The sequence below is a fragment of the Salinigranum marinum genome, assembly GCF_024228675.1.
Lineage (GTDB): Archaea > Halobacteriota > Halobacteria > Halobacteriales > Haloferacaceae > Salinigranum > Salinigranum marinum.
Genome location: NZ_CP100461.1, coordinates 2,523,084 through 2,635,445, shown reverse-complemented (window position 1 = coordinate 2,635,445; position 112,362 = coordinate 2,523,084). Strand labels below are relative to the sequence as shown.

Below are 112,362 nucleotides of genomic sequence, written 5' to 3'. Positions count from 1 at the left end.
GTATGGCCACGTTTCCAGGCATCCAGGGCAACGAGATGGACGACGAGACCGCTCGGGCGTTCCTCCGCGAGCAGGGGTTCGGCGTGCTCTCGCTCGCCTCGAACGGGGAGGCGTACGGCATCCCCATCTCGTACGGCTACGACGTGGAGGCCGAACGGCTCTACTTCGTCTTCCTCCGGCCCGGAGAGCGGAGCAAGAAAAAGCGGTTCGGTGAGGCGACCGAGCGCGCCTCGTTTCTCACCTTCGACGTCCCCTCGCGCGAGGAGTGGCGGACGGTCATCGCCACGGGGACGCTCCGGATCGTCGACGACGACGAGTGGTCGGCCGTCAGCGCCGCCTTAGAGGACAACGCCTGGTTCCCGACGCTGTTCTCCGAGACGGAGCCGATGCAGGACCTCGTGGGCTGGGCACTCGACATCGAGGACGTGACCGGGATGCACAGCCGGACGGCCCGCTAGCGGCTCACCGTCGGAACCGCGAGAACGAGGGGAGCGACGGGCGGGTGTCGTCGAAGTCGACGTACTTCTCGATCGGGACGTCGACGGTCGCGTGCCGCAGTCGGGCGAGCGACAGGACGACCACGAGCAACGCGGCGACGGCGAACGCCCCGAACCCGCCGTCCTGGACGGCCGTCGCCGTGTTCGCGCTCGTCTCGCCGGCCGCTTCGGCCACGTCGGCCTCGCCGCCCGTCCCCGCGCTCGCACCCTCGCCGTCGGCTCCGCCCCCGTCTACCGGTTCGGACACGCCGCCGGCGTCGGGCGTCGGAACGCCGTACCGCGTGACGTGCTCGGTGCCGTCGGCGTCGACCGCGCGCACCACGACCGTCGTCTCACCCGTGTCGGCGAGCGCGAGCTCCTCCTCGAACGAGACGTCGTCCCACACCTCGCCGCCGTCGTACACCTGCTCGAAGTCGACGACCGTCCCGTCGGCGTCGACCGTCTCGACCGACACCGAACTGACCCGGCCGTCGCGCGCCGCGCCGTAGACGTGGACCGCCTCGCTCGCGACGAGGTGCGTCCGCTCCTCGTCGACCGAGACCGTCGGGACGACGTTCCGCACGTAGTCGACGATCACGAGCTCTCTGACCTCGTTGCCGCTGGTGTCCCGCGCCCAGACGGTGATCCGGTTGGGGCCGGGGTCGAGTTCGACCTTCCGGCTGAATTCGATCTGCTGGCGCTCGGGGTCCGCCCCACGCCCCTGGCCGACGACGACGGACCGACGGGCGACGTCGCCGAAGACGGCGTACGAGACCGAGTCGACCTGGACGTTGTCGGCCGCGGTCCCGTTGACGTACACGGCCGACGACGTCGTGCGCTCGGGCACCGAGTCGAGCGAGACGGTCGGCTCCGTGCGGTCGTCGATCGGGAAGGCGAGTTCGTACCGCCGGCTGTTGCCGTAGCGGTCCTGGACCACGACCGAGACATCGTTCCGGCCGGGGCCGAAGAACAGTTCCTGCGAGAAGCTGTCGCCGGGGTCGCGGATGACGTGCGTCTCCGAGGCGACCGTGTACCCGGCCGTCCCCTGGACTCTGTGCTTCCGCGTGATTCGAACGAACTCGACGCCGACGCTGTCCTCGAGTGTCCCCGCGAGGGTAACCCGTGACTTCGAGAGTGGCACCTCCGCCGGCGGTTGTCCGAGCTGGTCGCTCTCGAACGGCTGCGTGAAGCCGACGAACGGTGCGACGGCGTCCTTCTCGACGGTGACCCGCGTCGAGTTCACGCTCCCGTCGGAGCCGGTGACGACGACCTGCACCGTCTGCGGCTCGTTCCGGAGGTCGAGTCGGACCCGCTCGGACACCCGTTCGGTGCCCGGTGCCCACGTCTCGACGGTCGAGCCGTCGACGCGGACGGCGACGCGTTCGACGGTCGTCCGCGCGCTCGCGTTCACGCGGAGCATCGGGTCCTCGGGCACGACCAGTCGGTCGCCGGCCGCCATCGGCGTGTCGTCGACGGCGATCGAGACCGTCGGCTCCGCCGCCGCGACCGGCCCTGGCAGCGTCCCGACGACGAGGACGGCGAGAACGACGAGGACGAGGGGGCCTCGCTGCATTGGTCGAGAGTCGGACGAACCGTACGTAAGCGTTGTGCGGCGATTATCCACCCTGATAATCCGTCGAGCCGCGCCCGTGGCCGGCCACCGCGAGACAGCGCCGACTCCCTAACGATCAAGAGGAAGTGAGCCGTACGCTCTCGTACCGAGCGATCGGGGACGACCGTCCCGACCGATCCGAACCGATGACCCGTGACAGCCACCTCCTCACGCTGGCGGCCGCGCTCCTCTTGATCGCCGCCGCGGTCGGCCCCGCCGTCGCCGCCGACCGGCCGCTGACGGTCTCGCCGCTGGCGGCCGCCCAGGGCGACCAGTCGACCGAACGCGTCGACGACACCTGGCTCGTCCCACGCGACGAACCGGTGGTCGTCTCCGGAACGTCGAACCGGGAAGCGGGGACCACGATCTTCGTCGAACTCGTCCGTGACGACGGCACGACCGTCCCGCTGGCGGAGGCCGCCGTCCGAAACGGCACGTGGAACACGACGGCCGACTTCTCGGTCGTCGAACCGGGGACGTACACCCTGCGGGCGACCGACGACGAGACCGACGCGTCGGTCCGCGTCGAGGTGGTCGACGAACTCCCCACGCCGACGCCGACGGCGTCACCTACCCCGACGGCCACGCGGACGCCGACCCCGTCGCCCACCGCGACCGCGACCGCGACTCCGGAGGTGACCCCGACGCCGCCGCGCACGTCGCCGCCCCCGGGAACGACCGATCGGTCGACGCAGACACGGATGCCCGGCTTCGGCGCCGCCGCCGCGCTCGTGGCGCTCGCGCTCGTCGCCCTCGCACGCCGCCGAGGGTCCGAGTGACGCGCCCGCGCCGACGCGGCCGCGTCGAGGCGTTACCCGACCGACGCTCGCGTGGAACAGAGTACTGCTCGCCCGGTCCCGACCATCACCGATGATCGACACCGAGACGCTCCGGTGTGCGACGTGCGGGCGAGCAGTCGCCGTCGCGGACGCCCACCGGCGCGAGACGTACGGCGGCCTCGACTCCGACGCGTGGCAGACGCTCTGCTGTCCGACCTGTGGCTCGCGGCTGAAGACCGTGTTCGTCGGCGGCGAGTGACCGCGTGACGAGTGTACAACGGGTATCGGCGACGCTCCGGAGCCGCGTGAAATTGGGACGAAAGTTGCTCTCGAACGCCGATTCGTCAGGTGGTGTGTACGGTCGAGGCTCTCGACTTACAGGCGCGTCAGGTTCTTGGCGCGCGGACCCTTGGGGGCCTGCTCGATCTCGAACTCGACTTCCTGTCCCTCTTCGAGGTCCGGACCGCCGACGTCCTCCATGTGGAAGAAGACGTCCTCGTCTGAGTCCTCGGTGGAAATGAAACCGTAACCGCCCGTGTCGTTGAAGAAATCAACCTTACCGGTCGCCATTGCAGTCCACAGAAGACAACGGGAGGTAATAACGTTTGCGACATGCCATGTCTGACCGTTCGAGGCTGTTTCCGGCCCGCAGACGGCCCATCCGTGGAGTGTGTCCGTGGATCGCGACCGACCGTTCGTCCGCGAACGTATATCTACCGACGTGACGTATCGGATCGACGTACCGTCGATGCCCACGTCTCTCCGTCCCCCCTCACGAAGTCGCGTCCGACGGGCGTGGGACGGCCTCCGCGGCGGCCGGCCGCCGACGGACGGTGGGGACGACCCGGCCCCCGACCCCGCGGTGTTCGACCTCGTCGCCGACCCGTTCGCCGGCATCGACGACGCTCACGACCGGCTGCGTGCGCTCGAACAGCTGTTCTACGAGCGCGGCGACCGTCGCGGTCCGTTCCTCGTCATCTACAGCCGCGTCACGGCCGAGGTGGGTCGAGCGATCGAAGCCGGGGAGTTCGCCGACCCCGCGTGGGTCGAGTCGTACCTCGTCACGTTCGCCGATCTCTACCGACAGGCGCTGTTGAGGTTCGAGACGGGCGACCTGGAGACGCTCGCCGACCCGTGGCAGGTGGCGTTCGAGTCCGCCGCACGCGGGGACTGCCTCGTCGCCCAGGACGCCGTCCTCGGGATCAACGCCCACGTCAACTACGACCTCGCGCTCGCGCTGTCGCTCGTCGGCGTCGACCCCGACCGGGAGACGAAGTACGCCGACCACTGCGCCGTCAACGACGTGCTCGGACGGCTCGTCGACGAGGTCCAGGACCGGCTCGCCGACCGCTACGCCCCGGGCATCTCGCACGTCGACGAGTCGCTCGGACGGCTCGACGAGGCCCTGGCGTACGTGGCGCTCGCCGAGGGCCGCGACAGCGCCTGGCGGGTCGCCGTCGCGCTCGCCGACTCCCGCCTCGGCGTCCGGCGGACCGCGGCGCTGTGGTTCCTGCGGACCTCCGCGACGGGCATCGCCTACTTCCTCCTCGGCTCGACCGTCAGCGACCGGCTCCACGAGGCGCTCCGTGACGTCGAACGCGGCCCGCGGCGCGCAGACGACTGACTCCCGATCGTTTCGGGTCTCGCCCGTCGTCCGCCGTTCACCCGTCGTCGAGCGACACCGCCGTCCCCGACGCCGCGCTCTCGTACACCGCGTCGATCGTTCGCATGTTCCCCAGCGTCTCCGCCCGGGTCACGCGCGGCGTGCCGCCCCCCTCGACCGCCGCGGCGAACGCCTCGACCTGCAGCCGGTAGTGGTCGACCGGGTCGAACTCCTCGACGACCGTCCGCCCGTCGGCGTGCCACTCCAGCGTGGCCCGCTCGTCGGGTTCGATGCCGAACGCCGGTTCGGCGTGGAGCCACCCGTCGGTCGTCTCGACACGGTAGTACTGGTTCCCGTCCGTCTCGAAGCCCGAGGCGATCCGCGCGGTCGCCCCGCCGTACGCGAGCACCGCCGCCATCCCCGTGTCGACGCCGGCGTCACGCGTGTCCGTGGTGGACGCTGACACCCGCTCGGGATCGCCCAGGAACAGCCGCGCGGCGTTGATCGCGTAGCAGCCGACGTCCATCACGCTCCCGCCCGCGAGCTCCGGGTCGAGCCGCACGTCGTCGGGGTCGTCGAGCCGAAAGGAGAAGGCGGCGTCGAACCCCCGTACCGTCCCGAGTTCGCGCTCGACGAGTTCGACGGCGCGCTCGGTTCGCGGGTGGAACCGGTACATGAACGCCTCCATCAGCGTCACGCCGCGCTCCTCGCAGTAGTCGAACAGCGCGCGCGCCTCGTCGGCGTCCCTCGCCAGTGGCTTCTCACACAGCACGTGCTTCCCGTGATCGGCGGCGCGGCGCGACCACTCCGCGTGCAGCGCGTTCGGCAGCGGGTTGTACACCGCGTCGACGTCGTCGTCCGCGAGGAGCGCCTCGTAGCTCCCGTACGCCCTGGGAACGTCGTGTTCGTCGGCGACCGCCTCCGCGCGGGCCGCCTCGCGCGACGCGATGGCGAGGACAGCGTGCTCGCTCTTTTCGATGGCGGGAACGACGGACCCGAGGCCGATGCGGGCCGTGCTGATGATGCCGAAGCGCATGGCTCTGCGCTCTCCCGTGCGGGACAAAAGTCCCGCGGGCACGACCACGTCGCCACGGGCGGTCACGCTTTTCTCCCCGGGTCGCCGACTGCCTCTCGATGACCGACGACCGGCTGTCCGTGGGTGTGGTCTGGTGTTCCGGGCCGTGGCTCGCGGTCGTGTTCGACGGCGAGGCGTTCGATCACGCGGCGGTGTACGACGGGATCGGCGACGTCTGGCTCCGCTACGAGGACGCGGCGGCGCGGATCCTGGTCGACGTGGCGGTCGGACTGGTCGAACGCGGCGAGGAGGGCCGCCGCTGTGACTCGCTCGCGCGCGACGTGCTCGGGCCCCGTCGGGACGCCGTCTTTCGCCCCCCGGTCCGGGAGGCGACGCGGAAACGACGGTTCCCCGCCGCCAACCGGACCCACGAACGGAAGACCGGACACGAACTCTCGCGGGCGGCGTTCGAGGCCAGCGAAGCCATCGCCGCCGTCGACGAACTCCTCCAGGAACTCCCCGAGGCCCGGGAGGTCGTCGGCGAGGCCCACCCGGAGCTCTGCTACCGGGCGTTCGCCGGTCAACCGCTCGATCACTCGCCCGACGTCGCGGCGGGCTACGCCGAACGGCTCCGGACGCTCGCCGAGTTCGACCCCGACGGACCGGTCACGGTCCAAGCCGTCGCCGAGGCGACCGCGGGTGCCGACGTCGCGGTCGCCGACGTCCTCGACGCGGTCGCGCTCGCGTACACCGCTCGACCGGGTCCGGGTGCGCTTCGCTCACTCCCCGCGGAGCCGCCGCGCGATCCGACCGGTCTCCCCGTTCGGATGTGGTACCGCGCGGAGACGGCGCTCGCCGAGTCCTGACGGACGCGCCGTGGACGTGCCCTGGACGGGCAACCGAACCGAGGAGGACACGTGCGTCCTCTCTGTCAGCTGGCTCCCGCCGTTCGCTGTCCGACCCGTCCCGACGCTTCCGTTGAATTATACGCTATTTTATATTATTTGGTGGCGTACGAGTTTCATGTATCCGAGGAGATTCGTCGTTCTCACCGTGGCCCTGTTGATGCTGTCCGCCGGCTGTCTCGGCGGCGGTGGTGCAGCCGACGCCGGCGACACCGCTGACGACGCTGGCAGTTCGGGCGCTGAGGCGGGCGACTCGGCCGGGTCCAGCGGGAGCGGCGTCTCGGCGCCGGAAGCCGACGGCAACGACCCCGCGGACGTCGCCGAGCTGGAACGCACGAGCGCCGAGGCGGCGCTCCGCGCCGCGGGGAGTTTCACCTCCACGTGGACGTACAGCGGGACGGACGCCGACGGCAACGGCGGCGAGGTGGGCTACACCTACTACGCCGATCTCGACGGCAACCGGGCGCACGTGCTGTTCTCGACATCGGCAGGTGGCCAGGAGACGACGACCGGCTGGGAACGGTTCTCTACCGGTGAGATGACGTACGCGCGCTACGGATCGAGCGAGGGCTCGTTCTACCAGGCCCAGGAGGACGATCTCGACGTCGTCGGCGACGCCGTCTCTCACGCCGGGATCTACAGCCACGGCGACGTGGACGACCTCTCGTACGAGGGGACCGAACAGTACGACGGCGTGACGGTCGAGCGGTACGAACTCTCCGAGGCGCAGTCGATGTTCTGGGCGGTGGGCGACGCCGCGAGTACGGGTTCGAACTCCGACGTCGACATCACGGAGTTCGAGTACGTCGTCCTGATCGACGACGACGGGCTCTCGCGGTACGAATCGTGGTCGTACACCGGGACGACGTCCGACGGGCAGACCGTCAACGGCATGTGGGAGTACTCGCTGACGGACGTCGGGTCGACCTCGTTCGACGACCCCGAGTGGCTGGCCGAAGCCGAGGCGCAAGCGCAACAGCCGCAGGGCTGAGTCGCCCGCCGACCGCGTTCCGCGTTCGTTGAGAGGCCCCCCTCACCGCACCGATGACCGCGTGCCCGTCGGCCCGCTCGCGTCCGTCCACGAAGCCGACACTCGACCGGTCGGGCTCACGAAGCTACTTGCCACACGTGGGCCAACGCACGCTATGGAAACCCACACGGTCGTCGGCGGGGGCGGGACGGAACTGTGCGTCGGCGCGACCGGCCCGCCCGACGCGCCACCGGTCGTTCTCGTCCACGGCTACTCCCAGTCGCGCCTCTGTTGGCGATCGCAGTTCGAGAGCGACCGGCTGGCCGATCTCCGGCTGATCGCCCCCGACCTGCGCGGTCACGGCGACTCGCAGAAGCCCGCGGGGAGCGACCGCTACCGCGACCCCGACCTGTGGGCCGCGGACATCCAGGCGGTGACCGACGAACTGACCGAGACGGCCCCGGTGCTGGTCGGGTGGTCGTACGGCGGACTCGTCCTCTCGGACTACCTCGCCGTGGCGGGGACCGACGACGTCGCGGGGCTCACCCTCGTCGGTGCCATCAGCGAGAAGGGCACCGACGCGGCCGCCGAGGTCGCGGGCGACGCCTTCGCCGCCATGCTCGACGACTTGGAGACGCGCGACGCCGAGGAGAGCGTCGCGGCCCTGGGTGCGTTCCTCGACATCTGCGTCGCCGAACCGTTGACGCCGTGGGAGCGCTCGTTCATGCTCGGCTACAACGCCGCCTGCCCGCCGCGGGTCCGGGAGGCGCTCCAGGCCCGCACCGCCGTCCACGAGGACACTCTCCGGGGTCTCGACGTGCCGGTCTTGCTCACCCACGGCACGGCGGACCAGGTGGTGTTGCCGACCGCGACCGAACGCCACGCCGATCTGGTGCCCGACGCCGAGACCTCGATCTACGAGGGCGTCGGCCACTCCCCCTTCTGGGAGGCTCCGGCGCGGTTCAACCGGGAACTGCGCGCGTTCGTGGACCGTTGTTGACTGTGTGCTCCGTGGCAGCCAGCGGCCGGTTGACCGGACGGTGCTCGCGTCCGCTCTCACCGCCGGTGGGCTCTTGCTCCGGGGGCCACGATACGTGGGAGTGACGCGCGTACCACTGGTCGAGCGGGCCGATCTGCCGCCGGAGAAACGTCCGTTGCTCGACACCCTGGACGACGAGTCGCCGCCCGAGACCCGCGGCCACGGCCTGTCGGGCGGCACCCTGAACGTCTACCGATCGCTCGCAAACGACGTCGGTCTGCTCGAGGCTTTCCGGCGCTACGGGACCGCCGTCTGGGAGGGGATCGAACTCACTCCCCAGGAACGAGAGATCGTGATCCTCGCCACCGCCGCCGCCGCGGGCTCGGAGTACGAGTGGCACCAGCACGTCCGGGTCGCGCTCGACGCGGGCGTCCCCACGGCGCAGATCCGGGCCGTGTCGGGTGACCGCGACGCGCTCCCGCCGGAGCGTGCGGCCCTCGCTGCCTACACCGAGCGGTTCGTCGAGGGGTCGGTCGACGACGCATCCGTCGACCGTCTGCGCCGCTTTTTCCACGCCACCACGCTCGTCGGCGTCGGCCAACTCGCGGGGCTCTACCTCGGACTCGCCCGTCAACTGGACGCGCTCGACGTCGACACCGAAGGCCCGTTCGTCGGCTGGGAACTGGAGCGCCTCTGAGCGACGGACCCGGCTGACCCGCCCTGTTCACGATCCTCGCGGCCGTTCGCGTCTCTCGGTGGTGGCAACGACCCGACGAACTCGCTTCTCTGCCTCGCGAGCCGACGGCGACTGCTCGACGCCGCAGGGGACTCACGGTCGGCGCTCGCCCGTACGCAAACGGCTTTGACCACGGGCGAGACAGTGCCGGTATGCCAACTGTCGGGGTGATCGGACTGGGTCGGATGGGGAGTCGCATGGGCGAACACCTGCTGGAACAGGGGTTCGACTTGCTCGGCTACGACGTGCGAGCCGAAGCCGTCGATCGACTCCGGGACGCCGGCGGCGAGGGGGCGACGTCCGTCACCGCGGTCGCCGAGGCCGCCGACGTCGTGGTGACGAGTCTTCCGACGCCTGAAATCGTCGAGGACGTGTTCTGTGGCGACGACGGACTGTTCGCCGCCGACTGCCGTGGCCGGACCGTCATCGACACGAGCACGAGCACGCCCGATACGACCCGGGCGCTCGCCGATGTCGGGGCCGACGAGGGGATCCGGGTGGTCGACGCGCCCGTCAGCGGCGGCACGTCGGGTGCTCGGACCGGCACGCTGACGCTGATGGTTGGGGCCGCCGAGGCCGACCTCGACGCGGTCGCCGTCGACGTCCTGAACGCCCTCGGGGAGGAGGTGTACTACCTCGGCGACGTCGGCGCTGGTCACACGACCAAGCTGGTGAACAACGTCCTGACCGTCGGGAACCGCGCGCTCGCGATGGAGGCGATGACGCTCGGGGCGGCGCTGGGTGTCGATCCAGCGATGCTCTTCGAGATCGTCTCGAACGCCAGCGGCTCCTCGAACCAGTTCGAAAAGCGCGTCCCGCGGGTGCTCAACCGGAACTTCGAGCCGACGTTCACCGTCGACCTCTCCAGGAAGGACGTCCGACTCGCGTTGCAGACGGCCGACGGGATCGACTACCCGATGGGCCTCACCAGTCTGATCCACGAGTACTACACCGAAGCGAGCGCGAAAGGCTACGGCGACGAGGACGCCTGCGCGGTCGTGAAAGTGTTCGAGGAGAATACGGATACGCTCGTCGAGTCCGACACCCCGGTGGACGAGACGTTCGAGGGCTACTGACGCGCGAGGACGCGGCCGACACCAGCGACAGTTGTTCTCGACTGTCCAGCGCGCAGGTGCAAGCAGCATCTCCCGGATTTGGGTGTGTCTTCCGTCCGCGTGAGTGACGGTCGAACGAAGCCAGGGCGAGCCTGGACGACGGCCGTCGTCGAGCGAGCGATCAAGCGACCGGTGAAGGAGCCGTCCGGGAGGCGTTGGCGGAACACGACGCGATCCGGACGATCGGGGAGTCGTCGACTGACGACGCCGACGAGTCGGAGACGACCGAGACGATAGTTCGACCACGTCACCTCGCGATGTACCGGATCCGGCTCCAGCGCATCCGACACGCACCCGACACGCACCCGTTTCGGCTCGCTCTGTGGTTACTGGAGTGTGCCGAACGGATCCCGATGAGCGCCGTCTCGGTTACAGGAACAGCGAGACGACTGCCAGGACGAGGAACACCACGACGAGGATCCTCGCGATCCCCATCGTGAGGCCCGCGATCCCCCGGAACCCGGCGATTCCGGCGATGACTGCGACGACGAAGAAGGCGATCGCCCAGCCGAGGAAGCCGCCGGAGAACTGGAGCGGGACCAGTCCGACTGCGGTGGGACTCATCGGCCCCTCCGTCTCGACGCTCTCTGGGCCCTCTTCCGACGGATCGTTTCCTGCCCGTCGACGCGTCGTTCGAAGGGGCCGGTCCGATTCACTGGCATCCGTGTGAGCTGTGTTGGCCGCATCGACTGTGACCAGGTGGCACACGCTCCAGACCCTTCTGCTTGCAGAGACAGCCTGAGCGACCTTCGGCCCGTCGTGGGCGACGGTTCAACGGGGGCCGGACGTGAATCCCGTATCGTGAACTACGCCCGGAAACGCTCGCTTCGCTCACCGGTCAGAATCACAGAAGTGCCGCCTCCCGGCACGTGACCAGTGGTTCAAGTACTCTACTGTTGAACCAGGGTGTATATCAATATGACCGATCCCACTGAACGGATTGATTTGCTCCGTCGTCGGGTTCGACGCTCCCCCCACATCAGCGACGCCGACAAGGAGGCGCTCATCGCGATGTCCGAGGAGATGGAGTTCCTCGACACCCGGTACTCCGACAGGCGTCACATCAAACTCCTCCAACACTGTACGCTCCTGGCGGGCGACTCCCCGAACAAGTACGACCCCGACGACCTCCCCGACGTCGATCTCGTCGACTGTTTCGAGGACGAGGACGCGGTGAAGACTATCGGCCGGTGGATCAAACGGAACTACGACAACGAGGAAACCAAGCGGGACTACCGCGTGGCTGTCCGAATGTTCGGTGAACACGCGGGGCCAGGCGACGGTATCCCCGAACCGATTAAGCTCCTCCCTGCGGGTACCCCCCGGAACTACAATCCGATGCCCGACCCGTCGAAGATGCTCTGGTGGGACGAGCACATCCTTCCGATGGTCGAGGCGGCTCGAAACCTCCGCGACAAAGCCGCGATCACCGTCTCCTGGGACGCGGGCCCCCGCCCCGAGGGGTTCCTCAATCTCCGAGTCGGCGACGTCTCCGACCACAAACACGGACTCAAGATCTCCGTCGATGACAAGCAAGGCGAACGGTCGATGTTGCTCATTCCCAGTGTGCCGTACCTCAGGCGCTGGCTCTCCGTCCACCCTGGTCGGGACAATCCGAATGCCCCCCTCTGGTGCAAGCTCAACAGCCCCGAGAAGATTAGCTACAAGATGGGGCTCAAAATGATCCAGCAGCCCGCACGTCGTGCCGGCATCACCCACACCAACGTCAACTACCGACGGATGCGGAAGAGCAGCGCGTCCTACCTCGCCAGCCAGAACGTCAATCAGGCGCACCTCGAAGACCATCACGGATGGACCCGCGGCTCCGACACGGCAGCCCGGTACATCGCCGTTTTCGCTGAGGCCAACGACCGCGAGATCGCCAAAGCGCACGGGGTCGAGGTCCAAGAGGAAGAGCACGAAGTGATCGCGCCGCTCACCTGCCCCCGATGCCAGCGCGAGACTCCCCGCGAAGAGGACCTGTGCGTGTGGTGCGGTCAGGCGATGGAGCACCAGGCCGTCGAGCGAGTCGAGGAGGAGCAGCGAGAAACCCGAGCCCAGCTCCTCGCGCTGGCGCAAGACAACCCCGACTTCCTCGACGACATCGAGCGCCTCGAAAAGTTCATGCAGTTCACCGACTCGAACCCCGAGGTGATGCGGGAGGCGCGCGGATTCGTCGAAGCCACGGGTAACTGATATCATCGGCTGGTCGCCCCCTCTTTCGCCTCGCGCAGCTCTCGTTCGACGTCTTCCAAGTCGGGATCGCTCCCGTAGAGAACGAGGGCGTTCATCGCCAACGCACGGACGAACCTATCGTCACCATGCTTTACGATGCGGAGGAGCGTCTCACGATTTTCACCGACGAATTGGTCGGGGTCTCCATCGTACGACTGCATTAGGACCGTTCTCCTCGCAGCGGGGACAGGCCACCATCTGCCGGCCCGTGTTCCCGAGCGATGTGAGCAGCGGGGATTTTCTTACGGAGGTCGACGCCACACAGGGGACACTCGACGAGCCGAATCTTGTCGTGCCCGAATCGCTCTATCATTCCCGGCCCTCCCGCTGAAGCACGTCGCGAGCATGGCCAATGCACAGCACCCGTGATCCCCATTCGGCGATGTGGACGTGAACGAGGTCACGGGAGCTTCGACAACCACTGGCCCCACAGGCTGCGGCCCTTGGTCGTGCCTCGACAGCGACCCCATCGATTCGATTTACACTCCGGAGGAACGCACCTCGTTCGGAGTGTTCCAGTTGTGTTTGGTTCGATTCCTGTACGCCTTGTCTGACCGTTGTTGCATTCATGTGTCCGGTATTCGCCGGTTCAACCGGCGTAGCTGCGGCCGCCTCGATAGGGCCCGGACCCGAACGCTGATGTACAGCGGTTGTATATCGACATACCAGGGCTTGACCTGCGAAGGCGGCTCCGATTTGCTATCAGTTCAGCGGCAGGCACACTCCCCTGCCAGGGAGCCTGAATGGGTGCCTGTAACACCCGATTGCGTCGGCCTGTCGCTGTACGATTCAACCGATACGAGCGGTGCTACTCGCGTTTATCGAGTTATCGGCCACCCTGGTCGGTGTGGACCTCAATTAGACGGTCGAGTGTCTCAGTCCACGTTTCACCCTCACGCTTGACGCTATGCACCTTGTCACGTGTGCGAGGGCGAACTGGGATCGAAGTCCATCTATCATCGGGGTCTACCGACATATACCATCCATATTCGGTGAGAGTAATTAATCCTAAGTAATACAGAATTATTACTCTCTGATAATGCCGTCTGACAAAGAGACACCAAATGACAAACTCAATGGATATTTGGGACCAAATATGGAAGTCACCGAACACTCTCGTGACCGAGATCCTGGGCTGCTCACGTACGCCGATAGAGCGTACCTACTCGGTGAAAATGACGTGAGTGGTGGGTCCGAGGTGCAGCTACGCCAGCGTATGCGAGACCGAGTCAGGAACGGTCTGCTCGACTTCGAGCTACTGTTACGCTACATGGACGACCACGACATTCAGACGATATTCAATAACGTATCGAGCCGTTCGCAGTGGATTGAATCTGGTCCCGAGAATGTATATTTGGGAGCTGAATCTGCGCTAGGTTTCATTTATTATGGAATTTCAGAGCACACACATGCAAATTTCGAGCGACTCGTGAGAAGTGCTGTCGAATATGGCAGCAGTCGTAGTAAACGAGCCCGGCAGGGACCACACTACAGTATAGCCGAGGCTTCGGTGGACATTGAGCTGGAATGGAACCATGATATCATCGATCACGAGCACGCACTCGAAAAATTGCGCTCGGACGCCCAGCTCACGGACCAGGAATTGGCAGCCCTCGTTCGATATGGAGACCTCGATTCGGATGACTGGACTCGGCTTGAACAGCGAAATACGGAGGTTTCCGATGCGATCTCGACGGGTGACGAGGAAGGGTAATTGGAACGTATCCAGAGTAATTTGAGATGATAGCGGTATTATTCGCTCAGGTTAACAGTACGTGAGATGTCCTTTAGCTAATTGATACGGATTAGCGGAAGTTCTCATAGATTCCGTCGTGGCAAAATCCAGACTCATTAACATCACCGTGACACATACAGAGGGTGTATTCAGCAGGATGGGGGCTGGGAGATAGACGCCTATTCTTCATTATTTATAACATGGGTTTATTCTCTCGCGGGTCGTAGTTCTTGCTGACTCTCCGAGTTCGTCTCCTTGGGTAGTGTCGTCGAGACCCAGTAGGATTTTCTCAGAGGTTCAACCACCAGAGAAGCCTATGGCAACAGCAAAAGAAACCCCCGACGTAATCGGCAAGCAACGCAACCTGCGGATCCCGTGGAACATCGAACCCCAGCTCAGGGAAGAGCAAGTGGCCACGGAGGTGGCCGATGGGGTCTACCAGCTTTGTTCAACCATGACCAACATGTACCTCATCGAGGACGATGACGGGCTGACATTGGTCGATGCGGGCGTCCCTGCACAGATGGAACTGCTGGAGGCCGGACTCGAACGAATCGGGGCCGAGTTAACCGATATCAAGGCGGTCATCCTCACGCACGTCGATCCGGATCATATCGGACTCGCTGAACCGCTTCGAAAGGCCGGAATCCCCGTGTGGCTCCCCGAAGAAGGGTACGAGACAGCTAAGGCTGGCTTAGGCAGGCCACCGCTTGCACCCTTCTTCTTTATGTGGCGGCCCGCGTACGCGAGATTTATTCGCGCGTTGATGCAGGCTGGCATGACCGACGCGGAACCCATCGCTGAGGCACGCACCTTTACCGACGGGCAGGTTCTGGATGTCCCCGGCCAGCCCGAAGTGATCGCGACACCTGGCCACCGGAAGGAGCACTGTTCGTTCTGGTTACCAGAGCGACGTATCCTCTTCGCTGGCGACGCCCTGATCACGATGGATATCATGAGTGGCAAAGCCGTGGCGCCAGAGCCCGTGCGAGGCGGGAACCTGTTCAATTACGATAAAGACCAGCAGATGGAGTCCGCACGAAAATTGGGTGCGCTCGGCAACCTCACTCTGCTCCCGGGACACGTCCAGCCCTGGGAGGGGGATCTCGGGGCGCTGTATCCATCGGCAGACTAACCGCCTGATTATTCGGTTCCGTCCTTGCTGAATATGCGCTGTGTATTCAGCAATACCGAGCCGAGCTGCTGGCGAACTGTTACGACCGGCGTGACCGATACAGAGGATGTACTCCGCACATCGTTCAGTGAATCGGGATAGTTTTCGTTATGCCCGCGAACCGTGCCCTGGAAGAGCTACGACGAGCAGCGAAGGCCACAATCTCTTCGTATTCGATAATATTATTTCGAATTAGTTTTTCGAGGTGCCAGACGATGATATATTATGCTACAACGTCGACAACGAATACGGCCTGTTCGCAGTTGAGCTATTGGATGTCAGCGGGACATTGGTATTTGATCGGGTCACGATCAAGGTAGTTGAGGCTGAGACGGTCGAAGCTGGCCTCAGTGGATTCGAAAACTTCGTTCCGACCCAGGTTGTTGATTCACACTTTTTCCATCATGAAGAGTCGGTAGTATCATCGGTCGTGTCCACAGACAGGACGGAATAGGCAGGCGAGAAAGGACTAGAGTTCCGCGGACCGTACACCGCCATGCGTGCCGCCTTCGTGCCGACGCGCTCGCACCGATGCAGGACCTGCCCGCTCTGCGGCTCCATTACAGAGGCAGCAGCGCCGTGTCGTCACTGGGCGCAACCGTCCACCGGATCAGTTCTCCGCCGGCATCTTCGGGGCGAACAGATCCTCCGGGATCACTCCGATCTGCGTGAGCATCGGAATCATGCCGGTCTCCTGCCACGTTTCGGCGATCTTGCCGTCCTCGAAGCGGTTGATTTCGATTCCGGTAATGGTCACCTCCTCATCTGTCGGCTCGATGGACCCCATCTCGCCGACGAACTTCCCGGTCTGACTCCAGCGGAGGACAACGAACTCCCCCGCCGGGATCAACTGGTCAAGCTCCACAGGACCGTCGAAGAATCCGTGCCACGTCTCGGCCATCAGTCGGTACCCATCGGGGCCACTGGCCCACTCGGTACCCTGCGGCATCGACCGGTCGTGGAGGATGTAGTCCTTGGCTTGCCTTGTTTTGCGGTCGACTAACGGCAGCTTCAGACGCTCTCACGGGAAGATTCCGTCACGCTAACCCGTAATTGGACGCCGTCTGGCGATATGGCATCGCTCAGACGGCTAGCACGGATGTGTCGAGATCTTGCCAAACAGCACGTTGACGACCCGGAAGTACCCGCCGCGCCGGACGGCGCGGGCGGGTACGCGAAATGGGTGCAGATCGCCTTGATTCTGTACCGCGTCGAGTTGGAGAAGAGCCTCCGTGAGACTGAAGACTATCTTAACGAGATGCCCGGTGTCCTCGCCGTGTTCGAACTTGACGAGGCACCGCACTACAGTTCGTTCTGCCGGTGGGAACAAGAGTACCGGATGCGTGACCTGCGCCGCCTGCTCCGCGCTTCGGCGGAGCAGGCGGGCTGGAGTGGTGAAGCCGCGATTGACGCGAGTGGCTTCCAGCGCGATCAAACCAGCTACCACTACCGCGACCGCGCGAATTACTCGTTCCAGTCGATGAAGACGACGATCTTGATCGACGTGAACTCGCTGGCGATCAAGGACGTTCATTTCACGACGAAGAAAGCCTGGGACGGCCACATCGGGATGCAGGTCTTCCGCCGGAACGCGGAAGACCTGCGTGTGTTGTCTGCTGATGCGAACTATTCGTGGAGCGACCTCCGCGAGGAGTGTCGCTCCAACTCAACGCGACCGTTGATCAAGCACAGGGAGCAGACACCGTTGCAGAAGGCCCACAACGCCCGGATGAACGAGGACTACAACCAACGCTGGATGAGCGAGACAGGTTTCTCGCAGTTGAAGGAAGACGACGGCGAGAAGCTCCGCTCCCGGAGCTGGCATGGCCAGTTCCGGGAGCTGACTCGCAAGTGCATCGTGCATAACCTGACGCAGGCGGCGAGTTAGGGCTCGCCGTCTGCTCCCCTTCTCCGGACGTATCCGGGAGAGGCATCGCCGCCGTCACCGGAACAATGGAGCAAGGTACCATAGTTTTGACTCATCAGCAACCGCTGTGAGTGACAGCTACTGCATCTTCTGAGGGCGAGAAGCCGTCTTTAGCGCCGTAAAATTGTAGATCAGCAACCCCACCCCGACGCTGTCTTGCGTTCAACAAGGCACCTTGGCTACGAGTTCGTCGGTCGTCTCGTAGTTGTGGTTCTGCCAGACTTCCTCGAATAGTCGTCGGGCGCTCGTCTCGTTGTTTTCGTTATTACTCATGGTGTTGGTCCACAGTCTCATAGGTCTCCTGAGGGCTTAAATATAATTATATTGATAATTGGGGGCTTGAAGAGACAGAGCAGAGCGGTCACTACAGGGCGCATACTGCACGAACATTCTCGATGAGCAATGCCGTGACTTCGTCCGCGATGGTGACGAGAAGGAACTCGAGAAGCGAGTTTTCTTGAGAACTGTTACCTCTGAAACGGCCACATCACAGCCGCCGCTTGTTGTTCTCGTCGTATGCTCGGAGATCCTGCGCCGCGAGTTCGACCGTTCGTTTGATGCGCTTTTGCTTGGTCTCGTCCGTCTTAGCCTCCTCAACGGCCGCGATGAATGCGTGCTGGTCCGTGTTCGAGCAGTCCTGGAAGTTCTCCCAAGCGGTCTCGTTCTCACGCAGCGCCGCCTCAAGTTCGGCCGGAATTTCGTGATCGTCGCCGAGCCGATAGGCAGCCGCCCACTCGCCCGACTCCTTCGCCGCGTCGACGAGTTCCATTCCGGCCAGGGTCATCTTCCCCTCCTTGGTCATCGCTGCGACCCGCCCCTTGTTCGCCTTCGACCACTTGCTGTCGGAGCTTCTGGGCGTAAACCGACGGGTGTACGTCTCGTCGTCGATGCCCTTGACCAGACCGTCGATCCATCCGAAGCAGAGCGCTTCCTCGACCGACTCTCCGTACCCGATACCAGATCTCTCGGCGTCGGCCTTGTAGTAGCCTACCCACAGCTCTTTTTTCGTGTCGTGGTGCCCTTCCAACCAGGTGCGGAACTCGTTACGAGAGTCGAAGAATAGTGGGTCCATGGATCACCAAAGACCCTGCGCGTCTATAACCCTAGTCGGCCTTGTTGAAATCCTCGGTTGTTGATAGTTTGTCGGAGCCGTGTTGAATATAGAGTATGTATTCAGTGCCTCGTCCGTGTTGGTCTCACACCACAATCGGTCGACTCACTCCTCACGAAGGTATGCGGACGCCTCACGGCGTCCCGCGCCTAACAGGAGGACGCCGAGAGCGACGAACCAGACGATTTGGGTAAGCCCGAAGATGCCCCCGCCGATCTCACCGAGTGCTGGAATCGCCGAGATGATACCTGCAGTCCCGACCACGAGCCCGAAGTAGTTCACCAGTCGGTGGAGCGCCCGCGCTCGCAGCGCCACCACACTCACGAGTAGCGTCCAGAGCCCGCCGATGATCTCGTTACCGCCGCCCATCCCGTCGATGACCGGACTGACTGCCAGCCAGACCGTGGTCGCCTGCGTCGGGTCGGTACTGTAGAGGTCAACGACGACGCCCGTCGCGAGGGTGGCAATCATCCCGCTGGCGATGACGAGGCCGGCCCAGATGAGCCCGAACGCGGTCGTCGCGCGCATCAGCATCGGTGCGTAGGCTTTGAGATGCTCGTGGAGCGCCAGAACGAGCGCCACCAGTACGATACCGAAGACCACGTAGATGAGTAGGTTCATCGCGTACAGACTCGTCTCGTTCGCGACGAACAGTTCGACCTGTTGGAGCGCCCCGGTGACGCTCGCGAAATCGAGGATGACGAGGAAGTACGCGATACCGGCCACGTAGATGGCCGCTTCGGTGAGCGCGGCCAGTCCACCGATACGCAGGTAGTTCCACCGACTCACACCGGTCGGCCGTTCGATACTCTCGACTGCTTGGTTAGTAGACGACGCCATTTTTATCGCTGATTTTATAATAGCCATCTGAGAAGATAGCCGTGTCGAAGGTTTCTCATCCGCCAGTCAGACTGTCTTCATCCATGCGGACGGTGCAGGATACGCTCGTCACCGTACTCGACGATCAGCCAGAGACTGTGTCACTCCTAATTGGCCGCGACAGGGGAGTGGACTACCTGAGTGGATTTCGACCGAGCATCGCTGCAATGCCGGCGAGCGCACGCAAGAGCGGTCGCTGAACCACCCACGGAACGGCTGCGAGACGCACGTCCGAACGGTAATGAGAGAGGACTGCGGACACCGCGAATAGATCCGGTCGGCCCCCTGCCCCGGCCTCGTAGAGCGCCCGAGTTGCGGCTTCGAACTCGCCGGGCGGGCGGAGGGTCGTCCGAACGACGAGGGTGTCGTCGCCGCGGTTACGGATGCTGTGGGCTTCTCCGGGGGCGATGGTCAGCGATTCGCCGGGAAGCAGGACGTGGGAGTCACCGCGAACCGTCACGTCGGCCCGACCCGCCATCACCTCCGAGCGTGCCTCCGACCGTGGGTGCAGACGGGCGGGCCCACTGTCTACTCCCGGCGGGAGAACGCCGTCCATCATCAAGTACGCCCCCTGTTCATCGACACCGCGTTCGAGGAACGTGATACGTGCTCCCGTCGATAGATCCTCGACTGTGCTTGGATATCCGACTGAATCGTATTCTGAGGGATCACCTGGTACCATCGACTGATGTTCGTTCGAAAATCGGCTCATCGGTTCAATAGTGCTCCAGCGGTCGTAACCATTCCGTACGTGCTGTTCGCTGGCTGGATGTGGCCTTCCTCCTACGGACCCTCGTCCCGTCGAGTCTATTCCCGGTAGCGACTCTTCGAGCGTTCCTCCAGTAGCGGCCTAGGAGATACAGAGGCCGAAGTGGGCAATGGGATTCACTGTGGAGCTCTGATCCGTGAAGATCAGAATAGTAGCCCAACGGAGAGCGTCAGTGACAGGGTGTTCGCCCACGAGAGGCTGCAGCTAGTATTTGACTGTTGTCGACGTTACTACATGCATGGCCCACATCCTTACTGTGTTCGGAACCGGCGAGGGACAGACCGAAAAGATAGCCGACAGCATCACGGAGGAATTCAGAGCCCGTGGCCACGAGGCAACGACGGTAAACGTCGCGGAGATCGATTCCGAACTCGATCTCGACGAGTTCGACGCTGTCTTGATCGGTGCGTCGGTCCACTATGGAAGACAACAGAAGTCGGTGAGGAAGTGGGTTAAAATGAACCGCGACGTGCTGGTGCGAACGCCGAACGGGTTCTTTCAAGTCTCCGGTGCGTCCGGGGCGAAGAACGACGAGGGCCTCGCGGAGGCGACAGGATATCTCGACAAGTTTATCGACGACACGAACTGGCAGCCCGACAGAATCGCCCTCTTCGGCGGCGCGCTACGCTTCTCAGAGTACGGTTTTCTCAAGCGAGCGTTGCTGAAATTCATCGTGAGGAATCAAGAATTTGAGACGGACGAGTCAGGAGACGCCGAGCTCACCGACTGGGAATCGGTCGTGTCGTTTGCCGGTGAGTTCGCCGCGTTCGTTGAGGAGCGGCTGAGCGAGGCGGTCGAAGCAGACTAAGGACCGACCGACAGCAGACGACCGGTTGGCCTTCACGAACTGGCACCGGGCGGCCACTACTTCGGCCGAGAATGACCGAACGGAGAGGGAGATAGACCGCGACAGATCTCGGGCCGACGAACCCAACATCCGCTCAACGGATGGCCATAGCGATAGCGACCGATTCGCGCTGTGTATCTCGCACAGTCCTTCTAACAGATACCAGATAGCACGTGTCCGAGTGTATGAGTTCTTCCGCTAATCCCTATGAGCAGCAACATTCCGAATTCACGATTTACGTCCGACAGTCAATCCACATTCCGAACATCCGATATCGGCTGGTTTTTCCATATCGACATGCGGCTCACTGGTCGTAAGTTCGGTACCACATCTCGGGCACATACCTTCGTTTTCGAGGTCGGATACCGCAGTGAGTGCCTCGACGCGAGGAATTACGCCCCTCATTTCGTTACTGATCCATTCAATCTCCCTTTCGAGGCTGTCGATACGTTCGGTGGACGCACTCGACTGTGCAAGGTCAGCGATTTCCCTCTCTTGTGCAGTCATTTTTCGTCGTAGGAAGTCGAGTTTCTGCTGGTGCTTCTCGATGACCGATTCAAGTTCGGCTACCTGCGATTGAAAATCGGTCGAAGAGGTATCGACGTTGGCGTTCCGTCTCTCGGGGAACGTATTGGGCCCCGTCTCGATCTCGTCGGTCGTTCCGGTTTTATCCGTAGCTGGCGATTTATCTGGTGTATCGGCGGCCAGATCCACCTCATCAGCCCGAATACGCACTGCTTGCATGCATGAGGGACACTCCAAATTCCCGTCTTCCGACTGGTGGTACAGTTCGAGGAATCGTCGGAGGACTTCAGCCCGACTCGTATCTTCGGCTTCGGCCAGTTCGTCGATAAGGACTCGCGTCGACTCGTCGACTTTCGTCGTAATCGGGATATCTCCCTGGCAAGTCGCCATGTTATAACTAAGTAATACCACCAAGTTGTAATAGTACTTTGGACCGTTTTCCCGGTGATACACGGCTACAACAGTAGTCTAGTGCTTCAAGCCGCCGTGGACAGGTGGGGAATGACTCGTCAATTGAATATCGTTCGATTGGTTCGTGAGCAAGTAGTGTAGCACGTCAGCAGCACTTGGAGGGTTGAAACAGTGAGAAGCAGCACTTCGGGCTCCGATGAGCGACACCACCACAATTTATCTATCCACGACGGCAATCTTCGGCTGAGCGAATTGCAATGAGTTCCAGCGCGTCAAATCCCCCTGAAGACAGTCCGTGGACACCGGAAGAGGTGTCGCCGAGCTCGGGCTTCTCAGAGGGGAAGCGCGAGATTACCGAGGGCTTCCGGAAGATTGGTGACGGAGCCTCGGAGGTCGTGTGTGGGCTTATTCTCCTCCTCCTCCTTATCATTTCCAGAAGGGATGACGGCGAGGAAGACCGTAGCAAGGAGGCTGCAGCACGCAAAGAGGAATGGGACAAACTGTCTGCATCGGTCCAACGCAAATTCGACGAATCGGACGTGACCGAGGACGACGTCGATGACGCGATAGAATGGGCCAGATCGCAGTAGTCTTTGACACCAACGTCCTCATTTCTGGTCTCGGCTTTGGTGGAAAACCCAAAGAATGCATAGACTTGGCAGTTATGGGAGACGTTCAGATGGTTATCTCTGAGGATGCTCTTGACGAGTTTCGAAGAGTCCTCACTTATGACCGCCTGCCCTTCGATGAAGAAGAGCAACGGACGCTTCCAGACGAACTCATCCGGCTCACCGGGGCTAAAGTTATCAATCCAGAAGTCTCTGTCGAGGTAATTGAAGACGACCCTGACGATGACGTCTTTCTTGAGTGTGCGCTCGCAGCTGGCGCAGACTACATCGTTTCTGGTAACGATCATCTCCTCGACGAGAATCCATTCCGCGGTATCAAAATCGTGGAGCCCGCAGAGTTCTTGAGCCTGATTCGCGACAGGTCCTGTTAACGATGCTATCCGGCTCGTATCCGACTGACGAATAGCGGGGTGCTGTTTGAGGACGTTTCCGAGCCCTGCGTAGACCGAGCTGTCGGTTGTTCCTGAAAGCCCCATCCGATTACGTCGAGATGGTGTCCCGTTCGGTCGCCCAATCGTACTCGTTGAGTGCAGCCCGAACAACCGGGACGCGGTCAGCGAGGTGCTCCCACTCGCTGGCAATTTCGCGTCGCATCTCGATCTCGTTGGCATCGTCGACGTCTGCAATACCGGCTCGAAGCTCGCCCGGGGTCTCGACGTCGTACGACTGTTTCCAGTCGGTGATTTTGGTGCGCATCGATTCGAGAGCAGTCGTCAGTTCCTCACGACTGTGTTCCCGCTGGAGTGTTGCGACCTCGCGATAGGCCGCCATGAGCTGATCGATGCAATAGAGCGTTTGATCGCCCTGTGTGACCTTTCGCAGAACGTTGTCCTCGACGAGCTGGTTGAGGTACTTTTGCGCTGTCTTGACGGACACGCCTGTTTCCGTCGCGACCCACGACGCGGTGCGGGGAGTCCGAAGCGTCCGTGCAGCAGCACGAATCCGCTCGCCACGCGTCATCGAAGCGTGGCCAGGGTTGTTGTTCTGGGTGTCGTCGGGCATACATCGATGTACGAGTGGATGGAACATATGTCCACTTGGCTGGAAATAATTAGTTCGAGCATACTCAGACGTCTACTGCCGGCTGCCGACGTCCGATCTCGTGGTTATACCTTGATCAGGTGGTCGTAGATCCGTTCGGTCGTCTGAATCGAGCGATGGCGTAAGCGGTTACGAACGTCGTATAACGTGTTCCCGTCCTCATCGTTCATCATCCGGTAGGCGACGCTGTGACGGAGTGCGTGTGGTGTCACGTCCTCCGCGTCGCCGCGTGATCCATCGACGAGATAGGGACGGAGGCCCGCCGTCTCCGCGACCTTGTGCAGCATATTACGGACACCCTGTGTGGTAATCCGGTCGGACGACCGAGCCGGGAACAATGCGGGCGACTCTTTCCACCGACTGTTCAGGTACGACGAGAGGAGCCGGGTCACATCGGTCGATAGTTCCATCGTCACCGGTCCTGGGCTGTTGTCGTTCGGGTAGTCCTTCTGGATGTGCCCGGGCAGGTATAGCTCGCTGTTTCCCTCCCGTAGCATCTCGACGTCAATGTCGATGAGTTCACCGACCCGGAGGCCGGTGTCGTAGGTGAGCGCGATGACCGCCTCGTTTCGCTGCTGGAGGTACGACGCACCAGTCTCGTAGCACGCGGTGCGGAGCGTGTCGACCTGGTCGGGCGTCAGCCACACTTTCGCTCGAACTTTGGAGTTTGCATTTTCGGGCATTCGGAGATGGCCTCTTTATAAACAGAACAGGCCGCAGTACCTTCGAACTTTGGACTCTACAGAGAGAATGCAAAGTTCGGTGGTACGTGCCACGGACAGGGCCGTTCGGCAGTTCTTGTCGTATGACACCGTATGCTGGCGAAAATTGCCCGACGGTGTCTGACTCCGGGTTTACGACTCGCCGCTCGAAGGGCTGCGGAGAGACTTCCCGGAGCTGAAGCTTGTGAGTTCGTCGATCCGGGCTTCTAACTCCTCGATCTCCCGCTGGAGGTCTTCCGTACCGTTTTCGTCGGCGGTGGCCAGTCGATCTTTCAATCCCTGCAGCCGTGTCTCCTTGACCTCCTCGTCGACGTCTGCCTTCCGAACGTACTCACTCTCCTCGATATCGTAGACGTCGGTTTCGGTGAGACTGGTCACATCGAGGGCATCATCGACTTTGTTCCGGTCGACGCTCAGGACGCGCTCGCGGTCGATCCCTTCGGCTTCGAGCAGTCCCAGGACCTCGTCGTCGGGTTTGAGTGTCCGACTCCTGCGAGTGGTCCGCTGGACGGAGCCGTACTGCCCGTGAACCGGTTGGTCGTGATGCAGGCGTCCGAGCAAGACCCGTCGTACGTCTTGGCGGAGATCGTTGGCGTTGCGCTGGACGTCCGAAAGCAGGGTGTAGAGGTTCACCAGGTCGGGCGTCTCCATCTCATCCAGTGCGGTCGGATCGTGCCGTTCGAGCGCGTCGATCAACAGGAGGGCGTCGCCGTAGACGGCGAGGTCGGGTTCGTCTCGGTCATCGCCGACGTCCTGGTCAACGTCGACGAGCGAGGTCGCCGTCCCGATGTCGGTGGCCGCGAGCGTCCCCTCATGGTCGTCGACGTCGAATTGGGGATGGACGCTCAGGATAGTCGCATACGGCTCGGCGTCAGTTGGGAGGCGGTTGAGGTCGAAGCCGCCGACGGCCTCCACGACACGCTCGGATAGCGTCTCGAACTGCTCACGCTGGAGCGGGATCGTCTCACTGGACTCACGGTACTTGATCAACACGCGGTGTTCCTGCACCCCGGTGATGCGGAAGGGTGTGCGTGAGAGCGGCGTCACAAACGTCGTATCTGAGGGCAGCGCCTCCAGTTCGTTGAGGAGGTTGTGCCACGTCAGCCTGAACGTCATGGCGCTGTGTTGGCATTCGATAGCAAAAACACTGAGGCGGGGCGCACGGACGACCACTCACAGCACCCAATCACCAGTTGGTGATCAGCTCTCACAGGTTCTGGAAGTTTACAGTGGACAGCCTGTGATAGATGAAGGACAGCGTACCGCAGCGACAGGTCAAGCGCCTCGGTCAGTCGAGGCCCCTTGTAATACACCCATCGGCCTCGCAGCCGATCATTAAATCGTCTTCAAACTGTGAGCGTGCTTCCGTTGACTCGCAGCCATTCCCGACGTTCCCGGTAATCCGGAATCAGCGTCCCGACCGTGTTCCAAAACGAGTCCGAGTGATCGCCATGTTTGAAGTGAGCGAGTTCGTGCGCAACCACGTAATCCTGGATCTTCCGAGGTGCGAGGATCAACCGCCAGTTGAGGACAACGCCACCAGAGCGGTACTCTCCCCACCGGCTGGGGAGTTCACGAACGTCGATCTCGACGTCCTCCAATCCGAGTTTCGCGATGTAGTCGTCGGCACGGTCGGGGAGTTCCCGATCTGCAGTTTCGTAGTACCAGTCGACGACAACCTGGCGCTTTCGTCTGATGCTGACATCACCAGTGTCGGGCACCGAGAGCAGGAACTGGGTGTCGTCGAACCGTAAGGTGGGCTCGGAACACTCGCCTTCCTCCACGCGAATCCGGTGCCTTCGTCCGTTGTAGAGCAGTTTCTCGCCACTCAGAAACTCCTTGTCGAGTGGTGGGTCCTGCTGCTCGGAGAGCCCATACAGCGTCTTCAGGATCCACTCTTTCTTGTCGTCGAGTACTTGGTCGATGTCCTCGGTAGTCGCCGAGTACGGGGCCCTGATCGTGAGTTCCATCGAGTGATCCATCGACAGCCCGATGGTGGTCCGCTCTCGACTCCACTCGACCTCGTAGGGGACGACCGTCTGACCGATATGGTACTCGTTCATGGCTTGTAGTGGGTGCGGGCCAGTTCGACGATACGGGTCGTGAGCGCCTTTCGCTCGTCGGCCGTCATCTCGATGTCCGACTTGATGAGCCGGAGTGTCACCTTCTTGCGGAGCTTCTGCTGGAGGGTGACCTTCTCCTGCCACTCGACGACGGTAGCCACGTCTTCGACCTCTGCGACGATGTCGCCCGTGAGTTCGACCAGCGTCTTCTGGTCGACCGGCTGGTCCTCCGAGTCGAGGACGTCCTCAAGTGCGTGGTAGAACGAGAGTTCGGTCGCGTCGGCGAGCCCCTTAGAGTGGGCCAACTGGTCGCGAGAGCGCATCTCGTCGAGTACCTTCTTGAGTTCCTCGATGATCTCACGGTCGGTTAGGCGCTTCTGCTTGTACTTCTCGATGAGCTTCTCGACGCGCTCCTTGAGCGAACCGTACTGGACGGGGTCTTCGTCGAAACGAACCGAAATCTCGTGCTTCAGTGCGTGCTGCATCTCACTCGCCCGTGATTCGTCGCTTTCTAGGCCTTCAATCTCCGCACCGAACCCGCCTTCGTCCATGATGGATACGGGCTCGTCGTTGAGTACGTCGATGCCCTTCGACCGAATGTGTTTCTGGATGAGTTCACGTACCTTTTCGCCGCAGCCCTCTAGGTTCATCGAGTCGTCCCGGTAGCGCTGCTTTGCTCGGGCGTAGATCTCACTGAGCCGGTCGAGGTCGTCCTTGTAGGGGTTCGCCATCGGGTCGGGCAGCACGATGTCCATCAGCTTCGAGAAGCGCTTGTACGCGTTCTTGAACTCAATACGGACGTCCTCCGGTTCGAGCGTCTGGAGACACGCCTCCATGTCGTCGAGGTCGTCGAAGAACGAGACGGCTTTTCGATTGGCGGCTTCGAGTTCGGGCTTCTTGTCCGACAGCGGCACCATCGCGTGCTTGACGTCGTCGTCGCTGAACATCGCCAGTGCCTGTTTCAGGTCGTCGGAGATGCCGTAGTAGTCGACGATGAGCCCGTGGTTCTTCTCGGGGAAGGGCCGGTTGACACGCGCGATAGCCTGCAGGAGGTTGTGCTCGCGGAGGGGTTTGTCGAGGTACATCACCTGCGCGACTGGGGCGTCGAAGCCGGTCAGCAGCATGTCGCACACGATCAGTAACTCGACCTGTCCGTTCGGGTCGACGAACTCCTCTTTGTACTTCGACTTCTCGGTGTCGGTCGGAACCCAGCTTTTGACCGCTTCGGGATCGTTGTGGCCCGGTGAAATGACGACTCGGGACTCTGGGCCGTGCAGGTCGTCGAGCTTGTTCTTGTACCGAATCGCAGCCCGCTTGCTGGTCGTGACGACTATCCCCTTGAACGGGCGAGCGATCTCGTTCTCGAAGTGGTCGACGATGTCGAGCGCCACCTCCTCGATACGCGACTCGGCCTCGGCGAGATCGCGCTCCTGGGCGTACCGCTTCTGGATTTCGGCCTTCTCCTCGTCCGTCCTGTCGTCGAACACCCGGTCGAAGATGCGGTCGAGATTCCGCCCTTCGAGGTGGATGTCGGCGAGTCGACCCTGATAGAGAATCTCGACGGTAGTGTCGTCTTCGAGCGACTGGTCGATGGTGTACGTATCGATGTAGTTCCCGAAGGTCCGGCGTGTGTTCTTCTCGTCTTTCTCGATAGGCGTCCCGGTGAAGCCGACGTAGTAAGCGTTCGGCAGTGCCGTCCGCATATTGTTCGCGAGCTTCTTGTACTGGGTTCGGTGAGCCTCGTCGACCATCACGTAGATGTCGTCGTCGCGGGAGAGCACCGGGAAGTCGCCCTCTTCGTCGTCGTGGAGCTGGAACTTCTGGATGAGTGTGGTGATTGTCTCGCCCGCGTTTGTGCTGAGCTTCTCGCGCAGGTCGTCGATGTCTTCGGCCTTCTTCGGGTTCGGGAACCCACAGCGCTCGAACGTGGCGTGTATCTGGTCGTCGAGCGCGGTACGGTCGGTGACAAGTACCAGCTTTGGGTCGGGTTTCGCACGGCGGAGTTTCAATCCGAGAAAGAGCATCGTCAACGACTTTCCCGAACCCTGGGTGTGCCAGACGACGCCGCCCTGTGCCTCTCGCTGACTGCGGCGTTCGATTCGCTTGAGTGCCTTCTCGACGGCGCGGTACTGCTGATAGCGGGCCACGAGCTTCGCCGTCCCGCTCTGGTTCGTGTCGAAGACCGTGAAGTGGCGCAGTTGGTCGAGTAGCCGCTCGGGCTCGAACAAGGCGTACAGCATCCGCAGTTGTGGGGAGACGTAGTCGACGCCGAACCGGTCGGCGAGATAGTCGTCGTCGACGGGGTAGGTGTCACGCCACGGCTTGTACTGGCCCTTCGGCGTTCCGTAGGTGCCCATCACCGCGCCCTCGTACCACGCCGCCACGGAGAACTGGTTGTACCGGAACAGTTCTTCGGCCCCCTCCTTCCCGGTCTCAGTGCGTTCGTTCTGATAGCGTTGTAGCTGTTCGAGCGCCTCGCTTCGCGGCTCGGCAATGGTCGGCGCTTTGCACTCGACGACGCCGAGCGGGATTCCGTTGACGAACAGGACGATGTCGGGTTTGACGGTCTCTATCGGTCCCTCGACGCGGAACTGATTGAGCGCGAAGAAGTCGTTGTTCTCGGGGTTCTCGTAGTCGATGTACCTGACCGTCTGGTGTTTCAGGCCGTGGCCCAGATCTTGTTTGACGTCCGTGTGACGAACGAGCTTCTCGTGGATCTGTTCGTTCTCGTCCATCGTGCTCGTTCCGGCGAGCTGCTGGATCTCGCGGACGGCCTTGTTCAGGTTGTTCTCGTCGATCCACGGGTTCAGTCGTTCGACAGCGTCGCGAAGGCGGGGTTCGAGTACGGCCGAGGATACGGTTTCGCGGGGGTCGTGCCAGGTGGTCCGCTGCTGGTCGACGACCTCCCAGCCGAGCCACTGGAGGGTATCGAGGGCGGGGCGTTCGGACTCGGCGTACTCGTCCGGCATCTGTTATGGCCGTTCGACAGGGGGACGTATCAAGGTAGTTGCTATTTCAGTGGTCAGGAAGCTTCCACGCGTGCTCGACGTCGACGAGGTCCTCTGGCTCGGGGAGGTTCTGCGCGGGGCGCTCCACGATGTCCATGATCTCTTCGGCTCGGAACACGCGATTCTGTGCGTTGCCCGTGATCTCAGAGACGACCCCGTCGGCTTCGAGGCGGTCGACCGCGTTGTTCGCCGTCTGGTAGACGACGCCGATCCGTTCGCTCGCCTCCCGGACGGTGAAATACGGGTCCTCGAACAACGCGAGGGCGAGGTCCCGCACCGACTTCGGCTCGTCGGCGTATCTCGTCTCGTACGTCCGCCGGGTGTCGATGAGGAGCTTCGCCCGCACGAACGCCTCTTCAGCCTGTTCGCGGATGCCACGGAGGAAGAAGCGCAGCCACTCGTCCCACTCGCCCTTCTCGCTCACGGCCAGGAGTCGGTCGGCGTACTCGGTGCGGTGTCGCTCGATAAACGAACTCAGATAGAGCAGGGGGTAGTGGAGCAGCCCGTCGGCGATGAGCATCAGCACGGCGAGGATGCGGCCGACGCGACCGTTCCCGTCCTTGAACGGGTGGACGGTCTCGAACTGGTAGTGGGCGACGGCGACGTCGATCAGCGTGGGCCAGGTGCTCCCCTCCTGTACGAAGCGTTCGAGGTCGTCCATCAGGCGCTCGACGCTGTCGGGCTTCGGTGGGATGAACCGGATACGCGTCCCGAACCCGTGGGGGTGTGCCTCCTCGATGACGGCGAAGCCGGGACGGAACTGTCCGGGGAGCGGGTCGTCGTCCTCACTCCGGCCGCGTTCGAGCAGCGTCTCGTGCAGCGACTTCACCAGCTCGCTGGTGATGCTCTCCCGTTCGAACCCTGCCGTGCGCAGATACGACACCGCCTCGTTGAGCGCGCGGATGTAGTTGCGCGCCTCTCGAACGTCGGCCTCGTGGTCGCTCTCGGCCGCGTCCCGGAACGTCAGTTGGCCGACGTCGTAGCGGTAGATGTCCGAGACTGTGACGGCCGTCCCCTCGACGCGTGAGGACTGCTCGGCCTCCTTGTAGACGAACGAACTGAACACCGCGCCGGGGTTGTCGATCTCGCTGCCCAACCCCTCCAGGCGGCCGAGCGCCCACATCGCCCGTCCGTGTTCGCGGACGACCTCGTCGGAGAGGTCGAACGCTGGAGGCAGTTTGTCCGGGAAGTACGCCTTCGGGAGGGACTGGTCCTCACGAAGCGGGAGGTACTGCCCGGGCGCATTTGCAGGCAGGTCGTACCCGTCGATCATTACGGCTCAGTTGCGGCCATCCAATTAAAAAATCTCCGGAGAAATTAGAAATAGAGGGAGGTGGCTCGGGGTGTGATTACATTAAAACCGATTCGGTTAGAATAGAGTTCGGACAATCCACGCTATATTCAATGTAGATATAATCCAGTTGGAACCCGCAGATTCAGTCGGCGGTATTGACACGGACCTTGCCAGTCAGGAGATCCTGCATGAGGCCTCGTTTGAGTTCTTGAAGCCGCTGTTTGGTTTCGCGTTCTTGCTCAATCTTTTCCTCGACTTTCTGAATCTGCCCAACGATCCTGTCTTGTTGTTCTCTCGGGGGGAGTGGCACTTTGACGCCTTTCAGATTCGTCGCGTTGATATTGGCCTGACTGGCCCCGCGTGTTGCAATGGAAAACAGGATCCCTTGACCGATGTGGGAGTTCAGATAGTAATTGAGGAAATATGGATTCATCTGATCGTTTGTGCGGAGGCGGATGAGGTACGACGCGAATACGTACTCTCCATCCAAGTCGAAGATGCCTGACTTTCCAACGAGGTCGATACTGTTGGTCCGATTGAACAGGATATCGCCCTTCTCGACGCGGTATTTTTCCGCTTGGTTGTCGTCCAGCTCAGAATATTTCATCGGGGAAGCGACCATTTTCCCGTCCTCGATGTTATTCATGCGGAAGACTGGGTACGTCCCGTCCGTGGAGAGGCTTTCAGAGGACCCATACTGAGCCTTAGTCGTGATCTCGCCCACGGTGGATACGTCCCACGATTCCGCGATCTCGGTAGTCATGGGACCGAGCTGGACAGTTTGAGTACCATTGTGGCTCTTCCCGAAGAAAACCAAGTCTTGAATGAGCCCCTGTTTCAGATCTTTCGTCTCTTCGATGATCTCGTCTGTCTGTTGAATCTGCTCGTCGACCGTCGAGAGGATATCGGCGATACGGCGCTGTTCGGGGAGCGGGGGATAGAGAATGTCAAAACCACGGTACTCACTCGCATTGATGTTCTGTTGTGCTCCATGACGTGTGATTCGGTCTACCCAATCGCGATACAGTTTCGACTGAACGTATAGAGCCAGGAAATCGGTGTCAACCTTCGACTCATTAAGCTCAAAACGTATTAGATAGCCAGCATATGCGGCGTCTGTTCCGTCCTCTCTGCAAAGGTAGCTTTTGCCTGCAGTTGCCCCAGTACGAGCAAACAGTAAGTCACCCGCAGACAGATAGTAACCCTCGGCATCATCGCGAGGGATTGATTTTCGATCATCGTCTTTTAAAAAACCGTCATCCCCGATGTCTGTGATTCGGATGTACCGTGGTTTTTCAGGGTCGTATTCTATAGCAGAGATGTTTGCACCGTAGTTTCCCGAGTTATTCGTTAATTCGTCGAGTTTTCTGACCGTCCACTCTGAGGGAATTTTCGCGGGTTTGGGTCCCAACTGGACCTCTTTGTACCCCTCACGGAGGTCAGATTGCTCCAGTGCCTCACTCATCGGTACTCCAACTCCTCCATGTACTGCTGAAGTTCCTCGTCGGTCTTCTGGCGCTCTTCGGCTAGTCGATCCAACTCACGCAGCTTCTCACTTACGTCGATGGGTTCCTCGGGCTCTGTTGTATCGACATACCGGGGCACGTTCAGATTCCAGTCGTTCTCCTTGATCTCCTCCATGTCGACCAGCCGACTGTGGTGGTCCTCTTCGCGTCCAGTGAGGTGTGTCTCGGCGAGATAATCGACACCCTCCTCTGTTAGTTGGTTCTGATTCGAGAGTTCCTCGTAGATTTGCACGCCGGACTCTCGGAGCGTCTGCTCTTCGGCGTAGATGAACTGGACCTTCTTTTCGCGTTCCTCGGGCTTGTCTTTGTTCATGAGCAGGATACAGCCCGGGGACGACGTGTTGTAAAAGAGGTTCTCGGGTAGGGCGATGACGGCCTCGATGAGGTCGGCCTCAAGAATCGGCTTGCGGATCTTCTTCTCCGACCGCGAGCGGAACAGCAAACCGTTGTCCATGACGATGCCCGCCTTGCCCTTCTCCGACAGTGACGCGAGCATGAGCTGAATCCACGTCCAGTCACCACGGTTCGACGGCGGCAGCCCATACGGGAAGCGGTTGTATGGCTCGTTCTCCTGCACCCACTCCTTGCTCCACTTCTTCTGGTTCCACGGCGGGTTGGCGACGACGCGGTCGAACACTTCGAGTTCGCCGTGTTCGGTGACGAACTTCGGTTCGGTGATCGTGTCGCCCTTCTCGATCTTGGCGTCCTGCATCTCGTGCAGGAGGACGTTCATCTGACCGATGGCCCACGTATTCAGGTTCTTCTCCTGTCCGTAGAGCGAGACGTCGTCCGTGTCGCCGCCCTCGTCGCGGATGTGCTGGGCCGAGTAGATGAGCATCCCACCGGAGCCACAACAGGGGTCGTAGACGCGGTGTCCGGGTTCGGGGTCGACGCACTCGACAAGGAGTTGGACGACCTCGCGGGGCGTGTAGAACTCGCCGCCCTTCTTCCCGGCGTCGTCGGCGAACTGCCGGATGAGGTACTCGTAGGCCCGGCCGAAGATGTCGGGGTCTTCGAGGTCGACGTTCTGATAGCGCTGTTTGTCGAAGTGCGTGACGAGTTCGTCGAGCGTCGCGTCGCTCAGCCGGTCCTTGTCGTTGTAGTCAACGGTCGACAGCACCCGGTCGGCGATGGCGTCGTTCTCGTCCTCGACAGCGATGAGGGCCTTGTCCAGTGCCTCACCGATGTTGTCCGTCTGCGACGTGATGTGACTCCAGCGAGCGCGTTCGGGCACCCAGAACTCCTCGTGGAGGTCGCGTTCGCCCCTGACCTCTTCCTCGTCGATGTCGTACTCCTCGGCGATCTCCTCGGTCTCCTCGTCGAACCGGTCGTTGATGCGCTTGAGAAAGAGCAGTCCGAAGATGTAGTTCTTGTAGTCCGCCGCGTCGATGCTCCCACGGAGAATATCGGCAGCCTCCCAGAGATGGCTTTCCAGCGTGTCGAGGTCGAGCGTGCCCTGCCCGTCGACCCCGGGTAGCGTCTGCTGGTTTCCGTTGGTCATGCTACGGTACTATTCTCTGATGCCGTTAATTGTCTTTCCCACATACGGCGAGCGACCCGTAGAGCCGGAAATCGACTGCGGTAGATGTGTCTGTCCCAGCGAGGCCAGAACACCGTCTCGACCTGTGAAGTCCCCGTCAGTCGGCGTTCATCCCGGCCTCTCCTGTCGTTCGATGTGGTCCGCTGTCGAGGTCGTGGCCACAGAGCTGGCCGAGGCTTCGGACGCGTCCCCCGCTGCGGGATGGATCGCGAACGACCACGTATAGGTACCCCATACGGCATCGTTCGCGATCTCGTCGCTCCCGAGATCGACCACGCTCGTCGGCGAATTCCCGGTGCTGTAGACGTCAGCGCCGTACGCCCCGACACCGTCGCAACACTCAACGCTCCCCCCACCGAGAAGCCGTGCCAGCGTTTTCGCGACGTGTCGCTTACTGACGCCTGTCGCCTCGGCAAGCTCTCGTGCCGTCGCTTCCGTGCGCTCCCGTAGCTCCTCGATGACGCGGCGCTGGGTGTCCGTCGCGACCCACTCGACGCCCGGAACCTGGAGGTCGGCGAAACCGTCGGGGATAGCATCGGTTCGGACAAACACGGTCGCTGTGTTCGTCGGGTCGTCCGCGTTCCGAGCGTAGCGTCCGGCTGCCTGCGCCACGTGGTTCTCGCGAACGCTCGCGAGTATCTCACGCGCGGCATCGGCATCACTCCCGACGAACTCCCGACCGTGGGCACGTCGCACTTCGCCTGCGTCGGTCTCGACAGTCTCGGGCCGAGCGTCGAGTCCACACTCGGCCAGCAAGTCGAGCACGTAGTCGTCGCCGGGATCGATGCTCCCGTTCACGAGACCGACCGTCTCGTCACCGAAGTCGTTGCGGCTCTTCTCCTCGCCGTAGTGCATCGTCTCGCCGTCCTCGATACCGACCTCCCGTAGCAACTGTTTGGTGCGGCTCTCAACACTCGATGCCGTGATGACCGTTCGGAACGCGTCGGCGTACGTCTCGTGCAGGTGTTCGAGTACAGCACGAGTCCCGCCCTCGTCGAAGTACTCGCCCGACGCGAGTGGGCGCGTCGCCTCACCGACCTGGACGACCGTCAGCCCGCGCTCGAATCGCCGCCACAGCCGCCGCTCGTTGGCGTCGAGTAGTGGCTCCGTGGTGATGTCGGGTCTCGTGTTCCGCTGCCACAGCGGGGCACTGGGGTGTGCGTCAAGGCCGATCACGCACCGGGCGAGCGAGAGATCCGGCGCGGCACGGATAGTACGCACACGGTTGTCCTCGTCGAGGATGACGGTCACCCACACGCGATTCCAGCCGTCGTTCTCGTGAACGCTCCCGTCGAGACGCGGGGGGTTGTGGGGGACCGTGGCCGACCGTCGACCGTTCGCATCTGGGTCGTTACGAAGCGCGTACCAGATGGCACGAGCGAGAGACGGCGCGACGGTGTGAGCGTCCGACTGCTCAAGATACCACTCCCGGTTCGGCTGGTAGTCGAGCTTTCTCTGTGTCGCGTCGCGTTCGTTCGCCGCGTCGGTCTCCTTTCCGGAGTGCTGGGCGAGCTGGACGAACGACTCCCACGTTCGGGCTGGCGTCCCTGCGGCCTTCAGAAACGCCGTCACGCCGCGCTGAATCCGGTCGTTCGAGATGTCGAGCGTGAAGTCGGGTCGCTCGTCGAAGACCACGTTGCAGTTTCGCACGAGGCTCGGGACGTTCGCGAACTGGTGCGTCGCGTGGACCACGTCGACTGTCGTCTCACCGGTCTCGTCCTCGCGAGGGACACCATCCCACTGGCTCTTGGCCGGACATTCAGCGTCACCCTCACAGCACGGTGGCTCGGTTCCCTGGTCGTTCCGCTCGGCAAGGTAGGCGTGCGCAGTCGAGAACGGAACGCCTCGACCGTCACACACCGCATCGAACCACACCGAGGCGGGCGTCCCATCCATCGTGATGACGACGTCCGGGTTTTCCTCGTCTTCGTCGTCGGCTGGGTCGTGGTCGCCACGGGCGACAGGACACCGTTCTTTGCGCCCCTTCAGCGTCGCTGCAGTGACGCCGGTCGTGTTCCGACTACTCGCAGCCGCGCCATCTCGCGCCTCTCTCGTTTCAGAGAAATGCACGACTGGGGAATCGTCGGTGACGTCGCTGTGATTCAACCACGGTTCAGTGGCGACCGTGTAGGTTTTCCCGAGGGCGGTCGGCGCGTCGATGACGACGTCCTCACCATGACGCATCGCTTGGAAGATACGGTTTCGGAGGCGGTCGCGAGCGTCGGCGGTGGTCGGCCAGTCGACACCACGCTTTCGCGCAGCCCGCTTGCGCTCGGACGGATCGAGCGCCAGGAGTCGGGCGAGAGGGAGCGCCGATACTGGTTCGCCTTCCTCGGGTTCATACTCGGGAACGTGTGCGCCTCGCTGACGGAGAGCGTCGACGGCCGCCCAGAAGTCCTCTCCGGTGGGATACTCGTCGACACGAGTGATGATACGCTCTTCGAGCGCGACAACCTGCAGCGCGTCGAGACCGCACATGCCCTTCCGGTATACCCAGCCGTCACCGACTTGCGCGAGTCGGGTTCCCGACTTCGACTGTGCCCACGAGGGATCGAGTGATGCGGTCCCATCACCGCGTTCGTGGGTGACGGTCGAGTGAAGCCGGATATCTCGCGGTCCAGTGTGCTGTATCGCGTCGAACACGTCCTGAATGTCGCTGGTTGTCTCGACGTCGGCGAGGTCGTCCTTCGACCGCTCGGGTTCACGTAGCAGTTGGTCGGGTGTGCCCTCGGCGACGGTCGCGAACTCGTCGGCGAGGTCGTCGATGAACGATTGGCACTCCCGCGTGGTTCGCGGGGTGCCGACGATGTGGTCACCGGTCATCGCCGAGTAGCGCCCGGAGTCGTACACCTCGATCTCCGCGCCGGGGAACCGTTCGTGTTCGGGGAGTTCCGCCCCAATAGCCTTCACGCCCTCGGGAAGCTCTCCCTGGCAGAAGATGTGAATACCTGTGCCCGACGTCGATACGTCGGAGTAGGAGCCCGCCCGTTCGATGTGTTCCCGAACAACCGGGTGTATTTCGCCAGTATCGGGGTCTCGGGCGTCGTCGTAGTCGACGAGAACGAACCGCTCGTCGGGATACTTGCCCCGGTTGCGAATGGTAAACGCGAGGTCGTAGCCGCCGAGCTTGTCGCACCAATCGGCGGCGGTCTCGAAATCGCGCCACACGTCGGAGTCTTGGGCCGAGACGAACTTGTCCGGCCAGTCCGGGTGTTCGTATGGTGCGCGGGGCACCTTCCGACCATCGTCGGTCGCCTTCCACGTCAGCCACTGCCCGACACCCATCATGTCGTCGGGGAATACGCCCGGTTCGATTTCGGGCGGCGTGTCGAGTTCGACGTCTTCGGGGAGTTCGCCATCACTGGCCGTGCGCGTGGCCGGTTTCCCACTGTCGACCCCCGGTGTATCAGCTTCGGTGTCGCATTTCTCGTCACCAGTATCGGCGGTCGTGTCGTCGAGGACGACTCGCGGAGCGTCGAGCGTCCCGATATTCACCAGCCGGTCGGTACTCCTGTGACCTTCGCGAAACTCCCGCTCGGACCAACCGTTGGCTTCGGCTGTCTCGCGAAGTTCATCGAGTGGGACGGGTGCGTCGTCGTCCAGACCGAGGTATCCTCGGGTTTCCCAGAGTAACCCCTCCCAGTCGATTCGGTGAGCCTTTCGGCTCAATGCGACCACCCCCACGCGCAGACAGGGCTATATCTAAAGGTCGTACGAGAGTTTGAACCGAGAAGGGTATGCCGCCTCCCGGATTTGAACCGGGGACAGCTCGATCTTCAGTCGAGTGCTCTCCCAGTCTGAGCTAAGGCGGCGCATATCGAACGAGGCCGATGGAAGAAAAAAGGATTTCGGATTGTGTCGGGGGTTTTCGCCGGGTTCTCGCCGTCGCACTCCCGGCGAGCGCGGCCGCAATCGGCTCGGACCACGAAGTTCCACACCTTCGATTCACCTCCGCGGACCTGACCGCTGTCCCGGATCTCCTCGAACTCCTCCGCCGCGAGTCGCTGAGCGTCGGCCTCTACCGCCTCCCCGCGGGCGGCGTCGACCCGCAGAGCCCCACCGCGAGGACGAGGTGCACTCGTGATCGACGGTCGTGCGGCCATCGCGGCCGACGGGGAGCGATCGCCCGTCGCGGCCGGTGACGTCGTCGTCGAACCCGGGGTCGACCACCGGCTCGTCGACATCGAGAAGGTCCCCGTGGTGCTGGTCTTCTTCGCGCCCGCGGAGGGGACGCTCGCCGAGGCGTGAGTGCCGTTGGGACTCGGGCGGATTCGACCCGCGGTCGTTCCGCTTACCCCGTTCGCTCCACTCTCTGACTCGAATCCTTGTCGCCCACTCAGACGCCACGGACGACCCGCTCCGCTCGCCGGTCGGTCGCGGAGAAGTGGGCTCGGGCGGATTCGAACCACCGATTTCGGCCTTGTAAAGGCCGCGTCATAACCAACTAGACCACGAGCCCGTACCCCGACGAACACGACCCGACCGAATAACGGTTTCTGATTTCCCCGACCGACGGAACGCTTACGCACCTCCCTCTCCTGGCCTCGGACATGGCCGTCGACACCCGACAGCTCCTCGCCGTCGCCGCCCTGTTCGTCCTGCTGACGGCCGGTGTCGTCGTGGTCCAGTCGGGACTCCTCGCGACCGTCGACCCGCCCGAGGGGGACGACTACCAGCGGACGACGGTCGAACTCGCCGACGCCTCCGGGGAGCGACTCGCCGAGATCAGGGTTCGCGTCGCCGACACGCCCGAAAAGCGGTATCTCGGCCTCTCCGCCACCGAGTCGCTCGGCCCGCGCGAGGGGATGCTGTTCGTCCACGACAGCGAGGGGGAGTACGCCTACGTCATGCGCGACATGGCGTTCCCGCTCGACATCGTCTTCGTCGCCCCCAACGGGACCGTCACGACGATCCACCACGCGACGCTCCCGCCGGAGGGGACGAGCGAGTCTAATCTCACGCGCTACCGGGGGCGCGGGCGGTACGTTCTCGAACTCCCGCTGGGGACCGCCAACGAGACCGGCCTCAACGCGGGTGACCGCGTGGTCGTCCCCGACACGGTTGGCTGACGCGGCTCAGTCCTGTTCTCCCGCGGGCGTCGGTTCGGGCACGGGCTCGTCGAAGTCGAACCGGCAGGTGAAGTACCGGCCGCGGTTGTCGGCGACGCGGCGGTAGATCGGCTCACCGACGGCTCGCACGGGCGCGAGACCCATCGCCCACACGAGGGGGGCGAAGACGGTGAACTGCCGGAGGAGCTGTCGGAAGGCATCGTACCCCTCGTAAGCGACGCCGTCGCGGAAGGCGTACATCGCGCGGTCGAAGTCGACGCCGTCGCGGCCGTCGCGGTCCCGATATACCGCGGGGAGATCCGACTGCGAATAAAAGCGAACGGTCCCGTTCACGTCGAGCAGTTTGAACGGGTAGAGGCTCCGCGAGCAGAAGTGACAGAACTCGTCGTAGACGAGGTCGAGTTGGTCGTCGCTCACCACGCGGGCGTAGAGTCGGTCCCACGCGACGAACATGGCGAACATGGGCACGACGTCGAAGAAGAGCATGCCCATGAGGACGACGACGCCCGTGTGCATGCCCAGGAGGCCGACGACGACGGGCCAGAGCGGGAGGCCGACGACGACGGCGACGAGCAGTCCCACTTCGAGGACGACCGTGCCGACGGCGAGCGCGCTCACGACGAGCGGGTAGTCGACGAGCGCCGCCCCGACGCCGAGCGGGTGGCCGTACGCCTCGTTGAAGAGGACGAGCGTCCGCGAGAGGTTCTCGGGTCTCATCCACGCGGGGCCGCCGATGTACAGCTTCGCGACGCCGGCCCCGAAGTAGACGATAGCGAACGCGAGGAGCGACCATCGAAGCGGTGCCATCGCGTACGACCGCGGCGCGTCGGTCTTCAGGACCCCGCGAAGTTCGTCGATGGAGCGCTCGCCGGTCCGGCGCACCGCATCGAGCGAGAGGCCGTCCGTCTCGTCGCCGGCGTACAGTGCGAAGAACAGCAGGTACCACGAACTGAAAAACAGTGCCGTCGCCCCGCCGGAGGTGTTGAGCGTAAAGCGGACGATCGCGAAGTGGCCGACGATGAGCGCGGCGGCGAGCGCCGTCACGCGGACGCGGTAGCCGACCGCGAAGAGGCACAGTAGGCCGACGAGAAGCCACTTCTCGACGACGAGGAGCTCGGGGACGGTCGAGGGGATCGCGAACCGGTACGTCTCGAAGCCGGCGAAGGGCGCGGCGACGAACAGGAGCCAGTCGTACGGGAGCGTCTTCCAGACCAGGTAGCCCGCGAGGACGACCCGGGCGACGGCGAGGTTGACCGGCGACTGGCGGGTGGGGTTCCGGACGTAGTTGACGATCATCAGACCACCCACTGCGTGTGACTCGTGCCGACCGCCGCGGCCGAGACCGGCGGCTCCGATCCCGACTCGGACACCGTCGACCCCGACTCCGTCACGGAGCCGTCGGACTCCACGTCCACGTAGTCGAAGACGAGCGTCCGGGTGTCGGAGACGAGCGACCGGCCGTCGTCGCTGACGACGACCGTGCGTTCGTACGTGCGCAGGCCGACGAACTCGCCGTGGCCGTCGAGTTCGGTCGCGGTCCACTCGCCGACGCTGTGCGGCGGGAACCGGAGGGAGTGGAGGGCCGACCGCGACTCGACCCGCTCGCGGTGGATCCGCGCCCGGTCGAGCATGTACGCGCTCAGTTCGGCCCGCCGGTCGTCGTCGGCCGTCCGCATCTCGCCGGTGACGAGCGGCATGTACGCGCCGTCGACGTTCGTCAGCGCCCGCTCCTCGAAGCGGATCTCCGCGCCGTCGGCGGTCACGACGCGGTAGTCGTACGTCGTCGTCTCGGTCGGCTGGACGGGCGAGAACTTGTGCCAGTGCATGAACGGGAGGGCCGGCACGCCGACGAGGTTCACGACGATCAGTAGCGAGAAGAAGCCGGCGAGGAACGCGGGTCGAACCTTCGGACGGTCGCTGAACGCCACGGCGAGGACGGCGGCGACCCCGACGCCCACGACGATGAGCGCGGGGACGAACGGCAGTTGCTCGCGCACGCCGGAGACGAACGGTCCGAACGGCGAGAGCAACAGGACTGACTGGGATGGTGAGTAGTGCATGTGTACCTCGTGAGCCGGCGGCGTGACCCGTTCGACCACGGCGCCGGCCCGGCTGTCAGCAGGTCAATCGGTCCGGGGTGGATTAGTTAGCTGTCTTCTACCCCCGCGGCCGGCACCCACAGTGTGACACGTTTGGATCCGTCCCCGACTGTTAACACCCTCTTAACGCCGCACGCGACCTCGACGAGAACGGGACCGTGCAGGGACCACGCGACGTGATCCGTCGGGAGTGCGCACGCCCCGTCCGTCACCCGAACCAAAACCCTCTGGTGCTGGCGGGCGTAGCCCGGGCCAATGGCCGACGCTGATCCGAACGTCGTCGCCGCGCTCGCGTCCCAAGACGGGTGGCAGAGCGAGGGGTACGCCGCCCGCGTCCACTACCGCGGCGCGGGCGACCACTACAGCGTCGAGTACTACGACCCCTCCGAGTGCGTTATCTACTGGAAGGTGAAAGGCGACGGCGAGGTCGCGGTCCCCGTCGGCCGCGAGACCGTCCCCGACCCGTTGCGCGAGCGGGTCCGCCTCGACCTCCGCGAGGCGGGTATCGACCCCGACGTGGAAGCGCGCGTCGTCTGATCTCCGAGCGCCTGCGGGCGCTGAAACCCTTTTAGCCGCGGGCCCCTGACGAGCGGTAATGGACGTCGGTCTCGACGACGACGACCCGTTCGAAGAGCAGCGCGGCAACGTGCAGAACCCGATGCGCCGCCTGTTCTTCGACTACGGCCGCGAGCGGGCGGGGTCGTTCACGCTCGGGCTCTCCGCGAGCGTCTGCGCTCGGCTGCTCGACCTCCTCCCGCCTATTCTGCTGGGCGTCGCCATCGACGCCATCTTCTTCGACAACAAGGCGTACACCCTACCGCTCGTCCCCGACGCGTGGATCCCGGGGGGCGACGAGGCGCAGTTCTGGTTCACGATCGGCCTCGTGGCAGTGGGCTTCTTCGGCGGTGCCGTGTTGCACTACGTCCGCAACTGGGGGTGGAACCGCTTCGCCCAGCACGTCCAACACGCCGTTCGAGTCGACACCTACGAGTCGATGCAGCGCCTGAACATGACGTTCTTCGCCGACAAGCAGACCGGCGAGATGATGTCGATCCTCTCGAACGACGTCAACAGGCTGGAGAGCTTCCTCAACGACGGGATGAACTCGGCGTTCCGGCTGGGGATCATGGTGCTCGGGATCGCGGGCGTCCTCTTCTGGCTCAACCCCCAACTCGCGGTCGTCGCGCTCGTCCCCGTCCCGCTCATCGCCGTCTTCACGTACTACTTCATCAAGACGATCCAGCCGAAGTACGCCGCCGTCCGCTCGGCCGTGGGGACCGTGAACTCCCGGCTGGAGAACAACCTCGGGGGGATCTCGGTGATCAAGGCCGCCAACACCGAGTCGTACGAGGCCGACCGGGTCGAGGACGTCTCGCTCGACTACTACGACGCCAACTGGGACGCCATCGAGACGCGGATCGTCTTCTTCCCCGCCCTGCGCGTCCTCGCCGGGATCGGGTTCCTCCTCACCTTCACCGTCGGCGGCCTCTGGGTCTTCCGGGGGACGGGTCCGTGGCTCTTCACCGGCACGCTCTCGCCGGGCGACTTCGTCATCTTCGTCCTCTTCACCCAGCGGTTCGTCTGGCCGCTCGCGCAGTTCGGACAGATCATCAACATGTATCAGCGCGCGTACGCCAGTGCCGAGCGCGTTTTCGGCCTCATGGACGAACCCGCACGCATCCCCGAGGTCGACGAGGCCCCCGACCTCGCGGTCTCCGATGGGAGGGTCGCGTACGACAGCGTCACGTTCGGCTACGACAGCGAGGAGACGCCCGTGGTCGAAGACGTCTCCTTCACCGTCGACGGCGGCGACACGGTCGCGCTCGTCGGCCCCACGGGGGCGGGCAAGTCGACGCTCCTCCGTCTCCTGCTCCGACTGTACGATGTCGACGACGGCTCGATCGAGATCGACGGGCAGGACCTCCGCGACGTCTCCGTGTCGAGCCTCAGACGGGCGATGGGCTACGTCAGCCAGGACACGTTCCTCTTTCATGGAACAGTCAAAGAGAACATCGCCTACGGGACGTTCGACGCCTCGGACGACGAGATCGTCGAAGCGGCCAAAGCGGCGGAGGCACACGAGTTCGTCCGGAACCTCCCGGACGGCTACGACACGATGGTGGGCGAGCGCGGCGTCAAACTCTCCGGGGGCCAGCGCCAGCGGGTCGCCATCGCCCGGGCCGTCCTCCGCGACCCCGAGATCCTCGTGCTCGACGAGGCGACCTCGGACGTGGACACCGAGACCGAGATGCTCATCCAGCGCTCGCTCGACTCCCTGACCGAAGAGCGGACGACGTTCGCCATCGCCCACCGGCTCTCGACGATCAAGGACGCCGACCAGATCGTCGTCGTCGAGGACGGCCGGATCGTCGAACGCGGCACGCACGAGGAACTCATCGCAGAAGCGGGTCTCTACGCACACCTCTGGGGGGTTCAGGCGGGGGAGATCGACGACCTCCCGGAGGAATTCGTCGAGCGGGCACGCGGCCGGGGGGCTCGTGTCGAGGTCGACGGCGACGACTGAGCAGCACGGCGGTTCGCGGTCGGCGATCCGTTCGCGTGCCGAACCGTCGTCTTACTCTTCTTCCTCTTCTTCTTTTTTTTCCTCTTCGTCGTCGGCCGCGTCCTGGAGCGCCCCCCGCAGCTGGGGCATCGTCCCGGTCAGCTCCCCCACCTGCTCGCGCGCCTCGGTGATCGTCTCGACGAGTTCCTGGAGTTCCGTGATCTCGGCTTCCAGGTCCTCGGCGTCCTCGAACGCCTCGGCGCGGGAGCCGATGACGTACCACTTCTTCGCCTGCCGGAGTTCATCGGCGGCGTCGCCGACGTCGAGCGACGACTTCAGCCCGTTGAGCACGCCGAGGACGTTGTCGGCGTCGGTCTCCCACACCTCGTCGGGCTCGGGGAGCTCCGCTCGGGCCGCCTCAAGGTGGTCCTCGACGTCAGTGCGCATCTCTGCCGCTGCCTCGCCGAACAGCTCGTCGTCACCGAGTGTGGCCTGACTACTCATACCCCGTTTTCGCCCCCGTTCGAGTTAAACACCTGCCGCGAAGTGAAAGTGAAGATCGACCCGTCGACGCCTGGCTCGACCGTCTCCGGCGTCGGTCCGCTCACTCGACGGCGACGAGCTTCATCAGCGGGTAGCCCTCGTCCATCTCCATCCGGGTTCGGACGACTCGCTCCCGGTACTCGATCCGCATCTCCACCTCCATCAGGCTCCCCGTAAGCTCCGTGTAGCCGTTCTCGTGGTCGATGGCGGCGTCGACGCGATCGTCGAGGATGTCGACCGAGACCGACGCACAGTGCGGCTGGTTCTCGATCGCCTCCTCCATCGCGCGTTCGAGGCTCCGAGCGCTCGCGGTCGACACCGGCGTGCCGGCGAACTGGTGATAGAGCGATCCGAACTTGATGCCGGCCTCGAAGCAGGCCTGCTCGGCGTCGGTGGGCATGCACACGGGGAGGGGACCGTCGTACAAGAGTCCACAGGTCCGCGGTCGCGATCCACGGTCCGCCGGCCGGCCGCGTCGGGGCCCGACCGGTCGCGCACGTCTGCGAGCGAGACGTGACAGCGGTCCAGACCCCGTTCGAACCGTATCTTACTTACACCCCCCACGCGCAAGCACAACTCGAATGGACAAGCCGGTTCTCTTGACGGGGGCGGGCGGCCGCGTCGGGCAGGCCATCCTAGGCCACCTCGGCGACCGCTACGACTGGCGACTCCTCGATCGCGAACCCCTGTCGAGCGACAAGATCCCCGAAAACGTGCCGGAATCCGCCGTCTACATCGCCGACGTCACCGACGACTACGCCGTCAGAAACGCCGTCGACGGCGTCGGCGCGGTCGTCCACCTCGCCGGTGATCCCCGCCCGGAAGCGCCCTGGGACTCCGTCCTCCGGAACAACATCGACGGCACCCAGACAATGCTGGAGGCGGCGGCCGGGGCCGGCGTCGAGAGGTTCGCGTTCGCCTCCTCGAACCACGCGGTCGGCGCGTACGAGACCGAAGAGCGGACGCCCAACATGTACCGGGTCGAAGACGAGTTCCGTCTCGACGGGAGCGAACTCCCCCGGCCGGGCAACCTCTACGGCGTCTCGAAAGCCGCCGGTGAGACCCTGGGTCGGTACTACCACGACGAGTCCGGGATGAGCGTCGTCTGCGTCCGCATCGGCAACCTCACCCGGGGGCATCCGCCGCGCAACTACGAACGCGGGCAGGCGATGTGGCTCTCGTACCGCGACTGCGCGCACCTGTTCGACCGCTGTCTCCAGGCCGACTACGCGTTCGAGATCGTCTACGGCATCTCCGACAACGACCGGAAGTACTACTCGATCCGGCGCGCGAAGGACGTGCTGGGGTACGATCCGCAGGACAACTCCGCGGAGTACCACGAGGACGGCACGCCGAAGAACCCGACGCCCGAGTGACCGTCGCGGTCGAAGCCGGGATCACTCGAACAGGCCGTCGACGTCCGTCTCCTCGCGCCGCCGCCGCCGCACGTGGTCCCGGAGACGGTCGTATACCAGTCCTCGCCGTTCGGTCTCGCCCACGAAGTCGACCACGAGCGCCCTGAACCGCGACCGGGCGGTTCCCGCTTCCTCGCGGGCGTAGCCGACCGCGCGGTCGACGACTGCCTCGTCGTAGCCGTACTCCTCGGTGATCACCCCGGCGGCGACGGCCAGGGCGTCGAGATCGAGCGCGGAGGGAGCCAGGTCGCGGCCGCGGTAGCGGAGCGCCGGCGGTCGCGCTCGCTCGGCGTGCTCGGGGTCCGCGCCGAGGCGGCGGAGATACTCGCGGACGGTCGTGAGGCCGACGCCGCGGTGTTCCGGCCCGAGTCCGTCGAGATATCCCGTCGCCGAGCGCGACAGCTTCCGCGCGCCGCTCCAGTTCCGCCGCCGGCTGTGGTACACCGCGGCGGTGAACTGGATCAGTCCGTGCAGCAAGCGCTCGTCGTCAGTGTCGGACTCGAGCGCGAGCCACTCGTCCTCCCATGCGTCGTGTGCCGCGTGGTGTTCGCCCGCGTTGTAGACGGCGACGCCGGCGGCGACCGCGGCCTGCAGATCCGACATCGTGGTACCTAGTATCTCCTGAGTTCCTGCGGCGGATATACTTATGTGTGTGCGTCGCTTCCTCGTGTTGTGGTAGCACACAACAACCGACGCGGCCGCCGACAGACGGTCGGCGACTGCGTCTGTATCGACTGCGGGACCCGCTACCTCTTCACGAGCACGTACAAAGGCAACTACTGTCCGGACTGTCACGAGACGTGGATCGCCCGACAACGGGGTGAGCCGTCGCCGGCGCGGAACCCCGCTCGACTGCGCCCGTCTCGCCACCGGGTCCCGGACGACCCCGACGCGCCCGACGACCCGTACGACGAGGAGTGATTGGGCGGTCCCCGCCTCCCGCAGTCGTCTGCACAGTCGCCGTTCGCGGACGTGTCTCCTCGCTAGAGTCGACACGGTCGGTGCGGACGACAGCGATCGTTCCTCACGTAGCGACTGCAAAACGTAGCGTCCTGACGGAGTCTCACGCGAGCAGGGCGGAACCGATGGTTCCGCTTGCACCCGGCGGCGACGCCGCCGGTGACGAAGCGAGCGTGAGGCACGTCAGGTCGCGAACAGCGCGGGACCGAAGGTCCCGCTGGAAACTGGAAGCTCCGCTTCCGGTGACAAATGTGAGCGTCCTGACGGAGATTTGAACCCGCCGAGACTCACTTCGTACGTCTCGCCTGCTCACGTCTCCGTGGTAAGAGTTTCGCGAGGCAGAGACTCCTCGCCTCCGCTCGTCGTGTAGTGCCTCGCAGAAACGTCCTGACGGAGTCTCACGCGAGTATCGCGAGCGTGAAGCACGTCAGGTCGCGAACAAATGTGAGCGTCCTGACGGAGATTTGAACTCCGGTCCCTGGCTCCGCAAGCCAAGAGGATAGTCCACTACCCTACCAGGACTCATCTATAGACAGCCCCGTCCGACTTAAGACGGTTACGGTTCCCCCGGCCGACGGCACTGCGTCCCATGCGGCGTGAGACAAACGACCACTTGTTCATAGCCAACGTCTACGTGATCCCGTCGCTATTCAGTGCACATGCACAGACGGACGCTCCTCTCCGGCCTCGGAGTCGCCTTCGTGGCGGCGATCGCCGGCTGTCTCGGTGGCGGGCCGCCCACCGCCGGTGACGGAACCGGTGGATCCGGTGGAAGCGACGGAGGCGGGAGCGACACCGACGGTAGCGGTGGTGGCACAGACAGCCAACCAGACGGGCCGGGCGATGGCGATGGGGGCCCGAGCGGCGGCGGGACACACCCACGGTTCACCGAAACCTCGCTCGTCAGCACGGGTCGGTGCGACAGCCCCGGGACGGCCACCGTCCGGTTCGACGACGCGGGTGTGACCGTCACCGGGTGTGCCCACGGCCGCAACGGCTGTGCCGTCGCCGTCCTCGACGACGTCTCGTACACACCTGAGGGGGACCTCCTCACCGTCGTCGTCGCCAGCGTGGTCGAGCGCGACCCGGACCAGGCGTGTACCGAGGCACTGTTACCCCTCGGCTACGAGGTCCGGGTCGCGATGGACGGGATGGTCCCGGGCGTCGTGCGCGTCGTCCACGACGACGTCGACGGTCGGCGCGAGGTGGCCCGCCGGCGGCACGACTAGTGCGTGGCGGGGCCGCCGGCCATCGACCGTGTCCGCCGCGGACGACGGGACGGCTCGCCGCCCGCCCGTCGCCGCTCGGACGTGCGTACGTTCTTGTACGAAGCCGCTCCCCACTCCGTGCGATGTCGATACGACCGAAACAGTCGAAATCGAGAGGCGTGAGGGCTATCGTTGCCGTTCTACGGAGCCAAAGACAAGCCTTAAGCGCGGCTCTACCCTGGTCGTGAACAGATTATGGGTGTCATCGAGGATGTCTACGAAGACGTCGCGCCCGACGTCGACTTCGAGGCGTTCGAGGCCGCCGTCCACGAGAAAGTCGAACAGATGGGCGGCCTCGCGGACGAGGAGACCGCGGCGATGCTCGTCGCCCACGAACTGGCTGACGCCGGCGGAGAGGTGTCGGGGATCGCGGACATCGAACCCGGAATGGACGAGGTGAAGTTCGTCGCCAAGGTCGTCAGCATCGGCGAGGTACGGACGTTCGAGCGAGACGGCGAGGACGAGGACGGCAAGGTGATCAACGTCGAAGTCGCCGACGAGACGGGGCGGATCAGGGCCGCGTTGTGGGACGAGGCGGCCGAAGCCGCGGTCGAGGAGCTGGAAGTCGGCCAGGTACTCCGGATCGCCGGTCGACCCAAGGAGGGGTACAACGGCGTCGAAGTCAACGTCGACCGCGTCGAGCCCGACGACGCCGAAGTCGACGTCCAGGTGCTCGACACCTACCGCGTCGAGGACCTCTCGCTCGGCCTCTCGGACGTGAACCTCCGGGGCAGAGTGCTCGCAACCGACTCGGTCCGGACGTTCGACCGCGACGACGGCTCCGAAGGCAGGGTCGCGAACCTCGTCCTCGGCGACCCGACGGGGCGAGTACGGATCACGCTCTGGGACGACCGAGCCGACCTCGCCGACGAGTTCTCCGAGGGGGAATCGGTCGAGATCGTCGACGGCTACGTCCGCGAGCGCGACGGCGACCTCGAACTCCACGTCGGTGACCGCGGATCGGTCGAGCCAATCGACGAATCGATCGAGTACGTCCCCGAGACGGACGCCATCGCCGCGCTGGAGATCGGCCAGACGGCCGACGTCGCCGGCGGCGTCATCGAACTCGACGAGAAACGGACGTTCGACCGCGACGACGGCTCCCAGGGGCAGGTCCGAAACGTGAGAGTGAAAGACGACACCGGCGACATCCGCGTCGCGCTCTGGGGTGACAAAGCCGACACGGAGATCGACCTCGGCCAGTACGCCGTATTCACCGACGTGCAGGTAAAAGACGGGTGGCAGGACGCGCTCGAGTGTTCGGTCAACTGGCGCTCGACCGTCTCCGTCCTCGACGAGCGCCCCGAGAACGCACCGACACACGAGGCCGACGCGACGGCCGCACCCGCGTCGGCGTCGCGGGGTGACGCCGACGGGCAGGGCAGTCTCTCCTCGTTCGACTCGTCGTCTGCTGGGTCTCCCTCGTCCTCGTCCGACGCCTCGTCGACGACTTCCGGGAGCGAAACGAGCGACGGCACCGGCGGCGAGGACGCGGACGAAGTCGAGTTCACCGGCACGGTCGTCCAGGCCGGAAGCCCGGTGGTTCTCGACAACGGCACGGAGACGTACAGCGTCGAAACCGACGCCAGCCTCCGCCTCGGCGAGGAGGTGACCGTCCGCGGCCGGGTCCGTGACGGGCGCATCGACGCCGAGGAGGTCCTCTGAAGCGCGTCGACTCGTCGTTCGGTTCCCGACGGAAAGGATTATACGGCGGCTAAACCGGATAATTGTGTATGAGTGTCGAGCTCCCGTTCGCCCCAGTCGACTCCATCATCCGACGCAACGCGGATGAGCTCCGGGTGAGCGCCGACGCCGCCGAAGAACTCGCTCGGCGCATCCAGGCCCACGGGTCGGCGCTGGCCGTCGATGCGGCCAACCGTGCGACCGCCGACGGGCGGAAGACGTTGATGGCCGCCGACTTCGACGTCGAGCAGGTCGTCAATCGGGGAGCGCTCGAACTCCCCGTCGCGCCCGTCGACCGCATCGCCCGGCTCCGCATCGACGACCGCTACCGGGTATCGATGGAAGCGCGCATCGCTCTCGCCGACGTGCTGGAGGACTACGCCGACAACGTCGCGAGCGCGGCGGCGACCCTCGCGCGCCACGCCGACCGGCGGACCATCCAGGCGGAGGACATCGAGACCTACTTCGCCCTCTTCGCGTAGCCATGCAGTTCGGCTACAGCGAGACCTGTCTCGAACACGACACGGGTCCGCGCCACCCCGAGACGCCCGACCGCCTGCGGGCGATCCGCCGCGCCCTCGCCAAACGGCACGGCGTGGAGTACGTCGAGGCCGAGCCGGTCGCACAGGAACGCGTCGAGGCGGTCCACGACTCCACTTACGTCACCGAGATCAAGCAGTTCTGTGAGACCGGCGGCGGCAACTGGGATCCCGACACGGTCGCCAGCGGGGCGACGTGGGACGCGACGCTCGCGAGCGCCGGCCTCGCCGAGTGGGCCGCGCGTGAGGCGGTCGCGGGTGCCGACGGCCGCGAGACGCCGTTCGCGCTCGGTCGTCCGCCGGGACACCACGCCGTGGCGGACGACGCGATGGGCTTTTGTTTCGTCAACAACGCCGCGGTCGCCGCCCAGACGCTCATCGACGCCGAGGAGGCCGACCGCGTCGCGATCTTCGACTGGGACGTCCACCACGGCAACGGGACCCAGGACATCTTCTACCACCGCGCGGACGTCTTCTACGCCTCCTTCCACGAGGACGGCCTCTACCCGGGCTCCGGGCAGGTCGCCGAGACGGGCGCGGGCGACGCGGAGGGAACGAACCTCAACGTCCCGCTCGCCGCCGGCGCGGGCGACGGCGACTACTGTTACGCGGTCGACGAGACGCTCGCGCCCGCCCTCGAACGGTTCGACCCCGACGTGCTCATCGTCAGCGCCGGCTTCGACGCCCACCGCCACGACCCCATCTCGCGGATGCGCGTCTCGACCGAGGGGTACGCGGTCCTCTCCGACCGGGTCCGCGACATCGCCGACGCGACCGACGCGGGCCTCGCGTTCGTCCTCGAAGGCGGCTACGGCCTCGACACGCTCTCCGACGGCGTGGCCACCGTCCACGAGACCTTCGACGGCCGCAAGCCGATCGAGCCCGACGAGGGGCCGAACGAGAAGACGCAGCTCCTCGTCGACGACGTCCGCGACGCGCTCGACCTGGATTAGGGGCGCGGCGAAAAGTACCGGGCCAGCTCCGCGCCGAACTCCCCGGTCAGGCGCTCGATCTCGTCACCGACGAGCACCTCGTACCCCTCCTCGCGGAGCGTCGACTCCACGCGCGTGCCGAGCGCGACGTCGAACAGCGCGTCGCTCTCCAGCAGGGCGCGCGCGTCGGTCCACTCCCGCGGTCGCTCGACCACGTACCGATCCTCGGCGATGAACGGACCGTACGCCTCCCCGTCGTCGACGTAGGCGTCCAAGAAGCCTTCGGCGTGGGCGCGGACGTGGACCGGCGGCCCCTCGTGACGCTCCACCGCCGGTAGCGCTCCCGTCACGAGCTCGAAGAGGAGGACGGCGTGGTCGGCGGCGAACACCGTGCTCCGGAGGACGCCGAAGCCGCGGCGGTCGAGATCGCCCGCGATCCCCGTGCGGGACTTCTCCAACTGGGGATAGAGCTGGTCGTCGACGATCCCGGGCGCGTCGAACCGGATCGCGACGGCGGCCGTCCCCCGGCGGTCGAGGTGGTCACGGACCGCGCGTTCGGTGAGCGGCTCCGGGTCCGACGGAACGAAGAGGTCCGTCCGTGGGTCGTCGACGAGTTCCCGGGCGTAGTGTTGCAGCCGGGCGACGTTCGCGGCCGAGCAGACGGCGGCGACGTTCCGCGCGGGGTCGGTCGGGTCGACGACGACGAGCGGATCGTCGTGCTCGCGAGTGCCGTGTTCTTCGGGGTCGAAGGCGACCGGCGGGTGCCAGCCACCGGCCGCTCGCAGGAGGGGAACGACGCCGTCGTACACGAGAACGAGCAGTTCGGAGAGGTAGCCCGAGAACCCTCTCGTTCGCAGGTCCGAGCCGTACGCGCCGATCCCTTTGAGAAAGCGCTTGAACACCCGCACGTCGCGGGCCAGTCGGTCGCCGATCCGCTCGGTCAGGTAGGCGTTGTGAAACGGGGTGCGGTCGACGGCCGACCGCGTCTCGGCGGCGCTGTCGACGTCGTAACACGGGACGAGGTCGACGTCGAAGCCGTCGAACGCGCCGGTGACGTACGGGTGTTCGGCGTACTCCTCGTGACCGTCCGGGAGCACCGCTCGCCCGATCGCGAGCCCGTACCGTTCGAGTTCCGCGCGGTCGAGGTCGGCCGGGAACCGGACGAACAGGTCGATGTCGCGGTCGCCCGAGAGCCACGTTCCCCGGGCAGTCGAACCGACTTGGATGGTGTCGACCTGTTCCGCGATCTCGCCGGGGACGTCACCCGCCGCGAGGGCGCGTTCGACACGCTCGCGCAGCGCTTCGACCGCCCGCTCCAGGCGCGCCCGCTCGGCCGCGTCGGGCCTGACCTCCTCGTCCACGGCGGCGACGACGGCCTCGAGTTCGCTCATCGTCGTCGTTTGTCCACCGGAGCGCGAAAGCGTGTCGATCCACACGAGTGTGTGCCGTCGTGCCGCAGGCGGGCGAAAACGAAAGCCCTATCAAATCACCTCGGGTACGTGAGAGTGCGTTTCACCCACGCAGGCCATCGTAGCTCAGCTGGTAGAGCGCCTCGCTGTTAACGAGGTGGTCCCAGGTTCGAGTCCTGGCGATGGCGCTGTTCTCTTTCCCGCCGCCGAGTCGCGACGACTCTCGTTCGTCCGTGTGGCGATCACACGGTCGCCGTCCACGGCCGTCGACCGACGAGTCGCTAGTTCTAAGACGAGCGGCCTGCTTCCCCGTGGTACGGGCCCTTAGCTCAGTGGTTAGAGCGCTCGGCTCATAACCGGGTGGTCATGGGTTCGAACCCCATAGGGCCCATGAATTCTGCTGCGAGCGGACGCGAGAAGCGAACCCCGCACCGCTGGAGTTCGAACCCTGCCAGTCGCGCGCAGCGAACGCAGTGAGTGAGCACGTCTGGTATCGGTTCGAACCCCAGAGGGCCCATCGAATCGCGTGACGAGGGTTATTGTGAGAGCTTCCTCTGGATGGCTGGACGTAGACACCGCGTCGCTCGTCTCGAAGAGATCGCCCGTGAGAACGTTCGAGTCTGGGCTGAAACCGAGTGAGGCGCTACTTGGACTGAAATCAGTGGGTTCGGCTATCGTGTGCTGTTCGCCGAACCGTCCACGGGACAACAGGGTATCGAGCTGAACAACTCCGGCTATCTCGCGCGTCCAAACAACACGGGGATGCCTGAGAGAATCGACCTGGCACCCCTCGTCTTTCGTATTAGACGGTGTTCGCTGAATCAACCGCTGAGTAGGATGTGCGGACGTACAGTCGTCACTGCTGTCCGTCGTTAGGTGAGTAGAGCGAACAGTGCTGACTCGATGGAAATTCTGCTATCCCAGCGGAGCGTGAATCAACTATGGGACGCAAGAGACCGAGCTGTATTCCGTGCAGCAGAGCACGTGGTGCTGACTGGTCCGAGTGCGAAAGAAGCCGAGTTATGGGCGCACCAGCCCGGATGCCGCGCCCCGCGGCATCCGGGAAAGCCCGCATAGGTGAGTTTCTGATTCACGCACCGGTGTCCCGGAGGAACAGATCATGTACCTCGGAATCGACTTACACAAGCGGTACGCACAGGTGGCAGTAATCGACAGCGAAGGCGAACCCGTCGAAGAGGTTCGCGTCGAGAACGCGAACCTCGACGACCTCGCTCGACGCTACGCTGGTTCCCGTGCGGTGATCGAGGCGACCAGCAATTACTACCACGTCTACGATACTCTCGCGGAGTACTTGGACGTGACCGTCGCTCATCCGGGCAAACTGACGCTCATCGCTCAGTCGGACAAGAAGACTGATCGCGTCGATGCCAAAGAACTCGCGCGACTGCTTCGGCTCAACTCCGTTCCGGAGAGTTACGTTCCCACCGACGAGATCAGGGAAGCCCGCGCACTCGTGCGCGGGCGACAGACCCTAATCGAAGACCGGACCAAGTTCGCCAACAAGATCCACGGCTTGCTCGCCGACAATGGCATCACCCGGGAGGTGAAGCCACTGAGCGTGAAGGGACGAGAGTTCCTCCGGGAACTCTCGCTCCCGTCACCGTGGGACGCGTTGTTGGAGTCGTACCTCGACGTGATCAAGACGCTGAGCGAGAAAATATCACAGCTCGAAGCGGCGATTGAGGAGCGCGCTGGGTCTCTGACCGAGACCCAGCTGCTGATGACCATCCCCGGTGTCAGCTACTACTCCGCGTTGCTGATTTACGCGGAGCTTGGAGAAGTCGATCGGTTCGACAGTCACAAGGAGGTCGTGAGTTACATGGGACTGAACCCGACGATCCGCGAGTCGGGCGACTCGCGGATCGAGGGAGGTATCTCGAAACGCGGCTCTGGACGGGTTCGGTGGATCCTGGTTCAGAGTGCGTACACAGCGGTGTACACCAGTAAAGATGAGTATCTGAGCCGGTTCTTCCACCGGCTGAACAGTCGGATGAATTCGAAGAAGGCGATCGTCGCAACGGCACGGAAACTACTCGTGTCGATGTACTACATGCTCGACCGAGAGGAGGCGTACGATCCACCCGGCGTGAGTAGCTGAGGACCTGAGGGCCGCCGGGCGGCCCTCAGTGGCCGGTCGGAGCCAGCGGGAGCGACAGCTCTCTCTATTCACGTTCCCCGCCTGCCCGTTGGACAGCGAGCCATCGTCTCACCGTCTGCCAGTTTTACGAACTCGGCGCCGGAATCGTCGAGGTGGTCCGAATCGTTATTACGCCAGCCGTGGTTTGTTCGGCCAGCAGAATTTCCATAGGTGAGTACAGGGCGCGAGTCGGTCGCGAGATAATCCATATCTCACGAAACGCTTTCAGTGGCACTCTCTCTACTACAAATATGTCTACAGCTGTCGCAACCCCCGACGCAGACGAACTGTGTGCGTACTGTAAGTCGCATATTTTCGATCACGACCCGATCTGTGTCCGTGACTGTGACAACGACTGCGGCTCACCCGAGTACTTCTGTAACTATGCGTGTCTCTCCGCATACATCGAGGAAAACAGCCTGACGACGGGGAACGCGTGTACGTGGAACCCCGACGAAAGCAAGTGAACTACCCCACCCTACCGCGCTCGGGGCTACTCGCCCCTCGCTTGTTGAGGGTGGGGCTTCCTGTGTCTGTGTCAGAGCTTGCATCCGACGTGGACACAGCGGCTCCAGACTCCGCAGGCGACTTCCCTTCACGGGTGGTTCGGAGTGTCCCACTCCTACCGGATGGATACTCGGCCACAACCGATGGTGCGCGCTTCTTGTCGCGCTTGAACACCGCCGGAGACGTGGTGAGCATCGCACGACCCGGCTTGACCGCGTGGGTAGTAAATGTGGCGGAGAACGTGCAAACAACTCGTGCGGGTGCTGTATCCCCTCCCTGCTCGCGTCTTCGACGCTCGCTGAGGAAGGGGGCTTAGCGCCCTCAATTACAGCTAAATACGATCTCACAGTATCCCGGAACCTACAGTGAGAACTCATTCGTTTGCCTTTTCACGGTCATCCATCAGGGATGATACGATGAGCCGCTTGATTCCACGCCGAAGGAGACCACTGGCTGCAGGCTGAGAGATATCCAGCTCAGCGGCGACCTCGCTGAGTGTCGCGTCCCGTGGTTCTTCGAAATACCCTGATTCGACTGCGAGGAGGAGCGCTTCTCGTTGGCTATCGGTTAACCCGGCGTCCGTATTGCCTAAACTAGCGTATTCGTTCACGCGCAGTAGATCGATATCAATGTGATTCTGTTGTGCATAGTCCCAGAGATGGGCCAGATCCGTTCGCTCGGGCATCCACACTGTTATGACCCAAGCGTTTCCTTCGTTCTCCATGTTGAGTATGACACCGTTCGCGGCCGAGATGACTGGTGAGAGGATCTTCGCTTCGTCCGTGTACTCGAAGCTATAGATCGCCTCCTCGTCTCTCGCTTCGATAACTCGTTCGAATTCGCTAATGGTGTTATCTTTCCGTAATCCTTCTTCGAACTGGAAGAAATCAGACGACTCTATGTGATAGAAAAACTTTCCCGATGTTGGGTCAGTTCCTGCCTCTGACACCGACTTGACTCTCGAACTTCGGTCGTGACGGACGGTCTTCGTGAGGACGATATCGGGATGTTCGACTCTGACGACCGCTCTAATATCGGTCATTATTTTGTTGTATGATAGTTTTCAGCATGCAAAATTTTACAATTGATTTTTCTTGAGATGCTTGGCGAAAATCTACACTGCCGTGCTCGCCACTGGGGTCGTACTGATGGCTGTGTGGTGACTTAATCGAGTCGATTGGTCACGGTTTCTGAATACGGGGACGCTGTTCAAATACTTGCTTCTCGTGTGTGTCGGTCAGACCGGAGACCGATCAGAACTGAGCACAATCTCAGTACTTCACGAAACTTCCTCGGCTAACCACCTCTGAAGCTTAAGTTCCGTGTCGAATCGACTCCACTATCGATCTTGACGAGGGGGTCACCGGAAGATCAAGAGAAGATCGTCGCTGTCGGCGGCGATCCGCCGCCGACGCGACAGCCTTGCCACTCACCGCAGGGGCGTACTCGATCGGTCGTTACCGGACGAACCGGTCGTCCGGCGGTCGGTTTGCGGGGACGGCCCGACGCGTCGCGAGGGCCGTCCACGCTGCCCGTCGGATCATGTTGGTGAACTCCTTATACGACCACTCCCAGAGGCGACGCCCGCCTCGGCGGGGCGTCGCCACATACTCCCAGTGCAGATACCGCCACACGTTCTGTAACAGCAAACTCACTACGACGTACAGCAGCCGTACCGCCGGATCCTGTGTCGTAGTCGTCGCAATCGTTTGCTCGGAGAGTCGGTAGCTGGCCTCGATACCGAAGCGTTTCGCGTAGTGGTATCGAGCGTCGCGAGGAGAATTGATGAACGGCGCGTCAGCGGCGTAGCCGTGACGCGCCACGCCATGTTCGTCGTATCGTCCGTTCTGGTAGGTACAGTCGATGTAGACGGGAAACTCGACGGTCCAGCTGTGACCGTCGAGTTTCGCCGTCATGTCGTGGTGAATCACGCGACTCCAGCCCTCGGAGAGTTCTTGCTTGATCGACTGACCCCACCGGATAATCGGGATGACGTACGCGTGGTTGTGCGCCTGCAGCAGCGTGAGACACTTGCTGTCGTAGAATTCTCGATCGAGGTAGACGGCCTTGACGCCGAGGTCAAGGCCGTCAAGGATACCGAGAAACTCGGCGAGGACGCTGCTGGCGGTGTCGCCGTCGACAAGACGGCGCACCGCCAGCGTGTAGCGTTTGTTCTTCACGCGTGCGTACAGCGTCGCGTACGCGTGGAATGCGGTTGTTCCACGCTTGGCTTCCGAGTGGTAGAGGCCCTCTGTGCCGTCTTCGTCACCGTAGTAGGGACGCAGGTGGAGGTCAGCGACGACCTCCACCTGCTTGGGAAGGGCATCGAGAATATCTCGCTGGAGGAGTGTGTTTCCGACTCGTTCGAGCTGTTCCAGCTCGAACTTCGTCCGAAGATGATAGAGGACGGCGTTGGCACGAGGGGAGTTAGCACTATTCTCACAAAGTGTCGAGATTGAGGTCCCGTCGGCGCACGCGCCGACGAGGACCTCACAGATCTCTTCCGACGTTATCTGAGCGTTCTCACCGAGAGTGATCGAAACTTCCTCGTCAAGGGTGTTGACGAGGAAGTTAAGAATCTGGTCCTCATGGAGTCTACTGTCTGCTTGCTGGGTTCTAAGCACACCTTCCGCAAGCAGACGTCTCAACTAACCGGCTTCGTGAAGTACTGAATCTACCCCTGAGCCGACCGTTTTAATGCAGTCGTTCGCAGTTACGTCGCTGTCTCGATGCCGTGGTTGAACAGCGTCGCCCAGAGCCACTCCAACCGACTGGCTACGAACGACGGGTCGGACCCGGCGGGGGGGTAAAATTTCGATTCAGTAGCTCTGGCTTGATCATCGGCATGGTTTCTCTGAGGCATACAGACGAATAGAACATCCGTGACAGCATTGGTTTCTAGCTTAACGGTATAACGCATTTATACCGTACCCAGAATATTTCATGCATTTCTGACCTCTTCGGCACGCCGCTTGGTGGACGCGATGAGACCGACGGAGGGCGAATACCAAAGACGGCTCTCGTCACAGAGAACGACCCGAGAGATTTTGATGCGCGTCGATCCTCGTTCCGATCAGTGTCCCACTATCGTAGCCGTTGCAACGAGCAAACAAGTATAAAATTTTGATAGAAGGTCAACAACGGGTAGTAACTCGCCTGTACCGAGCGAACGTCCATCCCAGCCTACCGTCGTCTCTTGGCCTCAAGCCCACGCTGCATCAAACACGACGGTGTGGACTGGCTCCCACCGGTGATCGCTATCGAAATACCTTCGTCGTCGAAGCAGTACAGTGGTCACGTTACTCACATTTTACACTGATGCCGCTGGAGGGCACAGACCGTGTCACGATGTCGATCGACCGCGAAACCATCGAGAGCGCGACAGACGAGGAATTCTCCGAGTTGTCGGTTCAGGAGGTGGTACTCGACTGCCTCGCGGCCGACCACGACGCGCCTTCGAAGCCCGTGAGATCGCAAAGCAGACCGACCTCCACGAAGGTGCCGTGAGCACCGCGGTCATCCGACGCACGCCACGCGACCTCGTCGAACACAGGGCGACGTACTGGGCCGTGCCGGGCGACGTGGTCTACGGTGACGACCCGTTCGAAGGCGACGAAGATGCTCGTCCCCTCCAATCACAAGGGGCGACCGTTTCACGGGGACCTGGCGTTTCGTCCCCCTGCGTGACTCGCGTTAGTTAGCCGGCCGATCGAATTAATACTCCGAAGCAACTCGGACATGCTCATTTTTAATAACGATTTTAATACTACCACTCCTGAGTTAATACTGCAATGGCGTACACCTGCTCCAGTTGCGATGCACAGTTCCAGAGTGCTGCCGGCGTGACCCAGCACGTCGCGCTCCACCACGACACGTGTGCGGAGTGCGACGAACAGTTCGACGACACCGACTCGCTGCGCGACCACATCCACGAGCACCACTGAGCGGACCACTCAACACGTGAACTTCGTACCGCGCCAGCGGGCAGGCGACGAACGGCGTGGCCGTCGGACTGTCCGGCTGTCCGGGACGACCGGCCACGCGAGGACGGCTCCGAGTCGGAACCGCGGCACGTCGTACAGAATCCGAAGGCCTGTGGGCGGGGTCGACCACGACGATCACCCACGCGTATCGCAGGGTGACCGTCTCGGGGACCGAGAGAGCGGCGCGAGGTACGGACGGTTCTCAGTTCCGTCCGCTGTTATCGAGGGAACCGGCCTGAATCGTCCCCGGGTCGACGGCCCCCTCCGAGAGGAGCGAGACGAGGTCGGCTTCCGTGACCGGCCGTGTACTCGCATCGAGTCCCGCGTCCCGGACCACGCGGACTGCAGCTGGCGGGTGGAGGTTCGCCCGCTCCAGCAGAGCGTCGTCGTAGAACACCTCCCGAGGCGTCCCGCTCCCGACGACGTTGCCGTCGGCCATCACGCAGACTCGGTCGGCGATCTTGGCGGCGAACTCGAGGTCGTGCGTCGACAGCACCACGCTGATTCCCGCTTCGTGGATCCCCCGGATCCGGTCGGCGACCAGCCGCGAGCGCTCGGGGTCGAGCCCCGCTAGCGGTTCGTCGAGGACGATCACACTCGGCTCTAAAACGAGCACGCCGGCGAGCCCGACGAGGCGTTTTTCGCCGCCGCTGAGGTAGTGTGGGATCCGGTCTTCGAGGTGCGCGGCGTCGACAGTCGCCAGTGCCTCCCGTGCCCGCCGTTCGGCTTCCTCCCCAGATACGCCGTAGTTCTGGAGGCCGAACAGCACGTCGTCCAGCACCGTGGGGGCGACCAGCTGAGTGTCGGCGTCCTGGAAGACGAAGCCGACCTCCCGGCGAGCGTGAGCCTTGTTGTCTTCGGTGATGGGCGTCCCGTCGACGACGAGTTCGCCCTCGTCGGGTACCAGCGTCGCGTTCAGGTGCTCCAAGAGCGTCGACTTCCCGGCGCCGTTGCCACCGACGAGAGCGAGGACCTCGTCGGCGTGTACTGAAAAGTCGACGTCGTGCATCCCGACGGTGCCGTCGGGGTAGGTGTGAGCCTCACATCGGAGGTCGATCAGCGGCGTTCGTTCCCGGGAGTGGTCGGTGCTCATCTCGGGATCACCTCGTAGACCACGACGAGCGCGTAGGCGACGACGCCCGCGTAGCAGGCGACGACAGCGAGGAGTTCGCGAGCGGGCGGGCGCGAGACGTCGCCGTACAGCGTGATGTCGCCCTCGTAGCCGCGGGCCTCCATCGACTTGACCAGCCGTTCGGAGCGTTCGATCGCCGTCAGCAGCGTCATCCCGAGGATACGGGCGTACGTCCGCCGGTTCGCCCAGAACTCCGAGAGGCTCGCCCCGCGCGCGAGCACGCCCTTGACGAGGTCTTCGAGCGTTTCGATCATGACGAACGTGAATCGGTACGTGAGGAGGGCAACCTGGTCGATCGGTCGAGGGAGAAGTCTGCCAAGCAGGTACGCGATGTCGGCGTACCGCGTGGTCATCGTCGCGGCCAGCGTGAACGTGACGACGGTCAGCGACCGGCAGGTCAGCTCGCCGAACAGCGTCGCACCCGCCCACGTGACCGAGAGTTCGCCGATCGGGGTGGTGAGGGACCCGCCGATGGGTACTCCCGGTTCGAGGAAGGCGAGCGGCCCCGCCACGGAGGCGATGAACAGCAACGGCAGCGTGTACCAGTAGACGAGCCGCCCGTACGGAAGTCCGGCGATCCCGTAGACCACGAGCGTCGCGGCGTACACCCCCGCGAGGACGGCGAGGCTATCGACGACCGTCACCGCGAGGACGAGTGCGCCGACGACACCGACTTTCGTCCACGGGTTGACGCGGTGAAGCGGGCCCCGACGATGCTCGGCGTAGGCCGTGATCAACCGCGGGTCCGGGACGTGGTTCGAGAGCGTCGTCACGGTGACCGGGCCGTGCGTTCCGGCTCGTCGACCCCGTGGTAGCGGTTAGCGTACACGTACAGGCCGACTCCGATGACGGTGAGCAGGACGACCACGCCGACGAACTCGAGCATCAGCCCGCCCTTGCGGATCGGACCGGCGACGACGATCCCTCGCCCGAGGTCGACGAGTGCGCCACCGCTTTGCTGGACGCCACGCTGTAGCGCCTGTGCCGAGCGCTTGGCCCAGGGGAGTGCCCCGCCCGTCGAGGTGAAGCCCCAGAGCCCGGCAGCGAGACAGACCGCGAACAGACCGGCGAGTCCGCCATACTGCTTCCAGCGCTGCATCAGGCGGTCACCCCGGCGGACTCCTCACTGGCGGTGCGGTCGGCGAGCCCGACGAGGTCGGGCCGGACCGAGGCGAGGAACTGGACGACGAAGCCGGTCAGGAGGCCCTCGATCACCGCGACGCCGAGGTTGAGGCCGACCAGACCGGCGACGGCGATCGTCAGATCTCCGCGGGGCAGCGCGCTCCCGTTCACCCCGCTGATGACGATGATCGCACCCATCAGGACGGCCCCCGCCGACAGGCCGAGCGTCGCCGCGCTCGCGCTGGCGGGGAAGACGTCCCAGTCCATCCGGAGCAGCGTCCTGAACGCGTAGTAGGCGACGATCGCTTCGGAGGCGTTGACAAGCGTGTTCGCGCCGAGGAGGCCGACGGCACCGTGACCGAGCGCAGCCGAGAAGATGTTGACCACGAGCGCGATGAGCACACCGAGGAGCGGTCCGGCGAGGATCCCGACGAGCCCGGTGAGGTTCATGTGGATGCCACCCCAGACCGGGATGTTCAACTGGAAGATCGCGAAGCTCGCGGCCGCGCCGATGCCGGCAAGCGCGATCTGGTGTGTTTTGATACCACCTTTCCGGACCCGATAGACGACTGCGCCGACCAGGGCGGCGCCGAGGGCAGTCCACAGCACCAGTGCCCACAGCGGAAACGACCCCTCACCGAGGTGAATGTGTGCCATAGCTATGTTAGCAATTTCAACACTAAACATAATAAAGTTACCTTTTGAAAGAGAAGCAGATAATAACTCTTCGGGAACGAGACGCTGTTATTGATACCGAGCTGGTTCCTCGACCCACACTCCGGCAGCTATCCCGAGTTCTCGCCGAGCGGCTCCCCCGCCTCGATGGTCATCACATCGATCGGGGCGGTCGTGTATTCGACGGAGACGGACTCGTCCACGCCGCGCACGGTCGCGATGAAATTCAGGACGACGTCGTACTCGCCCTCGACGACGAACGTCTCCACACAGCCCCCGTTGTCGGTGAGGCAGTCGTGCGAATTCGATATGATCGACGCCTCGAACTCGTGGCGAACGTCCATCATGCGGCGTTCGATCTCCGGCGCATCGTATCCGAAGACGGCAGTGATGGTTCCCAGCACCCGTCGGCCCTCGTATTCGGTCTGCTGATACTCGTCGAGTAGTGATCGGCACGCTTCACGAATCACCTCGCTTCGGCCGCTGTAGCCGTGGTCCTCGACGAACCGATCGAGGTCGTCCCGAAGGCGCTCAGTCATCGAGGAGCTCACGATGGGCATATAATAAAACTTGGCTCAGAGATAATAGATATAGCGGTGTTATTCTATAATTTTGCTAACTTTGCGGGAAGTAGCTGCTAGTAGTTAGTACCGTTCGGGCTGCCGAGCTCGTCCCTGATCCGTGCGACGTGGTCGACGAAGCCGTGAGCCGTCCGCTCGCGCGGGCGCTCTAGGTCGATCGAGACGGTCGACTGGACGGTGCCGGGGTCGGCGTCCATGACGACGACTCGGTCGGCTAGTGTCACCGCCTCGTCGATGTCGTGAGTGACGAACACGACGGTCTGGGCTGTCCGTGCCCAGATGTCGAGTAGTTCACCGTGCAGACGGTCGCGTGTCCGTGCGTCGACGCTCGCGAACGGCTCGTCCATCAACAAGATTGCCGGGTCGACGGCGAGCGCGCGGGCGATCCCGACGCGCTGTTTCATCCCACCGGACAGTTCCTTCGGGTACGCGCCCTCGAACCCGTCGAGTCCGACGAGGTCGATCAGGTCCCGGACTCGTGCCTCGCAGTCCGGGCAGTCACACGCGGGCCGGTCGAGACCGAACCGGACGTTCCCGCGGACGGTCCGCCACGGGAACAGCGCGTACTCCTGAAAGACCATCCCTCGATCGAGACCCGGATCGGTGACCGGCTCTTCATTGATTACCACCGAACCGCTGTCGGGGGTTTCGAGCCCGGCAATCGTCCGCAGTAGCGTGGTCTTGCCACAGCCTGATGGCCCGACGACACAGCAGAACTCCCCTTCCGCGACCGAAACGGAGACGCCTGCGAGCGCCTGCGTCGACTCGTACGCCTTGCTGACGTTCCTGATCTCGATCTCCCCGCCGGCCGTTCTCTCCGGTGGTGACGTATCACTCAGCGCCACGCGAGGACCCTCCGTTCGACGAGTCGAAACCCGACGTCCGTACACAGGAAGGCGAGGCTGATGAGGAACATGTAGGCGACGCTGGTCGCCATCGCGAGGTTGTTCGAGGCGTTGATGATCTCGTAGCCGACGCCGGGTGCGCCGAACAGTTCGGCGCCGACCACGATCATCCAGCACCGACCGATGCTCGTCCGGAACCCGGTCAACACCTGCGCCGTCGCACTCGGCAGCACGACGAGCCGCAGCATCGAGCAGTCACGTTCGACGCCGAGCGTCGAGGCGGCGTCGGTCAACTCGCCCGAGACGCCTTCGACCCCCCCGTAGGCACCGTAGAAGTTGATCCAAAACGCCCCGACGAAGACGATGAACGCCGCGCCGGTGTGGTGGATACCGAACCAGACGATCGCGAAGACGATCCACGCGAGCGGCGGAATCGGGCGGAGGACCCGGACGAGTGGCTGTAACCAATCGTCGAGTCTCCCGCTCCACCCCATCGTCAACCCGAGACCGATCCCGCTGGCTGCGCCGACGAGCAACCCGGGAACGTAGTGGAACAGCGTCTGTGCGAGGTGTGCGAACCCCGTCGGCAGGACCACCTCGGCACGCACGAGGGGGACGGCGACGGTGGTCGAGGTCGCGAACAGTTCGAGGAACGCCCGGGCCGAGTCGACGGGTCCCGGTACGAGATACGACGGCTGGGTCGTCGCCGCGCCGACCCACCAGACGACGAGAAAGACACCAAGCCCCCCGAGACCACGGAGATATCGACGGAGGTCGCCCCTGATCCGGGTGGGCTCGGACGCCTCGGTGCTGACACCAGTCCGGAAACTCATGACTGGAGGGCGTCGTAGGCCTCGACGGCGAACAGGTCCGCCGTCGCGACCGGTTCGTCGATGTTGCCGACACTCGCAACGAAGTCGCCCATCGTCGCCGCCTGGTCGGTGACGGTGTGCGGGTTCGAGAGGAAGTCGGCGGCACGGGACTGCATAGCCGCCGCGGCGAGGTCCTCGCTCACGCCAGAGCCGATCACGGACGCGGCGTGAGCTGCGGCCGTGTCGGGCGATTCAGTCGTGAACTCGGTCGCCGCGACGTGCTGTTCGACCAGTGACTGCGCGACTTCCCTGGCGTCGATCACCCGCTGGTTCGCGAACAGCACCGTGACGGGATGGTCTTCGAGAACGGCACCGGACCACGCGAGCCCATCGAAGGCGTCGTCCTGACCGACGATGGTCGCGAACGGTTCCTGGACGATCGTCGCGTCGATGTCGCCCGACTGGATCGTCTGGACGGCCTTCGCCGGCGGGACGTTCGACTTGTCGACGACCGACTCCATCTCGCCGACGCCGAACTCCTCTTCGATCCAGTACCGCAGGACGATGTCGGGGACGCTCCCGTCCGGCGGGGCCCCGAACCGTATCCTGCGCCCGTGCTCCCGCTCGAAGCGCTCGAAGGTGGTCGGGCCCTCCCGCTCGTACAGGTCGACGACCTCGGTCGTCGCCATGAGCTTGAAGCCGTTCCTGGAACTCGCCGCGAGCACGCCGGCTTCGGTGCCTTTGTCGACGAGCACCATCGCCGGAGTGATGCCGAACAGGGCGACGTCGACGCTCCCGCTGGCGAAGGCCTTCACGACACTCGGGCCGGTGCTGAAGCGCTCGACAGTGACGTCGGCCGGAACGTCGTCGTAGTAGCCCTCCTCGGACATCACGTAGTGTTGCATGTTCGGGTAGATCGGCACGTACGCGAGGGTGAGGGCGTCGAGGGCTCCGCTTCCTCTCCGTCCGAGACAGCCAGCGACGGTCGAGGCCGCGACCACGCTCGCACCGGCTCCGCGGAGCACGTTCCGTCGAGTGAGGGGCGTCATCGTGATTGTTAAATATAGCACTTAAATTAATAAAAACTGCGATTTTACCTCGAGGAGTTAATATTCGGCGGTCGCTGGACCCGGCAGTTGCCGCCGTGTCGGTGAACTCGGGAACGAACAGTGTGTTAAAACGGTTTAGCTAATATCCGCCAGCGGGCCGAAGTCGTCGACCGGCAGGACCGAGTAGTCGACGGTGAGCGTGTCTTTGGTTGCCCGGATCTTCCCGACGAACGTGGAGATCTCCTCGAGCGATCCCTCGAGGACGAACAGTTCCATGCAGTGATGGCCGCCGACGTGGCTGTGGAAGTTCGAGGCGACGACGTCTTCGTACTCGTGGCGGAGGCGCATCATCTTCTCCTCCACGCTGGTCGTCTCGTAGTCGAAGACGACGGTGACGATGCCCATCAGCTCGCGGTCTTCGAGCTTCTTGTCTTGGAACTCGCCGAGGAGGTTGCGGCTCGCCTCACGGAGTACCTCACTCCGGCCGGTGTAGCCGTGGTCGTCCGCGAACTGGTCGATCCGGTTGAGCAATTCTTCCGGCATCGAGACACTGACGACGGTCATGTAATAACTCAGCCGTCACGAAATATTAAGAGTTATTACTCGGCTGTGGAATCCGCGCTGCGCGTGATGTTCAGCTGGCCGAACACGGCGGTCGCCGACCCGACGACGAGCGGTCAGGCGACCAGTTCCTGCGGGAACAGTTCGGCCTCTTCGCTCTCGGTGAGCGGTCGTGCGGCGGCACGGTGCCGGTCGAAGACCGAGACGGCCCACTCGCGCGCCTCCGGTGCGTCGGTGTCGATGATCGCTTCGAGCGCGCCCGTCCGGCCGTCGTGACAGCAGATCCCGATCCGGTCGTCGAAGATGCCCAGCCCACACCGCTGTTCGTCGGGGAGGGCGTCGTTGACGAGGATGGTGCAGTTGTCGTGCGCGGCCGCCTCGAACACCCGCTTGGGGTTCCACGAGACGGTCGCCCGGAGCACCTCGGGCGAGTAGACGTACTCGTACGTCATGCCCTCGTCGACGCAGAGGCAGACCGTCTCGTTGTTTATCGACTTGAAGACGGTCGTTCCGAAGCCGCGCATGGCTGTCGTCTCCTCGATGAGCCACGTGACGCGTTCGACGGGTTCGTAGGGGTAGCCAGGACCGGGGTACGAGACCACCGCATCGGCGAACAGGTCGACGGTGAACCCCTCCATCTCGCGCGGGAGCCATCGCCAGACGTCGCGTAACTTCCGCTCCGTCGCCATCGCGTCGCGAAGTTCGCCGAACTCTTCGGCCACGTACTCGCCGAGCTGCGTCGCCTCGTACACGGGGCCGTTCCGGAGAACCCACCGTCGTTCCTCGAAATCCGAGAGGATTCGGCTGATGGTCGGCGCGGAGGCACCCGTCATCATGCGAAGGTCGGCGCGGTCACGCACGGACTGCTCCAGCGCATCGAGCACCGCCGTCCGGTGTTCCGAGCGGGCGAGGAATTCGATGTCTTCGAGCGGTGACTCCATGCACATCTCACTCCTCAGTCAAGGATAAACGTTTGTTAACAATTAACAGTCGATCCGACCTCCCAAACGATCCGTGGATGCTTCCCTTCTCGGGCGTTCGGGGTCGACGGAGAAGAGAGTGCCCGGGAACTCAGGCCACCGGCTTTACGTTCTGGTTCATCCGGAAGAGGTTCTCGGGGTCGTACTCGCTCTTGAGCGCCACCAGCCGTTCGTAGTTCTCGCGGTAGGCGGCCTGCTCCTGCCCGACGTCCTCGGGGACGAAGTTGACGTAGACGCCACCGGTCGCGTGGGGCGTCATCGCGTCGTACAGTTCGCGCGCCCACGCGATGCACTCGTCGTCCTGGCCCGGGTTCTCCCAGCGGGTGTGCAGGTTCATCAGGAACTCGGCGTTGCGGTGCGGGTAGGCGGTCGCCTCGACCGGCACGTCGTTGATCGCGCCGCCGAGTTGGGCGACGGCGATCTCCGAAATCGGCGACGGCATCGTCGCCATGGAGTCGACGAACGTGTCGATCATCTCGTCGGTGATCTCGACGAAGTTGTGTGACTTCCAGTAGTTGCGCGCTCCCGGTTCGTGCAGGCCGTCGAACGCCTGCTGCCACTCCGCGTAGACGTGCGGCGAGACGACGTCCGCGATGGGGTCGCCCACCGCACGGAGGGGCTGGAACGCCGCCTCACCCTCGTCCATGTCGCCGGCGTAGAAGACGGCGATGGCGAGTATCTGCGCGCCGTGCCACTCCTCGGCGAGGAAGGGAAGCGGTGGGGCGTGACGAAGGACGAACCAGGCGGTTACCTCGTCCGGCGCGCCAGCGGTGAAGTCACGATACCCGCGGAGCGCCTCGGTGGCGTCTTCGATCGGGTAGACGAGCAGTCCGGACAGCACGTCGGGACCGACCTCGTGAAGCCGGAAGGTGAACGAGGTGACGATACCGAAGTTGCCGCTCCCGCCTCTGAGCCCCCAGAAGAGTTCCGCGTTCTCCTCCTCGCTCGCGTGGACGAACTCGCCCGCAGCAGTGACGACGTCGGCCGAGAGCAGGTTGTCCGCGGTGAGGCCGTGCTTCCGGCTGAGCCAGCCGAACCCCCCGCCGAGCGTGAGCCCGGCGATACCCGTCGTGGAGTTGTAGCCGACGGGCGTCGCGAGGCCGAACGCCTGCGCCTCGTGGTCGAACTCGGAGAGAACGACACCCGGCTCAACGCGCGCGATTTTCTCCCCGGGGTCGACTTGGACCGATTTCATGCGCGAGAGGTCGATCATTAGTCCGTCGTCGCAGACGGCGTTCCCCGCGATGTTGTGGCCGGCACCTTTCACCGAGACGAGCAGGTCGTGCTCGCGGGCGACGTTCACCGCTTTAACTACGTCTGCCGTCCCCGCAACCCGGGCGATGATCGCCGGTCGTCGGTCGATCATCCCGTTCCAGACCGACCGTGCCTCGTCGTAGGCCTCCTCGTCCTCCGAGAGTAGTACGTCTCCGATGAACCCGTCTCGGAGCTCCTGTGCCACCGCGTCGTCGATTTCGAAGCCAACTGCCATGTTGTGATCACCTCCTCTACGACTCATGTCTACTTGATGATAATCGATGAAATGTTTCACTAGGTGAACGCGTCCGTCTCCCTGTCGCCCCCGACCGGACGCACAGAGCCGCACGAACCCGTCTCCGGCTGCCGTCCGGCTCGAACTCGCACCTCTCGGCCGAGTCAACCCTGCCGGGGTCGAACTCTCCCGGCGTCCTCAGTCGATCGTGTACGCCGTCGCGGTGTCCCCACCGAGCAGCAGGACGTCGTCCGCGACGGCGATGTCGTCGCCGTTGACGGATTTCGTCGACCGGTGTACCAGCGAACCGGTCTCTCGGTCGTAGGCCGTCAGCCCGATATCCGTATCCCCGACCCAGACGTGTGATCCCGTCGTTTCGATCGCCCCCACGGGGTTGGTGATGCTGGCTTCCCACCGCGTCTCACCGGAGCCACGCTCGAACGCGTACACATCGCCCTCCTCGGTGCCAACGACGACCAGCGAATTGTCGACTGCGGGGGGCGTGTGCACGCTACCGAGCCCGGATGTCGACCACGAGAGACCGTTCCCTCCGAGTGGATGCGCGGCGAGCGTTTCTTCGGAGGCCGCAAACAGTGTCTCTCCGTGTATCTCCCCGAACGATTCGCCCCAGGATTTGTCTATATACCACGATTCGTGTGTGTCAGTCACCCTGCCCGTGTCGCCTGCGAGCACCTGCACACCGCCTGGCATCATCCCAACGTAAACCTCACCGTCGTAACTGCCGAGATAGCTGATGAACGACCTCGGAAGTGCCGACTGGTCGGTCCGCCATCTCTCTTCGCCTGTTTCGATATCGACGCCCCATACGAGCGGTTCTTGCTGACTCATCGACCCGTAGTCCGTGACGGCGAGAACGGCGATGTCGTCGATCACTGTAGCACCGATCGTGTAGTTGTGCTTTCCATCCGACCGCGCACTCGCGGCCCACACTTCTTCACCGGTTCCTCTGTCGTATGCGTGGAAGTGACCACCTTGCTCTTCGTTCCCTTCGGGGTCCGGAACGTACCCGAAAACCATGTGCCGACCATCGGTTGCAAACGCATCGGCACCCAGGTTCTCATCTACCCCGTCGTGCGTCGTGTCGGCCGACCACCTGACGCCGTCACCGTGTGACGCCTCGGCGGCGTAGTTGTAACCGTTGTAATAAAAAACCCCTTCGACTGTCCAGATAAAGTCGATACCCCTCTCGCCGGTCCAACTTTCGGTCAGCGTTACCTCCGCGGATCCGTCGTCTGGTTGAGTTCCATCCGACGGAGTCTCATCTGGCGTCGGTGACCCCGCCGGCGTCGACGACCCGTCCGGCGTCGAATTCTCCCCGCCCTGCAACCGGAGGCAGCCACTGGTCCCAGCGACCCCCGTACCGATCAGCCCGAGAACGTTCCGTCTTCTCACACATTCCACTTCAGCAGACAAATAAATATACTTTCCGCCAGACACGACGACACCTCGTTGCCCCGTCGCTCTCTCTTTGCGTTCTCCCGACCGCCTCGCCGCCCCCCGTCTACGCGGCCGTTCCGAGGCGTCTCCACGCGACAGCGGTGACGACGATCAGTCCGACGAGGGGGACGATCAGGAGTCGCATCGCCGCGGCGACGCCCGATCCCTCGATGACGAACCCCATCACGGCGGGCACGCCGGCGATACCGACCGACGCGACGACCAACCCGATCGCGTTGACCGGCGCACTGTGTTCGGGTGTGCTCTCCGTCGCGTACGCCAGCAGCGTCGGATACAGCCCGGACAGCGAGAGTCCGACACAGAACACCCCGACCAGCAGGAACGGCCCGGACGCCAGGACGAACGTGTACGCGGTGGAGAGCACACAGAGCACCCCTAACCCGAACGCCAACGGGAGGTAGCCGAACCGGTCGGAGAGCGACCCCGCGGCGAACCGCCCCGGAACGTAAGCGACCAACAGGACGCTCAACGACACCGTCACCAGCGATCCGGAGAGCCGTCCCTGTGCGTACGTCGTCAGCCACGTGAACAGTCCCCCCTCGACTCCGGCCGAAAACAGGATGCCTGCCGCCATCACGAGCACCGCCGGCTTTCGAGCGATCCGGTACACCCCGGCACGGGTCAGGGGATCGTCGCCGCCGTCGACGGACGGACTCGGGAGCGACCAGACGAGCGCGGCCACGGGCAGGTAAGACACGCCGAGCGCGTAGTACGCCAGTCGCCAGTTCTCGGCCCACAGCGCCGCCGTGACGACGAGCGGTCCGAGCGTGGCCCCGACGGCCCACATCATGTCGTAGAAGCCGAACAGGCGGCCGCGATGGTGGGGGTAGAGGTGACTCAACAGCGGTCGATCACCGCCACGGCCGACGCCGGAGAGCGCTCCACGGAGGGTCAGTGCGGCCAGGAAGACCCCGAACGACGGGACGAGTCCCATCGCAAAGGCACCGACGCCGCTCCCGACGATCCCGAAAAACAACAGTCGGCGGGTGTCGACCCGCCCGGCGACCGCGCCGGAGGCGGCGACGAGCAGCAAGAAACCGATCGTTCCCGCCGGCGCGACGAGCCCCAACTGCCACTCCGGCGTTCCGAAACTCGTCCGCAACGTGGGGATCAATGCCCCGACTACCTGCCGAGTCGCCCCCTCGAGTGCGATGAACGCGAACACCGCCAGCGTCCACCGTCGACGGCTGTCGGCTGCACGTGCCGGTTCGCCCTGGGTGGCCGTCTCCATGCCCCGACCACGACACAGCTCCGGAAAAGTATTTTGTAGGTAGTCATACAATCCTCTTCCATGTCTGAAGACGCGCTCCGCACTCATCTCGTGAGCTTCGGCCTCTCGGAGAAGGAGGCCGAGGCGTACCTCGCGATCCTCCGGTCGGGCGAGGCGACGACGAACGAGGTGTCGGCCGCGGCCGGTGTCTCACAGGGGTACGTCTACGAACTCGCGGCCGAACTCGCCGATCGGGGGTTGATCACCGTCGACGAGGCGGCCAGTCCGACGCTCCTCCGCGCTCGCCCACCCGACGAAGCGCTCGGAACGTTCAGCGAGCGACTTGACCGGCTGAGCGACGCGATCGAGACGCTGTTCCGACGGTCGGACGTGAGCGAACCCTCCGTCGAGATCGTCCGCTCCCGGGCGACGGTCCGCAAGCGCATCGCCCGGACCGTCGAACGGGCGCGCCACGAGGTGGTGCTGACGGTCCCGTCGACCGAGTTCACACACCTCCGAGAGCCGCTCTCGGCGGCCATCGATCGGGGTGTGACGATCTACCTCCAACTCGTCGCACCGCTCGACCAGTCGTCGCCGTCCGTCGACTGGGAGCGGTTCGGAACCCTGGTGAAGACGTGGGACGCGACGCCACCCGTCACCGTCGTCGCCGACGAGCACCGGGGTGTGATGGGCGCACACAGCCTCCTCTCGGGGCGGCACGGCTCGGCGTACGCACTGGTGTTCGCACAGCAGGACATCGCCGGGGGCTTCTTCGGCAACGCCATCAGCAACTTCTGGCCGATGGGCGAGGTTCGCTATCAGACCGACCCCGACCCGCTGCCGGCGACGTACGACCACGTCCGCACGGCCGTCACACACGCGTCCCTCCACCGGGCTGCCGGCCGTACTCTCCTCGCGGACGTCACGGTCCGGGCGGTCGGATCCGACGAGACCACGACGTACGAGCGCGTCCCCGTCGCCGAGGTCCGTCAGAACCTCGTCGGCGAACCCACGAACGAGTTCCCCATCGAGAACAGCTTCGTGTTCGACACGCCGGACGGACGCATCGCGACCGGCGGAACTGACGGGGGCCTCCAGCCGTTCTACGAAGGGTACGGGGCGGTGTCGATAACGCTGTACGACGGGTCCGACACTGGATAGACGGAGTTCGGCCCCGCCCGTCGACGTCCCGGGTCCGCCCCTCGATATCCCACGCGGCCGTCCCTGACGAGGGTCTGCGGCAGCCACTCCCGCCGTGCTCCGTTCTCACTCAAAAATCGATCCGTGGGGCGATCCCGGACGGTGTCGCTACGCGGCGAAGTGCTGCTTGAGTTCGCCGGCGGTCACTTCGATGCGTCGGTCGGAGCCGTCAGCGGCCTCCAGTTTGGCCGCCGCGAGGTGCCAGCCGCCGTACGTCGCGATCCGTTCGAACTCGGTCTCCGCGTCGAAGCCGCGGTAGGGCTTGCTGAGGGTGATTCTCGGTCCCATGTTCTCCCGGACGCGCCCCGAGGCAAAAAGATTTACTACAGAACGAATAAAAATTATCACGAATGGGAAAACGACGACAGAGCCGTACTTTCGGGCTCCGTTCGAGTCGGATCGCCGGGAGCGCCGGAATCGCCGACACCGGCGTCCGGACGATGTGCACTACATCCGGAGTCCGTACTCCTCACACAGTCGCGGGACGCTCTCGAAGTCGACCTCGAACCCGTAGCGCTCGTTGATCGCCTGATAGCCGGCCATCTTCTCTTCGTCCGTCGGGTCCAGCGGAAAGAGTTCGGCGACCTCCGCAAAGAGGCCGGCGAACTCGCCCGGCGCGATGATCTCGAGGAACCGAAGCGGGTCGTCACCGGCGTTCCAGAAGGTGTGCCAGGTGTCCCGCCCTTTCACTGCGAACTCCCCCGCCGAGACGGTCGAGCGTTCGTCACCGGCCAGGACGGTCATCTCACCGGCCAGCACGTAGGAGATCTCGTCCTCGCGGCTGTGGCGGTGCAACGGCGCGGCGAGCGAACGCGGGGCGAGCGTGTGCTCGACGACCGCGACGGCGGCCTCGGTTTCGTCCGCCGAGACCGCGAGTTTCGCACCGAGGCGGCCGAGTTCGAGGTCGTACTTCGCCGTAGGTGTGCTTTGTGAACGCATCGCAATCAAGAGGACGAACGCCGACATAAACTAGCCGTGACCCCTGTTAACTCGACGAGTGAGGGGTCAAACGGGCTGGAGGTGGTCGTCGCGGGGTTCGTACAGCGCCCCGGACAGCCGCCGGGCTTCGATCGCCTCGAACGTCTCGTGCATCGAGACGCCCTGGTCGCTCCGCACTGCGGTGACGACCCCGAGCGGCACGCCGTCGTCGTACTGTTCGTCCAACCACGAGATGACGGCGTCGAGGCTCCGGTCGGTCGGGGCGGCACGGAGGCCTTCGACGTCGAGAGCAGGGCGTTCCCACTCGACTGCGTGGCCCGTGAGGCGCTCGTGGCGGCGGAAGAACGCGACCGCCTCGTTCGGTCGGTCGACCGCGTGGGAGCGCTCGCAGTCGGGACAGGAGACGACGAAGGGAGCGCGCGCTCGGTTCGAGCGGCTCGGGCGGCGTTTCGGACACATCGTCAGGCGTCGTACGCCTCCTGCGCCAGCAGGTGGAGCCGATGGACGGTGTGTTCGTTTGGACCGAGTTGCGCCTGCGAGAGCGCGCCCATCTCGAGCCCCGCGAACTGCCGTTCGACGAGCTCGAAGTCCTCTTCTTGTAGTTGTCGACTCGTCCGGATGAACGCGGCTTCTTCGGCGCTCAACTCCGAGTCGGGGAAGAAGTAGTCGGCGACGAGGGCGAACCGGCTCTCGTCGATTGGCTCGATGATGTACGTGCCGTAACCGTCGGCCGTCCCGTACATGTTGAGCGTGAAGTTCGGCCACAGGTAGTGGAACTGCGCTTCGTGCTCGTCGTGCAGCGACATGTCGGAGTCGACGTCCGCCTCGTGGGTGTAGTGCAGCACCCAGTGGTAGTCGTTGACTTCGAGCGCCGACTCGTCGAGCGAGATGCCCTCGATCCAGTCTTGGTGGTTGGCCTGGCAGTGATCGCACTCGGAGTAGTTGCTGGCGAACACCTTCCAGTTACACTCCACCTCCGAGACGATGCGGCGGGCGTGTTCGTACTCGCCGAGCGGCAGGCGGTCGAGCCGCTCTTTCATCTCTCCGGCCTGTTCTGCCAGCGGCATCGGGTCGTCCGCGAAGTTGACGAACAGGAGCGGTCCGATGCTGTCGAGAGCGACCTCCCGGAGCGCGTTCGCCTCGGCGTCGACGCCCGGAACGTCCGCGTCGTCGAGATCCGGGTTCAGGCTGGCTTCCTCGAAGCTCTTCGGCGTGCTCCGGAGGTCCCCGTCGAGGTCGTACGTCCAGAGGTGGTACGGACACTGGATCCGCGACGCGTCTCCGGGATCCGACATGGGGGTGTCTTCGACCATCTTCGACCCGCGGTGGGCACAGACGGTCAACGACCCCACCCTACTTCGCTCACCCTGACGGGTTCGCTCGGTGAGGCAGGGGCTTGTCCATGAACTCGGCCTCGAACCCTTCCGGGTGGGCGGTAAATCCACCACTTGGCGTCACCGTTCCAGACTTCAGGGCAAGCTGACTGTTGCCCGTCCGCCGAGACGACTGTTCGCCTCGACGGACATACTGCATTCCGATATTCTTCGCTGCGTTGTAATCTGCGTTCGCCTCCGATTCGCACTTCACACACCGGAAATTGTTGCGTGTCGGACGATTCTCGTCTGCCGTGAACCCACATTCGGCGCACTGTTTCGACGTGTACGCCGACCCAACTTGCGTCACTGAAACGCCCACCAATTCGGCTTTGTACTCCTCCTGTTCGTACAGTGTTCTGAACGCCCATTTGTGTCCCCACGATGCGCCTGTGCGATCGCGGATCTCCGTCAGGTCCTCGAACGCAATTACGTCGCACTCATACCGAAATGCTTCGTTCACAATTGCATTTGACGCCCGGTGTAGCACGTCGCGGACGTATCGGAGTTCCCGGCCACTCGACTGTTCGAGCGTTCGGTGGGCGCTTCGCGTTCCGGTCTGGTGGAGTCCGGCGCGTACCTCTCAAACTCACGGAGGTTGTGGGCTAGCTCCCGCCCGCTAACGAAGTGGGCGGTGCTGGTGACGGCGAGATTTTCGATACCGAGATCAACCCCAAGGACCGTTCCGTCCTCGGCGGTATTGCTCTCAGTATCGTTCTTGGGTCGGCGTAAGCCGATATGCAAAAAGTAGTCGCCTTCACGAGCGGTGAGCGTGCTTTCTGTGACGCTCCATGTGTCTGAATCGATGTACTGCCGTTGGTAGCCATCGTCGGCATCAGGGAGAGCAAGCTGACATCGGACTCTGCTCTCTGTTGTCGAGAGCGACACGGTATCGTCGTCAAACGTTCCAGGGTGGCAGGTCGGCGTGTCGGGTCCGCGTCGTGTCGCCGCTCGACGGCTCGTTCACGTAGGCCGTACACCGGACGGTGACGACGTAGCCGCTCGCCTCCGGTTCGGTCGACCGCACCCCACAGGAGGCATCGGACATCCCGACCTCCGTCTCCGGCCCGGACCACAGCTCGTTGTAGCTGTACCGGTACTCGTGGCGGACCACGTACTCCCGTGCCGTCTCGGCGGTGATCGTCTCCAGGAGCGCCTGCCGCGATTTCGGTCCCGCGGGGAAGGCGACGGTCGTGTTCGGGAACGGGGTGGCCGTGGCCGTGGTCGTCTCCACGGTCGGCGTCCGCTCGACTCCCGGCGACGACGCCGTCGACCCGTCGGTTACGGATCCCGTACACCCTGCGAGCACGAGGAGACCGAGGAGCAAGAAGGCCTCAGAGCGCATGGGTGGCGCCTCGAACCGCGACGCAAAAGGACTCCGCCAGACTCCAACCGGCGTTTGAGTTACCGTCTCGACCGCGGTCCGCCCCAGCGAACGGTCCGCCGGGAGCGGTGCACCACCACTCCGTGCCCGTGTCTGTCCTCGTCGACGGACGCCCATACGTAACCACTGTTCGTTAATCGTCCGGCGCGCAGTAGCCGTCCGAGATTACTGCGAAGCTTGATTAGTGCAGGAACGAACTGTGTCCTGTCCAATGGTTTCGACGGAAGACGGCCACGTCCGTCCCGTTCGATTCTCCGTCGACGAACTCACCGGCGCGTTGGGTGATTCGGTTACCGTACTCCCAATCGTCGTCGCCGTCACGGCGCTGACGACGCTGTCGCTCCCGCGGGTCCTCCTCGGCTTCGCCGTCTTCCAGGTCGTCTGGGGGCTGTACTACCGCGTGCCGCTGTCGGTCGAGCCGATGAAGGCGCTCGCCGCGCTCGTTATCGCCGGGGCACTCACCGTCGGCGAACTCGCCGCGGCGGGGCTGCTCGCCGGCGTGGTGCTCCTCGCCGTCGGCCGCGCGGGCGGTCTCGCACACGTCCAGCGGGTCGTCTCCCGCCCCGTCGTTCGAGGCGTCCAACTCGCCGTGGCGCTCGTCCTCTTGGAGACCGCGGTCGACCTGTCGCTCAGCGCGCCCGCGCTCGCCGTTCTCGGGCTCGGTGTCGCGCTCGGGGCGACCCTGTTGCTCTCCGGAAACGCGAGCACGCTCGCCGTCCTCGCGCTCGGCTTCGCCCTCGCGCTCGGCCGCGCCGACCCGGCCGCGCTCGCCGTCACCGTCCCGTCGCTCGCGCCGACGCTTCCGGCCGCTTCGACGCTCACGACGGCGACCGCCGAGGGCGTCGTCGGCCAACTCGCCATGACGGTCGGGAACGCGGCCGTCGCGACCTCGCTGTTGCTCTCGGAGTACTTCGACGCCGACGTGAGCCCGGACGACCTCGCGACGAGCATGGGCGTGATGAACCTCGCGGCCGTCCCGCTCGGCGCGCTCCCGATGTGTCACGGCAGCGGCGGCCTCGCCGGCAAGTACGCCTTCGGTGCCCGGACGGCCGGGGCCAATCTCATCCTCGCCGGCGGCTACGCGCTCGCTGCCGTGTTCGCCGTCGGCGTGTTCGCCGCGTTCCCGATGGCGATGCTCGGCGTCCTCCTCGCGCTCGTCGCCGTCGAACTCGGCCGAGGGGCGCTCGCGACCGACCGCCTGTGGCTCACGGCCGGCGTCGGGCTCTGTGGCCTGCTCACGAACGTCGGCGTCGCGTTCGTCGTCGGCGTCGCGGCCTCGCTGCTCGTCGACCGGGTTCGTCCCGGACTCGGACACGAACCGGTCGAGTCCTGATAACACGGCGGTTGGCGGGAGCGGCGTCTCGCCGCACCCGGCGACTCGCGCCGCGTTCTACTCCGTGGTCCGGTTCTCGGAACCCCGTTCACTTGCTCCGGATCGGCAGCTGCGGTCCGGCAGGCCTACTCACAGACCGTCCGGACGTGATCGACGAGCGCGTCAAGCCTGTCGTCGTCACCCAGCGTCTCACACAGCGCCCGCACGTCCATCGGCAGGACGTACGCGGGTCGACCCTTGCCGACGGCGGACGTGTCGCCGACGTCGGCCCGCTCGACGAGACCCGCCTCTTCGAGTTCGTTGAGCGCCCGCGCGACTTCGGCCTCCGAGAGCCGCCCGAGGACGTCCCCGCCGACCTCGTCGACGCGGTCGACGCAGGTGCTCACGACGTCGCCCGCGTGGGCGGGCGTGTCGTCCCGGCCGCCTAACTCGGCGACGCCGAGCAGGACCACTCGGTGGGTGAGTGTCGTCGCGTCGATGTCGGACAGTTCGGTCATAGTCGACTGTTGCCAAGACGTGACAAAACGGTTGTGAATCTCGCTTTCAGATGGTCTCAATCTTCCATTCACTGGCGTCTCGTTCCGGCATCTCGCACTCGCAGTCAGCTCGTTCGTCGACCGGCACTCGCTCCCAATCGTTGCCGTAACACACTGGGCTCGATCGGAGCCGGTGCATGAGCGGTCTATTGCCGTGAGTGTTCTTACAGACGGACTGGTTCATTTCGAACCTCTCGCGGAAGCCACCGTCTGCTCTTGTTTCGTGCGTACTCGATCGAGACAGCGACGCATTAGTTGAGCATACGGTAATTAAGATCGAAAGATATATTATATTGATATACACTTTTCGAACCGTGCTATCACATGACGCAGATCCACGACGTGTCTCTCAGTATCAGAGACGTTGATCCAACAGCTTAGGCTAATCCGGATGAACAGAGATCTAACTAACCGCCGACTATCGCATCCCCTCGATGACAAACAGTAGGCATCTTCTGTCCAGCTCGAAACTCTCGGTGACTCTTTCCCTATTGATCGTGTTGTGCGGCTGCAGCGGAGCCTCTTCGGGTGGGACTACGACACAAAGCCCGACGGCACTCAGTTCCATCCAGAGCCCGACAGACGTGGCCGTCACTGGGGTGCTCACTACCGAACCCACAGAGTTGGAAAACCCGACTCCAAGAAATCCCGAACAGGGGCAGTTCGGGACGTTCAACTACGGTTCCGTGCTGTACGTAACCGAGGTTCAAACCGGGCCTGCGGCGCTCGCAAACGCCAGCATTCTTATTCATTTTGAGCATACCCCCGAACACCGCGCTGAGGACTTCCCTAGCCCAGGAACTGTTCTCGAGGCGAACGGAACCTACCGCCCCGGATTCAACGTCCTCGTGATCTCAAGCGATGGGGGTGCAACGGAGCGTGGTCTATCCGTCGTCAGACGGAACGCATCGGCACCGGAGCCACCGGTGGTCGGCGAAGAAGGCGATCGTGTTCGTATCAGGCAATACGTCTTCTCTGACTCCGCCTCTGATGTCCAGCGGGTCGCACACGATGGAACGACGATCAGAATCGTAGACAACAGCACTGCGGTAGTTGAGGAGGGACGTGTTGAACTCGGCGAGACGTTCTACGCTGATTTCAACGGACTTATCATCGAAGTTATCGGACCGGACAGTTCAAATCAATCAAAAACATAATAAAATGAAAGAAAAAAACATCGCAATTTTACTATCGTTCATCATGATTGTGTCGGTGCTCGTACCAATTGCGCCTGCGCTGGCGCAGTCCGACCCGACGAACACGCCGACAGAGACGCCAACGAGTACAGCGACGGAGACGCCAACGAGTACAGCGACGGAGACGCCAACGAGTACAGCGACGGAGACGCCAACGAGTACAGCGACGGAGACGCCAACGAGTACAGCGACGGAGACGCCAACGAGTACAGCGACGGAGACGCCAACGAGTCCATCCCTGCCGCGTGAAACCGCAGCACTCCCCGGGTCTGATGCGGAGAATCTCGACCCAGAACTCGTTCCTTTCGTCCGGGCCAGTACCTCTCGTGACGGTGCCACTGTGGGTGCTACGAGCACCACGAGCGCCGCAAATACACTCCGAGAGGATCTCCGCGAGTTTTATTCGGTGGAACGGATAGATAGAGTGGACGTCCTTGTCGACGTGAACCTCGACCGCGGTCGATTGGTTGAGAGCAGTCAGAACAGCTCGTACGCGGAGGCAGCGCGGCGAGCGTCGGCTGATCCACAAGTACAGGCAACCAAACGGCAGATCGCCAGTGCAGCCGACGTCCCGATATCGGACGTACAGTACCTCCTGTTCACCAATGCTGTCTTGGTGCGAAATGCGAAAGCGAGCGAGCTCGGTACGCTGGCTGAACAGGAGTCGGTAACGATGGTTCACGGCATGATGATGCCGTTGTCTGCCAGCGACGACTCCCCTCCCGCAGTGAACGAGTCAAACACGAGCCAGTCGATAGACGCATCTCCGAACGACTACGACGGTCCGAGCGGATATGCGATTAGTCCGGACGGTGTTAATTCTCGTGCCCTAACTGATTCCGGTAGGCTCACGGGTCGATCCGCCGATGTCGGGATTTTCGACACCGGGGTGAATCACAGCGATCTCAACGGCGACGTGGTGGCGTTCCAAGACGTCGCCGACGGCGACATCGAGGATACCGACACGATTCACGACGAAGGGGAACACGGGACTTTCGTCGCCGGAGCAATCGAGCGTGTGGCACCGGACGCGAATCTATATGTGGCATCGACCGAGACATACCGTACGAGCGATTACGTTCTCGCGCTGGAGTGGTTCCTGCGGAATCACGTCGACATAATCTCCCTGAGTTTTGGAACTGTGACCCATTCACTCTCTCCACAGAACGGGGAGAGCCGTCTCGCTCGTGTCACGAACGACGCGGTGGAGGGACGGTACGGTTCGACACGGACGAGTGCTCGGCCATCGGTGTTCATCTCCGCCGGTAACGAAGGGGACCAACACGCCATCGGCTCGCTTACCGACTCATCGGGGTCGAATCAGCATGAGTTCAGGTTCTTTGATGATCCGGACACCGCCTACATAATTTTATCCTGGGACAGCAGCGTCAGTGGGGCGAACGTTGAGGTCACAGCTCCAAACGGCAGTACGCTTCGTCCCACGAACAGCCCGGTGACCTTCCCGTCGAACAAGGACGGACAGATCGTCGAGATAGACGATCCGAGTCAGTATGGATCAGGGACCTGGGAAGCGACCGTCGATGACGGGCCGAGTGGTCAGTACCACGTCGAAGTGACCACCCGGCGTCCAAACGGACGAGGCTACTTCTTGAATCCCGATCCCAGTTACACGATCACGCCGCCTGCGACCGCAAAAAAGGCGATCACCGTCGGTGCTGTCGACGATACTCGACAGGTGACGGATTTCTCGAGCCAGGGGCCACTCTGGGATGGGGCAGTGAAGCCCGATATCGTCGCTCCAGGGGAAAACATTCGCTCCACGGTCCCGCCTGACGAGTGCAATAGTTCTCCGTGCTACGATACAGGTGACGGGACATCATACGCTCAACCACTGGCTGCCGGTGTCGCAGCACAGTACGTTCAGTTGTACGCTGAGACCCATGGACTGCGTCCGAACCCTCGAATGGTGAAAGCAGTCGTCCAGAACGGTGCCGACGGCGTAACTCAGCGTCCGACGCTTGGAAAGCAGTCGAACGTCGGATCGGGAATCGTCGACGCCTTCCGTGTCTCGACGAGTTTCGTCGTCACCGGGGTGAACAGGGGAGGTGAACAAACCGTCGACAGCCGGACGCCGACTGTTGTTCCGCAGTTCAAACAGGACATTAAGGGGACACTCTACTGGGAGAACGGAAGCGACAGCTTACGCTACACCCTCGGCAGTCGTGCTGGTCGACAGTACGATGCGACGGCTGTTTCGGTGGAGCCCGCATCCGGTTCGAGCGACTATCCGAACCGGATCGTTGGGAGTACGATCGAAGGCCCGAACGCAACGTGGGCGCTGGCGACCTCGTACCCCCCGAGCCCTTCGTCGTCGAACCGCGTCTCCGAATTCGAGTATCTCGATCCGACGTCATTAGATGACGGCGAGTCAGCAGTGTACGCTCTCGCAGTTGATCAGGAGATCCGCTCCGGAGAGTTTGTCAACGCGAATGGTGCTGTGCGAACGCTCGCGTACACCGACGGAGACGACGTGGATATCTCGCTGTACACTCCCTCTGGGTTCTTGAACGACCGTTCTCGGTTAACAAACGTTCCGATCGAGCAGGCGTACTCCTCCGTTTCGACTCCGACCAACCGGGTCTTGGGTATCCCTCAGGACAACAAGGGTTGGAAGGTCGTCTACGAAGAGAATTCGTCCGGCGGAGCGTCGTTCTCAGCAGCGGTCAACTACCCAGCCGAGCCGCTCCCGTCCGAGGCCGACGTGAGCGTTGAAGACGGAACGGCAGGTAACGCCTCGGAGCCAGGGACGATCAGCTTCAACGTCACCGCCGAGACGGCGAACCAGCCGTACACCTACGCGGGCTTCGGCGAACCCGACGCTTCACACTTCGAGGTCCGCGTCGGTGGCAAACCCGTCCCGTCGAACAGGATGGCAGTGTCACCAGTCAACAACCGACAGGACAAGTACCGACTCGTCGTGACGCCGCCGACGCAGCCGGCGACGGGGGACTACGATCTCAACGTCTCGTTCACCGACGAGAAGTTCAACGCCTCACACACTGCCTGGGCCAACGCGTCCGACGCGATCACGTACTCCGCCGGTGGGGCGACCGGCACCGCCGCCGCGTCGCTCGTCATCGATCGATCTGGCAGTATGGGATTCGGCAGCGGTAAACTGGCGGCCGCACAGGACTCGGCGACGATCTTCGTCAACCTGATGAGCAACTCCGACGAGGTCGCGGTCGTCAGTTACTCCGACAACGCGCGGACCGACCTCCCGATCTCCCGAGTGGGCGGTAACCGGTCGCGAGCCAGAGGCGAGATCGATAGCCTCCGTGCCACTGGCTCGACCAACATCGGTGCCGGCATGCTAGACGCGCGCGCCGAACTCGACCGGGCCTCACAGGGGAGCCGCAAGGCCGCTGTCCTCCTCACCGACGGGGAGAACAACCAGGGTTACTCCGACGACGGAGTCAGACAGCTCGCGAGCACGTTCGCCGCCCGGGACTACTGCGTCTACACGATCGCGTTCGGTTCCGGTGCGGACGAACAACTCCTCCGGGACATCGCCGACCGGACGTGCGGGACGTTCAACCAGGCGGGCGACCGTGACGAACTCCAGGCGATCTACCAGGACATCCGTCAGGTGTCGTCCGGCGAGAGCACGCTGTTCTCGTCGAAAGGGATCCTGGACGCCAACAACCGGACGCGAGAACGGTTCAGCATCGACGACACCACCGGTAGAGCGACGCTCACCGTGACCGTCACCATCTCGTCGAGTTCGTCGGTCACGTTGTACGATCCCTCGGGGTCGCCGATCGATCCCGCGTCGAACCCGGACGTCGAGAAGACGACGACCGGCGGCACCACGACGTACAGGCTCACCGATCCCACGCCCGGCGAGTGGTCGTACGAGGTCGTCAACCAGGGTTCCCAGCGGGTCTCCTACACGACCACCGCGACGGCGAGTAGCCGGACGACGTTCGACAGCACCGCCGGCGCGTCGACCTACATCAACGGGTCGGCAGCGACGTTCACCGCGACGCTCGTCGGACCGAACGGTGGAATCTCCGGTGCGGATATCGAAGCGGTGGTGACCTACCCTGACGGTGACGTACAGACCGTCACGCTCACCGAGCGGACGGTGGGCACGTACCGCGGGAGCGTCCCGCTCGGCGAGGACGGCACGTACTCGGCGACCGTCACGGCCGAGGCAGGCGACATCTTGCGACAACAGCGCGTCTCGTGGACTGTCATCGACCAGTCGTCGCTCCTCAACGCCAGTGTGGAGGACCAGCCGCGCGTCACCGAAGGTGGCGTTGGAACGTTGAACGTCTCGCTGAGTCGCCCGACGTCCACGACGACGTCGTCGCTCTCGGCGACTTCGTCGACGGACGACTCCGTATCCTCCAACGCGGGTCCCGACCCACAGTTCGACTCCGCCGCGGCGGAACTCGCCAGTGCCTCACGCGAGTACATCCGCACCGCGAACGTCTCCGACGCGCTGAAGCAGGCTGCGCTCACGATCAAGAACGAGTCGGGTACTACGGCCACGACGACGACTTCGACGTCGGGAACCCTCGGTCCGACTGCGACGGCCACCGCGACCAGTGGAGACGTGACCGTGTACGTTCAGCCACGAGAACTGACCTCGGCCGCCGGTGACACGATTCCGGCGTCGAGCGTGACGGCCGATCTCAGCGTCGTCCAACTCTCCTCTGGTGAGACCAGACGGATCACGCTCCGTGTCGCACCGCCCGACGGACTCCCGGAGGGGACGTACAACGGGACGGTGACGTTCACTGTGCAGGGGACGGTCATCGACGAGCAGATTACGGTCGAGGTGACCGAGGCGACGATTACGGTCTACCGACAGCGCATTCAGGAGAGCGCTCGGCAGTGGCAGACGGCGAGTCAGCAGGGTAAAACCTACTACGAGGACCGCATGGCAGACCAGCTGACGAACGTCTACTTCAACCAGACGACGGGCGACGCACGAACCGAGGTCCGACCGGTCTCACGCGAGACGATCGCGGCCACGCCGCGTGCGTCACACACGGCTGCGACGCTCGCCCGCGCGGAGGTGGCGCGATGAGCCGTTCCGAGGCGCGCTCGTCGCCGACCTCTCGTCGGCTCCGTCGTTCGCTGTCGGTCCTACTCGTCGTCGCGGTCGTCGGCCTCACGGTCGCCGCGCCAGTCGCGGCCGCATCGGTCGTCTTCGAGTACACGTCACAGCCGCCGGCCGACGACCGGGCCCGGATGGGGTCGACGTACACCCACACCGTGGCAGTCGACACGAACGCCTCGGACGGCCCGGTGATGGTGACGCTGTACCACGATCCCGCGGCGGACCTCTCGTACGCGAGTTACACCGCGTCACTCGGCGGACAGTCGCTCGACATGGTCGTGAGAGAGTCGACCGACACAGTCGGTGGGCGATCGCTCACCCGACTCACGTTCGTCAACCGGAGCCCACCGACCACCGGCACGGAGACGCTCCGGTTAGCGGCGACGTTCGACGCCTCCGAGGACGCGACGACCGAGACCGTGTTCACCGGCGGCGTCCACGGGCCGACGGGAACGACGCTCGGACTCACGGAGACGAACGTCTCGACGTCGGGGCCGGATCTCGAACCCACGAACCTGACCGTCCCGTCGGATCCGACGAACCGCGAGCAGGTCACAGTGACCGGAACAGTGGAAAACACCGGTGAGTACAACGCGACGAGCGTCGCGGTCGACCTGCTGATCGATGGCCAACCTACCGACACGACGACGATCGACGTTCCGATCAGCAGCTCCCGAAACGTGTCGTTCAACTGGACCCCGTCGACCATCGGATCGCACGAACTCACGCTCGCCGTCGACGACGACGACACGGTGCTCGAACTCGACGAGACGGACAACAGACGGACAACAACGGTCACCGTGGTCTCGGGTCCGCGCCCGGACCTCGAACCGACGAACCTGACTGCCCCGTCCGAGGCGACGAACGGCTCGACGACGACGGTGACGGGGACAGTCACGAACACCGGCACCGACGGTGCCGCAGACGTCGGGATCGACTTGCTGGCCAACGGGACGAGCGTCGGCACGACGACGGCCGACGTTCCGGTCGGTGGAACGGTGAACGTGTCGTTCAACTGGACCCCGTCGGCAACCGGGGAGCGTGAACTCACGCTCGTCGTCGACGCCGGCGACACGGTTCTCGAGCACGACGAGACGAACAACCGTCGAAACACCACCGTGACGGTTTCGTCGCCGACGTCAGCCGAACCGGACGACGACGACGGTGGATCGAGCGCCTCCTCGGGCGGCGGTGGCGGGGGCGGCGGTGGCGGCGGTGGCAGCCTCGGCACGAGGACGATCGCCTCGATCACCGGCTTTATGGGCGGGGGCAGTTCGACGACCGTGTCGGTCGGCGACTCGTCGCCCCGTCTGGAGTCGATCCGCTTCGAGTTCGGCGAGGAGACCGCTGGACAGTTCGGAGTGTCCGAACTGAACGTCCCACCGGCGGACACCGACTACCCGCGCAACTACGACACGGTCGTCTCGCTGTTCGAGGTCACGCCCCCGGAACCCGTCCGGGACGACCCGGGTACTGTCACGGTGGCGCTCGACCGTTCACGCCTGTCTGCGATCGGGGCCGATCCCGACGGACTGCAGGTCGAACGGTACAACAAGTCGGTGGGAACGTGGGAGACGCTCGAGCACGAACTCGTCTCCAGCGACGACTCGACCGTGACGATCCGGTTCGAGACGCCCGGATTCCCGACAGGCGACTTCGGCACCCCCGCCTACACGACGTTCGCCATCACGACGGCACCGGCGGGCGCCGCAAGTAGTGACGCGGGCGGTGCGACCACCGAGAGCGAGACGACCACCGTGACCGCACCGGCCACGGCGACCGACACGGCCACGGCGGCCCAGACGACCACGCCCGCCAGTGGAACGACCACGTCGACGACGTTCCCCGGCTTCGGCGTCGGTGCCGTCGCGGGCGCGCTCGCTATCGTTCTGGTCGTCGTCCGCCGGCGGCGTAGGAACGGTCGGTAACGCAGTCCGATCGACGGAGGGGTAAGACGGGATCCATCCCTCACACCGTCTCTCGGCTCAGGCCTCGCCGTACACCGGAACCGCTGCACCGCTCGTCACGCCGGCGCCGTCGCTGCAGAGAAAGAGGATCACGTCGGCGAGTTCCGCGGGCGTGGGCCACGAGTCGTGGTCGGCGTCGGGCATCATCTCGCGGTTCATCTCGGTGTCGATGACGCTCGGCATGATCGCGTTCGCGCGGACCGTCCCCCGGTTCTCCTCGGCGATGCTCTCGGTCACGAGTCGGACGCCGGCCTTCGTCGCGCGGTAGACGCTGTCGCCCTCGCCGCCTTCGAGCGACGAGCGCGCCGAGATCGAGACGATAGTCCCGCCGCCGTCGGCGTCGGACTCCCGGAGGTGGGGCAGGGCGTGTTTCGACGCGAGGAACATCGTCTTGAGATTCACGTCGAAGAGGAAGTCGAACGTGTCGACGTCGGTCTCGTCGACCGGCGAGCCACCCCGCCAGGTGCCGGCGACGTTCACGAGGGAGTCGATGCCGCCGTGGTCGTCGACGACTTCCGCGACGGTCGACGAGACGGCCGCTTCGTCGGTGAAGTCGCCCTGGTAGTACGTCGCCCCATCCGGGAGGTCGACCTCGTCGGGATCGACCAGATCGGCGGCGGCGACGGTCGCCCCCGCGTCGACGAACGCCTTGACGACGCCGCCGCCGAGCGCGCCCGCCGCGCCGGTCACCAGTGCGACGCTTCCCTCGAAATCGTACTCGACTGACATACGATACGAGGGGGACGCAGAGGGCATAAATGATGTGCAAGCGTGCGGCTGTCGGGCCCGATCAGTCCGCGTCAGTCCCCGAGCTCAGGGCCGCGTCCGTGTCTGTGTCCCCGTCAGTCTCCGCCTCCGAGTTCGGGTCCGGTTTCGTCTCTGTGTCCGCTTCCGCGTCGTCTCCCGATCGCGTGTCGATCCAGACCACCGCCTCGCCGTCGATGACGGAGTCGCCGTCCTCGTCGCGGACCGTCGTCCGCAGTCGGTACCGCCCGCCGCCGAGCGCCTCGACGATCTCACAGACCGCGGTCACGCGGTCGCCGACCGCGACCGGCCCGACGAACCGGACGCTCTGTGAGAGGTAGACGACGAGGCCGGGGAGCCGCGAGAGCGCCGCACTCACGACGCCCAGGGTGAGCACGCCGTGGGCGATTCGGCCGCCGAACCGCGTCGTCGCGGCGTACGCGTCGTCGAGGTGGAGGGGGTTTTCGTCGCCGCTGGCGCGCGCGAACGCCCGGAGGTCGCCGTCGTCGAGCCGTTTCGAGAAGCGGACCACGTCGCCGACGTCGACGCCGGGGGCCGCGCGGTCCTCGTACGCGTACTCGCCGGCGCTTTGCGTCGTCACGTCCGACAGCGACAGCCCGGGCAGGTAGTACGAGAGTTCGCGGACGGAGACGACGCCGACGAGCGCGCCGTCGTCGAGGACGGGTGCTTGGTCGATGTCGTGTTCGCGGAGCGTCTCGGCGGCCGCCTCGATGCCGTCGTCGGCGTCGACCGTCACGACCGGGGCCGACAGGCAGTCGGCGGCGGTCGTCCCATCGAGCGGTCGCTCGTCGACGACGAGCGCGAGGACGTCGGAGTCGGTGACGATGCCGACCGGATCGCCCGCCTCGTCGACGACGACGATCGAACCGGCGTCGGCCTCGTGCAGCTGGCGGACCACCGTCCGCGCCGACGCCGACGGCGGGGCGGTCTCGATGCGCCGGCGCATCACCGCCCGGACCGTGACGTCGAACACGTTCGGTCGGTCGTTCGTCGGCCGTCTCCCACCGTTCGGGTCGGAGGACATGGTCGTCCGTTCGGCGGTGTGATACTTAACCCGTCTCCCGGCGTCGACTCAGCCCGAGCGACCCTCGACTCCGGTCCCCAGTCGCGTGGCATGGTGCCGCGCCGTGGCCCGTGCGCGTCGGGGATAGAAAAGCCCATTAACGACCGTGAGTAACCCCTGTTCACGGGGATGTTATTCATGTCTGACACGACCGACCGCGACGCCGACTCCACGGGGGGACCGAGTCGGAACGCGGAGCCGTTCGGCCTCGACCTCGGCCCCCCGCCGGCGTCCGACGCCGGGTTCGCCCTCCACGGACACGTCGAGCAGTACGACGACGCGCCGGACGAGTGTACGATCTTCCCGCACACGGCGTCGGCGGAGCTCCCGCGGACAACGGCCTGGCTGACCGCCGAAGAGGGGTCGTACTGCTCGCTCGAAAACAGCCGCTGAGCCTCGTCGCCGTTCCGCCCCGGCGACCCATCCGCGTCGGGACGACTCCGCGCCCGACACCGCGACGTCGCCGCCCCTCGGCGTGTCGTTCGCCCTCGTGGCCGAGAGGCGTCTCCGGCGTTTCGACGCCCCTCGGACCTCCCGAACGGGCGTCGGGTCGCCCCGCGGACAGGTTCGCTCCGCCCGAGCGGTTCGTTCGCGGCGCGACGAGGCGGACCAACCCTCGCTGTCCGGACGGTCCCAACCCACAGGAACTAACGTCCCGTCGGTCTATCTTCGGGTCATGCTACACCGTCGGCCCCGGATTCGTGCGTCCGCGACCCCCGCCCTCTCACGGTGTCGACAGCCTCGATCACTCGACGGTGAGTCTTCGTGACACTCGACAGTGTGCCCGTGGCCGGATGGCTCCTCGCCGTGACCGGCGACGTCCTCTCCGGGACGACGATCCTGGTCGGGGTGGTGACGATCGCCGTTCTGCTCGTCGCCTCGGCGTTCTTCTCGTCGAGCGAGATCGCGGTCTTCTCGCTCGAACGCCACCGGCTCTCGGCGCTCCTCGAGGCCGACGGCGGCGACCCGCGTGCGCGGGTGCTCCACCGACTCCGAGAGGATCCCCACCGCCTCCTCGTGACCATCCTCGTCGGGAACAACATCGTCAACATCGCGATGGCGAGTATCGCCTCGGTCCTGCTCGCCGCGGCGCTCTCGCCGGAGGTCGCCGTCCTCGTGACGACGTTCGGCGTGAGCGCGCTCGTCCTCGTCTTTGGCGAGATCACGCCGAAGTCGTACGGCGTCGCCAACGCCGAGCGGTTCGCCCTGCGGGTCGCCGGGCCGCTCGCGACCGTCGAACGACTGCTCTTCCCGCTCGTCGTCACCTTCGACTTCGTCTCCCGGGGCCTCAACCGGATCACCGGGGGCGGCTCCGACATCGAGCGGCCGTACGTCACTCGCGAGGAGATCGAGGCGCTGTTGAAGACGGGCGAGCGGATCGGAGCGATCGACGAGGCCGAACACGAGATGGTCGAGGGCGTCTTCGAACTCGGGTCGACGACGGCCCGGGAGGTGATGGTCCCGCGCGTGAACCTCGTCGCCGTCGACGTCGAGACGCCGCTCGACGAGGTCATCGAGGTGTGTGCCACGAACCGGCTCACCCGCGTCCCCGTCTACCAGGGGACGCTCGACCACGTCGTCGGCATCGCGGACATCCGCGACGCCGAGCGCGCCCGCCGGGCGGGACAGGAACTCGACGACGTGCTCCTCCCGACGCTGCAGGTGCCCGAGGGCAGAGAGATCGACGACCTCCTCGCGGAGATGCAGGCCGAGCGCGTCACGATGGTCATCGTCCGCGACGAGTTCGGCGAGACCGAGGGGATCCTGACCGTCGAGGATATCCTCGAAGAGATCGTCGGCGAGATCTTCGAGGTCGGCGAGGAGCGGCTCATCCGCCCGACGACCGACGGGCTCGTCGTCCAGGGCGAGGTGACTGTCGGCGAGGTGAACGACGTCCTCGGCGTCGATCTCCCCACCGAGGGCGAGTTCGAGACCGTCGCCGGCCTGATCAACGCGGAACTCGGTCGCATCGGCGACGTCGGCGACACGGTCCTCGTCGACGAGGTCGAACTCGACGTCGAGCGGGTCGACGGTCACCGCATCAGACGCGTTCGCGTCCGGCCGGTCGTCGACGACGGCGACGGTGACGAGGGCGGCGACACGCCCGCCGTCTCCGAGTGAGGCGCTGTCGACGACACCGGGTGGCTCCTCGCGTCGCCTCCCGCCGTCGGACCGACGCCTGCCACAACGCTTTGGTTCGTCTACGACCTGTGACAGGTGTGGCTCTCGAACTCGAAGACTTCGCCGGGACTTCCGAGCGGATCATGCGATGGCTCGAACTGGGCGCCGCGTACTTTCTCGTGGCGCTGTTCGCCATCGGCGTCTTCGACCTGGGGTTGTCGCTGTATCAACTCCTGACCTCGGGTCGGTTCACCGACCCGAACGCCGTCATCGATCTCATCGACACCGTCTTGCTCTTGTTGATCATCGTCGAGGTGTTCCAGACCGTCGTCGCGTTCAGCCGGAACGAGCCGGTCATCCGGATCGTTATCAACGCGGCGCTCATCGCCATCGCGCGGAAGGTCATCAGCTACCGTCCCAGCGAGTACGCCTCGGTCGAGGAGGCGTTCGTCGCCGCGGGCTCGTTCGCCCTGTTGCTGGCGGTGCTCATCCTCGCGTTCTTCGTCATCCGTCGGGTCGACATCGAACCGGTCGACCTAGAGTTCGAGTGACCGCGGCGGGTGCGCTACCGTCCGTTCGTCACGTCGCGTCGGTCAGTTCATTCGCCGCCTCACGGAACAGCCCGTCGAGTATCTCGGGCGTCGTGGGGTGGTACGCCCGGTCCGGGATCTCCCTGACGTCGAGCCCCATCTCCACGGCGAGTTGCATCGTCTTCGCCATCACGTCCGCGTGGTAGTGTAGCCCCTGGTAGCCGAGCACCCTGCCGTCGGTCCCGACGACGAGCGTCGCCAGTCCCCGGGGAGTGGCTTTAGTCTTGAACACGCCGTCGTCGCTGGCATGTCTGCTGACCGAGACGTGCTCGACCTCTGCCTCCTGCGCGGAGGCGACCGAGTGACCGACGCGGGCGTAGGGGTAGACGCCGGCCGCCGAGAAGACGACGTGGTGGTGGACGTTCTCGTACGTCTCCAACGCCTCGTTGGCGGCGTGCGCGAGGAGGTTCTCGGCCGCGACGTGTCCCTGCTCCTTGGCGACGTGGAGGATCGGCTCTTTTCTGTTCACGTCCCCGACGACGAACGTCCGCGGGTCGTCGCGGGCCTGCATCGTGTCGTCGACCCAGCCGGGGTCGGGGGTCAGCGCGGTGTTCTCCAGCCCGAGCCCGTCGAGGTTCGGCCGGCGTCCCGTGAAGACGAACAGTTCGTCGGCTTCCCGTGTCGCGTCCCGGCCATCGTGTTCGAGCTGCATCCGCACGCCCCCGTCGACCGGTTCGACCCGCTGTTCGTACGCGTGGGTCAGGATCTCGACGCCGAACTCCTCGCGGTAGACGTCGAGGAGTTCGCCGCCGAAGTCGGGGTCGGCCTCGTCCAGCGGGCGGGCGTCGTGTTCGATCACGGTGAGGTCGACGCCGGCCTCCGCGAGGTACGGCACCATCTCCAGGCCGATGTAGCCGAAGCCCATCACGATCCCCGAGTCGGGCAGGGACGTGGCGTCGAGGACGTCGGCGCTCGTCGTCACGTCCACGTCGTCGATGCCGGGGAGGTCGGGGACGTTCACGACCGAGCCCGTGGCGACGACGACGTAGTCCGCAACGAGTTCGTCGCCGCTGGGGTCGAGCCGAAGCGTGTGGTCGTCGACGAACGTCGCGCGCTCGTGGTAGAACTCGACCCCCTCGCGCTCGGTCATCCCGTGGACCGCCGCGCGCCGGTGTCGCGCGAAGTTGTCGATGTGCTCGTCTTTCGTCTCGACGACGCGGTCGAGATCCATCGCCGGCGGAGAGCCGACGAGTCGGTGGTCGTGGCGGACGCCGTACCGGTGCCCCGCGGCGGAGATGACCTCCTTCGACGGCATACAGCCGCGGAGGATACAGAGCCCACCGCCGGGGTCGCCGTCGTCGACGAGCGACAGCCTCGACACCGTCTCGCCGACGTGTTCGCTCAGTCGTTCCGCGACGGCGACTCCGGCGCTGCCGTACGCACCGACGATAGCGACGTGCATACCCGGGTTCCAGCGGGTGACGTGAAAGCCGTTGGGGCGGGCGTGCGCGCCCGGTACCCATCCACGACACCGCCTGGGAGCCTCGTGCTCGCCTACCGAGAGATGCCCTCGGTGTCGTCGGCGATGACGCTCTCGACCTCGGCGGGGGTGAGCACGGCGATGTCGCCGTCGATGGTCCGTTTCAGCGACGCCGCCGCCGCGCCGTAGCTGAGACACCGTTCGACGTCGCCGCCGGCGATCCGGGCGGTGAGGAAGCCGCCGACGAACGCGTCGCCGGTGCCGATCGCGTCGAACGTCTCCGACTCGTAGACGGGCTGTTCGAACACCTCGCCCCCGTGGATGCCGAGCGCGCCCTTGTCGCCGCGGGTGACCACGACGGTGTCGGCGTCGAAGTCGGTCGCGAGTCCGTGGGCGAGCTGGACGGCGTCGCCGTCGCGGCCGAGCACCTCGCGGGCGTCGCGCTCGGCGGCGAACAGCACGTCGACACCGGGTAACAGCGCCTCGTACGTCTCCCGGGCCGCCGCGGACGACCACAACTTCGACCGGTAGTTCAGGTCGAACGCGACCGTCGTCCCGCCCCCGTGGGCGACCTCGAACAGCGCGGCCGTCGTCTCTCGGAGCGTCTCGGACAGCGCGGGCGTGATCCCGCTCGTGTAGAACGTGTCGGCGCTGGCGACGACGCCCGTCGCGAGTTCCTGGGGCGTCGCGGTCGTCACGGACGAGTCCGTCCGGTCGTAGACGACCTCGGTCCCGCGGGGGGTGCCGCCGTGTTCGAGGTAGTAGGTGCCGACGCGCTTTCGCTCCGTGTTGTCCCACGAGATCCCCGTTCGGACACCGTGGCCGCGGAGTTCGCGGACGATCCGCCGGCCGAGCGCCGAGTCGGGCAGCTTCGAGAGCCACACCGAGTCGAGTCCGAGTAACGAGACCGCGGCGGCGACGTTGCTCTCGGCACCGCCCGCCTGCACGTCGAACTCGCGGGCCCGTTCGAGCCGCTCACCGCGCGGTGGCGAGAGCCGAAGCATCGTCTCGCCGAACGTCACGAGGTCTGTCATACCCCCGGCTTCGGCGCTCCGCTACAAAAGTCCGGGCGGTTGGTCCTGAGCGTCGTCGGGTCGCCGCGTGCGCCTTCCGAGTGGACAACTCCCGTCCGGGTCGATCCGGTGACCGGCGTCGCGACCCCCGGTCACGCCGGCGTCGAGTCGGTCGATGGTGGCGAGTCGGTCGACGGTGGCGAGTCGGTCGACTGGGTCGCCCCGCCTTCCGAGGACGGCTGGGAGCAGACGACGCTCGCGTCGAACTGGATCACGCTGTGGAACCCGCCGTCCGTCGCCGCCGCCTCGACCGTGAGTGGCGCGTCGACCCGCCCGGTGTGGCCGTTGCAGTCGATGTCGGCGTCGACGACCGCGGCGTCCCCGCTCCCGAGGCCGTCGTAGCGTCCGTCGACCGAAACCGGACTGTCGGCGCGCTCGCTGACCTGCAGGTCGAGCGTCGCTCCGTCGATCCGGTTCTCCACCACGAGCAGTTTCACTCGCGTGTCGTTCGGCGTGACGGGATCCTCCCCGGGGTGTATCGGCGGCTCCGGACTGGGGCCGCCGGGGTCCCAGATCGACACGAGCGCGCGGTCGTGGTCAGCCACCGCGACTGACACGCCGCGGTCGGTCACGGCGGCGCTGAACCCACCGGTACCCACCACCAGCGCCGACACCGACAGCGCGCCGAGCGTCAGCCAGAGGAGTCGCCTTCGCATCTCACTCACCTCGCAGTTCCGGCGGCTTCTCCGTCCCGCCGAGGAGGTTCTCGTGCTGGTAGTAGTAGTTCGCGCCCGCGGAGAGGACGAACGCCACCGCGAGGAACGCCCCCGCCGCGATGTCGGGGAGGGTCCCGAACGGGCCGACGTTCAGCCACGTCACGGCGACCACCGACAGCCCCACCCCGGCGAGCGCGAGGTAGTACTCGCTCCACGGGATGTCCTCGCCCGGAACGACCTCGAGGTAGATGTCGAGGTCCGCGGCGCGTTCGGTCAGTTCGACCTCCCGGCGGTCGACCTCGACGATCCCCGTCTGCTCCAGTTCCGGGACGTGCGTCTGCTGGAGGGCGTTGTAGACACGTCGGCGCTGTTTCGACGTGACTGCCTCGACGCTTACCTCGTTCTCCCACGCGGCGATCTGCGTCGCGAGATCACCGACGTCGACCGGCTCGGATGCCCGCTTGAGGTGCTGGATCGCGAAGCGCCGCCGCTGGTTCCGCAGGACGTGGAAGAGCTGGTCACGTGTCGGTCCCTCACTCCTGTCCCACTCGGAGGGCTCCGGGTCCGATGACCTCGGTAGCTGTTGTGAAGCGGCTCCCATTTGTCTTTACCAGACATTCTTTACATACATAGTTTAATAAGACTTGTCATGATTTATCTCAGTAATCGGAGCGAGAATCGAATCAGCCGGTTTCCAGGTGCCGCTTGTGGCGTTGTAGCGACCGATTAAGCCGGTGGTACGCTCGGCCTGCCGGCTCCACAACCGCTGTCAGCGGCGATACAAGCGGTTCCAGCGCTCCGCTCAGTCTCCTCATGTAAACGGGGGTATCAGTCCATGGGTTGGGTAAGCGCGTCCGGTGGACGACGGCTCGGGACGGCCCGAGCGGGCGTCCGGGGCGCGCGGACAACAACGGTGAACTCCAACATGGTCAAACGACGCAAATTCGTAATCGGACTCGGTGCACTGGTGGCTGGCTCGGGTGCTGCCCTCGGAACGGGCGCTTCGGTCAGCTCGACGATGGATCGTGACGCGAACGTCAACGTGGTCAACGACAGCAACGGGCTGCTCGCGATCGTCGTCTCCGAGGACGTCGAGAGCGACGTCCTCCGAGAGACGGGCGACGGTGAGTTCACGATCGATTTCACCGCCAACGGCAACGCTGACGGTGTCAACGTGAACTCCCAGTACCAGATCGGCTCGCTCTTCGACGTGGGCGCTCCGATGAACACGGACGGGAACAGCCCGACCGTGAACCCCGCGTTCCAGGTCGTCAACAACGACACGGTTCCGCGCAGTGTCACAGTCGAATACCAGCACACGGGTTCGCTGAACTCGAACGGCTCGAAGATGATCATTCAGGCACGCCCGGCCCCGAACAACCTCGTCGGGAACGGCGAGCCGACGAAGAACCTCGTCGTCGAGAGCGGCTCGACGAACCCGTCTGCGACGTTCACGACCGGCGCTGCCGGGGGGAACCGCGACGACCGGCTCCAATCCGCCGGCGCGATCGGCTTCTCCATCCTCGTGGACACGACCGGGAGCGGAGCGACCAAGCAAGAGGATCTGGGCGGGACGCTGACGATCAGCAGCAACTGATCCATTCAACTCTCTCTACCAATGGTCAAACGACGCAAATTCGTAATCGGACTCGGTGCACTGGTGGCTGGCTCAGGCGCGGCGCTCGGCACGGGCGCTTCGATCAGCTCGACGATGGATCGCGACGCGAACGTCAACGTGGTCAACGACAGCAACGGGCTGCTCGCGATCGTCAGCGACACACAGAGCGATGTCGTCCGCGAACAGAACGGCGAACTGCTGATCGACTTCACCGCGGGCGGCAACGCCGACGGTGTCAACGTCGGTTCCAGATATCAGGTCGGGCAGTTCAGCCATTTCCCGCCGGGTGAAGTCGATGCGCTGCAGGACGAAACGTACGGTGGCTGGGACGACCCGTACGACGACGCGGCGTTCTACGTCGTCAACAACGACACGGTGTCGCGCGACGTGACGCTCACGTACACAGTCACCGGCAACCTCAACGGCTCACAGATCTACTTCCAGCTCCAGGACGAGGACGACGACGCCAGCAACGACGTGACGGACGAGATTCTGATCCCGAACGTGGCCGGGCGGGACAACACGGCGACCGTCACGCTCGACTCGGGCGAGAAGGTCGGCGTATCGTTCCAGGTCGACACCGGCGACGGGAACCCCGGCTTCGGTACCGTCACCGACGGCTCCACGTCCGAGGACCTCTCGGGTACCCTGACCGTCAGCAGCGAATAACGATATTACCCACGTTAATTTCAACGATGGTCAAACGACGCAAATTCGTAATCGGACTCGGTGCACTGGTGGCTGGCTCGGGCGCGGCGCTCGGCACGGGCGCTTCGATCAGCTCGACGATGGATCGCGACGCGAACGTCAACGTGGTCAACGACGCGAACGGTCTGCTCGGTCTGGTCGATACGACCGACGGTGCCGTCGTCCGCGAGGAGAACGGTGAACTCCTGATCGACTTCACCGCGGACGGGAACGCCGGCGGCACCAACGTCGACTCGGTGTACCGGGTGGGCGAGGGGCAGCCCCATCAGGACCCGGCCTTCGAGATCCACAACCACGACACGGTCACTCGAACCGTGTCGATCAGCTACGAGGCCGACACGGCCGGACAGAGCACCGGCTCGACACTGCAGTTCCGGATGAACCAGAACAAGTTCCCGAACCAGAAGAACACGAAGGTGATCCAGGTCGGCGGCGGCAAGGCGAGTAACGGCCAGACCGGCACCGCGACGTACGAACTGCCTCCGGGGAAGGTGATCAACGTCCAGATCATCGTCGACAGCACCGACGGGGTGACCACAGACGACCTCTCGGGGACGCTGACGGTCAGTAGCGACTGACTACGTCACGACTCACTAGTCGAGTGCGGATCGCGTGGCCGTCGAACGGATGCCCCGGAGGTCTATCACCGGTTTCGAGAAGATGATGGATACGGGTGACGGGCCGGGTAGGCCATTGATCCCTTTCCCACGAACGGTCCGACGACGACCGAATCGAATCACACGGGCACCGTTTCGACTCGAACCTCCGCTGTGGGCGATAGCGCAGAGAACGCGAGGTGGCTACTCGTCGTCGATGGATCCACCGGATGAGTATCCTACGCTTCGGCCCGGTGTCTCCTGCTCTCGCCGCTCTCACGAGCCGACGGTGATTTTCAAAAGCGAGAGGCGGCGGCGAAGAAATAAACGGTGAGGCTCGGAGGTGTGGACGAATTGGTACCGACGGGACATCACGCCAAGCAGAGAGAGATCGGCACCGGACCGCCGTCTGACTCCGGACTCACATGAGCGCGCGCACACGTGCTGTTCAGCTAGTCGAACTCCTCGCGCTCATCGCCGTCGCCGCTCTCATCGCCGGCCAACTCCTCGGCCAGCCGATCCTCCTGAGCTACGTCACCACGGGAAGCATGCAGCCGACGCTTGACCCCGGCGACGGCTTCGTCGCGGTGCCGATGGAGCTCTCGGGCCCCGTCGAGGAGGGCGACGTCGTCGTCTTCCGAGCCGAGCGCGTCGGCGGCGGCGGGCTCACGACTCACCGCGTCGTCGGTGAAACCCCCGACGGCTACCTCACGCAGGGCGACGCCAACCCCTCGACGGATCAGGCGGCCGACGAGCCACCGGTCCAGGAGCCACAGCTCGTGGCGAAAGCGGTCCAGGTCGGCGGAAGCGTCGTCGTCGTTCCGAACGTCGGGACGGTCGTCGAGGGGATGCAGGCGGCCGTCGAAACCGTCCAGCGCCGCCTCGCCGCGCTGCTCGGGACCGACGCGGTTCTCGGTGCGCAGGGCTTTGCGTACCTCCTGTTCGCCCTCTCGCTCGTCGCCTACGCGGTCGACTCCCTCCGCGAGCCGGCCCGGGGCGAGCGCCGGTCGCGCGACCGGTCGCGTGACGCCGGCACCAGCACACGGCTCGTCGTCGGCGCGATGGCGGCGGTCGTCATCCTCATCGCGACGGCCGCGATGGTCGTTCCCGCAGGTCCGTTCGCGTTCGACGTGGTGAGTTCGTCGGTCGACTCGCCCGGCCCGGGGGTCATCGAACGGGACTCGACGGAGAACGCGACGTACGTCGTGCCCAACGGCGGGTTCGTCCCGGTCGTCGTCTTCCTCGACCCCGCTTCGGAGGGAATCGACGTCTCACCGCGGGAGTTCCGTGTCGCGGGACGCGACCGGGTGAACGCCACGGTCACGCTGTCTGCGCCCCCCGAGACCGGCTACTACCGACGGTTCCTCGTCGAGCACCGCTACCTCGCCGTGCTCCCCCAGCCGACGATCGCGTCCCTGTACGGCGTCCATCCCTGGCTCCCGATCGTCGCCATCGACGCGCTCCTCGGTGGCTCCTTTTACCTGCTCGGCGTCGCGCTCGTCGGCAACGGACGCGTTCGGAGACGGTCGCGTGAGACGGCGGGGTCGAGCGGCCGGCTTCTGAACCGGTTCCTGTAGCGGGAGCGCCGTCCGGTCTACTCCTCGCGCCGCCCCGCGTGACCCGGATAGTCCCGCTCGAACCGGTCTTCGATCTCCTCGCGGTCGATCCGGACGATCGTCGGCCGGCCGTGCGGGCAGGCGTAGGGGTTGTCACACGCGTCGAGCGCCTCCAGCAGGTCGACGACGCGCCCCTCGGTGAGCGAGGTGTTCCCGGTCACCGACGGGTAACAGGCGAGGTCGGCGACGAGTTCCTCGGCCGCGGCGTCGATCGTCTCGCGGCCGCCGTCGTGCTCGTCGGCCACGAAGCCCGACAGCGCGTCACGGAGTCCCTCGGGGTCGAGCGTCGCGTCGAACACCGCCGGGACCGTCCGCACCTCGACACGGCGGTCGTCGACGCGGCCGGCGTGAAAGCCGACCTGCGCGAGCGCCTCGCGGTAGTCGTCGAACAGCGCCGCCTCCCGCGCGGTGAGTTCGAGTTCGACCGGGTCGGCGAGCGCCTGTGTCGGCGTCTCACCCTCGAGTTCCCGTTTCAGTCGCTCGTAGTTCACTCGCTCGTCCGCCGCGTGCTGGTCGACGAGCACCAGCCCCTCCTCGGTCGCGGCGACGACGTACGTCTCGTGTAACTGGCCGAGGACCCGCAGTCGGGGCAGGCGGTCGAACGTCCGGTCACGGTCGACTGCCTCTCCCGCAAGCGTCCGTTGTGTCGTGGGGCCGACGACGCCCGACGAGTCACTCGTCTCCGGACGCCCCGGTCCGGCGGCCGACGCGTGGCCCTCGTCGTCCGCGACCACGCGGTCGACCGCGTCTCCGAGTGCGTCTCGATCGCGTCCCCATTCCTCACTCCGGCGGTCCAACGCCGTCGACGGCTCCGGTCGGCGTTCGTCTCCACGCTCGCTCGGCCGCCGGGCCGTCGACCCCTCGGGCTGGCTCCCGTCCGTCTCGGAAGTCGGCGTCGCTCCCGCATCGCCTGCGCCATCGGGGTCTGCCTCGCCCGTGCCATCGGGGTCGGCGTCCACGACGCCGCCCGGTTGCTCCCCGCCGCTCCCGCCGGCGGCCGTCGCCGTTTCGTCCTCGACCGTGGCCGCCGTGTGCTCGCCGCTCCCCTCCTCGGGGCTCTCGCGGCTCGTTCGTCGTCCGTCCGTTCGTCCCCCGCGGCGCTCCGGTTCGGCGACCGTCTCGTCGGTGGGTGAGTCGGGCCTGATCTCCGTCTCGTCGGCTCTCGACCGGCCGCGCGGGGCCGTCGAGCGGATCAGCCCGTGGTCGAGGAGGGCCGACTCGACGCTCTCGCTGACCGCCCGACGGACCGCCGACTCGTCGTCGAACCGCACCTCCATCTTCCGGGGGTGGACGTTCACGTCGACCGTCTCGGGATCGACCGAGACGAACAGCACGGTAAAGGGGTAGCGGTCGGGCGCGAGCTGGCCGCCGTAGGCGTCGAGGACGGCCTCTCTGAGGAGGGGACTCGTGACGTACCGCCCGTTGACGAACGTCGAGAGGTACTCTCGGGTGCTCCGTGTCGTCTCGGGATCGGAGACGAGCCCCTCGACCGCCACGCCCTCGGCGTCGTCGACCCGGATCATCGACTCGGCGACTGCTCTCCCATAGACCGAGAGGACGGCCGACTCTAGGCTCCCGCGTCCCTCGGTGGCGAACACCTCGCGGTCGTCGTGTTCGAGCGCGACGGCCACGTCGGGGTTGGCGAGCGCGTACTGCGTGACGACCGTGTTGACGTGATCGAACTCGGTCGCCTCGGTCTTCAGGAACTTTCGACGCGCCGGCGTGTTGTAGAAGAGGTCACGCACCTCGACGACGGTCCCCTCCGGACAACCGGCCGGCCGGATCTCGCTGACCTCGCCGCCCTCGTAGACGAGTTCGGTCCCGCGGGCACCGCCGCGGGGTTTCGACCGGATCGTCGTCCGGGAGACGGCCCCGATCGTGTGGAGCGCCTCGCCCCGGAAGCCGAGCGTCCCAACCCCCGATTCGAGGTCCGCGATGTCGCTGATCTTCGACGTGGTGTGCTCTTCGACCGCGGCTTCGAGCGCCGCCTCGGTCATGCCGACGCCGTCGTCCCTGACCCGGAGTTCGCTCGTGCCGTCGCCCTCGACGGCGACCGACACCCGTGAGGCGTCGGCGTCGAGGCTGTTCTCGACGAGTTCTTTCACGACCGAGGCCGGCCGCTCCACCACCTCCCCGGCGGCGATGCGCTGGACCGTCGCCGTGTCGAGCGCCCGGATGCCGTGGTCCGGATCGGGTTCGACGCCGTCGGTGGGCGCGTCCCGTGGCCCCTCGCTCCCGCTCGAATCGCTCATCGGTCGGTCGCCTCCGCGTTCGTCGACTCCCGGGTTCCCGCGACACGTGCGAGGCCAGGCGCTTCGGAGCCCTCGCGACCCGCGCCGAGCACGCGCAGGAGGCTCCGGTACTCGTCGACCTGCTTGAGGTTCGTCTCGACCACTCCCGCGCGGTCCCGCCACGCGAAGTCGACGTGCTCGTCGCTGAGTTCGACGGTGTCGCCCGCGAACTCACACCGGTAGACGACGCCGAACTTCCCGCGTTTCTTCTTCGTCTTGAGCGAGCGGACGGTCGTCTCCACCGGTTCGGCACCCGTGACGACCAGCCCCGTCTCCTCGCGCACCTCGCGTTCGAGGCTTTCGCCCGCCGTCTCCCCGTACTCGACCTTGCCGCCGGGGAGTTCCCACGTCCCGTCGTGATTCCGGAGGAGAAGCGCCTCGACCACCTCGTCGGTCTGCCGGAGGAGGATCCCGCGCTGGACGACTTTCGCCCACATGTTCGTTCCCACTACTGTCCCTCCCGTCTCCGACGGCCGGTGTGAGTCGCTGGCGGTTCGCGCTCGCGTCGAACGGGACTCCACGGAGACGGGTCGGGGACGACTGCGGACGACCGGGGCCGCAGTCGACGTGTTGACGGCCGAGATGGCCGCCGATGTCGGCTCATTGGGCCAACCGATGTGGTAGACACGTATCAATCCAGTGCCCGCCGACGTCCCTCCGCCACCGCGTGACCGACGCGGTGCTCGAACCCGACGCGACCGTCCGTAACGGCCGTCGACGCCGGTTTGTCACTCACTTCCTCACACGTTATTTTCCTCGGAAAATGTAGATGGATTTACTACTCTGGGGGTGAGGGGCTAGACGGGGGGAAGGGGATGGGGGACTTTTCTACGCTCGACCGTCAGTTCGACGCGCTGGCCGACGTCCGACGACGACGGCTGTTGTTCGCTCTCGAGGAACGGAACCCGCGACCGGACAGCCCGCCCCACGACCGTGGGCTGTCTCGGAGCGCACTCGAACGCGAGCAGTTGCTCCTGCGGCACGTCCACCTCCCAAAGTTGGACGCGTACGGATACGTCTCCTGGGACAGGGAGGCACACCAGGTGACGAAGGGGCCTCGGTTCGCGGAGATCCGCCCTCTGCTCGCGCTCCTGCGGGAGCACGCCGACGACCTCCCGGAGTTCGACGGCCCCGAGTAGGCCGCTCCCTGCGGGCACCGGCCCGAGGGCCGGCGTCAATCGGTATCGAGTCGTCGCTGCCACTCCTGCACTTTCCCCATGAGCTCCAGCGGCGAGGTGTCGTTGACGCTGGTCGCACGCAGTTCGTCGAGGACCGACTCGATTCCGGGGTCGAGTTCGCCGCCGTCGCTGGCGGCTTCCGCCGTCGTCGCCGTCTCGGTCGCCGTCTCCGGTCCACCGCTTGCCGCGAACTGGCCACCCTCGAGGTCGAACACTGCCTGGACCGACTCCGACTGCTCGCCCGAACTCCCCTCCGCCTCGATGGAGTTCTCCTCGCGGAGGCGGTCGAGCACCTCCGACGCTCTCGATACGACCGGCCCGGGCACACCCGCGAGGTCGGCGACGTGAATCCCGTAGGAGCCGTCGGTCGCGCCCTCCTCGACCGTCCGGAGGAAGGCCACGTCACCGTCGCGTTCTTCGGCAGCGACGTGGACGTTCGCCACGACGGAACCCCGGTAGAACGAGACGGGGCCAACTGGCCGACGAGTCACGCGATGGCGCCTCGGTGAGGGACAGTAGTTAAACAGACACGAGACGGATCATGAGGTGTACCAGCATGGAGGAACTCGACCGCGTCTTGGGGAGGTATGCGACCAGTCAGGAGCTCATGGATCAGATCAGGTACAGCGCCGAGTCGCTGAGTATGGGGTTCGACCAGTGGGGCGAACAGTACGTGAGTGGCCCGAGCCTGTACTTGCTGATCGTCGCCGAGATCAGTTTCGACGAGTACACCGACCCGATGGGAGGGAACCGGTGGCCGGTCGAGCGGTGCCAGGTCGTCACCGATTCGCCCGAGGCGTTCACGCGGGTCGCCCGAGACGTCGCGTTCAGCCGGGACGGCGCGATCGTCGTGACTGGGGACGGGACGGTTCAAGAGCAGATGGTCCGAGTCCGTAGCCCCAGCCGGGAGTACATCGAGAAGTTTGACAAACTCGAATACGCCGAGTGGATGGGGGCCAAACACATGAGCGCGCTGGAGACATCGATCCGTGAGGAAGTCCTCTGGGTGATCACGCTCAGCGAAGAGGACGGGCGCGTCACGACGTTCCTCGACGGTACGTATCAGGACTATCCACGCGAGGAGATCGGGGGCCGGTGGCGACCCGAGGAGTAGGGCGGTCCATCGAGTCCCCCAGCAACAGCGAGGTGACGGCATCGGCTGTGAGACGGCTGGACGCTAGACCCGGGGTGCCAAGTTCCCCTGGGACTCGGGAACCCAGCCGATAGCCGTCGCCGCCGAGTACTCCCGCTGTACGCGTCAGCGCGCGCCCGTATCGACAGTTCGTCGCGCAACACGAACGACGTTACTCGGTATCGAGCCGCCGTTGCCACTCCTGTACTTTCCCCATGAGCTCCAGCGGCGAGGTGTCGTTGACGTCGATCCCGCGTAACTCGTCGAGCACGGCTTCGAGTTCGGGGTCGAGTCCGCCGCCGTCGCTGGCGGCTTCCTCCGTCGCCACTGTTTCCATCACCGCCTCCGAACCGCCGCCTGTCGCGAACTGCCCGCTTCCGAGGTCGAAGACGACCTGCTCGGTTCCCTTAGATCCACCTCTCACGTCGATTGCTTTCTCCTGTTGCAGCAGTTCGAGGACCTCACGTGCCCGTCTCGTGACCGGCTCTGGGACGCCCGCCAACTCCGCGACGTAAATCCCGTAGGACCGATCTGCAGGCCCTTCCTCGACGGTCCGCAGGAACGTCACTTCGCCGTCGTTCTCCTCGCCGGCCATATGGACGTTTGCAGCCCGCGGGAGGCGTTCGCCGAGCTCCGTTAGCTCGTGGTAGTGGGTTGCGAACAGCGTTTTTGGACCACCGCCGCTCCCATCTACAAGTACATTGTCGCCTTGGTGCAGATACTCCGTGGCGGCCCACGCGATGGAGATGCCGTCGTACGTCGCCGTCCCCCTCCCCACCTCGTCGAGGACGACCAGCGACTCCTCCGTGGCCGAGTGCAGGATGTTCGACAGCTCCTGCATCTCCACCATGAACGTCGAGCGGCCCTGAGCGAGTTCGTCGAGCGCGCCAACTCTCGTGTAGATCCCGTCGACGACGCCTACCTCGGCCCGACGCGCCGGGACGAAGCTCCCGATCTGTGCCAGGAGGGTGATGAGCGCCGCCTGCCGCATGTACGTCGACTTGCCCGACATGTTCGGCCCGGTCACGATCAGAAAGCGCCGGTCGGCGCCCATCGAGAGATCGTTCGGGACGAACTCGGTCGTCCGCTCGACGACCGGGTGCCGACCCGCCTCGATGTCGAGCCCGCCCGGCTCGGTCAGGGTCGGCCGCGTCCAGTCGTTCCCCGCAGCGTGCGTCGCGAGCGAGGCGAGCGCGTCCACCTCCGCGAGCGTCCGTCCCACGTCCTGCAACAGTTCCGCACGCGCGCCGACCCGCTCGCGCAGGTCGCAGAACAGCTCGTATTCGAGCTCCGCGCGGGCCTCCTCGATCCGGAGGATCTCGCGTTCTCGCTCCTCGAGTTCGTCGGTGACGAACCGTTTCGAGTTCTTCAGCGTCTTGATTTCGCGGTAGCCCTCGGGGACCTCGTCGGCGACCGACTTCCCGACCTGGATGTAGTAGCCGTCGGTCCGGTTCCGATCGACCGTCACGTGGCTGAGGCCGTGCTCGCGTTTCTCCCTCGCCGCGAGGTCGTCGAGCCAGGACTCGACCGCGGTGTGTCGTTCGATGAGGTCGTCGAGGTCGTCGTCGTATCCCCGCCGGAGCAGCCCGCCCTGCGTCACTGTCTTCGGCGGATCGTCCGCCAGTGCCCCGTCCAGTTCGGCGTGCAGGGCGGCCGCGCCGTCGCGGTCGGGACGGGCGACGACCGCGGCGAGCGGGGAGTCCGCGAGCGCGCTCCCCTCGACCGCTTCCGCGAGCGTCGGGACGAGGGCGAGGGTGTCGCGGATCGACAGCAGATCCGACGCGTCGGCACGCTCGCCGGCGGCCCGCGACGCCAGCCGTTCGAGGTCGTACGCGCCGTCGAGCGCGTCGCGGAGCCGTTCGCGGGCCAGCGCCTCGGTCGCGAGGGCCTCGACGCAGTCCAACCGGCGGCCGATCTCGGCGCGGTCCCGGCGGGGGCGCGTCACCCACTCTCTGAGCAGCCGGCCGCCGGCGCTCGTCACCGTGTGGTCGATGACGTCGACGAGCGACCCGGTTCGGTCGCCGTGCATCGTCTCGGTGAGTTCGAGGTTCCGCTGGGTGGTGGCGTCGAGCGTCAGGTGGTCGCTCGGCTCGTACGTCCGCAGGCGCGTCATCGATGCGGCCACGCCGGTGTTCGTCTCCGTGACGTAGGCGAGGACGGCTCCGGCCGCCCGGATCGCGACCTCGTCGTCGAGGCCGGCGCTCGTCGCGACGTCGCCGAACTGCTCGCGGAGGGCGTGTCGCGCCCGGCCGGGGGCGAACGCCGCCGTCTCGAACGCCGTGAGCTTCACCTCGCGGTCGCGGACGCGCCGGAGGAAGGCGTCGTCGTTCCTGACGTCGGGGCCCGGCAGGAGCTCCACCGGGTCGAGCCGGTACACCTCCGAGCCGGCGGCGTCGGGGTCGTCGACCGTCGTGACAAGGAACTGCCCGGTAGTAACGTCCGCGAACGCCAGCCCGTAGCGGTCGCCCTCGCGGACGACGCTCGCGAGGTACTGGGCGTCCTCGCGGGAGGTCTCCAGCATCGTGCCGGGCGTGACCACCCGCGTCACCTCGCGGGCGTGGCCCCCCGCCGTCTCGTACTGGTCGGCGACGGCCACTCGGTACCCGCGCTCGACGAGCGCTTTCAGGTACGGCGTGAGGTCGTCCAAGGGGACGCCGGCCATCGGGTACGACGAGCCGTGGGAGGACTTCTTCGAGACTTTCAGATCCAGCTCCCGACCGACGGTCTCGGCGTCGTCGGCGAAGAACTCGTAGAAATCGCCACACTGCATCGCCAACAGATCCGCGTCCGTCTCCTCCTTGAGCGAGAGAAACTCGCCGACGATCCCTTGCGGCATACGTGTACGTCACTACGTCCGGCGCTGGGGTGGTAAAACGCTGTGGGTCGACAGCCACACGACGTCGCGTGAATCGAGGCCGGGAGACGCTCCGACCGCGGGCGAGGAAGCGACCGCGTCGCCTCGGGGCGTTCGCTCACTCGCGTCGCTCGTTCACCGAGCGGTCCGACCCGTCCTCCACCGACGACACGCTCACCCGCTCCGGAGTTCGCGGCCGTACGCGACCGCCTGCGACCGGAGGCGCGGCACGACCGCGACGCCCGCCCCGAACGTTCCGATCCCGAGTAGGACCACCGCGGCCAACTCCACGACGCCCGTGACGCCGAGCGCGGAGCGGGCGACGACCAACACCCCGACCATGACCGTCGAGACGGCGGTCACGCGGAGGAGGTCGCCGGTCGGCACCCGGTAGGTGACCTCGCCGCGGAGGTACCACGCCCGAAGCGCCATCCCGACGGTAAAGGCGAGCGTCGTCGCCACGGCCGCCCCGACGAGCCCGTACCGGGGGATGAACGCGAGGTTGAGGCCGACGTTGAGCACCGTCGCGACGATCGTCGCCCGCGCGACCAGATCCGGGCGGTCGATGCCGAGCAGCACCCGGCCGACGACGATCTGGACCGCCTCGGGCACCTTCCCCGCCACGAGGACGATCAGGGCGAGGCCCGCGGTGACGTACTCGGGACCGAACAGGACACGGAGGAGTTCCTCGCTCAGGACGAGCGTCCCGAACGCCGCCGGGATCACGAGCGCCACCGCCGGGAAGAGCGCGCCGCTGACGAGGTCGCCGACCCGGTCGCGGTCGCCCCGAGCGCTGAGCGCGCTGGCCTGGGGGAGCAACGAGACGCCGAGCGCGCTGGGGAACAACAGGGTGACAGCGGCGACCCGCCAGGCAACCTCGTACGCGCCGACGTCCGCCTGTGTGAGGATGAACCCAACGATGAGGACGTCCGTCCAGTTGTGTATCTGCACGCCGAGCGCCGGAACGACGTTGTACTTCGTGTACGACAGGAGCGACCGGACCGACGCCGCAGAGGGCAGCACCGGCCGCGTGTCGAGTTTGCTCACGCCCCACAGGAAGGAGACGAGGCTCCCGCCGACGACGCCGTAGACGAGTCCGACCGGGCCGAGGCCGAACCCGAAGACGAACACCGCCCCGAGCGCGACGTACACCACCTGGTTCGCGAGGAACAACACGGCGGTCTCGCCGACGCGGAGCTCCCCTCGCAGGGTCGTCGTCGCGATCGTCGCCAGCTGTGAGGAACCGACCGTGACCACGAGCAGGCCGGCGACGGGCACACCCACGAACGCGTTCACCGGCCCCCGGACCGCCAGGATGAGCGCCGCCACACCGCAAAAGCCCACGAACTTGAGCGCGATGCCGCTCCCGAGGACCGTCTCCCGCGAGGCCCCCTCGCTGAGCCGCTTTTCGATGGCCGTGTTCAGCCCGAGGTCGATCCCCGACTCGAGGACACGAAACAGCGCCTGGAAGAGGAAGAACGCGCCGATGCCCGCCGGGCCGAGTTCGCGCGCGAACACCGCGACCGCGAGGAACCCGATCCCCGAGTTCAGCACGCTCACGACGAAGAGCTTCGAACTCGATCTGGCGACGCTCATCGGGGACGGGTGTGCGATTCCCGGGCGGTGAAATAAGAACATCGTCTCGAACACGGGGGGTCGTCGATCCCGTCGGCCTCGCTCGAACCGTGCTCCACCAGAGAGTACGACGTCTATTCGGGCCACGTTTCTGTCGCCGACCCGTTGCATTCGACGAGACAGACTCACGAAACCGACGATGGTCTGCTGCGTTCGGGAGGTCATCCGCGTGAGTCGTTCGATCGACGGTGTTCAGGACTAGACGGCGATTCGGATCCACGGTCGGCGGTCACGCCGACCAACTCCGGTTCGCGACGTCAGTCCGAGCGAAGAACGTTCCCGTTTTTCACACACTGTTCGGTCAGGACCGGTGACTCGCCGGTCAGTTTCTCGGAGTCGGTCAACTTGCGCTCGTCGGTGGCACTACCCTCTGCCAGGGTGTAGAAGTGAAAGTTCCCGGTCTGGAGGATGACGAAGATGCTGTCGGTGCCGTACTGTGGGACGTTCGGTCTCAGTACGTTTTCGAGGTAGTCGCTCGCCCGCTCTTCGGACACGAACCGTGCGACGTTTACCGCGAACTGCCCGGTGTCGGCAGTGTAAATCCCTCTGATCGCACTGTCTACCCCACTGCGCGAATCGAAGCCCTGGGGTTCCATCGTCTCCGTCGAGCCGAACTCGCCTCCGCCCTCGGGAAGGAGGTCTGTTGGTGCCGCATCGCTGTCCGGGACGCTACAGCCACCACTACCGCTACTACAACCGGCTATCCCCACCCCCGAGCACACTCCGACAGCACGCATGACACGACGACGAGTAGTCATCGAACAATTATCCATTGAACGGAAAGTCTCTCGAGATATACTAAACGTTGGTATACCATCCACTTCTTTCCGGGACTGCTCACGGGCGCTGGCTCCCGTTACCTCGCGTCGCTCGCAGTCGGTGGCGTCGCTCGGACAGCGTACCGCAGCCACGACCACGAAGGCCTTTTGCGGTCCGTCAGCCCATATCTTGTGTGAACGAAACAGACTCGGAGCGAATCACCGTCTACTCGGACTACGTGTGCCCCTTCTGTTATCTGGGTCGCGAGTCCCTCGGCCGATATCAAGACACGCGCGAAAGCGACCTCGAGATCGACTGGCACCCGTTCGACCTCCGGAGCGGGAAGCGGAACCCTGACGGCAGTCTCGACCACTCGGTCGACGACGGCAAGGGAGACGACTACTACGAGCAGGCCAAACAGAACGTCCGTCGCCTCCAAGCGCAGTACGACGTCGAGATGACGCTCGAGATCGCGACCGATGTCGACTCCCTGCCCGCCCAGATCGCCTCCTACTACGTGAAAGAACAGTACCCGTACGAGACGTGGCTCGACTTCGATACCTCGATCTTCGAAGCACTGTGGCAGGAGGGGAGAGACATCGGCGAAGAGGACCTGCTCGTCGAACTCGCCACCGACGCGGGCGTCGACGGCGAGGAGATCCGCGCGGCGCTCGCCGACGACTCGCTCGCCGAGACGGTCCGTGCGCGGTTCACCGAGGCACAGCAGGCGGGGGTCACGGGCGTCCCGACGTTCGCGTACGACGGCTACGCCGCTCGCGGGGCCGTCCCGCCGGAGCACATCGAACGGCTGGTCGAAGGCACGTAGTCGAGCGACGATCGACGCGCAGTCACCGCGGCGTCTCGGTGCCCCACCGGTCGATCGCGGCGGCGAGCTCGGGACGGTCGGCGGCGTACTCCGCTATGTCGATGCCGGCGACGGTCGCGTCGACGGCCTGTCGGAGCGCCGTCGCGCCCGCGTGTGTCCCGTCGGGGTGGCCGTGGATGCCGCCGCCGGCTTGGATGCAGACGTTCGTTCCCACGCGCTCGATCAGTTCGGGGACGAGCCCCGGATGCAGCCCGCCCGAGGCCACGGGGAGCACGTCGGCGAGACCGTGGAGGTCGGAGGAGAGCCACTCGTTGATGCCGACGGTGTCCTCGTTTTCGAGTTTCCCCAGGTCGGCGGTCCCCGTGTGGATCTGGTCCACCCCGCAGAGCCGGGCGATCTGGGCGATGACGCGCATCGACACGCCGTGGTTCTCGATCCGGTCGAACGCGGCGTGCATCGCCCGGTGGGCGTGGATGGCGATGCCGTGGTCCTCGCAGGCGTCGCGGACGGTCTGGACCGCGCCCCACCCTGCCGTGACGACGTCGACCATCACGTACTCACAGCCCTCCGCGGCCGCTCTGTCCACCCGTTCGAGCATCGCCGCCGTCTCGTCCGTGATGTTGACGAGGTACGACTTCGGCTCGCCGGTCTCCTCGACGGCACGGTCCCGCTCCGCCAGCGACGCGGTCAGGCGGTCGTCGAAGGGGTTGAACGACTGATCGGTGAGGTTCTCGTCGTCCTTCAGGAGGTCGATCCCGCCCGTCCACGCCTCGTAGCCGATGCGGGCGTGTTCCTCGGTCGGGAGACCCACTTTCGGTTTGGGGACGGTCGCGAGAATCGGGCGGTCGCCCGCGTCGAAGAGTTCGTCTCGAACCCGGCTCCCGAACTGCGGGCCCGGGAACGAGGTCGCGAGCGGCGCGGGCCACAGACAGTCGAGCAGTCGAATCCGCTCGACGGCTTTCATCCCCATGATGTTGCCGGCGATACAGGAGAGCACCTGCGGCATGTTGCCCGGTTCGAACAGCGCGTCGGGGTAGGCGACGGTCACCCGGTTGCCGTCGATCCCGCAGGCGGTGGCGCTCAGATCGACGAACTCGTCGACTTGGAGTTCGGCCCACGTCCCGTTCGAGCTCTCGGATGCCACCCGCGAGGCCGCGGCCTCGATGTCCATCCCGGCCGCCGGCTCGAGGTAAAACTCGCAGACGAGGTCGGTGTCCGCCGGCTCGTACGAGGTGTCGAGGAAGTCTTCGTACGCGATGCCTGTCATGTGATACTATGCACCACGGCGGCGCAAATAGCCACCGGTGGTCCTCGTCGGGAGCGCGAGTCGCCCGCTTACCGCTCATCCGCCCCGTCGAGGACGCGCTCGATCTCGGCGATCGAGTCGAGGACGACGTCCGGTTCGATCGCCGAACGTTCGAGCGCAGCGTCGTCCGTCACGCCGGTCCGGACGAGGACCGTCGTCGTGCCGACCGCCGCGCCCATCTCGATGTCCGTGTCGAGACGGTCCCCGACGAGGAGACACGAGGCGGCGTCGACGCCGAGGCGGTCGAGCGCGAACCGGGCGGCGATCTCGGAGGGTTTGCCCGCGACCGTGTCGGGCGCGCGCCCGGTCATGCCTTCGACGGCCCCGATGACCAGCCCCGCGCTCGGGAGGATGCCGTCGGTGCCGGGTTTGGTGCGGTCGGGGTTCGTGGCGACGATGGGCGTCTCCGGACTGGTGGCCCGGAGCACCCGGGTGAAGCAGTCGTAGTTGAGGCCGGTGTCGAGCGAGAGGACGATCACGTCGGTTTCGGCCGGATCCTCGGTCACGGCGACGCCCGCGTCGGCCAGCGCCTCGAACAGCGCCGCCTCGCCGACGACGAACGCGCGGTCGTCGCGGTGTTCGCGGGCGAGGTAGTCGGCGGTGACGACGCCGGCGGTGACGACGTCGTCGGCCGTCGCGTCGATGCCCATTCCCGCCAGTTTCTCGACGTACTTTTCGGGAGAGTTCGTCGCGTTGTTCGTCAGGAACTGGACCGCGACGCCCGCTTCGCGGAGGGTCGTGATCGCCTCGCGCGCCCCGGGAATCGGCCGGTCGCCGCGGTAGAGCGTGCCATCCATGTCGACCAGCGCCCCCTCGAACCTCGTGTTCGTGTGCACGTGGCCGGGTTGGCTGGGGAGAAGTATTAGGTGTGGGGGCTGGCGAGGACACGGGATCACGAGACCCCAACGTCGGGGACCCCGGGTGGCAGGTGGATGCGGTTCACGCCGCCGAGCGGCGCGGTGCGAAGCGGTCGCTACGGCGGAACGAAACGTGCGTGTCGGGCGACGCAACGTGGAGCGGTCGGCGCGGTGGAACGGAAACGTGCCGAGGGGCGCAGCGTGGTGCGGTCGCCAGGGCGATGACGCCACACCACCGGAGCGACTGCGTCGCTCCGAGCCGTTCGTTCGCTCGGAGACTCCTCTACGGGGCGGCCGAGCCCACCCCGTACGGCCAACAGGACACGGAACGTGCCGCGCTGCTCACGAAGACCTCCCCAGCTGACTCCTTCGCTCGTTCGTTCCACTCACTCGCCCGGTCGTCCCTTGGGCGGATCGCCGGACGGAGCGGCGACGCCACGCGCCACCGGCCGTGCCACTGGTCGGGGAGGTGTGCGGCCGCTTGTCGCACACCGCGTGCCGCTCGCGTGCCGTCTCCCGTCCGCCACGGATACGCGCTATCCCCTCGGAGCGCGGCCGCGGCGCAGGCGGCGGGACGGGCCGGAGACGCGACACCGCGTGGCCAGATAGTTAATACCACACACGGCCCTACACAACACATGGCACAACGAGAGGTCCAACAGGAACTCGACGTCGACCAGTACACGCTCGGTCTCGTCGGCCCCGACCAGGAGTGGGCGGGGACGGTCGCCGACGGCGGGACGATCCGGACACACACACCGCCGGCGTGCTGGGGGCCGATGATCACTCCCTCGTTCCGCGGCGGCCACGAGGTGACGAACCCGATCCGCGTCGAGGGTGCCGAGGTGGGCGACGCCGTCGCGCTCCACATCCGCGACGTCGAGGTCACGTCGATCGCGACGTCGACGGGCAGCATGGCCGAACACGAGGGGGCGTTCGGCTCCGACCCGTTCGTCGACCACAAGTGCCCCGAGTGCGGCACGGCGTGGCCCGAGAGCGTCGTCGAGGGGACGGGTGAGGAGGCCATCAGGTGCGCCGAATGCGGGGCGAACGCCTCCTCGTTCGGCTTCGAGTACGGCTACACCGTCGTCTTCGACGACGACCGGACCGTGGGGCTGACCGTCGGCCCGGAGGGCGCAGACGACCTCGCCGAGCGGGCCGACGAGGCGATGGCGCTACCCGAGAACTCCCGTCAGCACCCCATCCTCCTCTACAAGCCCTCGGAGATGCCGGGTACGCTCGGCCACCTCCGGCCCTTCATCGGCAACATCGGCACCACTCCCCCGATCGAACTCCCCGACTCGCACAACGCCGGCGACTTCGGCCAGTTCCTGATCGGGGCCGAGCACGACTGGGGGCTTTCGAGCGAGGCGGAACTCGAAGACAGGACGGACGGCCACATGGACATCAACGCGGTCCGCGACGGAGCCATCCTCGTCTGTCCGGTGAAGGTCGACGGCGGCGGCGTCTACGTCGGCGACATGCACGCCAACCAGGGCGACGGTGAACTCTCCTTGCACACGACCGACGTCAGCGGCCGGGCGACGATCGACGTCGAGGTCATCAAGGGGTTGGGCATCGACGGCCCGCTCCTCCTGCCGAACCGGGAGGACCTCCCGCAGATCGCCCAGCCGTACAGCGACGACGAACTG

The 112,362-nt window shown here is 64.9% G+C and carries 106 protein-coding genes, 5 tRNA genes and 3 pseudogenes (1 of these 114 cut by a window edge); 50 read left to right on the top strand and 64 right to left on the bottom strand.

Translation table 11 applies throughout. From position 1 onward, the window contains the following. The first annotated feature begins 2 nt into the window (after positions 1 to 2). Positions 3 to 458, top strand: a complete 456-nt coding sequence (locus NKJ07_RS13075; protein ID WP_318567253.1) for a pyridoxamine 5'-phosphate oxidase family protein — start codon at positions 3 to 5, stop codon at positions 456 to 458. 4 nt (positions 459 to 462) lie between these two features. On the opposite strand, the gene NKJ07_RS13070 is transcribed toward NKJ07_RS13075, so the two are convergent. Beyond that, positions 463 to 2,049 (bottom strand): hypothetical protein, encoded by a 1,587-nt coding sequence (locus NKJ07_RS13070; RefSeq protein WP_318567252.1) that lies wholly within the window; start codon positions 2,047 to 2,049, stop codon positions 463 to 465. Between the two features lie 185 nt (positions 2,050 to 2,234). Here NKJ07_RS13070 and NKJ07_RS13065 point away from each other — a divergent pair, with 185 nt between their 5' ends. Next, the gene (locus NKJ07_RS13065; RefSeq protein ID WP_318567251.1) at positions 2,235 to 2,867 is read left to right on the top strand and encodes a PGF-CTERM sorting domain-containing protein; all 633 of its coding nucleotides are present in this window, start codon (positions 2,235 to 2,237) and stop codon (positions 2,865 to 2,867) included. Positions 2,868 to 2,958: 91 nt separating this feature from the next. Continuing rightward, positions 2,959 to 3,126 carry a hypothetical protein gene (locus NKJ07_RS13060; protein WP_318567250.1) on the top strand — a complete coding sequence of 56 codons (168 nt, stop codon included), beginning with the start codon at positions 2,959 to 2,961 and terminating at the stop codon, positions 3,124 to 3,126. Positions 3,127 to 3,242: 116 nt separating this feature from the next. On the opposite strand, the gene NKJ07_RS13055 is transcribed toward NKJ07_RS13060, so the two are convergent. Continuing rightward, positions 3,243 to 3,437, bottom strand: a complete 195-nt coding sequence (locus tag NKJ07_RS13055) for a cold-shock protein (protein WP_103424157.1) — start codon at positions 3,435 to 3,437, stop codon at positions 3,243 to 3,245. A 178-nt stretch (positions 3,438 to 3,615) separates the two neighbouring features. Between NKJ07_RS13055 and NKJ07_RS13050 the strand changes: the two genes are divergently transcribed. Next, entirely contained in the window at positions 3,616 to 4,491 is an 876-nt protein-coding gene (locus NKJ07_RS13050) for a DUF5995 family protein (protein WP_318567249.1), read from the top strand. A 37-nt stretch (positions 4,492 to 4,528) separates the two neighbouring features. On the opposite strand, the gene NKJ07_RS13045 is transcribed toward NKJ07_RS13050, so the two are convergent. Next, a complete protein-coding gene (locus NKJ07_RS13045) occupies positions 4,529 to 5,506 on the bottom strand; it encodes a Gfo/Idh/MocA family protein (RefSeq protein ID WP_318567248.1) in 978 nt (325 codons plus the stop codon). A 98-nt stretch (positions 5,507 to 5,604) separates the two neighbouring features. On the opposite strand from NKJ07_RS13045, the gene NKJ07_RS13040 reads away from it, so the two are divergent. From NKJ07_RS13040 to NKJ07_RS13020, 5 genes are all read left to right on the top strand, one after another. Then, positions 5,605 to 6,351 (top strand): DUF429 domain-containing protein, encoded by a 747-nt coding sequence (locus NKJ07_RS13040; RefSeq protein WP_318567247.1) that lies wholly within the window; start codon positions 5,605 to 5,607, stop codon positions 6,349 to 6,351. 157 nt (positions 6,352 to 6,508) lie between these two features. Next, entirely contained in the window at positions 6,509 to 7,381 is an 873-nt protein-coding gene (locus tag NKJ07_RS13035; RefSeq protein ID WP_318567246.1) for a DUF7537 family lipoprotein, read from the top strand. 154 nt (positions 7,382 to 7,535) lie between these two features. Beyond that, positions 7,536 to 8,360, top strand: a complete 825-nt coding sequence (locus NKJ07_RS13030) for an alpha/beta fold hydrolase (protein WP_318567245.1) — start codon at positions 7,536 to 7,538, stop codon at positions 8,358 to 8,360. Positions 8,361 to 8,460: 100 nt separating this feature from the next. Then, entirely contained in the window at positions 8,461 to 9,036 is a 576-nt protein-coding gene (locus NKJ07_RS13025) for a carboxymuconolactone decarboxylase family protein (protein ID WP_318567244.1), read from the top strand. A 191-nt stretch (positions 9,037 to 9,227) separates the two neighbouring features. Beyond that, the gene (locus tag NKJ07_RS13020; protein ID WP_318567243.1) at positions 9,228 to 10,151 is read left to right on the top strand and encodes an NAD(P)-dependent oxidoreductase; all 924 of its coding nucleotides are present in this window, start codon (positions 9,228 to 9,230) and stop codon (positions 10,149 to 10,151) included. Positions 10,152 to 10,559: 408 nt separating this feature from the next. Here the strand turns inward: NKJ07_RS13020 and NKJ07_RS13015 are convergent, their stop codons facing one another. After that, entirely contained in the window at positions 10,560 to 10,754 is a 195-nt protein-coding gene (locus tag NKJ07_RS13015) for a DUF1328 domain-containing protein (RefSeq protein WP_318567242.1), read from the bottom strand. A 354-nt stretch (positions 10,755 to 11,108) separates the two neighbouring features. Between NKJ07_RS13015 and NKJ07_RS13010 the strand changes: the two genes are divergently transcribed. Continuing rightward, on the top strand, positions 11,109 to 12,386 hold the full coding sequence (locus NKJ07_RS13010; protein WP_318567241.1) for a site-specific integrase: 1,278 nt from the start codon (positions 11,109 to 11,111) through the stop codon (positions 12,384 to 12,386). A 2-nt stretch (positions 12,387 to 12,388) separates the two neighbouring features. Here the strand turns inward: NKJ07_RS13010 and NKJ07_RS13005 are convergent, their stop codons facing one another. Then, positions 12,389 to 12,586, bottom strand: a complete 198-nt coding sequence (locus NKJ07_RS13005; RefSeq protein ID WP_318567240.1) for a hypothetical protein — start codon at positions 12,584 to 12,586, stop codon at positions 12,389 to 12,391. Positions 12,587 to 13,521: 935 nt separating this feature from the next. On the opposite strand from NKJ07_RS13005, the gene NKJ07_RS13000 reads away from it, so the two are divergent. The 3 genes from NKJ07_RS13000 to NKJ07_RS12990 all read left to right on the top strand — a co-directional run bounded on the left by NKJ07_RS13000 (position 13,522) and on the right by NKJ07_RS12990 (position 15,788). Then, positions 13,522 to 14,139, top strand: a complete 618-nt coding sequence (locus NKJ07_RS13000) for a DUF8102 family protein (protein WP_318567239.1) — start codon at positions 13,522 to 13,524, stop codon at positions 14,137 to 14,139. 337 nt (positions 14,140 to 14,476) lie between these two features. Then, on the top strand, positions 14,477 to 15,295 hold the full coding sequence (locus NKJ07_RS12995) for an MBL fold metallo-hydrolase (protein ID WP_318567238.1): 819 nt from the start codon (positions 14,477 to 14,479) through the stop codon (positions 15,293 to 15,295). 244 nt (positions 15,296 to 15,539) lie between these two features. Next, positions 15,540 to 15,788, top strand: coding sequence for a hypothetical protein (locus NKJ07_RS12990; RefSeq protein ID WP_318567237.1), 249 nt, complete (start codon positions 15,540 to 15,542; stop codon positions 15,786 to 15,788). A 156-nt stretch (positions 15,789 to 15,944) separates the two neighbouring features. Here the strand turns inward: NKJ07_RS12990 and NKJ07_RS12985 are convergent, their stop codons facing one another. Next, positions 15,945 to 16,301 carry an ester cyclase gene (locus NKJ07_RS12985; protein ID WP_318570458.1) on the bottom strand — a complete coding sequence of 119 codons (357 nt, stop codon included), beginning with the start codon at positions 16,299 to 16,301 and terminating at the stop codon, positions 15,945 to 15,947. 105 nt (positions 16,302 to 16,406) lie between these two features. Here NKJ07_RS12985 and NKJ07_RS12980 point away from each other — a divergent pair, with 105 nt between their 5' ends. Beyond that, positions 16,407 to 17,222 carry an IS5 family transposase gene (locus tag NKJ07_RS12980; protein WP_318566907.1) on the top strand — a complete coding sequence of 272 codons (816 nt, stop codon included), beginning with the start codon at positions 16,407 to 16,409 and terminating at the stop codon, positions 17,220 to 17,222. A 526-nt stretch (positions 17,223 to 17,748) separates the two neighbouring features. Here NKJ07_RS12980 and NKJ07_RS12975 read toward each other — a convergent pair. The 3 genes from NKJ07_RS12975 to NKJ07_RS12965 all read right to left on the bottom strand — a co-directional run bounded on the left by NKJ07_RS12975 (position 17,749) and on the right by NKJ07_RS12965 (position 19,807). After that, the gene (locus NKJ07_RS12975; RefSeq protein WP_318567236.1) at positions 17,749 to 18,333 is read right to left on the bottom strand and encodes a YdeI/OmpD-associated family protein; all 585 of its coding nucleotides are present in this window, start codon (positions 18,331 to 18,333) and stop codon (positions 17,749 to 17,751) included. Between the two features lie 144 nt (positions 18,334 to 18,477). Then, entirely contained in the window at positions 18,478 to 19,161 is a 684-nt protein-coding gene (locus tag NKJ07_RS12970) for a hypothetical protein (protein WP_318567235.1), read from the bottom strand. A 223-nt stretch (positions 19,162 to 19,384) separates the two neighbouring features. Beyond that, positions 19,385 to 19,807 carry a cupin domain-containing protein gene (locus NKJ07_RS12965; RefSeq protein ID WP_318570457.1) on the bottom strand — a complete coding sequence of 141 codons (423 nt, stop codon included), beginning with the start codon at positions 19,805 to 19,807 and terminating at the stop codon, positions 19,385 to 19,387. 451 nt (positions 19,808 to 20,258) lie between these two features. On the opposite strand from NKJ07_RS12965, the gene NKJ07_RS12960 reads away from it, so the two are divergent. Further along, the gene (locus NKJ07_RS12960; protein ID WP_318567234.1) at positions 20,259 to 20,828 is read left to right on the top strand and encodes a flavodoxin domain-containing protein; all 570 of its coding nucleotides are present in this window, start codon (positions 20,259 to 20,261) and stop codon (positions 20,826 to 20,828) included. A gap of 267 nt (positions 20,829 to 21,095) precedes the next feature. On the opposite strand, the gene NKJ07_RS12955 is transcribed toward NKJ07_RS12960, so the two are convergent. Continuing rightward, on the bottom strand, positions 21,096 to 21,782 hold the full coding sequence (locus tag NKJ07_RS12955; RefSeq protein WP_318567233.1) for a ribbon-helix-helix domain-containing protein: 687 nt from the start codon (positions 21,780 to 21,782) through the stop codon (positions 21,096 to 21,098). A gap of 278 nt (positions 21,783 to 22,060) precedes the next feature. Between NKJ07_RS12955 and NKJ07_RS12950 the strand changes: the two genes are divergently transcribed. Together NKJ07_RS12950 and NKJ07_RS12945 are read left to right on the top strand one after the other, a co-directional pair. Next, positions 22,061 to 22,393: a hypothetical protein gene (locus NKJ07_RS12950; RefSeq protein ID WP_318567232.1), complete on the top strand. Its 333-nt coding sequence runs from the start codon at positions 22,061 to 22,063 to the stop codon at positions 22,391 to 22,393. Then, positions 22,375 to 22,803, top strand: coding sequence for a putative toxin-antitoxin system toxin component, PIN family (locus NKJ07_RS12945; protein WP_318567231.1), 429 nt, complete (start codon positions 22,375 to 22,377; stop codon positions 22,801 to 22,803). The genes NKJ07_RS12950 and NKJ07_RS12945 overlap by 19 nt, the downstream gene beginning before the upstream one ends. A 109-nt stretch (positions 22,804 to 22,912) precedes the next feature. Here the strand turns inward: NKJ07_RS12945 and NKJ07_RS12940 are convergent, their stop codons facing one another. The 9 genes from NKJ07_RS12940 to NKJ07_RS12900 all read right to left on the bottom strand — a co-directional run bounded on the left by NKJ07_RS12940 (position 22,913) and on the right by NKJ07_RS12900 (position 36,536). Then, positions 22,913 to 23,434: a DUF7342 family protein gene (locus NKJ07_RS12940; RefSeq protein ID WP_318567230.1), complete on the bottom strand. Its 522-nt coding sequence runs from the start codon at positions 23,432 to 23,434 to the stop codon at positions 22,913 to 22,915. A gap of 104 nt (positions 23,435 to 23,538) precedes the next feature. Next, positions 23,539 to 24,156, bottom strand: a complete 618-nt coding sequence (locus NKJ07_RS12935) for a tyrosine-type recombinase/integrase (RefSeq protein ID WP_318567229.1) — start codon at positions 24,154 to 24,156, stop codon at positions 23,539 to 23,541. Between the two features lie 171 nt (positions 24,157 to 24,327). Further along, positions 24,328 to 25,311: a DUF7983 family protein gene (locus NKJ07_RS12930; RefSeq protein ID WP_318567228.1), complete on the bottom strand. Its 984-nt coding sequence runs from the start codon at positions 25,309 to 25,311 to the stop codon at positions 24,328 to 24,330. A gap of 230 nt (positions 25,312 to 25,541) precedes the next feature. Beyond that, the gene (locus tag NKJ07_RS12925) at positions 25,542 to 26,258 is read right to left on the bottom strand and encodes a M48 family metallopeptidase (protein WP_318567227.1); all 717 of its coding nucleotides are present in this window, start codon (positions 26,256 to 26,258) and stop codon (positions 25,542 to 25,544) included. After that, positions 26,255 to 29,227, bottom strand: a complete 2,973-nt coding sequence (locus NKJ07_RS12920) for a type I restriction endonuclease subunit R (protein WP_318567226.1) — start codon at positions 29,225 to 29,227, stop codon at positions 26,255 to 26,257. The genes NKJ07_RS12925 and NKJ07_RS12920 overlap by 4 nt, the downstream gene beginning before the upstream one ends. 46 nt (positions 29,228 to 29,273) lie before the next feature. Beyond that, complete coding sequence (locus NKJ07_RS12915) at positions 29,274 to 30,539, bottom strand: Fic family protein (RefSeq protein WP_318567225.1); 1,266 nt, start codon at positions 30,537 to 30,539, stop codon at positions 29,274 to 29,276. A 163-nt stretch (positions 30,540 to 30,702) separates the two neighbouring features. After that, positions 30,703 to 32,025, bottom strand: coding sequence for a restriction endonuclease subunit S (locus NKJ07_RS12910; protein ID WP_318567224.1), 1,323 nt, complete (start codon positions 32,023 to 32,025; stop codon positions 30,703 to 30,705). Continuing rightward, on the bottom strand, positions 32,022 to 33,587 hold the full coding sequence (locus NKJ07_RS12905; protein WP_318567223.1) for a type I restriction-modification system subunit M: 1,566 nt from the start codon (positions 33,585 to 33,587) through the stop codon (positions 32,022 to 32,024). Before NKJ07_RS12905 ends, NKJ07_RS12910 begins: the two co-directional genes overlap by 4 nt. A gap of 147 nt (positions 33,588 to 33,734) precedes the next feature. After that, complete coding sequence (locus tag NKJ07_RS12900) at positions 33,735 to 36,536, bottom strand: winged helix-turn-helix domain-containing protein (RefSeq protein ID WP_318567222.1); 2,802 nt, start codon at positions 36,534 to 36,536, stop codon at positions 33,735 to 33,737. An 84-nt stretch (positions 36,537 to 36,620) separates the two neighbouring features. Here NKJ07_RS12900 and NKJ07_RS12895 point away from each other — a divergent pair, with 84 nt between their 5' ends. Then, the gene (locus NKJ07_RS12895) at positions 36,621 to 37,259 is read left to right on the top strand and encodes a hypothetical protein (RefSeq protein WP_318567221.1); all 639 of its coding nucleotides are present in this window, start codon (positions 36,621 to 36,623) and stop codon (positions 37,257 to 37,259) included. Positions 37,260 to 37,364: 105 nt separating this feature from the next. On the opposite strand, the gene NKJ07_RS12890 is transcribed toward NKJ07_RS12895, so the two are convergent. Next, positions 37,365 to 37,438, bottom strand: a tRNA-Phe gene (locus NKJ07_RS12890). A 268-nt stretch (positions 37,439 to 37,706) separates the two neighbouring features. On the opposite strand from NKJ07_RS12890, the gene NKJ07_RS12885 reads away from it, so the two are divergent. Continuing rightward, complete coding sequence (locus tag NKJ07_RS12885) at positions 37,707 to 37,874, top strand: hypothetical protein (RefSeq protein ID WP_318567220.1); 168 nt, start codon at positions 37,707 to 37,709, stop codon at positions 37,872 to 37,874. A 137-nt stretch (positions 37,875 to 38,011) separates the two neighbouring features. Here the strand turns inward: NKJ07_RS12885 and NKJ07_RS12880 are convergent. After that, positions 38,012 to 38,085, bottom strand: a tRNA-Val gene (locus tag NKJ07_RS12880). Positions 38,086 to 38,176: 91 nt separating this feature from the next. Here NKJ07_RS12880 and NKJ07_RS12875 point away from each other — a divergent pair. Beyond that, the gene (locus NKJ07_RS12875) at positions 38,177 to 38,695 is read left to right on the top strand and encodes a DUF192 domain-containing protein (protein WP_318567219.1); all 519 of its coding nucleotides are present in this window, start codon (positions 38,177 to 38,179) and stop codon (positions 38,693 to 38,695) included. A 6-nt stretch (positions 38,696 to 38,701) separates the two neighbouring features. Here the strand turns inward: NKJ07_RS12875 and NKJ07_RS12870 are convergent, their stop codons facing one another. Then, positions 38,702 to 39,991: a thiol-disulfide oxidoreductase DCC family protein gene (locus NKJ07_RS12870; RefSeq protein WP_318567218.1), complete on the bottom strand. Its 1,290-nt coding sequence runs from the start codon at positions 39,989 to 39,991 to the stop codon at positions 38,702 to 38,704. Then, positions 39,991 to 40,755, bottom strand: a complete 765-nt coding sequence (locus tag NKJ07_RS12865; protein WP_318567217.1) for a hypothetical protein — start codon at positions 40,753 to 40,755, stop codon at positions 39,991 to 39,993. The genes NKJ07_RS12870 and NKJ07_RS12865 overlap by 1 nt, the downstream gene beginning before the upstream one ends. Positions 40,756 to 41,049: 294 nt before the next feature. Between NKJ07_RS12865 and NKJ07_RS12860 the strand changes: the two genes are divergently transcribed. Then, positions 41,050 to 41,331 (top strand): DUF7538 family protein, encoded by a 282-nt coding sequence (locus NKJ07_RS12860; RefSeq protein WP_318567216.1) that lies wholly within the window; start codon positions 41,050 to 41,052, stop codon positions 41,329 to 41,331. Between the two features lie 58 nt (positions 41,332 to 41,389). Continuing rightward, a complete protein-coding gene (locus NKJ07_RS12855; RefSeq protein WP_318567215.1) occupies positions 41,390 to 43,318 on the top strand; it encodes an ABC transporter ATP-binding protein in 1,929 nt (642 codons plus the stop codon). Positions 43,319 to 43,369: 51 nt separating this feature from the next. Here the strand turns inward: NKJ07_RS12855 and NKJ07_RS12850 are convergent, their stop codons facing one another. Both NKJ07_RS12850 and NKJ07_RS12845 read right to left on the bottom strand, forming a co-directional pair. Continuing rightward, positions 43,370 to 43,801 carry a DUF5790 family protein gene (locus NKJ07_RS12850; RefSeq protein WP_318567214.1) on the bottom strand — a complete coding sequence of 144 codons (432 nt, stop codon included), beginning with the start codon at positions 43,799 to 43,801 and terminating at the stop codon, positions 43,370 to 43,372. 100 nt (positions 43,802 to 43,901) lie between these two features. Beyond that, positions 43,902 to 44,240 (bottom strand): dihydroneopterin aldolase family protein, encoded by a 339-nt coding sequence (locus tag NKJ07_RS12845; protein WP_318567213.1) that lies wholly within the window; start codon positions 44,238 to 44,240, stop codon positions 43,902 to 43,904. Positions 44,241 to 44,421: 181 nt separating this feature from the next. Between NKJ07_RS12845 and azf the strand changes: the two genes are divergently transcribed. Then, entirely contained in the window at positions 44,422 to 45,216 is a 795-nt protein-coding gene (azf, locus tag NKJ07_RS12840; protein ID WP_318567212.1) for an NAD-dependent glucose-6-phosphate dehydrogenase Azf, read from the top strand. 21 nt (positions 45,217 to 45,237) lie between these two features. Here azf and NKJ07_RS12835 read toward each other — a convergent pair whose 3' ends face one another. Continuing rightward, on the bottom strand, positions 45,238 to 45,849 hold the full coding sequence (locus NKJ07_RS12835) for a DUF309 domain-containing protein (protein ID WP_318570456.1): 612 nt from the start codon (positions 45,847 to 45,849) through the stop codon (positions 45,238 to 45,240). Between the two features lie 78 nt (positions 45,850 to 45,927). On the opposite strand from NKJ07_RS12835, the gene NKJ07_RS12830 reads away from it, so the two are divergent. After that, a complete protein-coding gene (locus NKJ07_RS12830) occupies positions 45,928 to 46,176 on the top strand; it encodes a DUF7564 family protein (protein ID WP_318567211.1) in 249 nt (82 codons plus the stop codon). Between the two features lie 488 nt (positions 46,177 to 46,664). On the opposite strand, the gene NKJ07_RS12825 is transcribed toward NKJ07_RS12830, so the two are convergent. Beyond that, positions 46,665 to 46,737: transfer RNA gene (locus NKJ07_RS12825), tRNA-Arg, on the bottom strand. Between the two features lie 137 nt (positions 46,738 to 46,874). Here NKJ07_RS12825 and NKJ07_RS12820 point away from each other — a divergent pair. From NKJ07_RS12820 to NKJ07_RS12805, 4 genes are all read left to right on the top strand, one after another. Beyond that, the gene (locus tag NKJ07_RS12820) at positions 46,875 to 47,444 is read left to right on the top strand and encodes a hypothetical protein (protein WP_318567210.1); all 570 of its coding nucleotides are present in this window, start codon (positions 46,875 to 46,877) and stop codon (positions 47,442 to 47,444) included. Positions 47,445 to 47,678: 234 nt separating this feature from the next. Next, the gene (locus NKJ07_RS12815; RefSeq protein ID WP_318567209.1) at positions 47,679 to 49,148 is read left to right on the top strand and encodes a single-stranded DNA binding protein; all 1,470 of its coding nucleotides are present in this window, start codon (positions 47,679 to 47,681) and stop codon (positions 49,146 to 49,148) included. A 68-nt stretch (positions 49,149 to 49,216) separates the two neighbouring features. Then, positions 49,217 to 49,648 (top strand): histone family protein, encoded by a 432-nt coding sequence (locus tag NKJ07_RS12810; protein ID WP_318567208.1) that lies wholly within the window; start codon positions 49,217 to 49,219, stop codon positions 49,646 to 49,648. Positions 49,649 to 49,650: 2 nt separating this feature from the next. Next, positions 49,651 to 50,658, top strand: a complete 1,008-nt coding sequence (locus NKJ07_RS12805) for a histone deacetylase family protein (RefSeq protein WP_318567207.1) — start codon at positions 49,651 to 49,653, stop codon at positions 50,656 to 50,658. On the opposite strand, the gene cca is transcribed toward NKJ07_RS12805, so the two are convergent. After that, entirely contained in the window at positions 50,655 to 52,028 is a 1,374-nt protein-coding gene (gene cca / locus NKJ07_RS12800; RefSeq protein ID WP_318567206.1) for a CCA tRNA nucleotidyltransferase, read from the bottom strand. The two genes, NKJ07_RS12805 and cca, sit on opposite strands and share 4 nt — an antisense overlap. A 133-nt stretch (positions 52,029 to 52,161) precedes the next feature. Here cca and NKJ07_RS12795 point away from each other — a divergent pair. The 4 genes from NKJ07_RS12795 to NKJ07_RS12780 all read left to right on the top strand — a co-directional run bounded on the left by NKJ07_RS12795 (position 52,162) and on the right by NKJ07_RS12780 (position 54,671). Further along, positions 52,162 to 52,234 (top strand) — tRNA-Asn (locus tag NKJ07_RS12795). A 130-nt stretch (positions 52,235 to 52,364) separates the two neighbouring features. After that, a tRNA-Ile gene (locus tag NKJ07_RS12790) sits at positions 52,365 to 52,437 on the top strand. A 729-nt stretch (positions 52,438 to 53,166) separates the two neighbouring features. Then, complete coding sequence (locus tag NKJ07_RS12785) at positions 53,167 to 54,165, top strand: IS110 family RNA-guided transposase (RefSeq protein ID WP_318567205.1); 999 nt, start codon at positions 53,167 to 53,169, stop codon at positions 54,163 to 54,165. 290 nt (positions 54,166 to 54,455) lie between these two features. After that, positions 54,456 to 54,671, top strand: coding sequence for a hypothetical protein (locus tag NKJ07_RS12780; protein ID WP_318567204.1), 216 nt, complete (start codon positions 54,456 to 54,458; stop codon positions 54,669 to 54,671). A gap of 413 nt (positions 54,672 to 55,084) precedes the next feature. On the opposite strand, the gene NKJ07_RS12775 is transcribed toward NKJ07_RS12780, so the two are convergent. Together NKJ07_RS12775 and NKJ07_RS12770 are read right to left on the bottom strand one after the other, a co-directional pair. After that, positions 55,085 to 55,753 (bottom strand): helix-turn-helix domain-containing protein, encoded by a 669-nt coding sequence (locus NKJ07_RS12775; protein WP_318567203.1) that lies wholly within the window; start codon positions 55,751 to 55,753, stop codon positions 55,085 to 55,087. Between the two features lie 415 nt (positions 55,754 to 56,168). Then, entirely contained in the window at positions 56,169 to 57,335 is a 1,167-nt protein-coding gene (locus NKJ07_RS12770; RefSeq protein ID WP_318567202.1) for an ISH3 family transposase, read from the bottom strand. 724 nt (positions 57,336 to 58,059) lie between these two features. Between NKJ07_RS12770 and NKJ07_RS12765 the strand changes: the two genes are divergently transcribed. Next, positions 58,060 to 58,218 carry a hypothetical protein gene (locus tag NKJ07_RS12765; RefSeq protein ID WP_318567201.1) on the top strand — a complete coding sequence of 53 codons (159 nt, stop codon included), beginning with the start codon at positions 58,060 to 58,062 and terminating at the stop codon, positions 58,216 to 58,218. Between the two features lie 284 nt (positions 58,219 to 58,502). After that, entirely contained in the window at positions 58,503 to 58,655 is a 153-nt protein-coding gene (locus NKJ07_RS12760) for a C2H2-type zinc finger protein (RefSeq protein ID WP_318567200.1), read from the top strand. 241 nt (positions 58,656 to 58,896) lie between these two features. Here the strand turns inward: NKJ07_RS12760 and NKJ07_RS12755 are convergent, their stop codons facing one another. The 13 genes from NKJ07_RS12755 to NKJ07_RS12695 all read right to left on the bottom strand — a co-directional run bounded on the left by NKJ07_RS12755 (position 58,897) and on the right by NKJ07_RS12695 (position 70,650). Then, entirely contained in the window at positions 58,897 to 59,787 is an 891-nt protein-coding gene (locus tag NKJ07_RS12755; RefSeq protein ID WP_318567199.1) for an energy-coupling factor ABC transporter ATP-binding protein, read from the bottom strand. Continuing rightward, positions 59,784 to 60,599 carry an energy-coupling factor transporter transmembrane component T family protein gene (locus NKJ07_RS12750; protein WP_318567198.1) on the bottom strand — a complete coding sequence of 272 codons (816 nt, stop codon included), beginning with the start codon at positions 60,597 to 60,599 and terminating at the stop codon, positions 59,784 to 59,786. The genes NKJ07_RS12755 and NKJ07_RS12750 overlap by 4 nt, the downstream gene beginning before the upstream one ends. Further along, positions 60,596 to 60,925 (bottom strand): cobalamin transport operon protein, encoded by a 330-nt coding sequence (locus NKJ07_RS12745; RefSeq protein ID WP_318567197.1) that lies wholly within the window; start codon positions 60,923 to 60,925, stop codon positions 60,596 to 60,598. Before NKJ07_RS12745 ends, NKJ07_RS12750 begins: the two co-directional genes overlap by 4 nt. Beyond that, positions 60,925 to 61,605: an energy-coupling factor ABC transporter permease gene (locus tag NKJ07_RS12740; protein WP_318567196.1), complete on the bottom strand. Its 681-nt coding sequence runs from the start codon at positions 61,603 to 61,605 to the stop codon at positions 60,925 to 60,927. The genes NKJ07_RS12745 and NKJ07_RS12740 overlap by 1 nt, the downstream gene beginning before the upstream one ends. 128 nt (positions 61,606 to 61,733) lie before the next feature. Continuing rightward, positions 61,734 to 62,162, bottom strand: a complete 429-nt coding sequence (locus NKJ07_RS12735; protein ID WP_318567195.1) for a CopG family ribbon-helix-helix protein — start codon at positions 62,160 to 62,162, stop codon at positions 61,734 to 61,736. Positions 62,163 to 62,260: 98 nt separating this feature from the next. Then, positions 62,261 to 63,049, bottom strand: a complete 789-nt coding sequence (locus tag NKJ07_RS12730; RefSeq protein WP_318567194.1) for an ABC transporter ATP-binding protein — start codon at positions 63,047 to 63,049, stop codon at positions 62,261 to 62,263. Further along, a complete protein-coding gene (locus NKJ07_RS12725; protein ID WP_318567193.1) occupies positions 63,040 to 63,882 on the bottom strand; it encodes an ABC transporter permease in 843 nt (280 codons plus the stop codon). The genes NKJ07_RS12730 and NKJ07_RS12725 overlap by 10 nt, the downstream gene beginning before the upstream one ends. After that, the gene (locus NKJ07_RS12720; protein WP_318567192.1) at positions 63,879 to 64,910 is read right to left on the bottom strand and encodes an ABC transporter substrate-binding protein; all 1,032 of its coding nucleotides are present in this window, start codon (positions 64,908 to 64,910) and stop codon (positions 63,879 to 63,881) included. The genes NKJ07_RS12725 and NKJ07_RS12720 overlap by 4 nt, the downstream gene beginning before the upstream one ends. A gap of 135 nt (positions 64,911 to 65,045) precedes the next feature. Continuing rightward, on the bottom strand, positions 65,046 to 65,474 hold the full coding sequence (locus NKJ07_RS12715) for a CopG family ribbon-helix-helix protein (RefSeq protein ID WP_318567191.1): 429 nt from the start codon (positions 65,472 to 65,474) through the stop codon (positions 65,046 to 65,048). Positions 65,475 to 65,587: 113 nt separating this feature from the next. Beyond that, entirely contained in the window at positions 65,588 to 66,412 is an 825-nt protein-coding gene (locus tag NKJ07_RS12710; RefSeq protein WP_318567190.1) for a helix-turn-helix transcriptional regulator, read from the bottom strand. Positions 66,413 to 66,542: 130 nt separating this feature from the next. After that, a complete protein-coding gene (locus NKJ07_RS12705; RefSeq protein ID WP_318567189.1) occupies positions 66,543 to 67,940 on the bottom strand; it encodes an FAD-binding oxidoreductase in 1,398 nt (465 codons plus the stop codon). Between the two features lie 198 nt (positions 67,941 to 68,138). Further along, positions 68,139 to 69,398: an outer membrane protein assembly factor BamB family protein gene (locus NKJ07_RS12700; protein ID WP_318567188.1), complete on the bottom strand. Its 1,260-nt coding sequence runs from the start codon at positions 69,396 to 69,398 to the stop codon at positions 68,139 to 68,141. 64 nt (positions 69,399 to 69,462) lie between these two features. Beyond that, positions 69,463 to 70,650 carry an MFS transporter gene (locus NKJ07_RS12695; RefSeq protein WP_318567187.1) on the bottom strand — a complete coding sequence of 396 codons (1,188 nt, stop codon included), beginning with the start codon at positions 70,648 to 70,650 and terminating at the stop codon, positions 69,463 to 69,465. Positions 70,651 to 70,710: 60 nt separating this feature from the next. Between NKJ07_RS12695 and NKJ07_RS12690 the strand changes: the two genes are divergently transcribed. Beyond that, on the top strand, positions 70,711 to 71,790 hold the full coding sequence (locus NKJ07_RS12690) for a TrmB family transcriptional regulator (protein ID WP_318567186.1): 1,080 nt from the start codon (positions 70,711 to 70,713) through the stop codon (positions 71,788 to 71,790). Positions 71,791 to 71,937: 147 nt separating this feature from the next. Here NKJ07_RS12690 and NKJ07_RS12685 read toward each other — a convergent pair whose 3' ends face one another. From NKJ07_RS12685 to NKJ07_RS12660, 6 genes and pseudogenes are all read right to left on the bottom strand, one after another. Further along, positions 71,938 to 72,117, bottom strand: a complete 180-nt coding sequence (locus tag NKJ07_RS12685) for a hypothetical protein (RefSeq protein WP_318567185.1) — start codon at positions 72,115 to 72,117, stop codon at positions 71,938 to 71,940. A 159-nt stretch (positions 72,118 to 72,276) separates the two neighbouring features. Continuing rightward, the gene (locus NKJ07_RS12680) at positions 72,277 to 72,768 is read right to left on the bottom strand and encodes a cupin domain-containing protein (protein ID WP_318567184.1); all 492 of its coding nucleotides are present in this window, start codon (positions 72,766 to 72,768) and stop codon (positions 72,277 to 72,279) included. A 66-nt stretch (positions 72,769 to 72,834) separates the two neighbouring features. After that, on the bottom strand, positions 72,835 to 73,227 hold the full coding sequence (locus NKJ07_RS12675; RefSeq protein ID WP_318567183.1) for a DUF7542 family protein: 393 nt from the start codon (positions 73,225 to 73,227) through the stop codon (positions 72,835 to 72,837). 2 nt (positions 73,228 to 73,229) lie between these two features. Then, positions 73,230 to 74,105, bottom strand: a pseudogene (locus tag NKJ07_RS12670) (SRPBCC family protein); the annotation flags it as partial. A gap of 25 nt (positions 74,106 to 74,130) precedes the next feature. Next, a pseudogene (locus tag NKJ07_RS12665) lies at positions 74,131 to 75,044 on the bottom strand (RNA-guided endonuclease InsQ/TnpB family protein); the annotation flags it as partial. Then, the gene (locus NKJ07_RS12660; RefSeq protein WP_318567181.1) at positions 75,040 to 75,486 is read right to left on the bottom strand and encodes a hypothetical protein; all 447 of its coding nucleotides are present in this window, start codon (positions 75,484 to 75,486) and stop codon (positions 75,040 to 75,042) included. The pseudogene NKJ07_RS12665 and the gene NKJ07_RS12660, both read right to left, overlap by 5 nt. A 250-nt stretch (positions 75,487 to 75,736) precedes the next feature. On the opposite strand from NKJ07_RS12660, the gene NKJ07_RS12655 reads away from it, so the two are divergent. Further along, entirely contained in the window at positions 75,737 to 76,858 is a 1,122-nt protein-coding gene (locus NKJ07_RS12655; protein ID WP_318567180.1) for a putative sulfate/molybdate transporter, read from the top strand. Between the two features lie 125 nt (positions 76,859 to 76,983). Here NKJ07_RS12655 and NKJ07_RS12650 read toward each other — a convergent pair whose 3' ends face one another. Next, on the bottom strand, positions 76,984 to 77,355 hold the full coding sequence (locus NKJ07_RS12650) for a Cdc6/Cdc18 family protein (RefSeq protein WP_318567179.1): 372 nt from the start codon (positions 77,353 to 77,355) through the stop codon (positions 76,984 to 76,986). 473 nt (positions 77,356 to 77,828) lie between these two features. Here NKJ07_RS12650 and NKJ07_RS12645 point away from each other — a divergent pair, with 473 nt between their 5' ends. The 3 genes from NKJ07_RS12645 (at position 77,829) to NKJ07_RS12635 (ending at position 85,607) form a co-directional block, all read left to right on the top strand. Further along, positions 77,829 to 78,551 carry a hypothetical protein gene (locus NKJ07_RS12645; protein ID WP_318567178.1) on the top strand — a complete coding sequence of 241 codons (723 nt, stop codon included), beginning with the start codon at positions 77,829 to 77,831 and terminating at the stop codon, positions 78,549 to 78,551. A 445-nt stretch (positions 78,552 to 78,996) separates the two neighbouring features. Beyond that, positions 78,997 to 83,646, top strand: a complete 4,650-nt coding sequence (locus NKJ07_RS12640) for a S8 family serine peptidase (protein WP_318567177.1) — start codon at positions 78,997 to 78,999, stop codon at positions 83,644 to 83,646. Next, entirely contained in the window at positions 83,643 to 85,607 is a 1,965-nt protein-coding gene (locus NKJ07_RS12635) for a CARDB domain-containing protein (protein ID WP_318567176.1), read from the top strand. Before NKJ07_RS12640 ends, NKJ07_RS12635 begins: the two co-directional genes overlap by 4 nt. A gap of 57 nt (positions 85,608 to 85,664) precedes the next feature. Here NKJ07_RS12635 and NKJ07_RS12630 read toward each other — a convergent pair whose 3' ends face one another. Then, entirely contained in the window at positions 85,665 to 86,375 is a 711-nt protein-coding gene (locus NKJ07_RS12630; protein WP_318567175.1) for an SDR family NAD(P)-dependent oxidoreductase, read from the bottom strand. Between the two features lie 61 nt (positions 86,376 to 86,436). Next, positions 86,437 to 87,435: a CBS domain-containing protein gene (locus NKJ07_RS12625; protein WP_318567174.1), complete on the bottom strand. Its 999-nt coding sequence runs from the start codon at positions 87,433 to 87,435 to the stop codon at positions 86,437 to 86,439. Positions 87,436 to 87,612: 177 nt separating this feature from the next. Between NKJ07_RS12625 and NKJ07_RS12620 the strand changes: the two genes are divergently transcribed. From NKJ07_RS12620 to NKJ07_RS12610, 3 genes are all read left to right on the top strand, one after another. Further along, complete coding sequence (locus NKJ07_RS12620; protein ID WP_318567173.1) at positions 87,613 to 87,867, top strand: DUF7511 domain-containing protein; 255 nt, start codon at positions 87,613 to 87,615, stop codon at positions 87,865 to 87,867. Between the two features lie 372 nt (positions 87,868 to 88,239). Next, a complete protein-coding gene (locus NKJ07_RS12615; protein WP_318567172.1) occupies positions 88,240 to 89,595 on the top strand; it encodes a hemolysin family protein in 1,356 nt (451 codons plus the stop codon). 98 nt (positions 89,596 to 89,693) lie between these two features. Beyond that, entirely contained in the window at positions 89,694 to 90,146 is a 453-nt protein-coding gene (locus NKJ07_RS12610; RefSeq protein WP_318567171.1) for a phosphate-starvation-inducible PsiE family protein, read from the top strand. A gap of 28 nt (positions 90,147 to 90,174) precedes the next feature. On the opposite strand, the gene NKJ07_RS12605 is transcribed toward NKJ07_RS12610, so the two are convergent. From NKJ07_RS12605 to NKJ07_RS12590, 4 genes are all read right to left on the bottom strand, one after another. Next, positions 90,175 to 91,587 (bottom strand): dihydrolipoyl dehydrogenase family protein, encoded by a 1,413-nt coding sequence (locus tag NKJ07_RS12605; RefSeq protein ID WP_318567170.1) that lies wholly within the window; start codon positions 91,585 to 91,587, stop codon positions 90,175 to 90,177. Between the two features lie 92 nt (positions 91,588 to 91,679). Then, complete coding sequence (kdgK1, locus tag NKJ07_RS12600; RefSeq protein ID WP_318567169.1) at positions 91,680 to 92,639, bottom strand: bifunctional 2-dehydro-3-deoxygluconokinase/2-dehydro-3-deoxygalactonokinase; 960 nt, start codon at positions 92,637 to 92,639, stop codon at positions 91,680 to 91,682. A gap of 131 nt (positions 92,640 to 92,770) precedes the next feature. Further along, positions 92,771 to 93,334: a hypothetical protein gene (locus NKJ07_RS12595; RefSeq protein ID WP_318567168.1), complete on the bottom strand. Its 564-nt coding sequence runs from the start codon at positions 93,332 to 93,334 to the stop codon at positions 92,771 to 92,773. Position 93,335: 1 nt separating this feature from the next. Continuing rightward, positions 93,336 to 93,935, bottom strand: coding sequence for a DUF7344 domain-containing protein (locus NKJ07_RS12590; RefSeq protein WP_318567167.1), 600 nt, complete (start codon positions 93,933 to 93,935; stop codon positions 93,336 to 93,338). 417 nt (positions 93,936 to 94,352) lie between these two features. Here NKJ07_RS12590 and NKJ07_RS12585 point away from each other — a divergent pair, with 417 nt between their 5' ends. From NKJ07_RS12585 to NKJ07_RS12570, 4 genes are all read left to right on the top strand, one after another. Next, complete coding sequence (locus tag NKJ07_RS12585) at positions 94,353 to 94,931, top strand: hypothetical protein (RefSeq protein WP_318567166.1); 579 nt, start codon at positions 94,353 to 94,355, stop codon at positions 94,929 to 94,931. 63 nt (positions 94,932 to 94,994) lie between these two features. Beyond that, complete coding sequence (locus tag NKJ07_RS12580) at positions 94,995 to 95,621, top strand: hypothetical protein (protein ID WP_318567165.1); 627 nt, start codon at positions 94,995 to 94,997, stop codon at positions 95,619 to 95,621. Positions 95,622 to 95,689: 68 nt separating this feature from the next. Beyond that, positions 95,690 to 96,238: a hypothetical protein gene (locus NKJ07_RS12575; RefSeq protein ID WP_318567164.1), complete on the top strand. Its 549-nt coding sequence runs from the start codon at positions 95,690 to 95,692 to the stop codon at positions 96,236 to 96,238. A gap of 443 nt (positions 96,239 to 96,681) precedes the next feature. Further along, a complete protein-coding gene (locus NKJ07_RS12570) occupies positions 96,682 to 97,833 on the top strand; it encodes a S24/S26 family peptidase (RefSeq protein WP_318567163.1) in 1,152 nt (383 codons plus the stop codon). A gap of 17 nt (positions 97,834 to 97,850) precedes the next feature. Here the strand turns inward: NKJ07_RS12570 and mutL are convergent, their stop codons facing one another. Together mutL and NKJ07_RS12560 are read right to left on the bottom strand one after the other, a co-directional pair. Then, complete coding sequence (gene mutL / locus NKJ07_RS12565; RefSeq protein WP_318567162.1) at positions 97,851 to 100,124, bottom strand: DNA mismatch repair endonuclease MutL; 2,274 nt, start codon at positions 100,122 to 100,124, stop codon at positions 97,851 to 97,853. Beyond that, positions 100,121 to 100,612 (bottom strand): NUDIX domain-containing protein, encoded by a 492-nt coding sequence (locus NKJ07_RS12560; protein ID WP_318567161.1) that lies wholly within the window; start codon positions 100,610 to 100,612, stop codon positions 100,121 to 100,123. Before NKJ07_RS12560 ends, mutL begins: the two co-directional genes overlap by 4 nt. Before the next feature lie 366 nt (positions 100,613 to 100,978). Here NKJ07_RS12560 and NKJ07_RS12555 point away from each other — a divergent pair, with 366 nt between their 5' ends. After that, on the top strand, positions 100,979 to 101,302 hold the full coding sequence (locus NKJ07_RS12555) for a hypothetical protein (protein WP_318567160.1): 324 nt from the start codon (positions 100,979 to 100,981) through the stop codon (positions 101,300 to 101,302). A 35-nt stretch (positions 101,303 to 101,337) separates the two neighbouring features. Here the strand turns inward: NKJ07_RS12555 and NKJ07_RS12550 are convergent. After that, positions 101,338 to 101,784 (bottom strand): annotated as a pseudogene (locus tag NKJ07_RS12550) (MutS-related protein); the annotation flags it as partial. Positions 101,785 to 101,897: 113 nt separating this feature from the next. Here NKJ07_RS12550 and NKJ07_RS12545 point away from each other — a divergent pair. Next, entirely contained in the window at positions 101,898 to 102,455 is a 558-nt protein-coding gene (locus tag NKJ07_RS12545) for a hypothetical protein (protein WP_318570455.1), read from the top strand. Between the two features lie 190 nt (positions 102,456 to 102,645). On the opposite strand, the gene mutS is transcribed toward NKJ07_RS12545, so the two are convergent. The 3 genes from mutS to NKJ07_RS12530 all read right to left on the bottom strand — a co-directional run bounded on the left by mutS (position 102,646) and on the right by NKJ07_RS12530 (position 107,558). Further along, the gene (gene mutS, locus NKJ07_RS12540) at positions 102,646 to 105,309 is read right to left on the bottom strand and encodes a DNA mismatch repair protein MutS (RefSeq protein WP_318567159.1); all 2,664 of its coding nucleotides are present in this window, start codon (positions 105,307 to 105,309) and stop codon (positions 102,646 to 102,648) included. A gap of 192 nt (positions 105,310 to 105,501) precedes the next feature. Next, positions 105,502 to 106,923, bottom strand: coding sequence for a flippase (locus NKJ07_RS12535; protein WP_318567158.1), 1,422 nt, complete (start codon positions 106,921 to 106,923; stop codon positions 105,502 to 105,504). Between the two features lie 296 nt (positions 106,924 to 107,219). Beyond that, positions 107,220 to 107,558: a hypothetical protein gene (locus NKJ07_RS12530; protein WP_318567157.1), complete on the bottom strand. Its 339-nt coding sequence runs from the start codon at positions 107,556 to 107,558 to the stop codon at positions 107,220 to 107,222. A 356-nt stretch (positions 107,559 to 107,914) separates the two neighbouring features. On the opposite strand from NKJ07_RS12530, the gene NKJ07_RS12525 reads away from it, so the two are divergent. Beyond that, positions 107,915 to 108,547: a DsbA family oxidoreductase gene (locus NKJ07_RS12525; protein ID WP_318567156.1), complete on the top strand. Its 633-nt coding sequence runs from the start codon at positions 107,915 to 107,917 to the stop codon at positions 108,545 to 108,547. 22 nt (positions 108,548 to 108,569) lie between these two features. Here the strand turns inward: NKJ07_RS12525 and rbcL are convergent, their stop codons facing one another. Next, positions 108,570 to 109,814 carry a type III ribulose-bisphosphate carboxylase gene (gene rbcL / locus NKJ07_RS12520; protein ID WP_318567155.1) on the bottom strand — a complete coding sequence of 415 codons (1,245 nt, stop codon included), beginning with the start codon at positions 109,812 to 109,814 and terminating at the stop codon, positions 108,570 to 108,572. A 68-nt stretch (positions 109,815 to 109,882) separates the two neighbouring features. Further along, positions 109,883 to 110,689, bottom strand: a complete 807-nt coding sequence (locus NKJ07_RS12515; RefSeq protein WP_318567154.1) for an HAD-IIA family hydrolase — start codon at positions 110,687 to 110,689, stop codon at positions 109,883 to 109,885. 659 nt (positions 110,690 to 111,348) lie between these two features. Here NKJ07_RS12515 and NKJ07_RS12510 point away from each other — a divergent pair. Then, on the top strand, positions 111,349 to 112,362 hold the 5' portion of the coding sequence (locus NKJ07_RS12510; protein WP_318567153.1) for an acetamidase/formamidase family protein. The gene runs 294 nt beyond the window's last position; the window shows 1,014 of its 1,308 coding nt (coding positions 1-1,014); it begins with the start codon at positions 111,349 to 111,351; its stop codon lies beyond the right edge, outside the window.

What these genes read in the sequence shown, in the direction of transcription:
- NKJ07_RS12805 (WP_318567207.1), top strand. Translation starts at nt 49,651, where the DNA reads ATGCAGTTCGGCTACAGCGAGACCTGTCTCGAACACGACACGGGTCCG.
- NKJ07_RS13040 (WP_318567247.1), top strand. Translation starts at nt 5,605, where the DNA reads ATGACCGACGACCGGCTGTCCGTGGGTGTGGTCTGGTGTTCCGGGCCG.
- NKJ07_RS12965 (WP_318570457.1), bottom strand. Translation starts at nt 19,807, where the DNA reads ATGGACGGCGTTCTCCCGCCGGGAGTAGACAGTGGGCCCGCCCGTCTG.
- NKJ07_RS12935 (WP_318567229.1), bottom strand. Translation starts at nt 24,156, where the DNA reads ATGCCCGAAAATGCAAACTCCAAAGTTCGAGCGAAAGTGTGGCTGACG.
- NKJ07_RS13005 (WP_318567240.1), bottom strand. Translation starts at nt 12,586, where the DNA reads ATGCAGTCGTACGATGGAGACCCCGACCAATTCGTCGGTGAAAATCGT.
- NKJ07_RS12930 (WP_318567228.1), bottom strand. Translation starts at nt 25,311, where the DNA reads ATGACGTTCAGGCTGACGTGGCACAACCTCCTCAACGAACTGGAGGCG.
- NKJ07_RS12660 (WP_318567181.1), bottom strand. Translation starts at nt 75,486, where the DNA reads ATGCGCTCTGAGGCCTTCTTGCTCCTCGGTCTCCTCGTGCTCGCAGGG.
- azf (WP_318567212.1), top strand. Translation starts at nt 44,422, where the DNA reads ATGGACAAGCCGGTTCTCTTGACGGGGGCGGGCGGCCGCGTCGGGCAG.
- NKJ07_RS12725 (WP_318567193.1), bottom strand. Translation starts at nt 63,882, where the DNA reads ATGAGTTTCCGGACTGGTGTCAGCACCGAGGCGTCCGAGCCCACCCGG.
- NKJ07_RS13065 (WP_318567251.1), top strand. Translation starts at nt 2,235, where the DNA reads ATGACCCGTGACAGCCACCTCCTCACGCTGGCGGCCGCGCTCCTCTTG.
- NKJ07_RS13050 (WP_318567249.1), top strand. Translation starts at nt 3,616, where the DNA reads ATGCCCACGTCTCTCCGTCCCCCCTCACGAAGTCGCGTCCGACGGGCG.
- NKJ07_RS13075 (WP_318567253.1), top strand. Translation starts at nt 3, where the DNA reads ATGGCCACGTTTCCAGGCATCCAGGGCAACGAGATGGACGACGAGACC.
- mutS (WP_318567159.1), bottom strand. Translation starts at nt 105,309, where the DNA reads ATGCCGCAAGGGATCGTCGGCGAGTTTCTCTCGCTCAAGGAGGAGACG.
- NKJ07_RS12865 (WP_318567217.1), bottom strand. Translation starts at nt 40,755, where the DNA reads ATGCACTACTCACCATCCCAGTCAGTCCTGTTGCTCTCGCCGTTCGGA.
- NKJ07_RS12760 (WP_318567200.1), top strand. Translation starts at nt 58,503, where the DNA reads ATGGCGTACACCTGCTCCAGTTGCGATGCACAGTTCCAGAGTGCTGCC.
- NKJ07_RS12620 (WP_318567173.1), top strand. Translation starts at nt 87,613, where the DNA reads ATGTCTGACACGACCGACCGCGACGCCGACTCCACGGGGGGACCGAGT.
- NKJ07_RS12875 (WP_318567219.1), top strand. Translation starts at nt 38,177, where the DNA reads ATGGCCGTCGACACCCGACAGCTCCTCGCCGTCGCCGCCCTGTTCGTC.
- NKJ07_RS12870 (WP_318567218.1), bottom strand. Translation starts at nt 39,991, where the DNA reads ATGATCGTCAACTACGTCCGGAACCCCACCCGCCAGTCGCCGGTCAAC.
- NKJ07_RS12765 (WP_318567201.1), top strand. Translation starts at nt 58,060, where the DNA reads ATGTCGATCGACCGCGAAACCATCGAGAGCGCGACAGACGAGGAATTC.
- NKJ07_RS13020 (WP_318567243.1), top strand. Translation starts at nt 9,228, where the DNA reads ATGCCAACTGTCGGGGTGATCGGACTGGGTCGGATGGGGAGTCGCATG.
- NKJ07_RS12735 (WP_318567195.1), bottom strand. Translation starts at nt 62,162, where the DNA reads ATGACTGAGCGCCTTCGGGACGACCTCGATCGGTTCGTCGAGGACCAC.
- NKJ07_RS12740 (WP_318567196.1), bottom strand. Translation starts at nt 61,605, where the DNA reads ATGGCACACATTCACCTCGGTGAGGGGTCGTTTCCGCTGTGGGCACTG.
- kdgK1 (WP_318567169.1), bottom strand. Translation starts at nt 92,639, where the DNA reads ATGACAGACCTCGTGACGTTCGGCGAGACGATGCTTCGGCTCTCGCCA.
- NKJ07_RS12630 (WP_318567175.1), bottom strand. Translation starts at nt 86,375, where the DNA reads ATGTCAGTCGAGTACGATTTCGAGGGAAGCGTCGCACTGGTGACCGGC.
- NKJ07_RS13030 (WP_318567245.1), top strand. Translation starts at nt 7,536, where the DNA reads ATGGAAACCCACACGGTCGTCGGCGGGGGCGGGACGGAACTGTGCGTC.
- NKJ07_RS12945 (WP_318567231.1), top strand. Translation starts at nt 22,375, where the DNA reads ATGGGCCAGATCGCAGTAGTCTTTGACACCAACGTCCTCATTTCTGGT.
- NKJ07_RS12720 (WP_318567192.1), bottom strand. Translation starts at nt 64,910, where the DNA reads ATGACGCCCCTCACTCGACGGAACGTGCTCCGCGGAGCCGGTGCGAGC.
- NKJ07_RS12780 (WP_318567204.1), top strand. Translation starts at nt 54,456, where the DNA reads ATGTCTACAGCTGTCGCAACCCCCGACGCAGACGAACTGTGTGCGTAC.
- NKJ07_RS13060 (WP_318567250.1), top strand. Translation starts at nt 2,959, where the DNA reads ATGATCGACACCGAGACGCTCCGGTGTGCGACGTGCGGGCGAGCAGTC.
- NKJ07_RS12535 (WP_318567158.1), bottom strand. Translation starts at nt 106,923, where the DNA reads ATGAGCGTCGCCAGATCGAGTTCGAAGCTCTTCGTCGTGAGCGTGCTG.
- NKJ07_RS12655 (WP_318567180.1), top strand. Translation starts at nt 75,737, where the DNA reads ATGGTTTCGACGGAAGACGGCCACGTCCGTCCCGTTCGATTCTCCGTC.
- NKJ07_RS12570 (WP_318567163.1), top strand. Translation starts at nt 96,682, where the DNA reads ATGAGCGCGCGCACACGTGCTGTTCAGCTAGTCGAACTCCTCGCGCTC.
- NKJ07_RS12905 (WP_318567223.1), bottom strand. Translation starts at nt 33,587, where the DNA reads ATGACCAACGGAAACCAGCAGACGCTACCCGGGGTCGACGGGCAGGGC.
- cca (WP_318567206.1), bottom strand. Translation starts at nt 52,028, where the DNA reads ATGAGCGAACTCGAGGCCGTCGTCGCCGCCGTGGACGAGGAGGTCAGG.
- NKJ07_RS12645 (WP_318567178.1), top strand. Translation starts at nt 77,829, where the DNA reads ATGACAAACAGTAGGCATCTTCTGTCCAGCTCGAAACTCTCGGTGACT.
- mutL (WP_318567162.1), bottom strand. Translation starts at nt 100,124, where the DNA reads ATGAGCGATTCGAGCGGGAGCGAGGGGCCACGGGACGCGCCCACCGAC.
- NKJ07_RS12845 (WP_318567213.1), bottom strand. Translation starts at nt 44,240, where the DNA reads ATGCCCACCGACGCCGAGCAGGCCTGCTTCGAGGCCGGCATCAAGTTC.
- NKJ07_RS13035 (WP_318567246.1), top strand. Translation starts at nt 6,509, where the DNA reads ATGTATCCGAGGAGATTCGTCGTTCTCACCGTGGCCCTGTTGATGCTG.
- NKJ07_RS12940 (WP_318567230.1), bottom strand. Translation starts at nt 23,434, where the DNA reads ATGCCCGACGACACCCAGAACAACAACCCTGGCCACGCTTCGATGACG.
- NKJ07_RS12995 (WP_318567238.1), top strand. Translation starts at nt 14,477, where the DNA reads ATGGCAACAGCAAAAGAAACCCCCGACGTAATCGGCAAGCAACGCAAC.
- NKJ07_RS12680 (WP_318567184.1), bottom strand. Translation starts at nt 72,768, where the DNA reads ATGCGTTCACAAAGCACACCTACGGCGAAGTACGACCTCGAACTCGGC.
- NKJ07_RS12815 (WP_318567209.1), top strand. Translation starts at nt 47,679, where the DNA reads ATGGGTGTCATCGAGGATGTCTACGAAGACGTCGCGCCCGACGTCGAC.
- NKJ07_RS12915 (WP_318567225.1), bottom strand. Translation starts at nt 30,539, where the DNA reads ATGATCGACGGGTACGACCTGCCTGCAAATGCGCCCGGGCAGTACCTC.
- NKJ07_RS12695 (WP_318567187.1), bottom strand. Translation starts at nt 70,650, where the DNA reads ATGGAGACGGCCACCCAGGGCGAACCGGCACGTGCAGCCGACAGCCGT.
- NKJ07_RS12850 (WP_318567214.1), bottom strand. Translation starts at nt 43,801, where the DNA reads ATGAGTAGTCAGGCCACACTCGGTGACGACGAGCTGTTCGGCGAGGCA.
- NKJ07_RS12650 (WP_318567179.1), bottom strand. Translation starts at nt 77,355, where the DNA reads ATGACCGAACTGTCCGACATCGACGCGACGACACTCACCCACCGAGTG.
- NKJ07_RS12855 (WP_318567215.1), top strand. Translation starts at nt 41,390, where the DNA reads ATGGACGTCGGTCTCGACGACGACGACCCGTTCGAAGAGCAGCGCGGC.
- NKJ07_RS12910 (WP_318567224.1), bottom strand. Translation starts at nt 32,025, where the DNA reads ATGAGTGAGGCACTGGAGCAATCTGACCTCCGTGAGGGGTACAAAGAG.
- NKJ07_RS12715 (WP_318567191.1), bottom strand. Translation starts at nt 65,474, where the DNA reads ATGACCGTCGTCAGTGTCTCGATGCCGGAAGAATTGCTCAACCGGATC.
- NKJ07_RS12775 (WP_318567203.1), bottom strand. Translation starts at nt 55,753, where the DNA reads ATGACCGATATTAGAGCGGTCGTCAGAGTCGAACATCCCGATATCGTC.
- NKJ07_RS13055 (WP_103424157.1), bottom strand. Translation starts at nt 3,437, where the DNA reads ATGGCGACCGGTAAGGTTGATTTCTTCAACGACACGGGCGGTTACGGT.
- NKJ07_RS13015 (WP_318567242.1), bottom strand. Translation starts at nt 10,754, where the DNA reads ATGAGTCCCACCGCAGTCGGACTGGTCCCGCTCCAGTTCTCCGGCGGC.
- NKJ07_RS12530 (WP_318567157.1), bottom strand. Translation starts at nt 107,558, where the DNA reads ATGGAACCCCAGGGCTTCGATTCGCGCAGTGGGGTAGACAGTGCGATC.
- NKJ07_RS12950 (WP_318567232.1), top strand. Translation starts at nt 22,061, where the DNA reads ATGAGTTCCAGCGCGTCAAATCCCCCTGAAGACAGTCCGTGGACACCG.
- NKJ07_RS13070 (WP_318567252.1), bottom strand. Translation starts at nt 2,049, where the DNA reads ATGCAGCGAGGCCCCCTCGTCCTCGTCGTTCTCGCCGTCCTCGTCGTC.
- NKJ07_RS12555 (WP_318567160.1), top strand. Translation starts at nt 100,979, where the DNA reads ATGGGGGACTTTTCTACGCTCGACCGTCAGTTCGACGCGCTGGCCGAC.
- NKJ07_RS12625 (WP_318567174.1), bottom strand. Translation starts at nt 87,435, where the DNA reads ATGTCCTCCGACCCGAACGGTGGGAGACGGCCGACGAACGACCGACCG.
- NKJ07_RS12925 (WP_318567227.1), bottom strand. Translation starts at nt 26,258, where the DNA reads ATGAACGAGTACCATATCGGTCAGACGGTCGTCCCCTACGAGGTCGAG.
- NKJ07_RS12635 (WP_318567176.1), top strand. Translation starts at nt 83,643, where the DNA reads ATGAGCCGTTCCGAGGCGCGCTCGTCGCCGACCTCTCGTCGGCTCCGT.
- NKJ07_RS13010 (WP_318567241.1), top strand. Translation starts at nt 11,109, where the DNA reads ATGACCGATCCCACTGAACGGATTGATTTGCTCCGTCGTCGGGTTCGA.
- NKJ07_RS12545 (WP_318570455.1), top strand. Translation starts at nt 101,898, where the DNA reads ATGGAGGAACTCGACCGCGTCTTGGGGAGGTATGCGACCAGTCAGGAG.
- NKJ07_RS12590 (WP_318567167.1), bottom strand. Translation starts at nt 93,935, where the DNA reads ATGGGAGCCGCTTCACAACAGCTACCGAGGTCATCGGACCCGGAGCCC.
- NKJ07_RS12690 (WP_318567186.1), top strand. Translation starts at nt 70,711, where the DNA reads ATGTCTGAAGACGCGCTCCGCACTCATCTCGTGAGCTTCGGCCTCTCG.
- NKJ07_RS12820 (WP_318567210.1), top strand. Translation starts at nt 46,875, where the DNA reads ATGCACAGACGGACGCTCCTCTCCGGCCTCGGAGTCGCCTTCGTGGCG.
- NKJ07_RS12745 (WP_318567197.1), bottom strand. Translation starts at nt 60,925, where the DNA reads ATGCAGCGCTGGAAGCAGTATGGCGGACTCGCCGGTCTGTTCGCGGTC.
- NKJ07_RS12685 (WP_318567185.1), bottom strand. Translation starts at nt 72,117, where the DNA reads ATGGGACCGAGAATCACCCTCAGCAAGCCCTACCGCGGCTTCGACGCG.
- NKJ07_RS13045 (WP_318567248.1), bottom strand. Translation starts at nt 5,506, where the DNA reads ATGCGCTTCGGCATCATCAGCACGGCCCGCATCGGCCTCGGGTCCGTC.
- NKJ07_RS12710 (WP_318567190.1), bottom strand. Translation starts at nt 66,412, where the DNA reads ATGGAGTCACCGCTCGAAGACATCGAATTCCTCGCCCGCTCGGAACAC.
- NKJ07_RS12605 (WP_318567170.1), bottom strand. Translation starts at nt 91,587, where the DNA reads ATGCACGTCGCTATCGTCGGTGCGTACGGCAGCGCCGGAGTCGCCGTC.
- NKJ07_RS12675 (WP_318567183.1), bottom strand. Translation starts at nt 73,227, where the DNA reads ATGTGTCCGAAACGCCGCCCGAGCCGCTCGAACCGAGCGCGCGCTCCC.
- NKJ07_RS12595 (WP_318567168.1), bottom strand. Translation starts at nt 93,334, where the DNA reads ATGCGAAGGCGACTCCTCTGGCTGACGCTCGGCGCGCTGTCGGTGTCG.
- NKJ07_RS13000 (WP_318567239.1), top strand. Translation starts at nt 13,522, where the DNA reads ATGGAAGTCACCGAACACTCTCGTGACCGAGATCCTGGGCTGCTCACG.
- NKJ07_RS12585 (WP_318567166.1), top strand. Translation starts at nt 94,353, where the DNA reads ATGGATCGTGACGCGAACGTCAACGTGGTCAACGACAGCAACGGGCTG.
- NKJ07_RS12755 (WP_318567199.1), bottom strand. Translation starts at nt 59,787, where the DNA reads ATGAGCACCGACCACTCCCGGGAACGAACGCCGCTGATCGACCTCCGA.
- NKJ07_RS12810 (WP_318567208.1), top strand. Translation starts at nt 49,217, where the DNA reads ATGAGTGTCGAGCTCCCGTTCGCCCCAGTCGACTCCATCATCCGACGC.
- NKJ07_RS12860 (WP_318567216.1), top strand. Translation starts at nt 41,050, where the DNA reads ATGGCCGACGCTGATCCGAACGTCGTCGCCGCGCTCGCGTCCCAAGAC.
- NKJ07_RS12705 (WP_318567189.1), bottom strand. Translation starts at nt 67,940, where the DNA reads ATGGCAGTTGGCTTCGAAATCGACGACGCGGTGGCACAGGAGCTCCGA.
- NKJ07_RS12920 (WP_318567226.1), bottom strand. Translation starts at nt 29,227, where the DNA reads ATGCCGGACGAGTACGCCGAGTCCGAACGCCCCGCCCTCGATACCCTC.
- NKJ07_RS12980 (WP_318566907.1), top strand. Translation starts at nt 16,407, where the DNA reads ATGGCATCGCTCAGACGGCTAGCACGGATGTGTCGAGATCTTGCCAAA.
- NKJ07_RS12955 (WP_318567233.1), bottom strand. Translation starts at nt 21,782, where the DNA reads ATGGCGACTTGCCAGGGAGATATCCCGATTACGACGAAAGTCGACGAG.
- NKJ07_RS12960 (WP_318567234.1), top strand. Translation starts at nt 20,259, where the DNA reads ATGGCCCACATCCTTACTGTGTTCGGAACCGGCGAGGGACAGACCGAA.
- NKJ07_RS12975 (WP_318567236.1), bottom strand. Translation starts at nt 18,333, where the DNA reads ATGGACCCACTATTCTTCGACTCTCGTAACGAGTTCCGCACCTGGTTG.
- NKJ07_RS12785 (WP_318567205.1), top strand. Translation starts at nt 53,167, where the DNA reads ATGTACCTCGGAATCGACTTACACAAGCGGTACGCACAGGTGGCAGTA.
- rbcL (WP_318567155.1), bottom strand. Translation starts at nt 109,814, where the DNA reads ATGACAGGCATCGCGTACGAAGACTTCCTCGACACCTCGTACGAGCCG.